At 58.0% G+C, this 115343-nt stretch carries 100 protein-coding genes and 1 tRNA gene (1 of these 101 running past the window's edge); 28 read left to right on the plus strand and 73 right to left on the minus strand.

Annotated features, from left to right (window positions below; all coding sequences use genetic code 11):
- Window positions 1–129: 129 nt before the first annotated feature.
- Window positions 130–1383 carry a UDP-N-acetylglucosamine 1-carboxyvinyltransferase gene (murA, locus tag IEW73_RS11730; RefSeq protein ID WP_188675209.1) on the minus strand — a complete coding sequence of 418 codons (1254 nt, stop codon included), beginning with the start codon at window positions 1381–1383 and terminating at the stop codon, window positions 130–132.
- Between the two features lie 50 nt (window positions 1384–1433).
- Here murA and IEW73_RS11735 point away from each other — a divergent pair, with 50 nt between their 5' ends.
- Entirely contained in the window at window positions 1434–2021 is a 588-nt protein-coding gene (locus IEW73_RS11735) for a cob(I)yrinic acid a,c-diamide adenosyltransferase (protein WP_188675211.1), read from the plus strand.
- 42 nt (window positions 2022–2063) lie between these two features.
- Here IEW73_RS11735 and IEW73_RS11740 read toward each other — a convergent pair whose 3' ends face one another.
- The 14 genes from IEW73_RS11740 to prmC all read right to left on the minus strand — a co-directional run bounded on the left by IEW73_RS11740 (window position 2064) and on the right by prmC (window position 14597).
- Window positions 2064–2501, minus strand: a complete 438-nt coding sequence (locus tag IEW73_RS11740) for a DUF2550 domain-containing protein (protein WP_229675974.1) — start codon at window positions 2499–2501, stop codon at window positions 2064–2066.
- Between the two features lie 61 nt (window positions 2502–2562).
- Window positions 2563–2931, minus strand: a complete 369-nt coding sequence (locus tag IEW73_RS11745) for a F0F1 ATP synthase subunit epsilon (RefSeq protein ID WP_188675213.1) — start codon at window positions 2929–2931, stop codon at window positions 2563–2565.
- Window positions 2932–2937: 6 nt separating this feature from the next.
- Complete coding sequence (gene atpD, locus IEW73_RS11750; RefSeq protein ID WP_188675216.1) at window positions 2938–4386, minus strand: F0F1 ATP synthase subunit beta; 1449 nt, start codon at window positions 4384–4386, stop codon at window positions 2938–2940.
- A 5-nt stretch (window positions 4387–4391) separates the two neighbouring features.
- Window positions 4392–5357, minus strand: a complete 966-nt coding sequence (locus IEW73_RS11755; RefSeq protein ID WP_188675218.1) for a F0F1 ATP synthase subunit gamma — start codon at window positions 5355–5357, stop codon at window positions 4392–4394.
- 48 nt (window positions 5358–5405) lie between these two features.
- Window positions 5406–7049, minus strand: coding sequence for a F0F1 ATP synthase subunit alpha (gene atpA / locus IEW73_RS11760; protein ID WP_188675220.1), 1644 nt, complete (start codon window positions 7047–7049; stop codon window positions 5406–5408).
- 104 nt (window positions 7050–7153) lie between these two features.
- Window positions 7154–7975 carry a F0F1 ATP synthase subunit delta gene (locus IEW73_RS11765; protein ID WP_188675222.1) on the minus strand — a complete coding sequence of 274 codons (822 nt, stop codon included), beginning with the start codon at window positions 7973–7975 and terminating at the stop codon, window positions 7154–7156.
- A 6-nt stretch (window positions 7976–7981) separates the two neighbouring features.
- The gene (locus IEW73_RS11770) at window positions 7982–8536 is read right to left on the minus strand and encodes a F0F1 ATP synthase subunit B (protein WP_188675225.1); all 555 of its coding nucleotides are present in this window, start codon (window positions 8534–8536) and stop codon (window positions 7982–7984) included.
- A 2-nt stretch (window positions 8537–8538) separates the two neighbouring features.
- Window positions 8539–8778 (minus strand): ATP synthase F0 subunit C, encoded by a 240-nt coding sequence (locus tag IEW73_RS11775; protein WP_188675228.1) that lies wholly within the window; start codon window positions 8776–8778, stop codon window positions 8539–8541.
- Window positions 8779–8868: 90 nt separating this feature from the next.
- Window positions 8869–9654: a F0F1 ATP synthase subunit A gene (gene atpB / locus IEW73_RS11780; RefSeq protein ID WP_188675230.1), complete on the minus strand. Its 786-nt coding sequence runs from the start codon at window positions 9652–9654 to the stop codon at window positions 8869–8871.
- Window positions 9655–9957: 303 nt separating this feature from the next.
- Entirely contained in the window at window positions 9958–10458 is a 501-nt protein-coding gene (locus IEW73_RS11785) for a Cg1360 family ATP-synthase-associated protein (protein WP_372433630.1), read from the minus strand.
- Window positions 10459–10491: 33 nt separating this feature from the next.
- Window positions 10492–11667 carry a glycosyltransferase family 4 protein gene (locus IEW73_RS11790; RefSeq protein ID WP_279345091.1) on the minus strand — a complete coding sequence of 392 codons (1176 nt, stop codon included), beginning with the start codon at window positions 11665–11667 and terminating at the stop codon, window positions 10492–10494.
- Window positions 11668–11718: 51 nt separating this feature from the next.
- Window positions 11719–13020, minus strand: coding sequence for a serine hydroxymethyltransferase (gene glyA, locus IEW73_RS11795; RefSeq protein WP_188675232.1), 1302 nt, complete (start codon window positions 13018–13020; stop codon window positions 11719–11721).
- Window positions 13021–13036: 16 nt separating this feature from the next.
- On the minus strand, window positions 13037–13702 hold the full coding sequence (locus tag IEW73_RS11800) for an L-threonylcarbamoyladenylate synthase (protein WP_188675235.1): 666 nt from the start codon (window positions 13700–13702) through the stop codon (window positions 13037–13039).
- 10 nt (window positions 13703–13712) lie between these two features.
- Window positions 13713–14597 (minus strand): peptide chain release factor N(5)-glutamine methyltransferase, encoded by an 885-nt coding sequence (gene prmC, locus IEW73_RS11805; RefSeq protein ID WP_188675239.1) that lies wholly within the window; start codon window positions 14595–14597, stop codon window positions 13713–13715.
- A 108-nt stretch (window positions 14598–14705) separates the two neighbouring features.
- Here prmC and IEW73_RS11810 point away from each other — a divergent pair, with 108 nt between their 5' ends.
- The gene (locus IEW73_RS11810) at window positions 14706–15191 is read left to right on the plus strand and encodes a hypothetical protein (RefSeq protein WP_188675242.1); all 486 of its coding nucleotides are present in this window, start codon (window positions 14706–14708) and stop codon (window positions 15189–15191) included.
- Between the two features lie 109 nt (window positions 15192–15300).
- Here IEW73_RS11810 and prfA read toward each other — a convergent pair whose 3' ends face one another.
- The 8 genes from prfA to argS all read right to left on the minus strand — a co-directional run bounded on the left by prfA (window position 15301) and on the right by argS (window position 25820).
- Window positions 15301–16371, minus strand: coding sequence for a peptide chain release factor 1 (gene prfA, locus IEW73_RS11815; protein ID WP_188675245.1), 1071 nt, complete (start codon window positions 16369–16371; stop codon window positions 15301–15303).
- A gap of 84 nt (window positions 16372–16455) precedes the next feature.
- A complete protein-coding gene (gene rpmE, locus IEW73_RS11820; protein ID WP_188675248.1) occupies window positions 16456–16683 on the minus strand; it encodes a 50S ribosomal protein L31 in 228 nt (75 codons plus the stop codon).
- Between the two features lie 183 nt (window positions 16684–16866).
- Window positions 16867–18912 (minus strand): transcription termination factor Rho, encoded by a 2046-nt coding sequence (gene rho / locus IEW73_RS11825; RefSeq protein ID WP_268236326.1) that lies wholly within the window; start codon window positions 18910–18912, stop codon window positions 16867–16869.
- Between the two features lie 462 nt (window positions 18913–19374).
- Window positions 19375–20319 (minus strand): homoserine kinase, encoded by a 945-nt coding sequence (thrB, locus tag IEW73_RS11830; RefSeq protein WP_229675975.1) that lies wholly within the window; start codon window positions 20317–20319, stop codon window positions 19375–19377.
- Between the two features lie 8 nt (window positions 20320–20327).
- Window positions 20328–21428 (minus strand): threonine synthase, encoded by a 1101-nt coding sequence (gene thrC, locus IEW73_RS11835; RefSeq protein ID WP_188675257.1) that lies wholly within the window; start codon window positions 21426–21428, stop codon window positions 20328–20330.
- Window positions 21428–22756 carry a homoserine dehydrogenase gene (locus IEW73_RS11840; protein WP_188675260.1) on the minus strand — a complete coding sequence of 443 codons (1329 nt, stop codon included), beginning with the start codon at window positions 22754–22756 and terminating at the stop codon, window positions 21428–21430. The genes thrC and IEW73_RS11840 overlap by 1 nt, the downstream gene beginning before the upstream one ends.
- Window positions 22753–24171, minus strand: coding sequence for a diaminopimelate decarboxylase (lysA, locus tag IEW73_RS11845; protein ID WP_188675263.1), 1419 nt, complete (start codon window positions 24169–24171; stop codon window positions 22753–22755). Before lysA ends, IEW73_RS11840 begins: the two co-directional genes overlap by 4 nt.
- Window positions 24168–25820, minus strand: coding sequence for an arginine--tRNA ligase (argS, locus tag IEW73_RS11850; protein WP_188675266.1), 1653 nt, complete (start codon window positions 25818–25820; stop codon window positions 24168–24170). Before argS ends, lysA begins: the two co-directional genes overlap by 4 nt.
- A gap of 175 nt (window positions 25821–25995) precedes the next feature.
- Between argS and IEW73_RS11855 the strand changes: the two genes are divergently transcribed.
- The 3 genes from IEW73_RS11855 (at window position 25996) to IEW73_RS11865 (ending at window position 27777) form a co-directional block, all read left to right on the plus strand.
- Complete coding sequence (locus IEW73_RS11855) at window positions 25996–26886, plus strand: thioredoxin-like domain-containing protein (RefSeq protein WP_188675269.1); 891 nt, start codon at window positions 25996–25998, stop codon at window positions 26884–26886.
- Window positions 26883–27563, plus strand: a complete 681-nt coding sequence (locus IEW73_RS11860; protein ID WP_188675272.1) for a DUF305 domain-containing protein — start codon at window positions 26883–26885, stop codon at window positions 27561–27563. The genes IEW73_RS11855 and IEW73_RS11860 overlap by 4 nt, the downstream gene beginning before the upstream one ends.
- 141 nt (window positions 27564–27704) lie before the next feature.
- Window positions 27705–27777 (plus strand) — tRNA-Arg (locus IEW73_RS11865).
- A 17-nt stretch (window positions 27778–27794) separates the two neighbouring features.
- Here IEW73_RS11865 and IEW73_RS11870 read toward each other — a convergent pair.
- The 4 genes from IEW73_RS11870 to IEW73_RS11885 all read right to left on the minus strand — a co-directional run bounded on the left by IEW73_RS11870 (window position 27795) and on the right by IEW73_RS11885 (window position 32907).
- Window positions 27795–29000, minus strand: a complete 1206-nt coding sequence (locus tag IEW73_RS11870; RefSeq protein ID WP_307816184.1) for an MFS transporter — start codon at window positions 28998–29000, stop codon at window positions 27795–27797.
- A 250-nt stretch (window positions 29001–29250) separates the two neighbouring features.
- Window positions 29251–29586: a hypothetical protein gene (locus tag IEW73_RS11875; RefSeq protein ID WP_188675275.1), complete on the minus strand. Its 336-nt coding sequence runs from the start codon at window positions 29584–29586 to the stop codon at window positions 29251–29253.
- A 557-nt stretch (window positions 29587–30143) separates the two neighbouring features.
- Window positions 30144–31799 (minus strand): hypothetical protein, encoded by a 1656-nt coding sequence (locus IEW73_RS11880; RefSeq protein WP_188675278.1) that lies wholly within the window; start codon window positions 31797–31799, stop codon window positions 30144–30146.
- On the minus strand, window positions 31792–32907 hold the full coding sequence (locus tag IEW73_RS11885; RefSeq protein WP_229675976.1) for a CobW family GTP-binding protein: 1116 nt from the start codon (window positions 32905–32907) through the stop codon (window positions 31792–31794). Before IEW73_RS11885 ends, IEW73_RS11880 begins: the two co-directional genes overlap by 8 nt.
- Before the next feature lie 90 nt (window positions 32908–32997).
- On the opposite strand from IEW73_RS11885, the gene IEW73_RS11890 reads away from it, so the two are divergent.
- The 3 genes from IEW73_RS11890 to IEW73_RS11900 all read left to right on the plus strand — a co-directional run bounded on the left by IEW73_RS11890 (window position 32998) and on the right by IEW73_RS11900 (window position 35353).
- Entirely contained in the window at window positions 32998–33882 is an 885-nt protein-coding gene (locus tag IEW73_RS11890; protein WP_188675279.1) for a DUF4349 domain-containing protein, read from the plus strand.
- A gap of 101 nt (window positions 33883–33983) precedes the next feature.
- Complete coding sequence (locus IEW73_RS11895) at window positions 33984–34691, plus strand: AMIN-like domain-containing (lipo)protein (protein ID WP_188675283.1); 708 nt, start codon at window positions 33984–33986, stop codon at window positions 34689–34691.
- Between the two features lie 95 nt (window positions 34692–34786).
- A complete protein-coding gene (locus IEW73_RS11900) occupies window positions 34787–35353 on the plus strand; it encodes a Type 1 glutamine amidotransferase-like domain-containing protein (protein ID WP_307816189.1) in 567 nt (188 codons plus the stop codon).
- Here the strand turns inward: IEW73_RS11900 and IEW73_RS11905 are convergent.
- A complete protein-coding gene (locus IEW73_RS11905) occupies window positions 35344–37068 on the minus strand; it encodes a hypothetical protein (RefSeq protein ID WP_188675288.1) in 1725 nt (574 codons plus the stop codon). The genes IEW73_RS11900 and IEW73_RS11905 overlap by 10 nt on opposite strands.
- Before the next feature lie 22 nt (window positions 37069–37090).
- On the minus strand, window positions 37091–37738 hold the full coding sequence (locus tag IEW73_RS11910; RefSeq protein WP_188675291.1) for a hypothetical protein: 648 nt from the start codon (window positions 37736–37738) through the stop codon (window positions 37091–37093).
- 163 nt (window positions 37739–37901) lie between these two features.
- On the opposite strand from IEW73_RS11910, the gene IEW73_RS11915 reads away from it, so the two are divergent.
- Window positions 37902–38657, plus strand: a complete 756-nt coding sequence (locus IEW73_RS11915) for a DUF8548 family protein (RefSeq protein ID WP_188675294.1) — start codon at window positions 37902–37904, stop codon at window positions 38655–38657.
- A gap of 68 nt (window positions 38658–38725) precedes the next feature.
- Here the strand turns inward: IEW73_RS11915 and IEW73_RS11920 are convergent, their stop codons facing one another.
- Window positions 38726–40543: a DEAD/DEAH box helicase gene (locus IEW73_RS11920; RefSeq protein WP_188675297.1), complete on the minus strand. Its 1818-nt coding sequence runs from the start codon at window positions 40541–40543 to the stop codon at window positions 38726–38728.
- A 291-nt stretch (window positions 40544–40834) separates the two neighbouring features.
- On the opposite strand from IEW73_RS11920, the gene IEW73_RS11925 reads away from it, so the two are divergent.
- The 4 genes from IEW73_RS11925 (at window position 40835) to IEW73_RS11940 (ending at window position 44197) form a co-directional block, all read left to right on the plus strand.
- Window positions 40835–41605, plus strand: a complete 771-nt coding sequence (locus IEW73_RS11925) for a DUF8548 family protein (RefSeq protein WP_188675300.1) — start codon at window positions 40835–40837, stop codon at window positions 41603–41605.
- A gap of 74 nt (window positions 41606–41679) precedes the next feature.
- Entirely contained in the window at window positions 41680–42321 is a 642-nt protein-coding gene (locus tag IEW73_RS11930; RefSeq protein ID WP_188675303.1) for a phosphoribosyltransferase, read from the plus strand.
- A gap of 134 nt (window positions 42322–42455) precedes the next feature.
- Window positions 42456–43322 carry a patatin-like phospholipase family protein gene (locus IEW73_RS11935; RefSeq protein WP_188675306.1) on the plus strand — a complete coding sequence of 289 codons (867 nt, stop codon included), beginning with the start codon at window positions 42456–42458 and terminating at the stop codon, window positions 43320–43322.
- A 98-nt stretch (window positions 43323–43420) separates the two neighbouring features.
- On the plus strand, window positions 43421–44197 hold the full coding sequence (locus IEW73_RS11940) for a hypothetical protein (protein WP_188675309.1): 777 nt from the start codon (window positions 43421–43423) through the stop codon (window positions 44195–44197).
- On the opposite strand, the gene IEW73_RS11945 is transcribed toward IEW73_RS11940, so the two are convergent.
- Window positions 44180–45013: an enoyl-CoA hydratase/isomerase family protein gene (locus tag IEW73_RS11945; protein ID WP_188675311.1), complete on the minus strand. Its 834-nt coding sequence runs from the start codon at window positions 45011–45013 to the stop codon at window positions 44180–44182. The two genes, IEW73_RS11940 and IEW73_RS11945, sit on opposite strands and share 18 nt — an antisense overlap.
- Window positions 45014–45149: 136 nt before the next feature.
- Here IEW73_RS11945 and IEW73_RS11950 point away from each other — a divergent pair, with 136 nt between their 5' ends.
- From IEW73_RS11950 to IEW73_RS11970, 5 genes are all read left to right on the plus strand, one after another.
- Entirely contained in the window at window positions 45150–46295 is a 1146-nt protein-coding gene (locus IEW73_RS11950; protein ID WP_188675313.1) for an acyl-CoA dehydrogenase family protein, read from the plus strand.
- A 13-nt stretch (window positions 46296–46308) separates the two neighbouring features.
- On the plus strand, window positions 46309–47016 hold the full coding sequence (locus tag IEW73_RS11955; protein WP_188675315.1) for a GNAT family N-acetyltransferase: 708 nt from the start codon (window positions 46309–46311) through the stop codon (window positions 47014–47016).
- 71 nt (window positions 47017–47087) lie between these two features.
- Window positions 47088–48104 (plus strand): glutathione S-transferase family protein, encoded by a 1017-nt coding sequence (locus IEW73_RS11960; protein ID WP_188675318.1) that lies wholly within the window; start codon window positions 47088–47090, stop codon window positions 48102–48104.
- 70 nt (window positions 48105–48174) lie between these two features.
- Window positions 48175–51984 (plus strand): ABC transporter ATP-binding protein, encoded by a 3810-nt coding sequence (locus IEW73_RS11965; protein WP_307816185.1) that lies wholly within the window; start codon window positions 48175–48177, stop codon window positions 51982–51984.
- Window positions 51985–52091: 107 nt separating this feature from the next.
- A complete protein-coding gene (locus IEW73_RS11970) occupies window positions 52092–55766 on the plus strand; it encodes a multifunctional oxoglutarate decarboxylase/oxoglutarate dehydrogenase thiamine pyrophosphate-binding subunit/dihydrolipoyllysine-residue succinyltransferase subunit (protein WP_188675321.1) in 3675 nt (1224 codons plus the stop codon).
- A 72-nt stretch (window positions 55767–55838) separates the two neighbouring features.
- Here IEW73_RS11970 and IEW73_RS11975 read toward each other — a convergent pair whose 3' ends face one another.
- The gene (locus IEW73_RS11975) at window positions 55839–56534 is read right to left on the minus strand and encodes a TetR/AcrR family transcriptional regulator (RefSeq protein ID WP_188675324.1); all 696 of its coding nucleotides are present in this window, start codon (window positions 56532–56534) and stop codon (window positions 55839–55841) included.
- A gap of 63 nt (window positions 56535–56597) precedes the next feature.
- Here IEW73_RS11975 and IEW73_RS11980 point away from each other — a divergent pair, with 63 nt between their 5' ends.
- Both IEW73_RS11980 and IEW73_RS11985 read left to right on the plus strand, forming a co-directional pair.
- A complete protein-coding gene (locus IEW73_RS11980; protein WP_372433644.1) occupies window positions 56598–58181 on the plus strand; it encodes a flavin-containing monooxygenase in 1584 nt (527 codons plus the stop codon).
- The gene (locus tag IEW73_RS11985; protein ID WP_188675330.1) at window positions 58178–59017 is read left to right on the plus strand and encodes an SDR family NAD(P)-dependent oxidoreductase; all 840 of its coding nucleotides are present in this window, start codon (window positions 58178–58180) and stop codon (window positions 59015–59017) included. Before IEW73_RS11980 ends, IEW73_RS11985 begins: the two co-directional genes overlap by 4 nt.
- Window positions 59018–59077: 60 nt before the next feature.
- On the opposite strand, the gene IEW73_RS11990 is transcribed toward IEW73_RS11985, so the two are convergent.
- The 5 genes from IEW73_RS11990 to IEW73_RS12010 all read right to left on the minus strand — a co-directional run bounded on the left by IEW73_RS11990 (window position 59078) and on the right by IEW73_RS12010 (window position 63117).
- Complete coding sequence (locus IEW73_RS11990) at window positions 59078–60256, minus strand: NAD(P)-dependent malic enzyme (RefSeq protein WP_188675333.1); 1179 nt, start codon at window positions 60254–60256, stop codon at window positions 59078–59080.
- 425 nt (window positions 60257–60681) lie between these two features.
- Window positions 60682–61098 (minus strand): hypothetical protein, encoded by a 417-nt coding sequence (locus IEW73_RS11995; RefSeq protein ID WP_188675336.1) that lies wholly within the window; start codon window positions 61096–61098, stop codon window positions 60682–60684.
- Window positions 61099–61116: 18 nt separating this feature from the next.
- Entirely contained in the window at window positions 61117–61974 is an 858-nt protein-coding gene (locus tag IEW73_RS12000; RefSeq protein WP_188675339.1) for a PHP domain-containing protein, read from the minus strand.
- 56 nt (window positions 61975–62030) lie between these two features.
- Complete coding sequence (locus IEW73_RS12005) at window positions 62031–62624, minus strand: suppressor of fused domain protein (RefSeq protein WP_229675978.1); 594 nt, start codon at window positions 62622–62624, stop codon at window positions 62031–62033.
- A gap of 4 nt (window positions 62625–62628) precedes the next feature.
- A complete protein-coding gene (locus tag IEW73_RS12010; RefSeq protein ID WP_188675342.1) occupies window positions 62629–63117 on the minus strand; it encodes a YflT domain-containing protein in 489 nt (162 codons plus the stop codon).
- Window positions 63118–63318: 201 nt separating this feature from the next.
- On the opposite strand from IEW73_RS12010, the gene IEW73_RS12015 reads away from it, so the two are divergent.
- A complete protein-coding gene (locus IEW73_RS12015) occupies window positions 63319–66267 on the plus strand; it encodes a type II toxin-antitoxin system Rv0910 family toxin (RefSeq protein WP_188675346.1) in 2949 nt (982 codons plus the stop codon).
- A 33-nt stretch (window positions 66268–66300) separates the two neighbouring features.
- Here the strand turns inward: IEW73_RS12015 and bsaP are convergent, their stop codons facing one another.
- The 6 genes from bsaP to IEW73_RS12045 form a co-directional block, all read right to left on the minus strand.
- A complete protein-coding gene (gene bsaP, locus IEW73_RS12020; RefSeq protein ID WP_188676823.1) occupies window positions 66301–66540 on the minus strand; it encodes a biotin synthase auxiliary protein BsaP in 240 nt (79 codons plus the stop codon).
- Window positions 66541–66646: 106 nt separating this feature from the next.
- A complete protein-coding gene (bioB, locus tag IEW73_RS12025; protein ID WP_188675349.1) occupies window positions 66647–67690 on the minus strand; it encodes a biotin synthase BioB in 1044 nt (347 codons plus the stop codon).
- A gap of 145 nt (window positions 67691–67835) precedes the next feature.
- Window positions 67836–68537, minus strand: coding sequence for a dethiobiotin synthase (bioD, locus tag IEW73_RS12030; RefSeq protein WP_188675351.1), 702 nt, complete (start codon window positions 68535–68537; stop codon window positions 67836–67838).
- Window positions 68534–69670 carry an 8-amino-7-oxononanoate synthase gene (locus IEW73_RS12035; protein ID WP_188675354.1) on the minus strand — a complete coding sequence of 379 codons (1137 nt, stop codon included), beginning with the start codon at window positions 69668–69670 and terminating at the stop codon, window positions 68534–68536. Before IEW73_RS12035 ends, bioD begins: the two co-directional genes overlap by 4 nt.
- Window positions 69667–71037: an adenosylmethionine--8-amino-7-oxononanoate transaminase gene (locus IEW73_RS12040; RefSeq protein ID WP_372433631.1), complete on the minus strand. Its 1371-nt coding sequence runs from the start codon at window positions 71035–71037 to the stop codon at window positions 69667–69669. The genes IEW73_RS12035 and IEW73_RS12040 overlap by 4 nt, the downstream gene beginning before the upstream one ends.
- Before the next feature lie 66 nt (window positions 71038–71103).
- Window positions 71104–72177, minus strand: a complete 1074-nt coding sequence (locus IEW73_RS12045) for a sigma-70 family RNA polymerase sigma factor (protein ID WP_188675357.1) — start codon at window positions 72175–72177, stop codon at window positions 71104–71106.
- On the opposite strand from IEW73_RS12045, the gene IEW73_RS12050 reads away from it, so the two are divergent.
- The 3 genes from IEW73_RS12050 to IEW73_RS12060 are packed head-to-tail and all read left to right on the plus strand — an operon-like array spanning window position 72169 to window position 75565.
- Entirely contained in the window at window positions 72169–72369 is a 201-nt protein-coding gene (locus IEW73_RS12050) for a hypothetical protein (RefSeq protein WP_188675360.1), read from the plus strand. The two genes, IEW73_RS12045 and IEW73_RS12050, sit on opposite strands and share 9 nt — an antisense overlap.
- Window positions 72350–74494 carry an acyltransferase family protein gene (locus IEW73_RS12055; protein WP_188675363.1) on the plus strand — a complete coding sequence of 715 codons (2145 nt, stop codon included), beginning with the start codon at window positions 72350–72352 and terminating at the stop codon, window positions 74492–74494. The genes IEW73_RS12050 and IEW73_RS12055 overlap by 20 nt, the downstream gene beginning before the upstream one ends.
- Before the next feature lie 12 nt (window positions 74495–74506).
- Window positions 74507–75565, plus strand: coding sequence for a hypothetical protein (locus IEW73_RS12060; protein WP_188675366.1), 1059 nt, complete (start codon window positions 74507–74509; stop codon window positions 75563–75565).
- Window positions 75566–75577: 12 nt separating this feature from the next.
- Here IEW73_RS12060 and IEW73_RS12065 read toward each other — a convergent pair whose 3' ends face one another.
- Window positions 75578–76030, minus strand: a complete 453-nt coding sequence (locus tag IEW73_RS12065; RefSeq protein ID WP_188675369.1) for a DUF6918 family protein — start codon at window positions 76028–76030, stop codon at window positions 75578–75580.
- Window positions 76031–76161: 131 nt separating this feature from the next.
- On the opposite strand from IEW73_RS12065, the gene IEW73_RS12070 reads away from it, so the two are divergent.
- Entirely contained in the window at window positions 76162–76695 is a 534-nt protein-coding gene (locus IEW73_RS12070) for a TetR/AcrR family transcriptional regulator (protein WP_188676828.1), read from the plus strand.
- Between the two features lie 3 nt (window positions 76696–76698).
- Here the strand turns inward: IEW73_RS12070 and ilvA are convergent, their stop codons facing one another.
- The 7 genes from ilvA to lspA form a co-directional block, all read right to left on the minus strand.
- Complete coding sequence (gene ilvA / locus IEW73_RS12075) at window positions 76699–78048, minus strand: threonine ammonia-lyase IlvA (RefSeq protein WP_372433632.1); 1350 nt, start codon at window positions 78046–78048, stop codon at window positions 76699–76701.
- Between the two features lie 95 nt (window positions 78049–78143).
- On the minus strand, window positions 78144–79415 hold the full coding sequence (locus tag IEW73_RS12080) for a serpin family protein (RefSeq protein ID WP_188675375.1): 1272 nt from the start codon (window positions 79413–79415) through the stop codon (window positions 78144–78146).
- 61 nt (window positions 79416–79476) lie between these two features.
- A complete protein-coding gene (gene dnaE / locus IEW73_RS12085; protein WP_268236309.1) occupies window positions 79477–83019 on the minus strand; it encodes a DNA polymerase III subunit alpha in 3543 nt (1180 codons plus the stop codon).
- Between the two features lie 77 nt (window positions 83020–83096).
- Entirely contained in the window at window positions 83097–84011 is a 915-nt protein-coding gene (rarD, locus tag IEW73_RS12090; protein WP_372433633.1) for an EamA family transporter RarD, read from the minus strand.
- A complete protein-coding gene (locus IEW73_RS12095) occupies window positions 84011–84640 on the minus strand; it encodes a hypothetical protein (protein ID WP_188675377.1) in 630 nt (209 codons plus the stop codon). The genes rarD and IEW73_RS12095 overlap by 1 nt, the downstream gene beginning before the upstream one ends.
- Entirely contained in the window at window positions 84640–85548 is a 909-nt protein-coding gene (locus IEW73_RS12100) for an RluA family pseudouridine synthase (protein ID WP_188676836.1), read from the minus strand. The genes IEW73_RS12095 and IEW73_RS12100 overlap by 1 nt, the downstream gene beginning before the upstream one ends.
- Before the next feature lie 14 nt (window positions 85549–85562).
- Window positions 85563–86144 carry a signal peptidase II gene (gene lspA, locus IEW73_RS12105; protein WP_372433645.1) on the minus strand — a complete coding sequence of 194 codons (582 nt, stop codon included), beginning with the start codon at window positions 86142–86144 and terminating at the stop codon, window positions 85563–85565.
- A gap of 101 nt (window positions 86145–86245) precedes the next feature.
- On the opposite strand from lspA, the gene IEW73_RS12110 reads away from it, so the two are divergent.
- The gene (locus IEW73_RS12110; RefSeq protein ID WP_188675383.1) at window positions 86246–87250 is read left to right on the plus strand and encodes a hypothetical protein; all 1005 of its coding nucleotides are present in this window, start codon (window positions 86246–86248) and stop codon (window positions 87248–87250) included.
- A gap of 66 nt (window positions 87251–87316) precedes the next feature.
- On the opposite strand, the gene IEW73_RS12115 is transcribed toward IEW73_RS12110, so the two are convergent.
- From IEW73_RS12115 to IEW73_RS12220, 22 genes are all read right to left on the minus strand, one after another.
- Window positions 87317–87787, minus strand: coding sequence for an MTB12 C-terminal domain-containing protein (locus IEW73_RS12115; RefSeq protein ID WP_188675386.1), 471 nt, complete (start codon window positions 87785–87787; stop codon window positions 87317–87319).
- Window positions 87788–87971: 184 nt separating this feature from the next.
- Window positions 87972–91190 carry an isoleucine--tRNA ligase gene (gene ileS / locus IEW73_RS12120; RefSeq protein ID WP_188675388.1) on the minus strand — a complete coding sequence of 1073 codons (3219 nt, stop codon included), beginning with the start codon at window positions 91188–91190 and terminating at the stop codon, window positions 87972–87974.
- A gap of 244 nt (window positions 91191–91434) precedes the next feature.
- Entirely contained in the window at window positions 91435–92286 is an 852-nt protein-coding gene (locus tag IEW73_RS12125; protein WP_188675391.1) for a DivIVA domain-containing protein, read from the minus strand.
- A 126-nt stretch (window positions 92287–92412) separates the two neighbouring features.
- The gene (locus IEW73_RS12130; protein WP_229675981.1) at window positions 92413–92712 is read right to left on the minus strand and encodes a YggT family protein; all 300 of its coding nucleotides are present in this window, start codon (window positions 92710–92712) and stop codon (window positions 92413–92415) included.
- A gap of 87 nt (window positions 92713–92799) precedes the next feature.
- Window positions 92800–93480, minus strand: coding sequence for a cell division protein SepF (locus IEW73_RS12135; protein ID WP_188675394.1), 681 nt, complete (start codon window positions 93478–93480; stop codon window positions 92800–92802).
- 108 nt (window positions 93481–93588) lie between these two features.
- Entirely contained in the window at window positions 93589–94335 is a 747-nt protein-coding gene (locus IEW73_RS12140; protein WP_268236311.1) for a YggS family pyridoxal phosphate-dependent enzyme, read from the minus strand.
- Window positions 94332–95093 (minus strand): peptidoglycan editing factor PgeF, encoded by a 762-nt coding sequence (gene pgeF / locus IEW73_RS12145; RefSeq protein ID WP_188675400.1) that lies wholly within the window; start codon window positions 95091–95093, stop codon window positions 94332–94334. Before pgeF ends, IEW73_RS12140 begins: the two co-directional genes overlap by 4 nt.
- Window positions 95094–95170: 77 nt before the next feature.
- Window positions 95171–96406, minus strand: coding sequence for a cell division protein FtsZ (gene ftsZ, locus IEW73_RS12150; RefSeq protein ID WP_188675403.1), 1236 nt, complete (start codon window positions 96404–96406; stop codon window positions 95171–95173).
- Between the two features lie 321 nt (window positions 96407–96727).
- The gene (locus IEW73_RS12155) at window positions 96728–97381 is read right to left on the minus strand and encodes a cell division protein FtsQ/DivIB (RefSeq protein ID WP_229675982.1); all 654 of its coding nucleotides are present in this window, start codon (window positions 97379–97381) and stop codon (window positions 96728–96730) included.
- 74 nt (window positions 97382–97455) lie between these two features.
- Window positions 97456–98994 (minus strand): UDP-N-acetylmuramate--L-alanine ligase, encoded by a 1539-nt coding sequence (gene murC / locus IEW73_RS12160; protein ID WP_188675406.1) that lies wholly within the window; start codon window positions 98992–98994, stop codon window positions 97456–97458.
- Window positions 98991–100121, minus strand: a complete 1131-nt coding sequence (murG, locus tag IEW73_RS12165) for an undecaprenyldiphospho-muramoylpentapeptide beta-N-acetylglucosaminyltransferase (protein WP_188675409.1) — start codon at window positions 100119–100121, stop codon at window positions 98991–98993. Before murG ends, murC begins: the two co-directional genes overlap by 4 nt.
- Window positions 100122–100148: 27 nt before the next feature.
- Entirely contained in the window at window positions 100149–101777 is a 1629-nt protein-coding gene (gene ftsW / locus IEW73_RS12170) for a putative lipid II flippase FtsW (protein WP_188675412.1), read from the minus strand.
- Window positions 101777–103363, minus strand: a complete 1587-nt coding sequence (gene murD, locus IEW73_RS12175) for a UDP-N-acetylmuramoyl-L-alanine--D-glutamate ligase (RefSeq protein WP_188675415.1) — start codon at window positions 103361–103363, stop codon at window positions 101777–101779. Before murD ends, ftsW begins: the two co-directional genes overlap by 1 nt.
- Window positions 103336–104421: a phospho-N-acetylmuramoyl-pentapeptide-transferase gene (gene mraY, locus IEW73_RS12180; protein WP_188675418.1), complete on the minus strand. Its 1086-nt coding sequence runs from the start codon at window positions 104419–104421 to the stop codon at window positions 103336–103338. The genes murD and mraY overlap by 28 nt, the downstream gene beginning before the upstream one ends.
- Window positions 104418–105965 carry a UDP-N-acetylmuramoyl-tripeptide--D-alanyl-D-alanine ligase gene (locus tag IEW73_RS12185; RefSeq protein WP_188675421.1) on the minus strand — a complete coding sequence of 516 codons (1548 nt, stop codon included), beginning with the start codon at window positions 105963–105965 and terminating at the stop codon, window positions 104418–104420. The genes mraY and IEW73_RS12185 overlap by 4 nt, the downstream gene beginning before the upstream one ends.
- Complete coding sequence (locus IEW73_RS12190) at window positions 105962–107578, minus strand: UDP-N-acetylmuramoyl-L-alanyl-D-glutamate--2,6-diaminopimelate ligase (protein ID WP_188675424.1); 1617 nt, start codon at window positions 107576–107578, stop codon at window positions 105962–105964. Before IEW73_RS12190 ends, IEW73_RS12185 begins: the two co-directional genes overlap by 4 nt.
- A 181-nt stretch (window positions 107579–107759) precedes the next feature.
- Window positions 107760–109526: a peptidoglycan D,D-transpeptidase FtsI family protein gene (locus IEW73_RS12195; RefSeq protein ID WP_188676846.1), complete on the minus strand. Its 1767-nt coding sequence runs from the start codon at window positions 109524–109526 to the stop codon at window positions 107760–107762.
- Window positions 109527–109624: 98 nt separating this feature from the next.
- Window positions 109625–110323, minus strand: coding sequence for a cell division protein FtsL (ftsL, locus tag IEW73_RS12200; protein WP_188675427.1), 699 nt, complete (start codon window positions 110321–110323; stop codon window positions 109625–109627).
- Window positions 110323–111330: a 16S rRNA (cytosine(1402)-N(4))-methyltransferase RsmH gene (gene rsmH / locus IEW73_RS12205; RefSeq protein WP_188675431.1), complete on the minus strand. Its 1008-nt coding sequence runs from the start codon at window positions 111328–111330 to the stop codon at window positions 110323–110325. The genes ftsL and rsmH overlap by 1 nt, the downstream gene beginning before the upstream one ends.
- Window positions 111331–111560: 230 nt before the next feature.
- Window positions 111561–111992 (minus strand): division/cell wall cluster transcriptional repressor MraZ, encoded by a 432-nt coding sequence (gene mraZ / locus IEW73_RS12210; RefSeq protein ID WP_188675434.1) that lies wholly within the window; start codon window positions 111990–111992, stop codon window positions 111561–111563.
- Between the two features lie 373 nt (window positions 111993–112365).
- The gene (locus IEW73_RS12215; RefSeq protein WP_188675437.1) at window positions 112366–112821 is read right to left on the minus strand and encodes an SCO2097 family morphological protein; all 456 of its coding nucleotides are present in this window, start codon (window positions 112819–112821) and stop codon (window positions 112366–112368) included.
- Window positions 112822–113004: 183 nt separating this feature from the next.
- A complete protein-coding gene (locus IEW73_RS12220; RefSeq protein WP_188675440.1) occupies window positions 113005–113463 on the minus strand; it encodes an SAV_6107 family HEPN domain-containing protein in 459 nt (152 codons plus the stop codon).
- A gap of 207 nt (window positions 113464–113670) precedes the next feature.
- Between IEW73_RS12220 and IEW73_RS12225 the strand changes: the two genes are divergently transcribed.
- The gene (locus IEW73_RS12225; protein WP_229675984.1) at window positions 113671–114294 is read left to right on the plus strand and encodes a GNAT family N-acetyltransferase; all 624 of its coding nucleotides are present in this window, start codon (window positions 113671–113673) and stop codon (window positions 114292–114294) included.
- Between the two features lie 54 nt (window positions 114295–114348).
- A protein-coding gene (locus IEW73_RS12230; protein WP_188675443.1) for a phytoene desaturase family protein crosses the window boundary here: on the plus strand, window positions 114349–115343 show its 5' portion. 586 nt of this gene lie beyond the right edge of the window; the window shows 995 of its 1581 coding nt (coding positions 1–995); it begins with the start codon at window positions 114349–114351; its stop codon lies off the right edge, out of view.

The raw sequence follows: 115343 nt of genomic DNA on the forward strand, positions 1-115343 counted from the left end.
ACCCCCGGTGCACCGGCTCCGCGTCACAGCGGCGAGAACATAAGTTACACACAACCCACACCAAACACAAACCACCAGCTCACGCAGGCAGCTCCGGGAACTACACCTCGCGGACGCTCACTGCGAACGTCACTCAACCCGGCGCACATCAGCGCCAAGACCAGTGATGTCCTCAATGAACGACGGATATCCACGGTCAATGTGGTAGACGTCGTGAACTTCAGTAACACCATCGGCGCACAGCCCAGCGAGCACCAAACCGGCACCTGCACGAATGTCGGAAGACCACACAGGCGCACTAGACAACATTTCCACACCACGGATGACCGCATGATGTCCGTCAGTTCTAGCGTCTGCCCCAAGCCTGACCATTTCTTCCACAAAACGGAATCGCGCCTCGAACACGTTTTCCGTGATCATCGACGTTCCGTCAGCTACTGCGGCAAGACCGATCGCCATCGGCTGCAAATCAGTGGGGAATCCGGGATACGGCAGAGTCGCAAAGTTCACTGCCTTCGGCCGATCCTTCTGGACTACCCGATACCAGGAAGGTCCGTGCGTCACTTCAGCGCCGGCTTCTCGCAACTTATTCAATACAAGTTGGATGTGTGCGGGATTTACGCCACGAACAGTTACATCTCCGCGCGTCATGGCGGCAGCTACTCCCCAAGTAGCCGCAACAATGCGATCGCCAATCACTCGGTGCTTGACAGGCTTAAGCGAATCCACTCCGTGAATAGTGAGCGTGCTCGATCCACCGCCCTCGATCTGCGCACCCATTTCGTTCAGCATGTTGCACAGATCCACGATCTCTGGCTCACGCGCGGCATTATCCAAAGTAGTTCTGCCTTTAGACAAGACAGCTGCCATAACAATGTTTTCCGTTGCGCCGACTGAAGGAAACGCAAGCCTGATATCCGCCCCATGCAGTTCGTCTGCCTCAGCGACAACACAACCATGCTCGATAGTGCTCGTTGCGCCCAACAGGCGAAGCCCGGCTTGATGCATATCCAGAGGCCTGGAACCGATGGCATCACCGCCAGGCAAAGCCACAATCGCCTTTCCGCAACGCGCAACAAGTGGGCCTAGTACACACACCGAAGCTCGGAACTGGCGCACCGCGGCAAAGTCGGCATTGTGTTTGAGCGTGTGCGGCGTTGTGATTCGGACAGTTGCCCCGTCAATCTCCACCTCACAACCAAGCCCACGTAGAACGTCACCCATGAAAGGGACGTCGAGAATATCTGGACAGTTGGTCAGTGTTGTGGTGCCCTCAGCAAGCAAAGCGGCTGCCATCAGCTTGAGGACGCTGTTTTTCGCGCCACCAACAACAACTTCACCTTCGAGGCGGCTACCACCTGACACGACAAATCGTTCACTCACAGTGAGTTAGCTTATCTGTATCCAAGGGTTTTCGCGGGTACGGTGCTCACATGAGCGTGCATCTGACAAAGATCTACACAAGAACAGGCGACGATGGCTCGACGGGACTCGGAGATTTCTCGCGTGTTCCGAAGACATCGCCGCGCATCGCCGCGTACGCCGATGTAGATGAGGCCAATGCTGCGATTGGGGTAGCTGTCGCCTTGGCGGACCCGCCCGATGCCATACGTGCGGCGCTACTACGAGTTCAAAACGACTTGTTTGATGTGGGCGCCGATCTATGTACGCCGATAGTCGAGGATCCGAAGTACCCGCCGTTGCGCATTGATGGCACCTACATTCAGCGCCTTGAAACATGGTGCGATGAGTTCAACGCCGATTTGGAGCCCCTAAACTCGTTCATACTGCCTGGAGGAACCCAACTGTCTGCACTTTTGCATGTGGCGCGGACGGTCACTCGGCGGGCTGAACGTGCAGTTTGGGCGTTGATCGACGACGACCCTGAGCACACCTCGGTATTGCCAGCCAAATATTTGAACCGGCTGTCAGACCTGCTGTTCATCCTCGGGCGGTGCGCAAACCCAGACGGAGATGTTTTATGGAAACCTCGCGGCGAACCTGACTCGGCAGAGAAATAATGCTGCTAGCAGGATAATTTGCTCGCTGCAGCGGTTGGGGTGTTATGTCCAACGGCTTCGACGTCGCGCTCGCCGAGGCGGGCGCGACTCGATCCACGCCAGCACGGCGGTGAGTGCACCCCGATCAAGAGCGAACTCGTAGCGAGATTCGCCGTCATTGATAGTCAAGATCGTCGAGTCTGGTGCAAGAATGTCAAACTCCGGCGGAGTTGGTTGACGACGTGTCTCAAGTTCCGCAGCTTGCCTGTCGATCCGCAGGCTAGGGCCAGGTAGAAGGCGTGACAGTCGGTAGAAGTCCAACGATTCGTCGCGATACCGAACTACGCCGTACCGCCATCCTTGACAGTCACCTGACGGAAGTCGGCGGACGACGACGCCCGTTCCGCCGTTCCTAATCTCGAACAGTCTGAACAAAAAAACCGCGACGCAGGTGGCCAATAGTGCCAGGAGAATGATTCCAACAATCATCCCACTGTTCACTAGCGGACCATCCTTAACGTCGCGGTCTTTTGTTTAGACTAACCGGTCGGTTGGATGCTAGTCACATCCGGTCGACCGCTCGCAGCCGACCACGCGCACGAGCCGCTAGTTTAGCGTCATCGCCCGCTTCGTCGAGCTGCTGGCGTACCTCATCAACCACAACATCTTGCGCCCACTGTGCGGACTCTGCCAACACAGTTACGGACCTTGCTGTGACCGACAAAAAGCCTCCGTCAACTGCGGCAACAACTCGCTCGCCGTTGTCGGTGGTGATCGTCACGACGCCGCCCTCAGTGAGTTGGCCTAGCATCGGTTCATGCCCTGGCATGATGCCGATCTCACCTTCGGTTGTTTGTGCTACGACGAGAGTGGCGCTTCCTGACCAGAAGCGCTGCTCCACAGCAACAAGTTCTACGGTCATTTCAGCCACTGAGGATCACTTCCTAGCCATTTTAGCCGCGGCCTTTTCGACATCGTCGAGTCCGCCGCAGCTGTTGAATGCCTGCTCTGGGAGGTGATCGAATTCGCCCTTGCACACGCGGTCAAAAGCTTCGATTGTGTCGTTAAGCGCAACGACTGAACCCTTTTCGCCGGTGAACTTCTCGGCGACAATGAAGTTCTGACCAAGGAACTTCTGAATACGGCGTGCACGGCCAACAACGATCTTGTCTTCTTCAGACAGTTCGTCCATACCAAGAATCGCGATGATGTCCTGCAGTTCCTTGTACTTCTGAAGAATCTGCTTGACCTGGTTGGCGACACGGAAGTGCTCGGCACCCACGATGGACGGTTCTAGGATCCGCGACGTTGATGTCAACGGGTCCACAGCCGGGTAGATACCCATCTGAGAAATTGGGCGAGAAAGCTCCGTGGTCGCATCGAGGTGAGCGAAGGTGGTAGCTGGAGCTGGGTCGGTGTAGTCGTCAGCCGGCACGTAGATCGCCTGCATCGAGGTGATCGAGCGTCCACGGGTTGACGTGATTCGCTCCTGCAACTCACCCATTTCGTCTGCCAGTGTGGGCTGGTAACCCACAGCTGATGGCATACGTCCGAGGAGTGTCGAAACTTCCGAACCTGCCTGGGTGAAGCGGAAGATGTTGTCGATGAAGAGCAACACGTCCTGCTTCTGCACATCGCGGAAGTACTCAGCCATTGTCAGCGCTGAGAGGGCGACGCGCATACGAGTTCCTGGTGGCTCATCCATCTGGCCGAAGACGAGGGCGGTGTCTTGCAGAACGCCCATCTCTTCCATTTCGAGGTGGAGGTCGGTGCCCTCACGGGTACGCTCCCCCACACCTGCGAATACGGATGTACCGGAGAATTCGCGAGCAATACGGGTGATCATCTCCTGGATGAGCACGGTCTTACCCACACCTGCACCACCGAAGAGACCAATCTTTCCACCCTTAACATAAGGGGTGAGAAGGTCGATAACCTTGATACCGGTTTCGAGGATTTCGGTCTTGCCTTCGAGCTCGTCGAATGCAGGAGCTTTGCGGTGAATTCCCCACTGCTCGCCGTCGCGACCGGTACCCGGCGCATCAAGGCAGTCGCCGAGTGCGTTGAATACGTGTCCCTTGACGACGTCACCGACGGGAACAGAGATTGGCTTCCCTGAGTTCGTCACGGTTGTACCGCGAACGAGTCCGTCTGTGGGTTGCATGGAGATTGTGCGCACGAGGCTGTCGCCTAGGTGCTGTGCAACCTCGAGTGTGAGGGTTTTCGCCACGGCTGAAAGCGTGATTTCGGCGTGCAGCGCATTGAAGAGCGGTGGCACGGCGCCACGTGGGAACTCTACGTCCACCACGGGTCCGATGACCCGCACTACACGACCGTTGCTCGTAGCTGAGCTGTTCGATGAGGTTTCTGTTACTGCGGCGGTCATCTGGATCAGTCACTTCCTGCTGTCGCGGCGAGAGCGTTTGCTCCACCGACGATTTCGCTGATTTCCTGGGTAATCATGGCCTGTCGGGCTTGGTTCATCTGCCGGGTTAGGGAGTTCGCAAGTTCTGTCGCGTTGTCCGTTGCCGACTTCATCGCGGTGCGGCGTGCAGCTGATTCGGAAGCAGCTGATTCGAGGAGTGCCGCGTAGATGCGTGTGCTGATGTACTTCGGCAAAATCTCCGAAAGCAACGTGTCCGCATCGGGTTCGAAGTTCCACAGAGGCTGTGGTTCGCCTTTGTCGCTCAGCATGTCCTCGCCGAGTTCGACATTCTCGTCTTCGATTTCAACTTCAAGTGGCGCCATGCGTCGTACGACTGGGCGCTGACTCAGCATCGATACGAACTTGGTGTAGACGATGTGAAGTTCGTCCACCCCTTCGATTTCGCCTTCGCCACTTGGATTAGCAACCATCTTGCCTGACCCAGCCATGAACGCCTCGACGAGGTGATCACTCGCACGAGCTGCATCTACGTAGCCTGGGGCCTGGGAAAAACCGGTCCACGATGCGGCAATGTCACGTCCGCGGAACGTGTAGTAGATCAGCCCCTTGTTGCCGAGGACGTAAACTACCGGGGTTTTGCCCTGCTGGCGGAGTAGCTGAAGTAGTTCCTCAGCTTCTTTCAGCACGTTTGAGTTGTAACCGCCGCACATTCCTCGGTCACTGGTCACGATCAGAACTGCAGCGCGACTTGAGTCAGCACGTTCTGATAGGAGTGGGTGATCAAGCGATTGCGAGCCACTCGCTAGCTCTGAAAGCACCTTCGTGATTTCTTCTGCGTAGGGAGTGTGCGCCGCGACGCGGGCTTGCGCTTTAGCGATCCGCGACGTCGCAATCATTTCTTGTGCTTTGGTGATCTTCTTTGTCGAGTTGACTGACTTGATGCGCGAGCGCAGCTCTCTCAGACTACCCATGTGTCAGTCACCTTCCTTGGTCGCTTCCGGTTTCGCCGATGGCGTATGTCATCGACTAACCTTCTTGCGCTTGACGGTGACCTGTTCGCGATCGACTTCACTCTCGTCTAGCGCATCCACTTCAGCTTCGTTCACTACGCGGCTGCCGTCCGAGGCGATGAAGTTCTGCTTGAAGGCGTCAGTTGCCTTGAGCAGCTCTTGGATTGCTTCGTCGGAGAGTGCCTTACCGCCGTCGATTGCCTGGTATACGCCAGGAGCGTTGCGGTGAAGATCGTCGAGGAGTTCGGTGTCGAAGCGACGAACGTCCTCGACTGGGACGCTGTCGTACACGCCTTCGCCCGCAAGGAAGATTGTGACAATCTGGTCTTCGACAGCAACCGGTGCGTACTGGTCCTGCTTCAGAAGTTCGACGAGGCGCTGACCACGCTCTAGCTGAGCGCGTGATGCAGCATCAAGGTCGGAGGCGAACGCGGCGAAAGCTTCGAGTTCACGGAACTGCGCGAGTTCGAGACGCAGGGTTCCGGAAACCTTCTTCATGCCTTTTGTCTGGGCGGCACCACCAACACGGGAGACGGAGATACCGACGTTGATCGCCGGGCGAATGCCCTTGTTGAACAGGTCAGATTCGAGGAAGACCTGGCCGTCGGTGATCGAGATCACGTTGGTCGGGATGTACGCCGACACGTCGTTTGCTTTGGTTTCGATGATTGGCAAGCCGGTCATCGAGCCTGCGCCCATTTCGTCGGACAGCTTTGCACACCGCTCTAGGAGCCTGGAGTGCAAGTAGAAGACGTCACCTGGGTATGCCTCGCGGCCCGGTGGGCGGCGAAGAAGTAGCGAGATGGCGCGGTAGGCCTCAGCTTGTTTGGTGAGGTCGTCGAACACGATCAGAACGTGTTTGCCTTCGTACATCCAGTGCTGACCGATTGCAGAACCGGTGTATGGCGCTAGCCATTTGAAACCTGCGGAATCTGATGCAGGAGCAGCAACGATGGTGGTGTATTCCATCGCGCCTTTCTCCTCAAGCGCAGCCTTAACACCTGCGATGGTCGAGCCTTTTTGCCCGATCGCGACGTAGATGCATCGAACTTGCTTTGTGGGGTCACCGCTCTCCCAGTTTGCCTTCTGGTTCAAGATTGCGTCGACGCATACGGCTGTCTTGCCGGTCTTGCGGTCACCGATGATCAACTGGCGCTGTCCGCGACCAATTGGGGTCATCGCGTCGATAGCCTTGATACCAGTCTGCAGTGGCTCACCGACTGGTTGCCGCTCAAGCACACTGGCTGCCTGAAGCTCGAGTGCACGCTGTGCGCTTGCCTCAATGGCGCCTAGTCCATCGATGGGGTCGCCCAGTGGGTCGATAACGCGGCCGAGAAATTCATCGCCGACTGGCACTGAGAGCACGTTGCCGGTGCGCTTTACTTGCTGGCCTTCCTGGATTTTCTGGAAGTCACCAAGAATAACGGCACCGATTTCTCGGTCCTCGAGGTTCAACGCGACGCCTAGGACGCCACCAGCGAACTCAAGGAGCTCGTTGGACATTGCTGAGGGGAGTCCGGAGACGTGGGCGATGCCGTCACTTGCATCGACGACTGTCCCGACCTCCTCGCGTGAGGCGTCCGGTGAAAAGCTCGCGGTGTAATTCTCGATCGCACTACGGATCTCATCGGAGGAGATCGTCAGCTCCGCCATGTTTTTCCTACTCTCGGTAGTCTTTTGGGTTATCGAGCGGGATAACCGCGTGGAGTATGTGTTCAGTTGGGCCCTGTGTCCCGACGTGGTGTCGCTGTGTAGCCCTATTTCAGCGCTTTACGTAGTGCCGCCAAGCGACCTGCGGCGCTACCGTCGATGACCTCATCGCCAACTCGTACTACGAGTCCGCTTAGTAGTTCCGGGTCAACTTCAACATGGACGGCTATTTCTTTGCCGTAAATTGCCGACAGTGCCGCCTTGAGCCGAGCTTCTTGCTCCTCCGAAAGTGCGGTCGCGCTGCGGACGTGCGCCACAGTACGTTCCCGTTGCTCCGCTGCTAACGCAGCGAGTTCAGCGAATTCGTCGGCTGGGGCCTTGTTTGAGCGTGACACAGCTTGGATAGCCAGGGCTTCCGTTATTGCTGTGACTTTTCCGTACAAAAGTCGCGACAAGAGCGTTTTCGTGCCGGACGCGGACTTTGTGCGGTCGGACAGTGCCTGTTCTAGTTCTGCATTGGCGACGGTGATGCGGCTGAGGCGAAAAAGCTCGTCCTCAACTGTTTCCAGTTGGTTCTGCGCTGCCGCAGAACGCATGAGCGCAATCCTGCCAACTGTGACGAGCGAGTTCACGAGGTCCGAAGGCTTCGCCCAGTCCTCGCTGACGGCCGCTTTAACCGTCGACAGGGTCTCGGTCGAGACGTTGTTCGCTAGGAGACGCTCAGCTAGATCTGTCCTGCTTTGGGCAGGTGCTGAAGCATCCGCTAGTGCCATCCGTGCGGAGCGTTGTTCATCGAGCAAATCGACGACCGCAAATATTTGCGTTCCGATCTGCGCTGCTACCGCGTCTTCCGAGCTTCCAGCGTTATTGATCGCTGATTCGAGCTCGGCCAGGGTGGCTGAAAGCGCCTCGCGACTCGCTGCGTACATGAGTGCTCACTTTCCAGATACTGAGTTTGCGCTGATGCCTTCGAGTTCCTCGAGGAATCTGTCGATTGTGGCGGACCGCTTGTAGTCGTCCGACACCGATTCACCAATGATTTTTTCTGCGAGGTCGACTGCGGTTTTACCCAAGTCGCCTCGTAGATCAGCGACAATTCCTTGGCGCTGAGCCATTAGTTGGGTGCTACCGGTGGCGACGATCCGATCGGCTTCGCCCTGTGCCTGCACCTTCATCTCATCGATGATTTGCTGGCCCTGTGAGCGTGCTTCCTCGCGGATCTTGCCTGCTTCGGCACGGGCTTCGGCTAGTTGTGCGCGGTACTGCTCTAGAGCGGTGCGCGCATCTGCTTGCAGTGCTTCCGCACGTGCGATGCCGCCTTCGATTTCCTCGGTCCGGCGTTCAAGCACTTCTTGGAATTTCGGAACGACGAACTTCCAGAAGACCAGACCAACGACCGCCAGGGCGACAATCGACCAAACGATGTCATATACAGCCGGGATCAGAGGGTTCTGTTCCTCGGCGGCAAGGATGGCGATGTGTCCGGACATAATCAGAACAGGAAGCCGGCGACGAATCCGATAAGGGCAAGCGCCTCGGTGAATGCAATACCGAGGAACATGAGAGTACGCAGCTGGCCCGCCATCTCAGGCTGGCGTGCGACGCTTTCGATGGTCTTGCCGACAACGATGGCTACACCAATGCCGGGGCCGATTGCGGCGAGACCGTAACCGATGGCGCCATAGCCGGTCACGTTGGTGGTGGTTTCCTGAGCTAGGTAAGCGATGCTCATTGCTCTGTCGTTCCCTTTCTGTTGGCCCGGTAGGGATTCCTACCAGGTCAGGTCTTTGTTCTTCGTAGTGGATCGTGGTGGCGGTAGTGCCTAGTGTTCCTCGGCGTGCAGTGCAAGGTCGATGTACACAGCAGTAAGCATCGCGAAGATGTACGCCTGCAGGAACATCACGAGAAGTTCGAAGAAGGTGAAGGCCACACCTGCTATGAGTGACGGCAGGAAGAAGACCTTCATTGCGCCATCGGCTGTGAGCAGGAAGAAATGTGTCGCACTGAAGAAAAGTACGAGCATGATGTGACCGGCCATCATACTGACCATCAAACGAACGGTCAGCGTGAACGGGCGGAGCACAAAGGTCGAGAAGAATTCGATCGGAATCAAGAGGATATGCAAGAACGGTGGGACATTCGGAACCACAATGCTGCTCTTGACGTACCGGAAGAACCCGTACTTTTTGATGCCCACGTAGTTAAACGTGATGTAGGCCAGTGCGGCCAGGGCAATCGGCATACCTATTCGAGCGTTAGAAGAGATGTTCAAGAATGGGATGATGCCGGTCAGGTTCAACCCTAGGACGAGGAAGAAGATCGTGGCGATGAGCGCCAAGAATCGACGTCCTTGCTCCTTACCGAGAAGTTCCTCTGCGATGTGGATTCGCACGAAGTCGAGGGCTAGTTCTGCAAAGTTCTGCACACCGCGCGGTACGAGTTGAGGACTCCGCAATGCGAAAGCGAAGAACAACGCAACCAAGATCGCCACCGCAACTCGGATGACCATGAGTCGATCGATCTCGATTGGGGTGCCTTCGAAGAAGATCGCGGGCGGAAAGAAGTCTTTCAGCGTTGGCGGATGGAATTCACCGGCAGCCAGGTTCATGACGCTCGTCGGTCTCTTCCGTTGTTCGGCCGCTGGTCTTCCGGCGGCGTGATCGGGCAGTAACGATCTTGCAGGCTATGGGCGCATGTTCAAGGCGCGACACGCCCACAAAACCTAGGTGGTTGCGGCTGCCATCACGTTTCAGTGATTTTGACCGCTGTGCCACCTGCAGGAACTGACTGAGTGAAGTATGTCGGACTTCTACGTCACATCGTTCCCGCTAGACGGTGACACTATCAACTTATTGCCCGGTTCGTGCAAGCTGGGCATAGTATTTCTTAAAAACTACCTGGTGTAGTACTACTATTCGTCAGAGTTTGTGTCTGATTTCACACTGGTTTCATCAGGTTCAACATACGGAACGCGCTGCGAAAGGACTCCGTACGTCTCTGCTCCGAGCACGAGAATCAACGCCGCGATCACAACGATGGCCATGGTCGGCTGACTGTAAAAAGTAAAGTTTGACAGCGACGCAAACACAATCAGCGCGAGCATCATTTTCATCGCCCAGCTACCGAGAATTACGGCACCAGCGGTGATCAAAGGTAGCCGCGCAGATAGAAGGACGCTCACCGCAGTAAAGAGAATGAACCCGCCACCGACCGCAGAGCCGATCAGTGCGCCCCACAGTCCTGGGAGACCGGCAACCCAATAGCCAATCCCAGAACCAGCGATAGTTAACACGACAAGGCCGTACAGCCCGTAGCGAACAGCGGTGCGGAGAGGCGCTGTGGTATCCACAGCGGGATTAATCAAACTCGGATTGTTGTCAGATTCATCAGCGCTATGCGTCGGGGTACTCACAGACGCACAGCGTAACGTGCTTGACCGAATTTCTCACAGTCGTCGCTGCGACCTTCTGAATCTCGGGACGAAAGTGACAATCACCATCAGCACGAACCAGACCCCAACAATTGGCGTAACAAACCGGGTGTCGAGCAACGAACTCGCAACTGCCGCAAAGGCTAACAAGCCGACCCAGCCGTAAATGACGAGAACAACCCGTCGGTGGGAATGCCCAATCTCAAGCAGTCGATGGTGCAAATGCATCTTGTCCGGACTAAAGGGACTTCGCCCTGCTCGAGTTCGACGGATCACGGCGAGCAACAAATCTAAGAACGGGATAAACATCACGGCGAGGACGACTAGCAGGGGCGCGAGAAGGCCGAGCAAATCGCGTGGACCATAGAAGTCGAGACTAATCTTGCCTGAGGCGCTAGTGGAGATTGCCGCGAGCATCAGACCGATGAGCATCGAACCTGAATCGCCCATAAATATTCGCGCCGGATGGAAGTTGTGGGGAAGAAACCCAAGGCATGCACCCGCAAGCGCTGCAGCGATCATCGCTGGCGGGTACACACTGACGTCTCCACCTTGATCAAACAGCAATCCCACGGAAAATATGCAGATCGAGAACGCGGCAATTAGGCCCAGACCTGCAGCGAGTCCGTCGAGACCGTCCACAAAGTTCATCGCATTAACGATGAGTACTGTGAGAAAAACCGTCAGACCTGCGGCTTGCAACTGCCCGAGCACAAGCGTTGTACCACCCGCGAACGGCAAGTAGAGCACGTACCAGGAGACACCGAAGATGACGAGAACGCCAGCGGCGGTGATTTGCCCCATGAACTTAGTGAGTGCATCGAGGCCCCAACGATCATCAATGATTCCCACTACGACTATTACCGCACCAGCAATGAGAACTGCCCGCACATCTGAGCTGAATTCGAAGCCTCGGGTCAAAGCCGGCAATTGTTGCGCAAGGTAGAGGGCCGCCAAGATCCCCAGGAACATGCCTACGCCACCTAATCGTGGCGTAGGCGCGACGTGAACGTCTCTGTCACGCGGGTGTGCGACAGCCCCGAATCGAACGGCTATCACGCGTACAAGGCCTGTAGCGAGGAAGGTTATGACCGCTGCGGTAATGCAGATCAACATGAGTTCTCGAATGGGAACGCCTGCACCACGGTTGGCTTGTGCCAGGAGGACGATCGCAGGGTCAGTGAAGCTCACGGAGTGAAACGCTACCGTGCGCCGATCTCAACAACAGAATGCGCCACGGGTTTACCCCTGAAGGCTCTGTATTCCTTCAACGGCGTACGCGGGTTTGTCTGCAACGAACTCACTCACCTGACGAGCGATCTCGGCGAGGGAAACATCAACCCTCTCCCCTGGTTTTCCTGCAGTAACTGCAGCCGCGATGAGATCTGCAACGACGGACATGTCGTCGCGACCGAACCCTTGCGTGGTAAGTGCAGCAGTCCCCACGCGTATTCCTGATGGTGTCCGAGGGGGCAGCGGGTCGAACGGAATCGCGTTCTTGTTAAGCAGAATATTTGCTTGAGCGCACCGTGTTTCCGCGTCGGCGCCGTCGGTACCAAGGGCTGAGACGTCGCACACTACGAGGTGCGTATCCGTACCACCCGAAATGGGTCGCATTCCGTGCCCTTCGAGCGCTGTCGAGAGCGCCCGAGCGTTCTCCACCACCGAATGCGCGTACGTGCGAAAATCGGGCGTCGCAGCTTCCTGCAGCGCGACAGCCTTAGCGGCGATCGTGTGCATCATCGGACCACTTTGGCTGAAGGGAAAAACCGCCCTGTCAATCGCAGCGGCATGCTCCGTACGGCAGAGAATCATCCCGCCACGAGGCCCACGTAGCGTCTTATGGGTCGTTGTGGTGACCACGTCGGCGTAAGGCACCGGTGACGGAATTGCTTGTCCTGCTACTAGGCCCATGATGTGCGCCGCGTCGACCCACAAGATCGCATCGATTTCGTCTGCGATCTCACGGAAAATCGCATAATCCATCTCTCTGGAGTACGACGTTGCACCGCACACAATGATTCGTGGTTGGTGTAGTCGCGCAAGTTCGCGCACCTCGTCGTAGTCAATCATCTCTGTGTCGCGATTGACTGAATACGGCACAGCGGTGAACCACGCGCCAGAAAAGTTGATTCGGGCTCCGTGCGTGAGGTGACCACCATGCGGGAGACTCAAAGCCAGTACCGGATCATCCGGTTGCGCGAATGCGGCATACACAGCGAGGTTCGCGCTTGCCCCAGAGTGTGGTTGGACGTTCACGTGGTTTGCCCCGAACAGTTCCTTTGCCCGGTCGACGGCTAGTCGCTCCGCCGCGTCGACAAATTCACACCCTTGATAAAACCGGTTGCCTGGGTACCCTTCGGCATACTTGTTCGACAGGGTTGATCCTAAAACGGCAAGCACAGCAGGGCTTGTGAAGTTCTCACTCGCGATAAGTTGGAGGCCACCGTTAAGTCGGTCGCGTTCGCTGAGGACGATGCCAGCAATTTCTGGATCAATTTCCTCTAGCGCTGACCAGTTCGGGCCCCACTGTGGTGTACTCACGGGCGCGATCCTGCCATCACGACGCACCAGTCGGGGTGAGTTCGCTAGGTTTCATTCCTAGCACCTCGGCCACAGCCTCAACATTGACAGCACCTTCCCGCAAAATGCGTGGTTGGGTTCCAGTCAGGTCGACCACTGTCGAAGCGACCTTGTGTTGCGCCGGTCCCCCGTCGAGATACACCGCAACTGAATCGCCCAACTGTTCCTCGGCGTCATCGACTGTTGCGGCAGGAGGTCGTCCCGAAATGTTGGCACTAGAAACACCCATCGGCCCCACCTCGCGCAAAATCTCGAGTGCGACTGGATGCAACGGCATTCTCAGCATCACAGTCCCTCTGGTGTAGCCAAGATCCCAACTTAGCGACGGTGCGTGCTGCACAACGATGCTCAAGCCGCCGGGCCAGAAGGCCTCAATGAGCGAACGAGTTATCGGCGGCACGGAATAGACGAGGCCATCGATGGTGCTCCAGGAACCCACAAGCACCGGCACAGGCATTTCACGGCCTCGCCCCTTCGCAGTGAGCAGCGACGCTACAGCATGCGAATCAAAGGCATCGCAGCCTATTCCGTACACAGTGTCCGTCGGCATGACGACCAGGCGGCCAGCCTTGATCGCCTGGATTGCCGCAGTAACTCCCGCTTCGCGCGAATCCGGTCGAGCGCAGTCATACACAGTTCTCACGTAACGAAGCCTACAGGCGCCCACCGAAAGTTTTAATCGCCGAAACGAAACGCGGCTTCCCCGCCAAGTCAGCGTGCTGGGTCACGTCACGAAAACTCTGGCTCTCCTCTAACAAAGCCACAGTCGCCGCACCGTTGCTGTCATCGTGCTCGACTACAAAACCGCCTCCTGGGCGCAGCAATCGTTCAGCATTTTTGATTATTGGCCGAATAACGTCGAGTCCGTCCTCGCCGGCAAACACAGCCTGGCGAGGTTCATAATTCGACACCTCGACTGTCACTTCGGAACCAGACGGAACGTACGGTGGATTACTCATCACCAGATCGACTTGTCCCGTCAGATCGGCGAGCAAACCCTGGTCAGTTGCATCATCCCGATGCAAAATCACTGCGGTATCGCCCGCCTCGGTTCGCTTTGCCGCATTGCGCTCAGCCCAACGAATTGCGTCTGGATCGACCTCCACCGCATGGACCACCGCGTCGGGGCGGGCGTTGGCCACCGCGAGCGCCAGCGCACCCGATCCGGTACATAGGTCCACAACCGTCGGGGGATGCACGCCACACATTTCGAGATAGCCAAGTGCCCAAGCGAAAACGAGTTCCGTCTCGGGCCGCGGGATGAAGACCCCAGGACCGACCGTTACGTCAATGTCTCCCATGGCAGCAGTTCCCGTGAGGTACTGCAACGGATGACGACGCTGACGTTCGTCAACCAATTCAATGAATCGCTCGTACTCACTTTTGGTAAAGAACGGCGTGAACGCAAGTCGTCCCCGGTCCACACCAAGCACGTGCGCGGCAAGGAGTTCAGCATCCACGCGCGGGGACGGTACACCCGCGTCGGTGAGCACTGTGGTTGCGGAACGGATGGCGGAGCGAACAACTTGTCGAATCACTTGTCTAGGTTCCCACGTTAACCGCTCGACAACAGAATGATGACACTCTCAAATTTGAGCAGTTTGTCCGCTAGCCTGTGGGCAATTGATTCAACAGGAGGATCCGCAATGCCAAACACCACATCGAATCGACTTGTTCGCACCGCAATTGCCTCCATCGCCGGAGCTTCCTTGGTCACCCTCAGTGGGGTCGGAGTGGCTGCCGCAAAACCATTCGACACGCCTCCGACTCCCGCCCTCTGTGCAGGCGGAGTCGCAGTACCACAGTCATTCGTCGCCGGGGACAATGGTTCCCTACCGCCCGAGTCCGTCACCTATGTCATCAACGAGCAGGGTGGTCCTGGTGCGATGGTTGCATGGCTGAATGTGACCGAAGCGCTCAGTGGCGCAGTGGCATTCGGCACAGTCGACCTCGAGCCCACGCCTATTGGCGAGACTGCGGTCGCGCCGCTAGCGATGGCGGAGACGGGCCCTGGAACTGTCCTGTCTGCAATGTTTGGTCTTTATGAGAACTCACGCGGCGAAACTTGCGTGTTGCTTCCAGGCTTTACGAGCGACGAAGTTCCTGCCGGTACCGCCGTTGCTGCAGACTAAGAATTCACGCTCGGCCTAATGTGCTTTAGGGTCGGTCCGGCGATTGCCGTGGGCCCTAAAGCACGTTTAGCCCCTGTGTGTTCAACTTCGGTGGGTCGTAAGACCGGCGTCACTCAGCCTGCAAGCGCGCCTGGCGTTCCGCATCGGCGAGCGCATCGAGGACAGGATCAAGCTCGCCTGCCAGTACTGCGTCCAAGTTGTGGGACTTAAAGCCGATGCGGTGATCAGCGAGGCGATTCTCCGGGAAGTTGTAGGTTCGGATCCGCTCTGAACGATCTACTGTGCGAACTTGGCTCTTTCGACCAGCCGCGTTCTCGGCTTCAGCTTCATCTTCCGCGATTGCTTGCAGTCGGGCTGCGAGAACTTGCATCGCGCGCGCCTTGTTTTGCAACTGTGAACGCTCGTTCTGACAACTCACAACGAGCCCCGTTGGAAGGTGAGTAATGCGGACAGCTGAGTCAGTGGTGTTAACACCCTGACCGCCCTTGCCTGAGGCGCGAAACACGTCGATCCGCAAATCTGAGTCATCGATCTGCAGCTCTGCCGCTTCCTCTGGTTCAGGAAAGACGTAAACGCCTGCTGCGGACGTGTGGATGCGCCCCTGGGATTCGGTGACTGGTACACGCTGAACACGATGGACGCCGCCTTCGAATTTCAAACGTGCCCAAACACCATCAGGGGAATCGTTTCGCGCTTTAACTGAGACCGTGATGTCTTTGAATCCACCAAGATCCGAAGTTGTGGAATCGAGTACCTCAGTTTTCCAGCCCTGCTTCTCGGCATACTTGAGGTACATACGGGCAAGGTCAGCAGCAAAGAGCGCTGATTCTTCGCCCCCCTCCCCTGACTTAACTTCGAGGACAATGTTGTCGCCATCATGGGGGTCGCGCGGTGCAAGCATATCGGTAAGGGCATGCGACAGCTGGTCGACGGTTTCTTGAAGAGCCGGTATCTCTGCAGCGAACGCCGCATCGTCGTAGGCGAATTCGCGAGCGGCCTCAAGGTCCTCTTGCGCTGAAGTTAGCTTCCGATACGTCGCAATGATCGGCGACAGCTGGGAGTACCGCTTTGCTGCTTTTCGCGCCGCCACCGGATCATCGTGAAGCGCCGGATCTGCGAGCATCTGCTCAAGACCCTCGTATTCCGCGATGACATCATCGACTGCCGATGGTTGGCTCATTATGCTGTTCTCCCTCACCTGATGTACTGCTGAAAGCACAACGCCCGGCCTGCGCTGGGCGCAGATCGGGCGTGGTGTGTAAGACTATGCGCTCGCTGTTGTGCGCTGACGCTTACCGTAGCGCGCTTCGAAACGAGCGACGCGACCGCCGGTGTCCAAAATTTTCTGCTTGCCCGTATAGAACGGATGACATTCGGAGCACACTTCGACGGTGACGCGTTCACGTCCAGCAGCGCTTCGAGTATCAAAAGCATGGCCGCAACCACACACCACGGTGGTCACTAAGTATTCAGGGTGAATATCTTTTTTCATCTATGTCTCTTTCAGTGGGAGCCGCCGGGTCGGCAACCTCGAAAACCACGAGTGTTCGTGGTAGGTGGGACATGTGTCCTCAAGGTTTGCGCGCCGTGAACCGGAACTCAGATATGTCACCCAATTATGTCAGACGCCGCGCACAACTTGGTAATTCACCAAGCGTACGCGGCGTCCAAACAGCTAGTCGTCGTTCATCATGCCAGGTGTAGTTTTTTGCACCTGCATAAGGAACTCAACATTGCTTTTTGTCTTGCGGAGACGGTCCACAAGCAAGTCGATGGCCTGATGTGCGTCAAGCCCTGAAAGCACTCGACGCAGCTTGTGCAGGACAGCGAACTCGTCAGGACCGAGGAGCAGATCATCTCGTCGTGTTCCAGACGGAATCACGTCGACAGCGGGGAACACACGGCGTTCGGCGATCCGTCGGTCGAGTTTAAGTTCCGCGTTGCCTGTGCCCTTGAATTCTTCGTAGATAACGGTGTCGCCCTGCGAGCCTGTTTCCACCATCGCGGTAGCAATAATGGTGAGCGATCCACCATTTTCGATGTTTCGCGCCGCACCCAGGAAGCGTTTCGGCGGGAATAGAGCAGTGGAGTCAACACCACCGGAGAGAATTCGGCCTGAGGCGGGCGAAGAGTTGTTGTATGCGCGACCAAGTCGAGTGATCGAGTCGAGCAGCACCACAACGTCTTTACCGATTTCAACGAGTCGTTTCGCACGTTCGATCGCGAGTTCCGCGACTGATGTGTGATCTGACGGCGGGCGGTCAAATGTCGACGAAATTACTTCGCCTTTGACTGATCGCTGCATGTCAGTGACTTCTTCAGGTCGTTCGTCGACGAGCACCACCATGAGATAACACTCAGGGTTGTTCACCGCGATGGCATTAGCGATGTCTTGAAGGACGGTTGTCTTACCGGCCTTCGGTGGACTCACAATAAGCGCACGTTGGCCCTTACCAATTGGCATGATCAGGTCGATTATGCGGGTGGTAAGAATGTTTGGCGCTGTTTCCAAACGAAGGCGCTCATTCGGATATAGCGGTGTTAGCTTGCTGAAGTCAGCCCGCTTACGCGCCTGGTCAGGTGCGGTTCCATTGATGGTATCGAGGCGCACCAAGGGGTTGAACTTTTGGCGTTGGCTGCCTTGCTCACCCTCTTTTGGTAGCCGCACAGCACCCGTGATGGCGTCGCCACGGCGCAAACCGTTCTTCCGCACCATGTTCATCGAGACGTACACATCGTTGGGGCCCGCAAGGTAGCCAGATGTGCGAACAAAGGCGTAGTTGTCTAGGACATCGAGGATGCCCGCAACTGGCTGCAATACATCGTCTTCACGAATTTCAGCCTCGTTGGAATCGTTGGGGCGATCGTTCCTGGTGCGGCGACGCTCCCGGAATCGACGCCCGCGGCGTCCGCGGCCGTCACCGTCGTCGTCTCCGTCGCGGTTGCCCTGGTCCCGAGGACCCTGGTCCCGGTTGCCTTGATCCCGGTTGCCTTGATCCCGGTTGCTCTGATCCCGGTTGCTCTGATCACGGCCACCCTGATCACGGCCACCCTGGTCACGGTTGCCCTGATCCCGGCCACCTTGATCGCGGTTGCCCTGGTCACGGTTACTGTTTCGCTGGCCTTGATCACCGTCGCGACGACCTGAGCCGTCCTGACCACGCTGGCGGCGTCGCGGAGAGCCTTCATTGTCGTCTCGGTTATTGTCCTGGCCGCTGTTCGATCGGGTCCTCTGATCTTGCTGCCCGGATCGATCATTTTGCTTCTCGGACTGCGCGGATGAGTCCTTACGCGCCGACTCATTCGAGGCTTCGCCGCTGGCAGTAGTCACAGCGGGCTCAGCACCTGACTCATTCTTAGCTCTAGCTGGGCTTCTCCGATTGTCCGCCTCGCCATCACCGTTTTCAGCTTGAGCAGCAACTGTGGCGCCATCGGACTGCTTGGGCGCATCGCCCTGCCGCGACGTCGCACGACGCCGAGCACGTTGATTCTGTGGTGCGTCAGCTTCATTTGCTGCTTCCACCTTTGGTGCAGCTTCCGTCTTTGCTTCAGCCTTTGACGCTTCACTCGATGGCTTTTCGGTGTTTTTTTGCGTCTGTGAATGCGCCGCATTCGCACGCTGGCGCTCTTCGATTGCGGAAATGAGGTCGCTTTTTCGCATTCCCGAAGTGCCGCGAATTCCGAGGTTTCCGGCTAGCGCACGGAGCTCAGCCAATACCATTCCGGAAAGGCCGGCTTTGCGCCGTGCTTGTGCCCGCTTAGTTGCGGCGGCGACAGCAGCGTCGGTTTCTGGGTTTGTCATTACATCCGTTTCTGTCACGGAGATCCTTTCGTCCCCCCACGCACCGAGTTCGGAGGTGGAGGCTCTTCCCGTAACCCAGTTTCTGATCCGGGTTCCGAGGTACCACACGTTTACCATGTGGGGAGTCCTGCTTTGTCGCGGTCACTGTCATACGAAAAGACCGGGAGGGAATCGAGTTGCTGCAATTTCATCGACCTTCGCCAACGCGGGCTACGCGCAATACTTGATCATGTGCCAAGACCTCAAACTTGCATGAAATCTAGAGGGCAACACCAACCATGCGACGCACATACGTGGTGATCTTTGAAACAGCGTGTATATGGATAAATCCATTGAGAACAATAACAGATTTGACACGCCGCCTGTCACATGACGCGGGGATTACACGAGATGTGCGCCATCCGAGATACCGAGTTCAACAACATTCAGCCCCTCAGAAGCAGCTTGCTCCACCAGTGTGGCTGGAATGTCCTGCCGAGTCAATGCGAGAACCGCTGGACCGGCACCGGAAACCATCGCCGCTATCCCAGCTGAACGGAGTTGAGCGACCCAACGGGTAGTCACCGGGATCGCAGATGCACGTTGTTGCTGGTGAAGCTTGTCTTCCGTCGCTGCCATGAGCAGTTCGGGGTGCTGCGTCAATGCCACTACTACTAGAGCTGCACGACTCACGTTAAAAACCGCGTCGCGGTGTGTGACATGCATGGGCAGCAAGCCGCGGGTGTGCGACGTTGATGACCTCACTTCTGGTATTACTGCAAACGCTCGAATATCTGGGTGCACTTCGAGCCGTGTAGCAAAATACTGTGGCCCATTCCCACCGTTCGCCGGTTCAGTCCACGACACAACGGCACCGCCAAGCACACTGGCAGACGCGTTGTCCGGGTGCCCTTCGAACTCAGATGAGAGCTGGACGAGGTCAGCCTTGGACAGCGTGCGTTCCGGCGCTACCTGGGCAATGAGCCCATTCGCTGCAACTAGTCCCCCAACCACTGCGGAGGCGGAAGAACCTAGGCCGCGCGAGTGTGGAATGACGTTCTCACAGTGAATCTTGAGCCCGTGAGCTGCTACGCCAGCAAAGCTAAGACCTCGTTGGAGAGACCGAACGACGAGGTGGGATGAGTCGAGCGGCACTTCACCTTCTCCCGCTCCACCGACGCTGATGTCCAACCCTGCGTGCGCGACGGTGACTGAGATCCGGTCATGCATCCCCAACGCTAACCCGAGGGTGTCGAAGCCAGGGCCGAGGTTTGCACTCGATGCTGGCACTTCAACTGTGGCCTGTGTGCCCTCGGGGAGAGTGACGCTTAGCTGTGCTGACGTCATCATTCGGGTCATTCGGCCAGTCCGAGGGCACGAGCCACCGAGACTGGGTCTACTGGAATAGCTTCAACTTCGGGCATCCCGTGGAGCGCCGTGTCAGGGTCTTTAAGCCCATTGCCGGTCACGGTACACACGACAGTAAGTCCGGGCTCGATCCAGCCGTCTTCACGTGCAGCCAGAAGTCCTGCCACGCTCGCCGCCGATGCCGGTTCAACGAACACGCCTTCCTTCGACGCGATGAGTCGGTACGCCTCGAGAAGCTTCTCGTCCGTGGCCGCGCGGAACTGCCCGCCCGATTCGTCACGAGCTGCGATAGCGCCGTCCCACGATGCGGGCGCACCGATACGGATAGCGGTGGCAATGGTTTCGGGGTTCTTCACGGGAGCGCCGTGAACCAGTGGAGCTGCCCCTGCGGCCTGCACACCCAGCATCCTTGGAGTGCTATCGATGAGGCCGTCCTGCTGATATTCCTTATACCCCCGCCAGTAGGCCGTGATGTTTCCAGCATTGCCTACTGGTAGCGCGTGCACGTCAGGGGCCCGGCCGAGAACGTCGCAAATCTCAAATGCAGCGGTCTTCTGCCCCTCGATGCGAGCTGGGTTAACCGAGTTAACCAAAGCGATCTGTGGGAATTCGCTTGTCGCTTTTCGCGCCAATTCCAGGCAGTCGTCGAAGTTTCCATCAACTTGAATGATCTTCGCGCCATAGATGACAGATTGAGCAAGCTTGCCCATAGCAATCTTGCCGGCCGGGATCAGTACTGCGCATGCAATTCCGGCCTTTGCTGCATAGGCTGCAGCCGATGCAGACGTGTTGCCCGTTGATGCACACAGAACTGCACTTTGGCCTCGGGCGACAGCATCTGTCACCGCCATGGTCATGCCGCGGTCTTTGAACGACCCGGTGGGGTTTAGCCCCTCAACCTTGAGGTATACCTCGCAGCCAGTCAACTGCGATAGGTATGAAGCTTTAAGCAGCGGTGTGCCGCCTTCTTGCAGGGTGACGGCTTCCCAGTCGTCTCCGACGGCAAGCCTGTCTCGGTACGCCGCGATGAGACCTGGCCAACCGCTGTGCACTGGTCCGGACGTTGCGGCGGTGATCGCTCCGGTCATTATTCTGACGTACCTTCCAGTCGGATCACGCTAAGTACAGCGTGGACGAAATCTCGGCTCTGCAGTGCCGCTACTGTTTTGGATAGCGCATCATCTGGTGCGCGGTGTGTGACAACAACCAGGGTTGCGGCGTTTTCAAGCCCGGTCTGCCGGACAGTCGAAATGCTCACACCGTGGTTGGCGAATTCTTGTGCGACAGCGGCCAGTACCCCGGTGCGGTCAGCTACCTCCATACGCAGGTAGTACCGCGTTGGGGTTTCACCGATGGACATGATTGGCAGCTTGGCATAGATCGATTCATCTGGTCCCTTGCCGCCATGGACCTTGTTTCTGGCCGCGCTGACCAAATCGCCGAGCACTGCGGATGCGGTGGGTGATCCCCCGGCTCCTTGGCCGTAGAACATCAACCGTCCTGCGGCTTCAGCCTCTACTACGACAGCGTTGAATGCGCCGTTGACCGCCGCGAGCGGGTGCTCAAGCGGAACTAGTGCAGGGTAGACACGAGCAGAGACGCGTTCCGCGCCGGAATCGTCGGTGACGCGCTCACAAATCGCAAGCAGTTTGATCGTGCAATCTAGATCTGCGGCAGAGGCGAGATCCTCCGCAGTGATCTTGGTGATTCCTTCGCGGAATACGTCGGAGGCGGTAACCCTCGTGTGAAACGCGATGGATGCAAGGATCGCGGCCTTTGCTGCGGCGTCGTAGCCTTCCACGTCCGCGGTTGGGTCCGCTTCTGCATATCCGAGTCGACTTGCCTCTGCGAGGGTCTCGCCGTAGTCCGCACCGGTGTCACCCATGGCGGAAAGAATGAAGTTGGTGGTGCCGTTGACGATGCCAACAACACGGTCAACCCTGTCACCAGCAAGTGACTGCATGAGTGGGCGCACAACGGGGATGGCGCCTGCAACTGCGGCTTCGAAGTACAAGTCAAGATCTGCGGCGTCAGCTACAGCTGCAAGTTCACCTGTGTAGTCCGCAAGGAGCGCCTTATTGGCCGTAACAACCGATTTTCCACTGCTCAGTGCGTTCAGTATCAGCGTCCGCACAGGTTCAATGCCGCCGACAACTTCAACCACAATATCGACGTCGTCGCGGGCCACGAGGGCGGCAGCGTCGTCGGTTAGCAGCTCTACCGGCACTCCCCTATTGGCGTTCACATTGCGAACTGCGATGCCGCGCAACTCAAGCCGTGCACCAACACGGGCCTGAAAATCATCGGCATGCGCCGACAGCAGGCGAACTACCTCGCTTCCGACATTTCCTAAACCGAGAACGGCAATTCCGAGAGCTCGCTCGGGCACCACGCCACTGGTCTGTTCGCTACTCATTCGACCTCCAAGCTGAGCAGATCTTCTACCGTTTCCCGCCGCAAAATCACCCGGGACTGTCCGTCACGAACCGCGACCACCGCTGGACGCCCCAGCATGTTGTAGCGACTCGACATTGAATAACAATAGGCACCCGTCGCCGCAACAGCGAGGAGATCACCTGAGGTGACATCGTCTGGCATCCAGGTATCACGGATAACAATGTCACCCGTCTCGCAGTGTTTCCCGACGATTCGCGCAACCACAGGCGTCGCCTCGCTGCGCCGCGATACGACTCGTACGTCGTATTCGGCGCCATAAAGCGACGTGCGAATGTTATCGCTCATTCCACCGTCGACGCTGATGTATCGCCGATGTGCACTAGCACCAAGTTTGACGTCTTTCAGTGTGCCAACTTCGTACAGTGTAAATGTTCCAGGCCCTGCGATCGCGCGGCCTGGCTCGACGTACAAGGTGGGAGCGGCAATCCCGGCACGGGCGGATTCCGTTGCAATTATTTCGTGCAGTTTCGCGGCCAAGGTTGCGATCGGCGGCGGGTCGTCGCTCGACAGGTACGAAATTCCGAAACCGCCACCAAGGTCCAGAATGCTGATCTGCTCAGTCTTGGCTGTCCCAAATTCCGCAATAACGTCACGGAGCAGACCAATGACGCGGTGGGCGGCAAGCTCAAAACCGTCAACTTCGAAGATTTGCGAACCGATGTGACTGTGAAGCCCGACTAGGCGCAGGTGGTCTGTGGCAAATACACGCCGAACAGCCTCCATTGCTGAGCCGTCAGCGAGGGAAAAGCCGAACTTTTGGTCCTCGTGCGCTGTCGCGATGAACTCGTGCGTGTGTGCCTCTACGCCCACGGTGATGCGAATGAGCACATTTTGAACGACGCCATGTTCGGCAGCCACAGCATCGAGTCGGTCAATTTCCATCAGCGAGTCAAGAACGACATGCCCCACGCCATTGTGAACCGCTGCTTCGAGTTCCTTCACCGACTTGTTGTTGCCGTGCATCGCTATCCGACTTGCAGGGAAGCCTGCATGGAGTGCAACCGCGAGTTCACCACCCGACGCCACGTCGAGTGATAGCCCCTCTTCGGCAATCCATCTCGCGATATGGGTTGATAGAAACGCCTTCGATGCGTAGTGCACTCGGGAGGCGGAACCGAAAGCGTCAGCCATCTCCCGACACCGCGAACGGAAATCCGCTTCGTCAATCACAAACAGGGGGGTGCCATACTTTTCGGCTAGCTCAGTCACGGATACGCCCGCAACTTCTACGACGCCTTTGTCATTGCGTACGACGTTCCGGGGCCACACCTTGTCATCGAGTTCCGCAAGGTGTTCTGGCGCCGATGGCCGTTCGGCTAGGCCCGGGGCATGGGGAATCTCCGCGTGCATTGGCCCTGCTGGATGTGCGCTCACATTCGCTCCGGTGCTGTCACGCCTAGCAAGGCTAGACCATTGGACAAAACTTGTCGGGTTGCATCGCACAATGCGAGCCGTGCGGTATGCAAGGCAGCCGGTTCCTCATCCCCTTGAGGCAGCACCCGGCACTGATCATAAAACCGGTGGTAGACCCCAGCTAGATCTTCGAGGTACCTGGCAATCCGGTGTGGTTCGCGCAATTTCGCTGCCGCGTCAAGCACGTTGGGGAACTCACCCAGCGTTCGGATGAGGTCGCCCTCCCGTTGATGGGTGAGCAGTTCAAGCGATGGATTATCTGCGGTGACTCCGAGATCGCGAGCGTTGCGCCCAATGGAGCACAGCCTGGCGTGGGCGTACTGGACGTAGTACACGGGGTTCTCATTGCTCGCACTCGCCCAGAGTTCAAGGTCGATGTCGAGGGTGTTGTCAAACGATGAGCGGGTGAGCGCGTACCGTGCCGCGTCGACACCGATGGCATCAACAAGGTCATCAAGGGTGATGACTGTGCCGGCGCGCTTGCTCATCCGCAGGGGTTTCCCATCACGCACAAGGCTAACCATTTGCCCAATAAGGACTTCGACAGTGTTGGGGTCGTAGCCCAATGCCGCTGCCGCAGCCTTCAGGCGCGCAATGTAGCCGTGGTGATCAGCACCAAGCATGTAGACGCACAGGTCAAACCCTCTGTCGTGCTTGTTTCGCAGGTAGGCGATGTCTCCGGCGATGTACGCGGCATTGCCATCAGATTTGATGACGACCCGGTCCTTATCGTCGCCATAGTCCGAACTGCGCAGCCACCATGCGCCGTCGTCGAAGTACAGATTGCCGTTCTCTTTCAGGTCCGACACCGCTGCGTCAACAGCACCGTCCTCGAACAGCGAGTTTTCGTGGAAGTACACGTCAAAGTCGGTGCCAAACTCGTGCAGCGTTCGTTTGATGTGCGAAAACATCATGTCTACGCCGGCAGCTCGAAAAGCCTCGTGCCGCTCGTCCTCGGGAAGATCGGCAATGCCCGGCGTTTCAGCGACAATTCGTCCGGCGATTTCGTTGATGTATTCACCTGCATAGCCATCTTCTGGCACCGGCTGTCCAAAGGCGGCAGCTTCCAACGAGCGCGCAAACCGGTCAATCTGCGCACCGTGGTCGTTGAAGTAGTACTCACGTGTAACTTCGGCGCCTTGTGCTTCAAAAGCACGCCCGAGGGAGTCGCCCGCGGCAGCCCAACGCGTACCACCCAGGTGAATCGGCCCCGTAGGGTTGGCCGACACAAACTCAAGGTTAATTTTCACACCTGCCAGCGAATCGCCGCGCCCGTAGTTCACACCGGCCTCGAGGACTTTCTGCACGATCTGCCCCTGCGCAGCCGCCGCCAGCCGAATGTTCAGAAATCCCGGACCGGCGATCTCTGCCGACGCGATTTCGTCCGCCTCAGCGATTGCAGTCGCCAACCACGATGCAAGTTCGCGTGGCGTGGTACCTGCTCGTTTCGCTACTTGTAATGCGACGTTGGTGGCGTAGTCGCCATGTTCCGGATTGCGTGGGCGTTCCACAACCACGAGATCAGGAACCGCGGAGGCATCAAATCCGCGCTGGTTCAAAACATCGACAGCGGCACGGCGCAACAAGGCAGAAAGGTCAGCAGGGGTCACAGGCACTTATCCTATGACTCATTGCTGCCAACTGCTAAATGCGCCGACAGACGCGGCGGTAACTGCGAATCAGCCAGCCGATCCGTACAGTTAGTAGCGAGCAAGCCCGGTCCGTGTGACGTAAACATCACATGTCGGCATCCCATATGGCACTGCAAAGAAAGTCCTAATCACAATGCCCAGCGGCAAAAATGACAAGTCAGCTAAAGCACTCAAGGCTGTGAAGAGAAAATCCTCTGGTCCCAAGTCGAAGGGGCTGCAGACCGGAATCAACATTCCGTGGCTTGGGATTGGTGCAATTGTCAGCGTTATCGCGCTGATCGCGATCATCGCCTTCGCAGTACTTCCGAGCTACCAAGATTCGCGCGAAATCGACAGTTGGTCGCCATCCGCTGACAACCCCGACCCGTCGCGGGACATCGAGGGCATCACCATTGTCGAAGAGTTGAGCAACATTCACGTTCGGGCTGGCCAACGAGTTGCGTATGACCACACTCCTCCAGTTGGCGGTCCACACGACGAAGCCTGGGCTACCTGCAATGGGATCGTTTACGACGAACCCATTCGTACCGAAAACGCGGTTCACTCCATCGAACACGGTGCCGTATGGATTACTTACGAGCCCGATTTGGCTGACGAAGCCGACATTGAGCGCCTCCGCAACCGCGTTTCTGGTCAGACCTACATGTTCTTGTCTCCGTTCCCGGGCCAGGAATCGCCAATTTCGATGCAATCGTGGGGTCGCCAGCTTCGCCTCGACAGCGCCGAGGACCCTCGCATTAACCACTTCATCGGTGCCCTTCGCCTTCACCCAACGCTGAGTCCAGAACCAGGTGAAAGCTGCGCCACCGTTCCTGGGCTATTCGAACCTGACAATCCAAATCCTTTCGATCCGTCACCACTTGGTCCGGACGCTGTGCAAATGGACGGTAGCGGCGCCGCGCCTCAACTGGATGACTTGTCGCAGATTCCCGGACTTGAGGATCTTGACCTCAGTGAACTAGACCTCGAAGGTGACTTCCCGATGGACGCCGAGGACCCAGCGTTTGAGGAGCCCGCTGAATGAGCGCATCGCATAGGGACAATAGTTGGAGGAGTCGAGCACTCCCCCTCGCTGTAATCGGGGCTGTGCTGTGCATCGGAGCTGGATTTCTTCTCGGATTCACGCTGAGCGGTAGTAGCGAGAGCGGCAATGCGAATACACGGCCGAACTCAGTGGATATCGGGTTCAGTCAGGACATGACTGTTCACCATCTACAAGCGGTCGAAATGTCTGCTGCGGTCATCAGCACCACAGATGACGATTCCGTGCGCACTCTGGCCTTCGGCATCTTGACGGCGCAAGAAAACCAGGTTGGGCAAATGCAGGCATGGCTAGATGTGTGGGACCAGCCTAGGCGGGCCGCGGGTGACTATATGACGTGGATGCCTGCTGACGAGCACGCGGGACATGAAAGCCCCGATATGGGTGCGGATGCCGCCGCAATGCCCGGAATGGCCACCGCTGCAGACATGTCCAACCTCCGGCAAGCGCGTGGGGACGACCAGGACACCCTGTTCCTCCAGCTGATGTTGCGCCACCACCAGGGCGGACTTTCCATGCTGGAGTACGCGATTGATAATGCAGACACCCCTGTGGTTTTGAACATCGCGAGGTCAATGAGCGAAGGTCAGAACAAGGAAATTGCGTTGATGGAACGCATGCTCGCGGATCGCGGTGCCGAACCGCTTCCGTTCGGGTAATCCGAACATTTGGGGAATGAATTTCCAGACACGCATCGTGGACTGTCGATTCCGCATTTTCCTCATGGATGCGTTAGGCTAGCTCCGCCCGACGTCAGTCACGAAGGCTGATTTTATTCGGGTGGTTGCTAGCCAACCAACGCCCTCGTAGCTCAGGGGATAGAGCACTGCCCTCCGGAGGCAGGTGTCGCAGGTTCGAATCCTGCCGAGGGCACACATCTTTCCGGTGTTTCATCCACGTTTTGCTGTGACGGTTTCCGGCGCGAATATCCAGTACACCGCAGCGAGTAACAGCATGACGCCGGTGAACGCGAACGCCGCCTGGTACGAAATGTATTCAGCCATCAGCCCGGCAAGGACAGGCCCGAGAATCGCTCCAAGGTCAGCTGTCATTTGATACGCGGCGAGCACTTTTCCGCCGTTGCGGTCCGAACCAACGAGATCGGCCACAGCCGCCTGCTGGCTTGGCACAAAAAAGCCGGTTCCGATCCCCGCAATGATGCATAGAACCAAGAAAACTATCGTGTTGTCTGAAATCCCCAGCACCATTGTGGCGATACCTGCGATGGACAGGCCCAACACTGTGGGGCGTTTACGACCGATCTTGTCAGACAGTTTTCCCGCCGTGATCAGGGTTACCGCCATCCCTGCCGAGAATGTCGCGAGGGCAAGACCCGCAAGAACAGGTCCGGTAGTGAACACGGCGAGGGCAAATAGGGGGATGATGGCAACCCGCACCCCAAACGTGGCCCACCCGTGAGCGAGGTTAGTAAACAGAGCTGCTCGGTAAGCTGGGTCGCGGATTGCCTCGCGAAATGGAAACACTTCGCGGTCCACAGCGCGCGCGGCGTCGCCCCCCTCAACGAACTTCAGCTGCGTGTGCACGACCACGATCGCAATGACCAGGGCAACGGTATAGACGATGAATGGCACTCGTAGGCCGAGTCCGCCCAATAGACCACCCAACAGTGGCCCAGTTATACCTCCGAGGAGAAATGCCGACGTGTAGAGGCTGCTAATGCGGCCGCGTTTGTCCGGCGGTGCCAGACGGATAATCAGAGCCATCGCTGAAATGGTGAACATCGTCGAACCGATGCCGCCCAGACCGCGGAAAACCATGAGCTGCCAGTAGTTTTGGGCTGCTGCACTCGCCCCGGTCGACAGCGCAACGATTGCTAATCCAAGCAGATAGACGGGCCGCTCCCCTAGCTTTTGCACCAGTTGACCGCTCGTTGGTGCAAAGAGCAGTCGCGCTACCGCGAATATGCTGACGATCGCTGACGCTGCTGTGATGCCCACGTTGAAGCTCTGGGCATAACCCGGCAGCACAGGGGCGATGAGACCGTAGCCGATTGCGATGACGAAGGCGGCAGCGACCAGCACGCGGATTTGCCGCATAGTGTGCTGGTCGCTGCCGCCGGAGGTGTCGTTGTCCACCGGACCGAGGTTACAGCGCTTTAAGTTCCTCAATCACATGTGTGATGGACTTCTTAGCGTCGCCCAACAGCATTGGTGCGGTCGGCGTAGTACAGCAGGTGTTTCCAGCGAACCCGATTTTGTGGCATCAGACCGACCACGGACGAATGTGCGCTATTGAACGCCAAAACCCGCGTGGCAGGGCAACACCTTGGTGTCGCCCCGCCACGCGGGTTCCAGTCTGGGGCTGAGTCAGATTTGGGATTGCTGCTTACATTGCGGATGCGCTACCGATGCACCCGGATCGCGCAGCCATTCCCGTAACCCAACTGTCGCGGCGCTTTACAGTTCCTCGCCGGTCGGTCAACTCGTCAGTGCCTTCCCTGAGAACCGCAACAAGTTCTTCAGGTTCCGTCTCGAAGAGTGCACGCATGCGACGAAGTTCGCCGGGCGCGAAGAGCGCCGAGGCTTCGATTGCGTCCATCCAGTATTCGATATCGCCGCTACGAATGGCGTCGATAAGTTCATGATCGGTGGCCTTGTCTGCCCGCTCATAGTCGAGGATTGCCCTCACAAGTTCACGGGTACCCGATGTCATCGCGACCATGTTTTCTCTCCCTAACTATGCAGACGCACTGCCGTGCTTCCGTGACGTAGGTTTCATACTTTTAGTTTTGACTACGTCGATTGAATTGATACTAGCCGGGATTGACATGGATAAACACCTCCGTTTAGTAATGTTTACAATACGCACAGATAACGCTTTGTAATCCCTATTACACTCCCATAACTCCCTTAGAGTTTCTTTAATAAAGTAGGTAACACCAGCGGGTCACCGGTCGCTCGCGAACCAGCCCTGCAGGCCAGGGCTACCCACAACTGCCTGCGCGTTTGGTTAAAACTTCAATTAGCTACAGCTTGTTGCTATATTCAAGATCGGAGCCCCGTATAGAAACGATAATTCAGATCAAGCCGAAATGTTCCGCAGTTAACGTGTGACTAATGTGACAGAAGTTGACTTTGGAAACATTGTTGTTACAACGCAAGTGCAATTCTATAACCTAATTGTGACGGCCTAGCTATCGCTTGAATTCGGCGTACACTCACGCGTCGGTGATTTTCGCAAGACCGAATACGTGCAGACCAGCCTGAGCGCTACACGTCTCAGCGGGTCGCATGCTGCAACGCGTACTCAGTACGCAATAAAGCACCGATAACCTCTGCCACTTCGGAGTCTTCGGTTACAACCGTCGCACTCACGCCCTCCGGAAGTGCATGAAGCGCCAACACTTCTCTGACAGAGTCCGTCACTGGAATCTCCGCCATCCACACCACACACAGCACACCAACCTGAGGCACAGGGACATCCGGAAGCAGCACACCTTCGATCAGAACGCCATCTTTGTCTTCGACAACGACCGAACGCGGCTCCGCTCCCCCCGCTGCGAAAACTCGACACAACTTATGAGTAGAGACTCCAACCCGATCGAACACCTGTTGCTCCGCCTCGGGAAGCAGCGCACACCGGCACTGCGCGAACCTGCGGAGCAGGCCCCCTTCACACAGTCCGAACGACACAACCTTCGGGTCAGACCGAAGTGCCAGAAGGACATCAGGAGGCAGGCCGTCAATAGGCCCACCCCACAAGCGCTCAGCAGTTTCCAACATCGACAAGCGCGACGGCCCATCTTCAAGGGCAAATCGACGAGCCTTAAACAACACGGACCCTGTCGACCCCAGGGCACTGATATCCGAATCGGGACCCACATACTTAGTCAGTTCAGAACCGCGGTTAGAAAACCAGAATTGCTTCCGACCCTTCGACTCGCGTAGCAAGGTACGGGCGACGTTGCAGTCGCCCGCGTCGATAGCGACTCCAGCGGCCAACTCAAGGCCCGGAGCCCAACCTTGCGACTCCGCGAGCAAGCGATCGGCGTATGTGCGCAGTTGCAACGGGTGGCCCAATACGGAACTCAGTGTCGCGCATATCCACAGCAACACTCGAGCACCGTTAGTGTCGGCTGCACTCACCGCAGCGACGCATGCAGCTAGCACCTCAGTCTGCTGGAGCGAACTTCCGTCCGAGTCCACCCCATAGAGCCACGGCGCCACCACTGCTGCCAACGCCTGGGCAGAATCAATGCTCGCGGCGTGCTCAGCCAACGCCGCTATTTCAGCCTCAGAATCCCATGACCCTGAGGATTGAAACTCCAATACGTTGCGCATCGCGTCCACAGCCGTAGCTTCGTCTACGCCAATATCGAAGGAGCAAACCAGTTCCCGCACTCGCTCGTCACGCAGATACGCGTCGAAGTCAAAATCGTCCAGCGCAAGTAGATCTCCACAACGGGCAATTGAGTATCGCGACAACAATTCCGTTAGCGGCAACGTAGGTTCGCTGAACAATGCTGGTTCACTCTGTCGCACATGATGCACGAGGGCCCCGAGACCGCCCGGCTCTGCGGTGTTGTCGCGAACGAAACGGCGCATTGATGAACGAAGCTGTGCGGGAGGACGCACGACATCTCTGCGATCAACGCCACGCACCCTCAGTGTGCGGCCATCAATTTGCACGACAAGCAAGGTCCCAGGTGAAAAATTCCGCAATGTGCCCTTAGCCAAATAGACCGAAAGCTCCCGATCACCTGATGCCGTGCGAGTTTGCGGAAGCTCCCATGTTGAGTCAACAAGAAACGGTTCCAAGTCGGGCATTGTGCGCAGGTAGTCGCCACTAATCTCATCCGCTGTCACGACGTGGGTCGCGCACACAGCAGCGCTGTCCCGGTCGATAGGTCTGACGGCACCGATCGACCTAGTCAAAGCTAATGGCCCCGGTCACTGAGGCGTCAGTCGCTGAGGACTCAGTCGCTAAGGTGTCGTCCTCCACGTAACGCAACACTCGAAGAATCGCGTACTCATCATTCGGCCCAGGCCTTTCGGCAACACAGGCGTTAAGGTCCTCGACCAACTGGGCATCATCCATTCCGTGACCAATCAGCACCAATTCAGTTCTTCGGTCACCACGCGCTGGCCAAGCACGCCGTTCGCACTGCAACGACGAGCCCACCAGTTGCACAACGTATTGTGCGCCATCCCCGAATTCTCCGAAGTGAACCACACCTTTGGCGCGAAAAACTCCAGCGGGACGACGTTCAAAGAAGTCCATCAAAAATCTTGGATGCACCACCGATTCGGTGGTCCAAGAGACGCTTTGAAACTGGTGCCCCGAGGTCGTTTCATGGCCGTGTCCGTGAGCGCTGTGCCCCTCATGACTGTGCCCCTCGGCGGATTCAAGCTCGCGCATCAATTCGTCGAATGACATCTGGTGCGCTCTCGTCTTGACGTCTGGCTGCCTCATCGGTTCCATTAGCACATAAGCGTCGAGAATCCCCCGCGTCGTGAAAACAATAGGAACTGACGTGTTGTGCGAACGAACCAGTGTTCTCAGCTCGTCAATTTCAGCATCTGTAACCTTGTCCACCTTGTTGGCCACAACTAGGTCTGCGAATCGCACATGGTTGCCTACTTCAGAAGTTCGAAACTCCACCGCATCTACAACCAGAACCATGCCGGCATAGTGGAATCGAGTATCCGCAGCTTTCATCACTATCTGCGCGAGTGCAGACGGGTCAGCGACACCGCTCGCTTCCACTGCGATTACATCGAGCCGCGGAGATACATCGGCTAGTGCACCGATCGCATCAGAAATATCCTCAGTCTCGACCTCACAACAGATGCACCCATTGCTCAGCGACACCATGCTGTCAACCTGTCCAGCCACCAACATGGCATCAATGTTGATCGCACCGAAATCGTTGACCAGCACACCCATGCGAATTCCAGCGCTATTGCGCAACAAGTGATTAAGCAGGGTTGTCTTTCCCGCACCCAAATACCCGGCAATGACAAACACGGGAAGCGACTTCACTCTCGCCCACCTCCAAGATTCGCCCACTCCAAGATTACGGACATACAACCGAGGTTCCCGAACTGGCTCAGCGGGCGTACCTTACACAATATGGACTCCGCTTTGCTCCGTCGCCACGCCGCCCGCCCCGTTGCGGCGATCGTGATGATATTGATGGTTCTCGCATCGACAGCATGCGGGGGCGGCGACATCATTACTTCTCCGTCTCCCGATCGGTTTGACGAATCAACGTCCTGGGACGGGCAGGCGATGCCAGAACCAGGTAGGACAGGGCCGCCGAGCAGCGATACCGGCATCGCAGAAGATCGCGAAATCATACGCAGCGCTACCATGAGTATCCGGGTAGACGATCCCATACGCAGCGCCGAAGACGCCATCACTATTGTTGCGCAACTCGACGGACGAGTCGACGAACGGACGGAACGGCCAGAAACCGAGTTTCGGCGCGGTTCGGCAATTCTCAGTATCCGCGTTCCTGCTCCTTCACTCGACGATCTAATTGACGAAGTTCGGCCGCTCGGAACCGTCGAGGAACTTTCCATCAGTAGCACCGACGTCACCACCGAAGTAGTGGACCTCGATGCTCGCCTTGAGGCTCTAACGCGGTCTGTAGCGAGGCTCAGCGACATCATGGACAACGCCACATCCGCAGAAGACCTAATCGCTGCGGAAAATGCCCTTTCTCAGCGGCAAGCGGAACTTGAGAGCCTCCAGTCACGTCGCGCCTATCTCGCAGACCAAGTAGACATGTCGACCCTCAGACTGTTTATCGAACAGAACCCCAAAGGCGACCCCACGCCGGCAGTTGGGTTCATGAGTGGAATTCAACAAGGGTGGGAAGCTCTGCTAACAGCGGTTCGTGCTGCCATCGTTGGCGTTGGACTATCAATCCCGTGGGTTGCATTCTTCAGCGTCGGCGGACTCGTGATTTACCTCGTCGTACGACTATTCGTCAAGCGCCGGGATGATAGTTAGCCGAAACCCCTACCGCACGTTCACGGTCCGTCGAGAAGAATGCACACAAACTGTTACCTTCCGAGGCAAAATTGTAGCCCTCAGGAACCTACGATAAGGACATGACTCTACGGTTGTCGCGACACACGCTCACCGCCGCCACCGTCGCGGTTGCGCTCACAGTTGCCGGGTGCTCTGCATCCCCATCTGAAGACCCCTCGCAGGATGCTGGGGCCGCATCGCCTACAAGTTCGCCGCAATCAGCGAGCACGGGCACCGACCTACCTGATGAAGCCGCAACGTCCACCGAGAACGTACCGTCACCACCGGTCATCACGGAGGAGCCACTCGCTCAGGAGCCCGCGCCTCAACAGCCACAGTCCAGTTTTGATGGCTCAACAAGCCCACAAACTGCACCTTCCGGCGATGGGACGTTCCTGAGCGTTACCGCGATCCGGGTAGGCCAACATGATGGCTTCAGTCGCGTTGTCATCGAACTTGACGGACAGGGAAACCAGCCGGGCTTCGATTCGCGGTACGTTTCCGGAGCATTCGCTGCCGGTTCGGGCGACCCCATCAGCGTCGCTGGTGATCAGATCCTTGGCTTGAATGTCACCGGCTGGGGCTACCCATTCGACACTGGTGTTGATCCCTACGCAGGACCACGCACAATCGGCGGGCCAGCCGGCGGGTCAATAGCTCAAGTTCAAGCGGGAACCTTCTTCGAGGGCGCAGCAGAATTCTTCATCGGGATACGCGGTGACCAAAAGCCGTTCCGCACCTACACCCTCACAAACCCCACCCGCGTTGTGGTGGATATCAGCGACTAGCTGACCTGGTTCACTCCGTGAAACTGTTCCTCGCGTCATACCGTTTCGGAGCAGATTCGTCCTCACTAACCAAGCTCATACCCCCACCGGCATCGGTGGGGGTTATTGCTAATGCTGCAGATGCTTGGCCTCCAGCCGCCCGCAAGTGGGCGGTCCAGAGCGAAATAAGATCACTTTCACAGCTTGGCTATCGCGCCACCGAAATTGATCTCCGACTTTTTGAGCGTGCTGAACCAGGTGCGCGTGCCACTCGATTGGCTGAGGCCCTGATGTCGCATGATCTGTTGTGGGTCCGGGGTGGAAATACCTTTGTCCTGCGCTCGCAACTGGCACGGAGCGGGGCCGACACCGAAATCCGGCGGGCTGTAATCGACGGCAATCTCGCGTATGGGGGGTACAGCGCGGGCGCTTGCATCGCTTCGCCAGCGCTCGATGGTTTGGAGCTGTGCGACGATGTCGACGAGGTAGCCATGGTGGGCGATGGCAAGCTGATGTGGGACGGTCTTGGCCTTGTGCCCTTCCGTATTGTTCCGCACTTTCGATCACCTGGGCATGAAAATCCTGAGCGTATTGAACAGCTTGCTGCTCGATACGCTCAGGAGGACGTGCCCTTTCGTGCTTTAAGCGATGATGATGCAATCGTCGTGGATGGTCACTGGTAGGACACAAACCATGGCGATGGCGATACATCCATTGTCTCTTCCGGGGTGAAGGTGGGGGAATCTTCGTCGTTGAAGTTCTTCCACCCGAGCCATACACCTTCTGGTAGGTCCTGCTTGAGGACATTCCAGGTGTCGAGTTTCTGCTCAGGGACACCGTGGCCGTCGGCATGAATGAGAACTGACACTTCATCACGGCTGGTGTCAATATCGGCCCGGTTGGTGATCATGCGTGTCTGAAATTGGTGCAGGATTAGCAGCTTTTGTGGGAGGTTGTTTTCTGCGGTGAGGTCTGCGAGCCATTCGATTACGTCGTTGATTTCGCTGGCATCCACTTGCCCTACCTGGCGAAGATGCACCTGGTCTGGTCGCAGGCGCCATTCCGGGTCTAGGGCAAGCCCTACATGTGGTTCGGCTAGGAGTTCTTCATAGATTTTTGCTTGAGTGAGGAAGTCTGTGCGCCCCGGTTGCAGGTCGAGCACAACGTAGGTGTCAGTGTCCCGCGCTGCTTCCACCCATGGGCGGATATCGTCAACGCGCGAACGGTTCGAGTACTGATTGTCGGTGCCCGGGTCTACTGATGCCACCGTGACAATCACTTCGAGGGCTGGAATGACCTTCTCGTCGGAGAAGGGATCGTACTGTGAAGCTAACTCTTTGGCCCTTGCGACTGATTCTTCAGGGCCTTGTTCACCCATAACTCCCATCGCCGGAACTCCGGGGTGGCCGTAAAGGGCGATCATCCGTCGGCCTGGGTATAGAAGTTGCCCTCCACCTGGTAACTCCGGCACGGTTAGCGCAAATTCGATGCGGTCACGCAACTCGGTTACGGAACCAAAGTGATCGCCTATCGCCACGACTGTGGAATCGCTGTGTTCACGGAGAGCTTCTACTGACTCTCCTGTCGCGCGCGGGTCTGGAACTCCAAGGACTTTTAGGTCCGCGCCGGCTGCTTTCGAGGTGGCAGCCGCCGCAATGTGTTGCACTGCGTCCGAGCCGGATTCGCCGTCTGTTATTGCCACAAGTGCGAGTACCGGATTCGCTAGTTCAGACCGCCCGAACTCTGGCAGGCTTCCGTTCTCTCCCGTTTCAGCGCCGAGTTCGTCAGCATCAGGTTCCTCAGCATCCCGCGCATCAGCTGAATGTTCGGCGGAACCGGTCAGGGTCAACAACGTGGGCGACGAGGGGTCTAACCGACCTAGCGCGGGCCCAATTTCAGCAAGTCCGCTTACCTCAGTTTCCTCAAAGCTAACACCGACCAAGTCACTGAGTTGACCAACAGAATTGGGTGCTGTGATGATCTCGACATCGTCAAGTTCGGGCACGTCACCCACCGCCAACACCGTTGCGGTGCCGAGGCGCTCCAGTTCCGTCAACACTGATGAACCGTCAGCAGGGTCAAGAGGCAACACCGGTACCGATGTCGCAACGCCAATGGAGGCTGCGCGAACTACGGCTGCGATATCACCTTGGTCTGCAACGACAGCGAATGGTGCGCGGCGAAAAAACTGACTCGATGCCGATACAGCGACACCCGAAGCACCATCCGAAACCACAAGTGGAAGGTTTCTGTCTGGGTTGTCTGAGTCCTGCGAGGCTTCGGGCTGCAGTACCTGCGCTGGCGATCCATCGTCAGAGCCCTCCCCGACGGTACAGCCGGCCACCAAAGCAACCGATATAAATGAGACACCAACTATTTGACCGCTACGTTTCGCCATCACGTTCCCCCGCACTCCGACGTCAACACGCAGCTAAACTACCGCGCATGCTCCGTGAAACCGTGCTCAAACACGCGGTTTTACGCGGACGATGCGTACTCGCAGATTCCGCCGCCAGCGCGTGGGCGCGCATTGAGTAATCGCTCATCACGCCGCCCCGAACCCATCGAAAACGCACTGGTCCGCGGCGGTGCCGCACCGCCGCAAATATTTGATCGACCACGTTGAGTTCCTCTTCGCTTAATTCACCTGCGGGGGCCTCATGCGCACCAAATGCCGCGTTTGCGCGGTAGCGTCCTACCCCGTCAGCAACCGAACCGACCGCTCCGCCGCAACCCCCTGCGCCAATACCCCCTGCGCCAATACCCCCTGCGCCAATACCCACAGCGCCGCTCACCACAGCGCTGCTCACCACCGCGACACTGGATTCAGAGGAGCATTCCACCATTAGCGGGCCTTCGCCCGGGTGAGCCACCACTGCGCCAAGCATCGCGAGCAGGTGCGCTGCACGAAGGTCGGCTCGAACAATGCCAGATTCACTTCGTCCGAGGTGATCAACCCATGACCAGCCACGACACTGTTGGTCAAATACAGAGCGAGTCTGCGGACCGCGCCCTGGCATATCGCTTTGTTGGGGCGCTTCGGCTGCTCCCGTGCTCACGATGATCATGCGCGCACGCTACGTGAAGCATCCGACAATTTTCGGGCTCGGCGTCGACGACTGTGATCGTACGTATCAGTCAAACAACCAAAACTGTCACGTTGTCGACGGCAGACGACTGGGCTCGTACCCTTAAGGCTAGACCGCTTCCGATTGCGAATGTGAGTCCACGATGGATCTACCTGCGTACACGCTCGATCGCGTTGTGACCGAATGCCACTATCGCCTCGGTGCAACTTCGAGCTGGGCACACGCAGGTGCATATCGCGAAAGTTTGGCGCTCTGCATTGTTGATGCCGTGCAAAGCTCCGCCGGAAATTACCCCGCAACCATTGGCGTGGTTGACCGATTTGCCGCATATCAACGTCATACGAACCCCGCACACACCTCATGCGGTGTGCGGGATCTGCTGCGAACCTTCGAAGAAGCTGGGTCGGCCGCCTCGTGGGCGGGCAAGGTTGGAATGTTCCGACGTAGGCACCACTCCCCGACCCAAATTGTGAAATCTCGATCTATTCAACGCGCGGCGGAAGCTTTGTATAGTCTCCGGATCGATTCCACCGCGGACCTAGCTGCAATGTATCCCTGTTCCGAAACGCGAGCACTCGTCGTTCGTGCCTGGCGTTCCGTCATCAATCACGATTTCACGAGTAGTTGGGACTATCTCTTAGCGCTGTCCGGCGTTCGTTCCCCTGACCCGGCCACATCGCTGGCGGTATGCCGCCGCTTCTTTGCTGGTATCGCGCCACGCTGGAAAGACGACCCTTATCTAGTCGATGAAGTTGCGCACCGCATGTCCACTAGCGTCGAAGATTTGACGCTAGCAATTCACCGGTGGAGTGCATCAAACCGCGTCTTTGCTGATCAAGACCTGGAAAACTCGCAGTTTGTGATCATGCCGTGGACTGCCGCGACCGAGCTCAACTAGCTCCGACGCGAAAAGCCGGTAAGCACCATAGAGGTCCTCACCGGCTTCACCACTAGCTGATCAGCTGTCTAGCTACGAAACTTTCGTTTCGGGCGATCATCGCGATCGTCCTTGCGGCCACCGCGGTCTGGCCGACCACGTCCGCCGCCTCGCGACGGTTCGCCGCTGCCATCATCGACACGCAAGTTGATTTTGACACCGCTGATGCGAGTGTCGCTGAGCGCATCAAAGACTTCGCTGGATAGGTCAGCCGGCAATTCAACCAGGCTATGGTCCGCACGGATATCGATGTATCCGAAATCGCCACGGTTGAGTCCGCCTTCATTGGCCAGTGCGCCAACAATCGCACCTGGGGCTACGTTCTGCCTGCGACCAACATTGATTCGATAGGTCGCGAGGTTTGGGTTCCCACCCCGGCGGCGGTCACCACCAGACTTGCCCCTGTCGCGATCTCCACGATCACCGCGATCACCGCGATCGTTTCCGTCGCGCGACCGTGAACCACGCCCGCGATCATCGAATTCCCGATCGCCGCGACGTTCGCCCTTGTCAATAGGATCGGGCTTAAGAAGGAAGTTGCCACCGTCTGTCGTCTGCACGGCTAGCGCAGCAGCAATGTCAGCTAGGCAGACATCATGCTCCCGCTCATAACCCTCGATCAGGCGTCGGAACATTGCAACATTGGGCGAACCGAGGTTCCCCGTGATTGCTTCTTCAAACTTGGCCACTCGCTGAGTGTTGACGTCGTCGACAGTTGGGACCTGAGTTTCCTCAATGACCTGCCCTGTGGACCGTTCGATCGACCGCAGCAGGCGCCGTTCACGCGGGGTGACAAACAACAATGCTTCACCGCTGCGCCCAGCACGACCGGTACGGCCGATGCGGTGCACGTAGGAGTCGTTATCGGTGGGGATGTCGTAGTTGACCACGTGTGAAATTCGCTCCACATCGAGCCCACGGGCGACGACGTCCGTCGCGACAAGAATGTCGATCTTTCCTTTGCGGAGGTCCCCGACGATCCGTTCGCGCACGCCCTGCGGAATATCACCGTTGAGCGACGTTGCCGCGAAGCCTCGTGAGCGGAGCTTTTCAGCGAGTTCGTCTGTCGCTTGCTTAGTCCGAACGAAGATAAGCATCGCGTCGAACGGTTCTACCTCAAGGAATCGAGTTAGACCGTCAAGCTTCCGAGCGTGTGACACCATGACCCACCGTTGATGGATGGTGTCAGAAGTCTTCGTAGTCGACTTGATCGTGACTTCAGCGGGGTCACGAAGGTACTTCTTTGAGATCTCGCGGATCGCACGTGGCATTGTCGCCGAGAACAAGGCAGATTGACGGTCGCGAGGAGCCATGGAGAGCACGCGCTCCACGTCTTCTTGGAACCCCATTTTGAGCATCTCGTCGGCTTCGTCAAGTACAACGAAGCGCAGTTTGGAGATGTTCAGGGTTCCGCGCGTTAGATGATCAATCACACGTCCGGGAGTACCTACGACAATGTGTGCACCGCGACGCAGGCCAGCGAGCTGGACTCCGTAACTTTGCCCACCGTAGATCGGTAGTACCCGAACCCCAGGTTGGTGCGCCGAGTACTTACCAAAGGCCTCTGCAACCTGAATGGCGAGCTCGCGGGTTGGTGTGAGAATCAAAGCCTGCGGATAGGCATCAGATTCTTCAATACGGGAAAGGATGGGTGTGGCAAAGGCCGCGGTCTTACCGGTCCCAGTTTGGGCAAGGCCCACCACGTCGCGACCCTCCACCATGTGAGGGATCGTAGCCAACTGAATTGGCGAAGGCGTTTCATATCCGACATCGCTGAGTGCACGAAGCACGCGGTCGTCGATTCCAAGACCGGCGAACGTTGTCTCACCGGATTCACTATTACTCATTGTTGTAACAGTCTACTGCCTCGCGCAGAACGCAATTACCAGGTGGTGCCTTTTAGGGCTTTCCATCCGGGGTCGCCACCCAGAGACCTCCACACCTAGAAACCACTATGCCACCATGCACGCCGTACCAGGCTGCCAAACACGCTGTTTTCGAGAATTGGCCGGATTCGAGAATTCCCCGAACTATTTAGGTGATCATTGCAACACTTTGGCCCCGCAGTGCGATAGATCACTAGAAGGGGTACGTCGACCAACGTCGTAACCGATCAGCACACAATTCGGGGAGGAATCGTGAGCGCCGTTTTTACACCGGCTTCCACGTCTAGGGCACGGACAGACGAGCGGTACGAACCTGCCGCCGATGATGCGGCAGATATCGCAGACATATGTGTCAAAAGGTGCGGCGAGCCGACTACATGGATTACGGCGACAGAACTGCGAGAAAGCCTTGCCCTCTGCCTCCTCGAAGTGATTCAAGCAACATGTTCTGATTACCGCGCTGTCGTCGATCTCCTCGATCGATACCGAAACTACCGCTATGCGCGCACGCGCGATTTCAGTTCTAGTAATTCCACACCAGACGGATTGCAGGAACTTCTCAACACATTCGACGAAGTGGGCGGACCCACTATTTGGGTGGGAAAGGTAGCTAACTTTCGGCGACGCTACTCCGGCGATGGAGTGCCCGTTCGAGCGGCCAGCATTCTGCACATTGCCCACATCTTGCATCAACTTAAAGTCAACACTGTGACGGATCTTCGCACCGCAGAAAACAGTGAGGGCAAGATGGGCGAAATTGAGCATGCTTGGTTCACGGAACTTGGGGAACTCACCAGTCACGCCTGGCCGCATTTGCGGGTCCTCGTCGGCCTTGACGAGGTCGACTCAAGCGCAGCGGTAAATGCGTTTCGCGAACAATGCACGCCGAACATGGATTCTCACACCTTCCGTGGCGGTATGCCACGCGCAGCTGGGCGCCTTGGAGTGAGCACCTCTGAGCTCGAATTCACCATTTCTCGTTGGTACTTGTCGCGGTTAAATCGCAGCATCGTAGATGCGTAAAGGCGACTCTGCGACAATGTAAAGGCATCACCAGTGCCGGTGACGACCCCCCTAGCTCACGCGAGTTGATTCACATGGCGTACAAAAATCGCGAACACGCTGGCGAAGTTCTTGCGCGGGAACTCGAAAGGTTTATTACCGAAACCACGACGGTTCTCGGATTGCCGCGAGGCGGCGTCCCGATTGCGGCTGTCATCGCCAACGCCTGGTCGGTACCTCTCGACATTCTTGTTGTCCGCAAACTTGGCGTTCCGTCCCATCCGGAACTCGCTTTCGGTGCAATCGGGGAAGACAACACTCAAGTACTTAACGCCGACGTCGTCGCAGCAGAACGGCTCACCAGGCGCGACATTGCTCAGGTTCACGACGCCGAAGCGCAGGAACTGCAGAGAAGGTGCGGCCTCTTTCGGCGCAATATGCCGCGGGCGAACATTGCCGGGCGGGACGTGGTTATCGCCGACGATGGCATAGCCACAGGGGCCACTATGGAGGCGGCATGTCGCGTGGCTCGAGCGCGAGGTGCGTCACGAATTGTCGTCGCCGTTCCGGTCGCGGCGTCGCAAGCCATCACCCGGCTGGAAAACGTGACCGACACAATCGTGTGCCCTTTGGTGACGCACAACCTTGGAGCGGTAGGTCGCTGGTACGAAACATTCGATCAGGTATCAGAACGCGAAGTATCCTCACTTCTGACGGACGAGGGTCGATCGAAATAGCGCAGCACACGACAACGCTTGCGGGAGTCATCGTTGGAAGAGCTGACAGATTAGTCTAACTGCTAGACACTAGTTACCTTGGTGTCGAGCACACTTCCACATAACCGCACGATTTTGAAGAAATAGGCCCGAGCATGAGTGATCAGATTTATCCCGCGTGGCCTCGTTCTTTTGGTGCAACTGAGCGCGCGCATCGGCCTCAGGGACGAACCCCGGCAGTGCGGCCGAAGACGCCGGTTGATGCGCCCGTCATCGGGCTTGCCCTCGGCGGTGGCGCAGCTCTCGGAGCAGCCCACGTGGGAGTACTTTTCGCCCTCGAAGAGGCTGGAATACACATCGGTGTAGTTGTGGGGACAAGCGCCGGCGCTCTGATTGGCGCAGGTTACGCAGCTGGACTGCCCGTGAGTTTGCTCGACAAGATCATTCGCAGCGCTGAGTGGCGGGACTTCGGTCGCCTGACTGTCCCGCGCAAACTGGGGCTACTAGACCCCGCTGCGCTGGAAAGCACCATTGCACGATTCACCGAAGACCGTGACATCGAAGAACTACCGCGAAGATTTGCGGCTGTCGCTACTGACCTACGCACATTGGCGCCGTATCTTCTTGATTCAGGCCCGGTCCCGTCTGCCCTGCTCGCCACCATCGCTGTACCGGGACTCTTTCCGCCAGTGCGCGTCGGTAATGCCCTGCTCATTGATGGCGCCTTCACTTCTAATGTTCCAACCTGGGGTGCGCGGCTTTTGGGCGCTGACAAGGTCATTACTGTCCGCCTGACTCCCGAACGAACAATGCGCCCCATGGCGCTGCTGCGTCAGGCGATGGGCGGCTTTGACGACGAAGCACCAGACGTACTTATCAGCCCCGACACCACCAAATATTCCCGATGGTCCGCGGCGGGTATTCCGGCACTCATCCAAGCGGGTCGCGATGCCACAGCTGAAGTTATTGACCAGATTCGAGATCTTGTGCCGCCCGCGGATTCGACCCCAACTGTCAGTTAGCACGCCGGATGTTGCCAGGGTTCAACGGTGCGTCATCCATCGCTGCGGTACAAATAGAGGGAACCTCCACGAAGTGGGGATGAAAGGAGCTGGCGACTGTGACTGATCACGCGAACCGCGACGAGTTTCTTCTCGACCTTCCTGAGGCGAAGCCAGCTGGAATAACGGGCCGCATGGCCATGAAGATGGTCGACAAAGGCGTCAACATACCCGGCCCGGTTGTTGCGAATTTCGTCAACAAGTTGCGTACCAAGCATCCCGATGACACGCCTGGACAAATCATTGGCCGAATCGACCGCTATTACTTGAATACCGTGACCAGCACAGGTGCCGCAGTGGGCGCCACAGCTGCTGTGCCCGGCGTTGGTACTGTCGCTGCGCTTGCGGCCGCTGGCGGTGAGACAGCGGTGTTTTTCGCGACGAGCGCTTTCTACACCCTTGCCTTAGCCGAGGTGTACAACCTTCCGATCGAAGATGTCGAACGTCGCCGTGCGCTCGTGATGAGCATTGCCATGGGCAACACGACATCGGTGCTGGCGGAGAAGGCGGCCCTGCGGAAGGGACGGTCCTGGGCCGATACCGTGGCCAACGTCATTCCATCACCATCAATTGGCAAGCTCAACGCCGCACTTGCCCGCCGAATGTTGTTGCGCCTGGCTCAGACCCGAGGGTTCATGACTATTGGTCGTATCGTCCCGTTCGGCGTCGGAGCGGCCATCGGCGCTGCCACAAACCGGACACTCGGTAGAGCGCTTGTCGTACATGCACACAAGGCGTTTGGTCCGCCGCCTCGCCGCTGGTTGTCGCCGCCTGCCGCAGAAATTATCGACCACGAAGCGGATGCAAACGTGCCAATCCTACTTCCCGGAGAATGAGGCTTTTCCTGGTCCGTCGGTAAGGAAGCTTGCTACGGCTCCTCGTAAATCGTCGGTAGCGAACAGTTCGCCCGATACGCGAGGGGTGATTGCATCCGCGTGTTCGATTCCGCGATCACGCCACGCTGTGACGATTTGTTTGGTGGCGTTGTGCGCTTGTGTCGGCCCATCGGCTAGCTTTTGCGTCAAGCGCCAAGCCGAATCGATGGTGTCTTCAGCAAGAATGTTCACAACGCCCCACGCGTGCAGGGTTTCCCCGCTGTACAGATCACCTGTCATCACGAGTTCACGGGCTCGACCGGATCCCGCCCGCTCCGCGAGCCGCTGGGGTCCTCCCATCGACGGCGTCAACCCGACAACTGTTTCTACGAGTCCAAACTTCGCCGCAGGGTTCGCCACAATGATGTCGCATGCAAGAGCCATTTCAAATGCCGCGGTGAGAGTCAGCCCGTGCGCGGCAAAGACAACTGGGCACGGCAATCCCTCTAGCGGTTGGATGATTGTCTCGAAGAGTCGCTGCCACAGCGCTTCTGCATCAGTCGGCGTGAGCCCCGAAAACACGTGCACATCGACGCCTGCGGACACGACCTTGCCAGCTGCGCGAACCAGCACAGCACGCGGGGGTTGAGCAACAAGGTCAGCAATATGCGTTGCGCACGCATCCATCACCGCGGTGGAAAACAAGTTCAGCGGTGGGGCATCAATCGTCAGCACCGCAAATGTCGCACCGCCCGGCGTTGATTCTCTGTGTAGCGACACGGGCAAGGCTGACGCTGGAGAGGCTGACACTGGCGAAACTGGGGAACTATCGGTCATGTGTGCAGCCTGCCATGTCCACACCTGCGAGTACCAGCGATCCACCGATGCGTATGCATCGACTATCGACCGCCGTCGCAACACGGCGAACGCTGTAGGTAAAGTGTGCCTCATCACTTGTCGCATGGAGGTTTGAATGAAACGCACCATTTACGAAGCAGATCATGAAGCCTTCCGCGAGTCTGCTCGCGAGTTTGTGTCCCGCCACGTACAACCTCGCTCCGAGGAATTGATCGAGAACAAGGCTATTCCGCGCGAGATTTGGCTGGAGGCTGGCAAGGCAGGCTTGCTCGGTTTGGAAATCCCGGAAAAGTTCGGCGGCGGCGAGGCTGGCGACTTCCGTTTCAACGCTGTACTCGGCGAAGAACTAAGCCGTCACAGCGCCGCAATGGCTTCATGTTTTGGTATCCACTCGGACATTTGCGCTCCGTACCTCGTCGAGTTGACGACCGAAGAGCAGAAGGAGCGGTGGCTACCGAAATTCTGCACGGGTGAACTCATCACCGCGATCGGCATGACTGAGCCATCCGGCGGCTCCGATCTTGCGGCGTTGAAAACGACAGCTGTCCGCGATGGCGACGACTGGATCATCAATGGTTCAAAGACCTTTATCACCAACGGCTACAGCGCTGACTTGGTAATTGTTGCTGCGCGCACCTCACCGGCGAAAAAGGCCCGCGGCATCACCCTTTTCGCAGTGGAAGCTGGGACGCAGGGCTTCGAGCGTGGCCGCAAACTCGACAAGGTCGGTCAGCCCGAATCCGATACTGCCGAATTGTTCTTCGACAATGTCCGAGTGTCGAGCGCGAACATCATTGGCGAGCTCGACAACGGGTTCATTCACATGATGCAGATGCTCCCGCAAGAGCGCCTGAGCGCCGCTGTATGCAACACCGCCCACGCAATGGCAATCTACGACGAGACTTTGGAGTACGTGAAGGAGCGCAAGGCGTTTGGGCAACCAATCGGCGCGTTCCAGCACAACAAGTTCCTGCTCGCCGAGATCAACACCAAACTGACGGTGACCCAGTCATTTGTCGATTCCTGCGTCTATGCTCACACGCAAAGCGACCTCACTCCGATTGATGCTGCCAAGGCGAAATGGTGGTCAGCTGAGATTCAGAATGAGGTCCTCGATCACTGTGTGCAGTTGTACGGCGGATACGGATTCATGCGTGAATACAGGGCCGCCCGTGCGTGGATGGATGCCCGCGTAACAAAAATTTGGGCTGGAACCAATGAAATTATGAAGGAACTCATCGGTCGGGACCTCGGGTTGTGATGACATGGAAGCAATGGACGCTACTTCCGCACACGTTGCTTCAATTCTGAAGGTGGCATGGGCACGATCACTGGGTATTGGTGATCGTGACATCGCTGCAACACGAACTAATATCGTGTTACCGCATGATTCGAATTCACTGACGTTTTTGTCCGTGTTTGGCGAAAGTGTGTTTCTCGGCCCGGAGTGGGCTGTCGAGCGCGCCCGCGAGGTTCCAGAGGATGAACTTGGGACCGAGCGGGGGTTGCTGGGCATTGCGAAGGACCGCGGTGCCCATCGGGCTCGCGCCGAAACATTGCTCTTTACGCCCGACTATTTGCCTCCGCCGTCGATGCACCCCAGTGAGGCTCCGCTAATTTCGCGAGACCGCGACATGGTGGACAGGCTTGTGCGGGCGAGTCCCCCAGATGATGTTGAGGCTGCGGATCTCCTTGATCAGTCGCAGTGGTTCACGTTGCTGGCTGAAGATATGGAACCTGTGGCGTGTGCGGCGTACACGGAGTGGCAGGGGTTCGTTGCCAACATGACGGCGCTGACTGCACCCACGGCTCGGCGTCGCGGGTACAGCAAGACTGTTTCGTTGATCGCGACCAATGTTGCTCTCGATGAAGGCTTAGTGCCGCAATGGCGAGCTCATCGAACGAACGCAAATGCGTGGCATTTGGCGGACGCTTTGGGGTATCAGAAGTTTGGGACGCTGGCGACTGTTGCCATCAGCTAGACGCGGCTATCGACATGGAGACACCCCACCGAGTACCATTTAGTTGACTATTCAACAAGGCGAGGTGTGGCATGGAAACGGCAGAAAACCCCGGTACGTACGTCAAGGACGGACAAGAGTTCTCCCGCGATATGCGCTACATTCCGAGTCGCATCACCAAAGACGGACGCGACGGATATCCAGTCGAAGCCGGTCGGTATCGCCTTGTCGCCGCACGAGCATGCCCCTGGGCAAATCGCGCCGTTATAGTTCGACGGCTACTTGGCCTAGAAGACGCGATCTCACTCGGACTGTGCGGCCCAACGCACGACGCCCGCAGTTGGACCTTCGACCTCGATCCCGGTGGCGTCGACCCAGTCCTAGGCATCGAGCGAATTCAGGACGCCTACTTCGCCCGCTTTCCCGACTACGAGCGTGGCATCACCGTCCCCGTGATCGTCGATGTACCCACCGGCCAAGTAGTAACAAACGACTTCCCCACCATGACGCTCGACTTCTCAAGCGAATGGACGGAACACCACCGCGACGGCGCACCAGACCTCTATCCCGACGCGCACAAAGATGAACTCGACGAAGTGATGGATCTCGTGTTTCGAGACGTCAACAACGGGGTCTATCGCTGTGGTTTCGCAGGCACCCAAGAATCGTACGAAAAAGCGTACGACCGACTGTTCGCCCGACTTGACTGGCTCAGCGAACGGCTAACGAATCAGCGATACCTAGTGGGCGACACCATCACTGAAGCCGATGTACGACTCTTCACAACCCTTGTGCGGTTCGATGCTGTCTACCATGGCCACTTCAAGTGCAATCGCAACAAGCTCACAGAAATGCCTGTGCTGTGGGCTTACACTCGCGACTTATTCCAAACACCCGGCTTCGGTGACACGATCGACTTCGATCAAATCAAAGATCACTACTACATAGTGCATTCCGAAATTAACCCCACGCAGATAGTCCCTAAGGGCCCGGATCTCACGAACTGGCTCAGCGCGCATAATCGCGAACATCTTGGCGGGCGCCCCTTCGGCGATGGCACCCCACCGCCTCCAGTACGAGCGAGCGAAGCAGTACCGGCGCTCATGTGAAAATTGCCTCTCAATACCACCCGACCAGCAGACTGCCAATGTCAGACGTCGCGGTTACTCTCGTTAACAGATGAACACTTCTGACACCCCCGTGCCGCCTCAGGCGATAACTATGGCCGAAAGTCCTGAACTTTCGGCCATGCAAGCCGAGCCTACGTGGGTGCGCCGACTGCTCCGCCAATGCCTTCGCCATCGCAAGGTTATGGCGTTCGTCATTGCTGCCACTGTTGTCGGCACCACGATAGAAGTGGCAGTGCCGCTTATTGCGAAAAACGCTATCGACGCGGCAGTGGGTGGCTCCACCGACATCGTCATCACGCTCGCTGTCGCGCTCGTCCTGCTCGCAATAATCCGCTTTGGTAGTCAATTCACCCGACGGATGCTGGCGGGACGCCTCGCTCTCGAAGTTCAGCACGACTTGCGACTCGCACTTCTGCATACAGTCCAACGGTTCGACGGCAAACGGCAGGACGAGCTGCGCTCCGGGCAACTCGTTTCCCGCTCTATCAGCGACCTTCAGCAAGTGCACGGACTTCTCGCGATGGCACCGCTTTCTGGTGGCGCCGTGTTGCAATTCATCCTCGCGCTTGGGGTGATGACCTACCTCTCACTTCCGCTCACACTCGCTGCGATGCTCTTCATTCCCGCGATGTGGCTTCTCGTCCGCACGTTCCGCATGCGAATTTATGCTGCGACCTGGTCCGCGCAGCAGCGCGCGGCTGATGTCACTCAACAAGTTGAAGAGACAGTTACGGGCGTCCGAATCGTGAAAGGGTTCGGGCAAGAGCAGCGAATGGTCGACTTGCTGAGCAACCTCAGTCGCGCACTGTATGGCGAACGACTTCGCGCAGCGCGCATCAATTCAAAATTTGCACCGACAATGGCCGCACTTCCGCAGCTCGGCCTGGTGGTCATCATTTCGTTTGGTAGCTACCTTGCACTTCGTGGAGACATCACAGTCGGCACGCTGGTCGCGTTCGCGGCCTATCTTGCGGCTCTGTCTGGTAGCGCACGGTTGCTTGGTGGTTTTATCGTGACAGCGCAGCTGTCGCGTGCCGCCGTCGAGCGCGTATTTGACGTCGTTAACACCCACCCACACGTCCTAGAACCCGATCATCCGCTTGCCGTACCAGACGGCCCCCTTGGAATTGAATTCTCGGACGTCACCTTTGGTTTCAACCCGGAACGCCCAGTACTCCATAGCGTTTCACTCGCTGTCAACCCAGGTGAAACTCTTGCCATCATTGGGGCCCCGGGTTCGGGAAAATCCGCTCTTGCTGCCTTAGTGCCTCGCTTCTACCTACCGCAGAAGGGCACCATCACGCTCACTGGGGCAACGCACGGCGCGGTCCATACACAGGCCGACCGCTCTCGAGTCGATTTGGCTGAGGTGCATTCGACGGAACTACGTCGCCGCATCGCCGTCGTATTTGACGAACCATTTTTGTTTTCCGACACCATTGCGGCAAACATTGCCGTAGGTGCGCCGGACGCGACACCCGACGAAATCATTGAAGCAGCACGCATCGCCGACATTCACGATTTCATCGTCACGCTCCCCCAAGGCTACGACTCCGAGGTAGGCGAACGTGGCCTCACACTGTCGGGTGGTCAACGTCAACGGATCGCCCTCGCCAGGGCACTGCTCACCCGTCCTGACATCCTCATTCTCGATGACGCCGTATCGGCCGTCGACGCACTAACTGAACACACAATCCTGCGCAATCTCGCCCGCAGCAGCGCTCACCTCACGATCGTGTCTATCGTGCACCGGATATCATCGCTTCGGTTAGCCGACAAGATTGCTGTCCTCGAAAAGGGACAGCTCGTCGACCTCGGCTCGGAGTCAGAACTGACACAACGCTCCTCGGCCTTCCGTAACCTGATGAAGAGCGATCGCGACAATTCGTTGGCACCGCATCATCAGCACGAAAACGCGCCTAGCGGGCCCACCAGCGATCATGACCTGTGGCCCGCAATTCCTTCTGTTGACTCCCCCGCCGATCAACGGCCGGAACTAGCGCAGGTGCTGGCCGAACTACCCGTGCCACGAGATGAGCCGCCACCTGATGAAGGGCCTCTTGGCGATGTCAGGGCAGATGAACGTCCGTTCACACTGAGGTCCACCCTCCGGCCCGTGCGTTGGCTCATCGTCGCATCTGCTGCGCTCCTGGCCATTGAGGCCGCTACCGTCATGGCGCTGCCCTCCATCGCACGCTTCGCAATTGATCACGGTGTACTTACCGGCAATATCTCAACCATCGTGTTCGTCGCTTTTATTGGGTTCGCTCTGGTCGCCGTCGGATGGTGTGCCGCGCACCTCACCGTTCTGTTCACTTCCAGCGCGGGCGAACGAGTCCTCTACCAACTCAGGGTGCGCACGTACACCCACCTTCAACGACTCGGTCTGGATTACTACGAGCGAGAATTATCGGGCCGCATCATCACGCGCATGACCACCGACATCGATGCGCTATCCGCGTTCCTGCAAACGAGCCTTGCGACTGCGGTGGTGAGCCTTCTGACATTGTTCGGTGTGTCCGTAGCATTGCTCGCAACAGACGTGTCCCTCGCTGGACTCACACTTGTCGCCGTACCCATCCTGATCGTCGCAACTCTCGTGTTCCGCTCCATTTCGAGCGCCGCCTACACGGTCTCCCGCGAACGTATCGCCAAAGTTAATGCCGAATTTCACGAAAACATTGCCGGGATCCGCACCTCGCAGGCTTACCGGCGCGAAGCTGTAGCCGCTGAGCGCTTCACCCAATACGCACGCGGATATGTTCACAGCCGGATGCGTGCGCAACGCGCAATAGCCGTCTACTTTCCCGGCATTGCTCTGCTCAGCGACTTCGCGCTCGTGGCGGTACTTTTTGTGGGCACAAGTCGGATCGCCGATGGCTCACTGACCCCTGGAGCCCTCGTAGCGTTTGTGCTCTACCTGGGCCTACTTTTCGGTCCTGTGCAGCAGCTATCCCAGGTGTTCGACAGCTATCAACAAGCACTCGTCGGTTTGCGTCGAATTGGCGACCTTCTCAGGACAGCGCCGTCGGTGTCCTCGAACGCAGACACACGACCGGTTGGTGACGCAACGCGCAAGGCATTGTCACTCGATAATGTGACTTTCGCTTACCGCGCCGATTCCGATCCGGTGCTCTCAGCGATCAATGTGACGATCGAGCCGGGAACAACGGTCGCGCTCGTCGGACCAACGGGGGCCGGCAAATCGACAATCGTAAAACTGCTTGCGCGCTTCTACGAACCGTCGTCCGGCACAGTGAGGGCAGACGGCATCGACATTCGTGCGTTCGACATATCTGACTTCCGGAGCCGCATCGGGATCGTTCCGCAGGAGCCTCATTTGTTCAGCGGTGACGTGGCATCGAACATTTCGTTCGCGCGACCAGACGCCACCCGTGCGGATATTGAGAAGGCAGCGTCTGATGTGGGGGCGCTCCAAATGATCAAGCACCTGCCAGGCGGGATGAAGGAACCTATCGGTGAACGCGGGCGTGGTTTGTCCTCAGGTGAACGGCAACTCATCGCTCTCGCACGGGCTGCGCTTGCCGCGCCAGACCTAATGTTGCTAGACGAAGCGACAGCTTCTTTGGACCCGGCAAGCGAACGACTCGTCCTTAGTGCCAGTGAACGACTAATGTCGACCCGTACGTCCGTGCTCGTAGCTCACAGGCTTGAGACCGCAGCGCGCGCCGATCGCATCCTTGTAGTGCACGGAGGGGAAATCATCGAATCCGGACATCATCACAATCTTTTGCGGCAAGGTGGTTACTACGCTGATCTATGGAATTCCGCGCAATCGTCGGCAAAAACCTCACCAGCAGACGAAAATGCGATCGAGGAGTCAGTAACAAGTGCGTAGCACAGACGGAATAGCGTGCCGAACAGGTACACAGACCGGCGAGGGACTAGCCTCTAAACCGGAGGCGATGAGTCGGTGATCGAGAGGGAAACGAGGCGAGGACGGCCGTGACCAGCAGTTCAGTATCACAGTTCGGACAGAACGAGTGGTTGGTCGAGGAAATGTACCAGCGATTCAAGGACGATCCGTCGTCCGTGGACCCCGCGTGGCACGACATCCTCAAAGACTACAAGCCAACGGACAACGCATCTTCTGCGTCGATCCCGACAAAGCAGAAGGCAACCCCACCTGCGGCGACCAACAATTCGTCGGCTGCGGCACCCGCTGCGGCGAAGAAGCCTGCTGCTCCCAAATCAGCGGCGAAGCCTGCGGCTAAGAAGGATGCACCTGCTGCGTCCGAGTCTGGGCCGGCGAGCAAGGTTCTGCGTGGCGTCGCCGCGACAGTCGCACGCAACATGAACACCTCGTTGACGGTTCCGACCGCGACAAGCGTGCGTGCAATTCCAGCCAAGGCGATGATCGACAACCGCCAGGTGATCAACAACCATCTTGCGCGTACCCGCGGCGGCAAGATCTCCTTCACCCACCTACTGGGTTACGCGATCATCCAGGCAGTAAAGAGTTACCCGAGCATGAACCGCCACTACGCGGAAGTGGACGGCAAACCTAATCTAGTGACTCCGGCTAACACCAATCTGGGGCTGGCTATTGACCTCCCCGGCAAAGACGGAAACCGCACATTGGTTGTCGCTGCCATCAAGAAGTGCGAAACCATGAACTTCATGCAGTTCTGGCACGCATACGAAGATCTTGTTCGGCGCGCTCGGGACAACAAACTGACCGCTGAGGACTTCCAGGGCGTCACAATCTCGTTAACGAACCCCGGTGGTATCGGCACCGTGCACTCTGTGCCACGGCTAATGCAGGGCCAGGGCTGCATCGTTGGCGCAGGCGCAATGGAATACCCCGCTGAGTTCCAGGGTGCGAGTGAAGAGAAGATCGCCGAGGTCGGTGTCGGCAAGTTGATGACACTGACTTCAACGTACGACCACCGCATCATCCAAGGCGCCGAGTCCGGCGAGTTTCTCCGCAAGATCCACCAGTTGATGCTGTCGGACGAGTTCTATGACGAGATCTTCACCGGTCTTGGCATTCCTTACGAGCCGGTCCGGTGGAGTCGCGACATTCCCCCCGGCGCGATCGATAAGAACACTCGGGTGCTTCAACTCATTGGCGCCTACCGCCACCGTGGTCACTTGATGGCGGATACCGACCCACTTCGGTACAACGTCGAAAGCCTAGTCAGCCACCCAGATCTCAACGTAATGACCCACGGACTTACTTTGTGGGATCTAGATCGGGAATTCACCGTCGGTGGGTTCGCGGGCAAAGAAAAGATGAAACTCCGCGAAGTTCTCGGAGTGCTACGCGACTCGTACTGCCGCAAGATCGGCGTCGAGTACATGCATATCCTTGAGCCTGAGCAAATGCAGTGGCTGCAAGAGCGGGTGGAGATCAAGCACCAAAAGCCTCCCGTAGCCGAGCAGAAGTACATTCTTTCCAAGCTCAACGCCGCGGAAGCCTTCGAAACATTCCTGCAGACAAAGTACGTAGGCCAGAAGCGATTTTCGCTTGAAGGCGCCGAGTCCGTCATCCCCATGATGGACGCAGTGATTGACCAGTCCGCTGAGCACGGCCTCGATGAAGTCGTTATCGGCATGCCACACCGTGGGCGCTTGAACGTACTCGCCAACATTGTGAGCAAGCCTTACTCGAAGATCTTCACTGAGTTCGAAGGCAACATGAACCCGGCGCAGGCGCACGGGTCTGGCGACGTGAAGTACCACCTTGGCGCATCGGGCACCTACATCCAGATGTTTGGCGAGAACGACATCACGGTCTCGCTCACAGCCAACCCGTCGCACCTCGAGGCGGTCAACCCGGTTCTCGAGGGCATTGTCCGCGCTAAGCAGGACATGATCGGCAAGGGCGACGGCGAAGGCGGCTTCAGCGTTGTGCCGCTTATGTTGCATGGTGATGCCGCATTCGCCGGCCAGGGCGTGGTTGCTGAAACACTGAACCTTGCAATGTTGCGCGGCTACCGCACCGGCGGCACCGTGCACATCGTGGTGAACAACCAAGTGGGCTTCACCACCCGCCCGGAACACTCTCGCTCCAGTGAGTACTGCACCGACGTCGCAAAGATGATTGGTGCGCCAATCTTCCACGTCAACGGCGACGACCCTGAAGCCTGTGTGTGGGTTGCGAAACTCGCGGTGGACTTCCGCCAGAAGTTCCACAAAGACGTCGTTATTGACTTGATCTGCTACCGCCGACGTGGTCACAACGAGGGCGACGACCCGTCGATGACGCAGCCGATGATGTACGACCTCATCGACAGCAAACGCTCCGTGCGCAAGACGTACACCGAAGCGCTGATCGGTCGTGGCGACATTTCACTCAAAGAGGCCGAGGACGCATTGCGCGACTACCAGGGCCAACTTGAGCGGGTGTTTAACGAGGTTCGCGAACTGGAGAAGTACCCGCCAGCCCCGAGCCCCTCGGTTGAGGAAGACCAAGTCCTTCCGACCAATTTGCAGACCTCATTGACGCCGGAAGTTGTCTCGGCGTTTGGTGACCTACATGTGAATTTGCCAGAGGGATTCAACGCACACTCGCGCGTGAAGCCTGTGTACGACCGCCGTTACGAAATGACCCGGAAGGGGAACTTCGACTGGGCATTCGGCGAACTGCTGGCGTTTGGTTCACTCGTCCATGAGGGCCGCATTGTTCGGCTTGCCGGGCAGGATTCGCGTCGCGGTACTTTCACGCAGCGCCACGCGGTGATCATCGACCGGAAAGACGAGTCGGAATACAGCCCTGTTGCGACATTCGCCGAAGAGTCCGGCGGTCGCTTTATGGCCTACGACTCGGCGCTGACGGAGTTCGCTGGCCTCGGTTTCGAGTACGGCTACTCGGTGGGCAACCCCGATGCGCTCGTGGTGTGGGAGGCACAGTTCGGTGACTTTGTGAACGGTGCGCAAACCATCATCGACGAGTTCATTTCGTCGGGTGAAGCCAAGTGGGCTCAGCGTTCGAATGTTGTGTTGCTGCTCCCCCATGGTCATGAGGGCCAGGGCCCTGATCACACGTCGGGTCGTATCGAGCGGTTCCTGCAGTTGTGCGCTGAAGGATCAATGACGGTTTCTGTGCCGTCTACCCCGGCGAACTACTTCCATCTTTTGCGTCGTCATGCAAAGGCTGGGGTGCATCGCCCGCTGGTGGTTTTCACTCCGAAGTCGATGCTGCGCAATAAGGCCGTGGTCAGTCCTCTTGAGGACTTCACGACGGGCAAATTCCGCAGTGTGATTGATGATCCGACGTTTGTGGATGCCACTGAAGAACAGCGCAAGAAGGTTACGCGCATCTTGCTGTGCAGCGGCAAGCTCTACTACGAACTCGCCGCGAGGCAGGCGAAGGAAGACCGCGATGATATCGCGATCGTCCGTATCGAGCAGTTGTACCCTGTTCCGCGCCATCGCCTTCGGGAAGCTATTGCTAACTACCCGAATGTGAAGGAGTTCCGGTGGGTTCAGGAGGAGCCAGCAAACCAGGGCGCATGGCCGTTCTTCGGTCTGAATCTGCCTGAAGTGTTGCCGGATGTGTTCCCGATGCTGAAGAGAGTGTCGCGACGTTCGATGTCGGCTCCGTCGTCAGGGTCAGCCAAGGTGCATGCTGTTGAGCAGCAGCAACTCATCGATACAGCGTTCTCCGTGGAGTAATTTTAGGGAGTTCTGTGGGGTGGAAGGATTTGTTCCTTCCACCCCACAGTTGTCTTCGCTGCCCGCTCGTTTTTAGCTGGCCTTTGAGTCGTCCTGATGGTCTGCATCCGTGTGTGGCATGCGCTCAGTGATGGGCTTGGTGAACTCAGGGAAAAGTTGTTCAATGGCGCCGTCGCCCATAAGTTTCGGGCCGAGAAGGATGCCGACAAGTGATCCGTTGAGTAGGTCGAGGATGTCGTTGCGAGGCACGGAAGGGTCGGCGAGCCAGTGCACAACTGTTTCTTCGACGAGTGCAATCCAGCCGCGGACCGAGAATTGGATTATGGGGCTGTCGTCGACACCGAGCGTGGGCAGTAGCGCGAGGATGCGATCGGCGATGCGGTTGCGTGAGTTGTTAACCGACTCAACCATTTCGGGGATGTTGCTGAGCGCCCCCCTCAGCATGGAGATGTAGAGGTTGGGCGCTTGCTCTACGAAAGTGATGTAGTTGTCGAGCGCAGCTCGCAGCGCGTCTATCGGCGCGAGTGTGAGGTCGGGTTCGGTTGCTGCGACGAGTTGTTCCGAAGCGGAGCTCACTAGCGCTGCTTGGAATTCGGTCAGGGATCCGAAGTAGTGGAAGAGAAGCCCTTTTGAAACGCCCGCTTGTGCCGCAATGTCCTCGACGGAAATGTCCTCGATGGATTTCTTCTGCAGTAGGACTAGACCAAGTTCGATGAGTTGGGTGCGTCGTTCGCTTGGGCTTAGTCGGGTGCGCTTGTGGACGGGCATTCCCCAAGGATACCTATTGACCCAGATTTAATAAACTATTGACTTATGTTCAGTAGCGCGTTTATTGTCTTACCTATGACTACGACGTCCCCCAATGCAGCATCCCGAACCCGCCATGTCGACATAGCGATCATCGGCAGTGGATTTTCCGGACTTGGCGCCGCAATCAAACTCAAGAAACTCGGCAGCTACTCCTTTGTCGTCCTTGAGCGAGGAGCCGACGTCGGTGGCACCTGGCGCGACAACACCTACCCGGGCGCAGCCTGCGACGTGCCATCGCAGCTCTACTCCTTCTCGTTTGCACGCAACCCGGAATGGTCACGGTCATTCTCGCAACAGCCTGAAATCCAGAAGTACATCCGCTCAGTCGCCGAAAAATCGGATGTGCTCGATCACCACGTCTTCGGGTGCGACGTCAACTCTGCACAGTGGGATACCGCTGCCCAGCAATGGCACCTAGACACCACTCACGGCAGATTCACCGCTCGATTCGTAGTATCTGGAGTGGGTGCGCTCTGCGAGCCAGCACTCCCCAACATCGCCGGAATCAACGACTTTGAAGGCGAACTGTTCCACTCGGCCCGCTGGGACCACACCGCAGATCTCACCGGCAAACGCGTCGCCATCATCGGCACCGGCGCCTCTGCAATCCAGATCGTCCCCGCAATCGCCGACAAGGCCGGCACCCTCGACGTCTACCAGCGCACTGCGCCGTGGATTCTGCCGCGCCTAGATCGGCCATACACACGGTTTGAACGCTTTGCCTTCAAACACATCCCCGGAGTGCAACGGCTTGCTCGCACCGCGATCTACGCGTCACGCGAAACTCAGGTTATCGGGCTAGCAAAAGCACCCAAGCTCATGCTGGGTCTACAAGCTCTCGCCAAAGGCATGATTCGTGCACAGATTCGTAACCCAGAGCTCCGCAAGAAGGTCACGCCTGATTTCCGCATCGGCTGCAAGCGCATGCTGATCTCCAATGCCTACTACCCAGCGTTGGACCGCGCCAATGTTGACCTCATCACTGATGGCATCGCCGAAGTGAGGGGCAAATCCATCGTCACAGCTGACGGAACCGAACGCGAAATTGACGCGCTCATCGTCGCCACCGGGTTCCACGTCACTGATTCGCCAATGTTCGCCGGCATCACAGGCAAAGACGGCCGCACCCTCGCTGAAGTCTTCAACGACACCGGAATGCAGGGCTACAAGGGCACAACCGTCGCGGGGTTCCCCAACATGTTCTTCCTCGTCGGCCCCAACACTGGACTCGGGCACACTTCCATTGTGTTGATGATCGAGTCACAGCTCAACTATGTCATCGACGCATTGAAGAAGATCAAATCAAACAACATTGCCACCTTTGACGTACTCCCCGAGGTGCAAAACGAATACAACGCCATCTTGCAGAAGCAACTGTCCGACACAGTGTGGATGACTGGCGGTTGCGCTTCGTGGTACCTCGACAAGCACGGCAACAACACCACACTGTGGCCGGGATTCACCTTTACCTTCCGCAGGATGCTGAAACAGTTCGATACACAGGCTTACGCGATTACCGTCATGAGTGACCACACCGACATCGCTGCCCCGCAAACTGCTGCGCCAGCAGCGCGCGCCAATACCACGCAAGGAACACAAGCATGAAAAACTTCAACGGAAAAACTGCGGTCATCACTGGAGCAGGTTCGGGCATTGGACGCGCGCTTGCTCTGCAACTTGCTAAAGAAGGTGCACAACTAGCACTCTCCGATGTGAACACCGTCGGACTCGACGAAACTGCTCGGCAAGCACGCGAACTCGGCGCCAGCGTCCACACAGCACCTCTCAATGTCGCCGAACGTGAAGCTGTCCTTGCCTACGCTGACGATGTTGCCGCACACTTCGGTGCCATCAACATGGTGTTCAACAATGCGGGAATCGCCTTCACAGGCGACGTCGAAGTCAGCGAGTTCAAAGACATCGAACGCATCATGGATGTCGACTTTTGGGGCGTAGTGAACGGCACGAAGGCGTTTCTCCCCCACCTCATCGCCTCCGGCGACGGTCACGTCATCAACATTTCCAGCTTGTTCGGTCTCGTCGCGATTCCGTCGCAATCGGCCTACAACGCAGCCAAGTTCGCAGTGCGCGGATTCACCGAGGCATTGCGCATGGAAATGCTCACCAATGGCCACCCAGTTTCAGTGACGTGTGTGCACCCGGGCGGCATTAAGACTGCGATCGCCCGCACCGCGACCGCAGCGGAAGGAACAGATGCCGCATCACTTGGCGAGTTCTTCGATAAACACCTCGCACGCACGAGCCCCGAAGCTGCAGCGAACCGCATCCTCCGTGACGTGAAACGCAACCGTGCGCGGTGCCTTATCGGACTTGATGCGCGGATGCTCGACATCTTCCAGCGAGTTTCTGGTTCCGGATACCAGCGGATCTTCGCCTCCACCGCAGGCCGAATCATGAAAAAAGCTGGCACTAGCAAGTAGGCGCTAACAATAGGTGTGCCCCCGGCTAATAGCCGGGGGCACACCTATTTGCCACAAAAATCAGGCAACACCCTCATCACGGGCAGCCTGCGCAACTGCTGCTGCAACTGCGGGAGCAACTCGTGGGTCGAGTGGGCTCGGCACAATCTTGTCTACCGATACTTCGGGGCCCAAAACATCCAGAATTGCTGCTGCGGCAGCGAGTTTCATGCCCTCGGTGATCGCTTTTGCGCCTGCGTCGAGTGCACCGCGGAAGATGCCGGGGAACGCCAACACATTGTTGATCTGGTTCGGGTAGTCGCTGCGTCCCGTCGCAACCACAGCGGCGTACTTGCTCGCCACATCTGGGTGGATCTCCGGGTCTGGATTCGACAGCGCAAAAACAATCGACTGCGGAGCCATCGTGGCGATCAGCGACTCTGGCACCTTGCCCGCTGAAACACCGAGGAACACATCAGCACCGTCGAGTGCTTCTGCAACCCCGCCCTGTAGGCCTCGCGGGTTAGTCCGGGCAGCTAGGTCCTGCTTGACGCTGTTGAGGCCGTCACGCCCAGCTTCGACGATGCCCTGCGAGTCCAGCACAACAACATCAGGTATTCCGGCAGCCAGAAGAATATTTGCGCACGCAACACCCGCGGCACCGGCACCCGCAATCACGATGCGCAGCGGTGCTAGTTCGCGGCCCAAAGCCTTCACCGCGCCGTTAAGGGCAGCAAGCACAACGATCGCTGTGCCGTGCTGGTCATCGTGGAAGACCGGGCAATCGAGGGCTTCCTGCGCCCGTCGTTCCACCTCAAAACAGCGAGGAGCTGAAATGTCCTCCAAGTTCACTGCACCGAATGTGGGGCGCAAACGCACCAATGTCTCGACGATCTCGTCGACGTCTTTGGTGTCGAGAACAATAGGGATCGCGTTGAGGCCCGCAAACGACTTGAAGAGTGCAGCTTTGCCTTCCATCACCGGCAGGGACGCGCGGGGGCCGATATCGCCAAGGCCCAACACCGCGGTTCCGTCGCTGACGACAGCAACGAGTCTGCTTGTCCAGGTGTACTTCGACGTCAACGTCACATCAGCTGCAATCGCGCGACTAACCTGCGCAACTCCGGGGGTATAAGCAATAGAGAGGTCGCGCTGCGTGTCCAGGGGCGCAGTTAGTTCTACCGATAACTTGCCACCCTCGTGGCTGGCAAAGATTTCGGCTTCCGTGATGGGGCCCTTGTCAGCGTTCGCATTGGACACGGTGAGTGCTCCTACATTGTCTCGACCACAAAGGTCGGTAGCGTTGCCGCGCCCAACAGTAAATACTGGCGCGCCAACAATATGGTCTATCAGACATTACCCGCCGCGGTGCATTCGGGTGCAGAGTCCCACCGGCTCATGTAGCCGCAGAAACCTCACACATAACTGCATCGTGCGGTGAAAAGATGTGTGCACAGGTGACGCACCACAGCCTGGATTCTCATTGAAGATCGCAACGAGTGGGCCTGGACCTCGGCGGCGCTACAGAAAACGCGCGGGGGTTTCCCGCCTTTTCCGTTCCGCCGTGGCCATCACACTTCCACCAGGGGCTGTGGCACCGGTTTCCGCGCCCACTAGTTTGCCACTGGTATAGAGATGCTTTCAACCTGCCAATGTTTACCTACGGCTCACCAAAACTGTGACGACTAACTCCACCACTGGGTAAACAACACCACAGTGACAATTGTGAAAACAGCCACACTCCAGAAAATCGATCTCAAACCGCGCGTGCGATCCGCCGCTACCTGGCCAAATACTGCAAGCGATGCACCAATCAGGTGCCACCACAAGGCCTCTGTTCCTGGTCCAGCGATCCCCCAGTCCGCCGCGAAGTGATTCACTAACGCCACCATCGCAGTGAGCACGACAAGTCCAGCCGCGCACGCACCAGCGAGTCCGCGAAGGAATCGGATCGCGATGTTGTCGCGCCGCACAGGTTGCCGCGCCCATTCAGATTGCCTGCTACGACTGCCGTAAGCGGCCGACGCGTAGCTTGAGGGGTTATCTGGGTGGACAGGGATCGGCTGCGTGTGGCGGTGAGTGGACCCATCACTGTGTGTCACCAACGCCCCCTTCGCCCGCTAACGCTGCACGACGGGCACGCCAGTCGCCAGACTTGTCAAGCGGTGAAAATCCTCAACGGCAGTTGTGTTCGCCCCGAGCGACACCGTCTTGTTCGCACCATGATAGTCGGATGAACCAGTGGTGAAGAGGTTGTAGTCATCTGCGAGTTTGGTAAGAAGTCGACGGTCCGTCTCAGTGTGGTCTGGGTGCGCAGTTTCTAAACCAGCAATCGCACCAGATTGGGCGAGCGAGCGGACGTGATCGAGGTCGAGTAACCGGCCACGCGCCCGAGCCCGCGCGTGGGCTATCACGGCGACACCACCCGCCGCGCGAACCATTGCGGCCGCATCATCGAGCCACGCGTCGGCCATTCGTACGTAATACGGACCACGCGGGGACAAGTGGTGGGTGAAGGCTTCAGAAACAGTGTCAACAACACCGAGGTCGACGAGGGCTCGCGCGAGATGTGGCCGACCTACTACGTTGCCAGCATCAGCGAGGATTTGATCAGGATCAATGCCGATCCCATCCGCTCTCATCCTCTCGGCCATTGCATGGATACGTGTTCGCCGAGATTGCTGAAGGCGTTGACGTTCCGCCGCAAACGCCTCATGTAGTGGGTCAAAGAGGTAGGCGAGCAAATGCACCGAGACTGGATACCCATCCTCGCCGTGTCCGAGGCAGGACACCTCCATCCCTCGAACCAACGCGAGCCCAGATGGTAGCGCCGCCACTGCGTCTTTCCACCCGGACGTTGTGTCGTGATCCGTGATGGCGACTACATCAAGACCGGCTTCTGCAGCCGCATGGATCAGTTCGGCTGGCGAATCGGTTCCATCGGATGCGGTGGAATGGGCGTGCAGATCGATACGCATGAATGCCATTGTGCTCGCTTTTGCGCCTGCTCGGCTATACGGCTGATACTCAGCGGCTATACCGTACGGACTGCTGAGCGTCCGGGGTCGGTCGTGTCGATTTTGGCTTCCGCCCATGCCTCTCGAAGGGCATCAGCACCCTTGATGCGCATCCACGCTGCTTCAGTTGCGGTTATTGGCGCAGCATCGAAAAAGTCAACCGGCGAGTACGGCTCCGGGAGTTGCAGTGACGGGATGACGCTAGGACTGAGTAGAACCGCGGTAAAAGCAGCGCCCGGCCACAGGGGTTCCCCGAGGTCGATCAAAGCGTCAGCTCTGAGCACTAGCCCTTCCACGGACGGTGCTGCCGCAATGGTCGCAAGCGATCGCAGCACCGTGTCCGCGCCGCCTTTGACTGCAAGTACGAGTTCGGCCCGAGGCCCTTGTACCGGGTCAGCGAGCATGTCCGAAGGGTCGCCCATCGGGTTGGTGCTGCATCCACACGTGACGTAATGCACCATCCGCGACTCTGACGGGCCGTAGCGGAGAACTTCCATTGGGTCGACCCCGAGGAATGTGACGGACGCTGCAGCAGGTTCGCCGCATCCGAGCGTTTCGGTGACGTGTGCTCGAACCTCTTTGGCGATATTCGGTGACGGCAACTCTGACAACTTTCTAGTGTGCGTGGGAGAGTTGGGCTAGAAGGTCGCGTCCCTGTTCGGCCGTGCGCGGATCGCACAAAACGTCGTAGCGACCGGCTACGAGTTGCATGGTCGACTGGAAGTCGCGCTGTCCTCGTGATGCGGCGTACTGCACGGACTGCATGATGACCCAAAACATCACACCAAATGTGATGCCGGTGAGGAGTGCACCGAGGATTTGTCCGGTGAAGATACCGATCAGCAGACCGATGAACACGCCTATCCAGGCGCCAGCAACAACGGCGCCGCCGATGACGCGGGGCCAGTTGAGGCGTCCAACAATTCGTTCGACCTGCATCAGGTCCACGCCCACGATGGTGACATCGCGAACGGGGAATTGATGGTCGGAGAGGTAGTCCACGGCCTTTTGCGCCTCTGCGTACGTGGGGTAAGAACCGATTGGCCATCCGGTGGGGGGTGTCGGAAGGCCTAGTGGTTTCGCACCGCCGATTGGTCTGGTCATTGACGCTCTCCTCGCAGGTCGCAACGGTGGTGTGTTCTCACCTACTTAACGCTATCAACATTGAGAAGGTGCCCGCATACGGCCGATTGTGACGGCCATCCCAGGCGTGCGTGACATTGAGGAGCGGGATTCCGCGCCTAATGTAGGGTGATACACGCCGTCTCACATACACGAGTGTTCGTTGGAAGGAATGTTGTGCGCATGAAGATTCGCACTTTCGTTAGTCTCGCGCCAAGCACAGCCCGCGCTCTAGTTCAATCCATCCTGAGCACCACTCAACGCGGCGATTCACAGAGCGGCAGTTCGCATCACGCCGAACCAACCATGACATTCGAACGGGAATTCTCTCACCTCTTCGCAGAATCGACAGACGTCACGGCAACACCAGAAACCGTGATGACGCATGTCCTCGACTTTGCCAACTACGGCGACTGGTTCACCTTGCACAGTGGCTGGCCATCGCCCCCGCCCTCGTCACTGAGCGTCGGCGACACCTTTGAGCAGAACGCCCGCATCATGGGTACACCCGTCCGGCTCTCCTGGACTGTCACTACGCTGACCGATTTCAGCCTTGCGATTGAAGGAACCGGCCCCATGGGGGCTCACGCGGCAATAGGCATCACGGCAACACCCCACAACTCATCGGGAACTACCGTCACCGTTACCAACGGTTTCCACAGCGACGCACTGAAAGGCCCCATGGGGGCAATCGTGTCTCGCGCCATGCGAACCGCCACCGTCGAGTCCCTGGCCAACTTCCGAACCGTCCTCGGCGATACCGAAGATGCCTCGGCGCTGCCAGCGCGCCCGAAACCGACAATCCCTCCCAAGCCCGAGCCCGTGCTCCACTTGCCCTCCGGCACAACGATCGACCCTTGGACCCCTGTCATCGTCGGCGTTGGACAAGTAACACACAACCCCGATGATGGCTCGCGCGATCCCATGGAACTTGCGGTGAGCGCGGCACAACGAGCCCTCGACGACGCAACGCACCCCACACTGCCCGCCCAGCGCACACGTGTCAGCACAGTCCCGAGCACATCGTGGTCCTACGGAGACCACCAATCCGCCATCCTGGCCAACGAACTCAATATTGTTTCGCCCGACCTAGCGCAATCTGCACCCCTCGGCGGGGACGGGCCATTGCGCCTCGTCAACAATGCCGCCGACGCCATCACCCACGGCGAAATTGACTTCGCCGTCATTTCCGGCGCCGAGGCCTTTGCCTCGCTCTCCCGCCACGGCACCAACGACACATGGAACCGAGACACCACCACCCCATTTGCCCCGCTGCGACTCGGCTCAGACCGCTCTGGCAACAACCACGCTGAGGAAGAAACAGGGCTGCTAACCCCAACAGTCATGTATGGCCTCATGGACACAGCACTGCGTGGGCGACTCGGGCACACAATTGCCGACCACCGAGAAAAAATCACTCGCCTGTGGGCAGGATTCTCCACGGTCGCAGCGAACAACCCCTACGCCTGGATTCGAGAACAACTGTCTGCCGACGACATTGGCAAGCCGACCGAGTCCAACCGGCCGATAGCGACGCCGTACACGAAGCTGATGACGGCCAACATCACCGTCGACCAAGGTGCCGCAGTCGTCATCGCTAGCGCCGCTGCCGCACACGAGGCGGGCATTCCTCAAGAACAATGGGTTTTCGTCCACGCAGGCGCGTACGCGGACGAAGAATGGTTCGTTAGTGAGCGCCACACGCTCGGTGAGGTCCCCGCCATCGGAGCGATCGGTGATGCACTTACCCAACATCTGGGTGCGCCAGTCTCAGACGCAGACCACATCGACTTGTACTCCTGCTTTCCATTCGCCGTGTATGCAGCAGCGCGTGAACTCAACCTCCCACTCGACGACCCAAAGAAGCCTTTGACATGCACGGGAGGACTCACTTTTGCGGGTGGTCCTCTTAACAACTACGCCACACATGGACTCGCGTCCGTCACCGCGGCAGTGCGTAACAACCCTGGTAGCACCGGCCTTGCAACAGCATTGGGCTGGTACGCCACCAAGCACGCGGCAACAGTCGTGTCCACCAACCCCCCTCGGCAGCAATTCCGCGACCTCAACGTCGGCACTCGCATGCAACGGCCAGCGGCGAGGTCGGTAACCGCCACCCACACTGGGTCGGCAACAGTGGAAACCTACACCGTCACCTACAGCCCCGACGGCGCCCCTGAAGCCGTAATCTTCAGCGCACTCCTTGAGGACGGGACCCGCTGGATTAGTCGAAGCACCGACAGCGAACTGATCGCTCAGGCGCTGGAAACTGACCTCATTGGCGCAACACTAGATAACCGGGGTGCACTCACGGTCGAGGGCGGAAATCAGCCTGATCGCGTAAACACCATCATTGACTCCACCGTCAAGGACCCTCTCCTCAAGGTGCAATGGGAAGGCCCGCTGTGCATCCTGACACTCAATCGTCCAGAAGTGCGCAATGCGATCAACCTTGAACTTGCCCTAGCACTCGAACGAGCTATCGACGACTTCGAAGCAGATTCCGAGGCCATCGTGGCCATCCTCACAGGGGTGGGACAAGACTTCTGCACTGGCATGGACTTAAAGGCCGCGGCACAAGGTCAGTACCCCATCGCGCCATCGAGGGGACTACTCGGCATCACTGGTCGGCCACCACAAAAACCGATCATTGCTGCAGTGGAAGGCAACGCGCTTGCAGGTGGGTGCGAAATCGCCCTAGCTTGCGACCTGATCGTGGCGGCGAAAGATGCGACCTTCGGCCTGCCTGAACCCAAACGTGGTCTCGTAGCCGCAGCAGGGGGCGTTCTCCGGCTCGCGCAGCGACTCCCCCGCCCGATAGCGCTGGAGATGGCTCTCACCGGCGAACCTATTGCTGCCCCACGAGTCCACCAGTTAGGGCTCATCAACGCCGTCGCCCGCCCAGGAACGGCCCTGAAGGTAGCGCGGGAACTCGCTGGGAAGATAGCGCCCAATGCTCCGCTTTCACTGCAGCTGAGCAAACAGATCGTCGATGAATGGCATGACTGGCCGACTAATGAGGCTTACGGCCGCCAGAGCGATATCGCTTCGGAAGCGTCATTTTCGGCGGACGCGCAAGAAGGTATCGCGGCATTCGACGAGAAGCGAACACCCAACTGGACTGGCCGCTAACAAGACGGGACACAGGTCGCTGGCCCGCACGGGTCAGCGATACCCACCAATCTCGGTGCTTGCGATACGCCCGTGCCGTGAGCATTGCGCCCACCAACCCACGGGGTCGATCTGAACGATCATCCTGCGCCCGCATTGGCCGCAGTACCGGGGTGGTTCAAGTCCCAGCTGAGCCGCTGTCGGCGTGGCCGCGCCTTCGCCCACAAGCGTGCCGGTATAGACGTTGTATATCTGCGCACCACCGAGTGGGCCGCCATCTTTCGGTGCGACCACTTTGGCAGCTGCTACTGCTCTAGTACTGGGTGCGCCCACCTTCGAGCCCCGCACTTCGCGAATGCGGGGCTCGTCGGGAAGTCCTGCCGTAACCACCAGTCGTCTCCTAAATGGTGGCGTTGAGGGCCTTGATAGGCATCTCAAGCTCTCCGAGGAGATCTAGGTCAGATTCGGCTGGACGACCGAGTGTTGTGAGGTAGTTACCGACGATGACGGCGTTGATTCCACCGAGCATTCCCCGCTTTGCGCCAAGGTCACCGAGTGTGATTTCGCGGCCTCCTGCGAAACGCAGGATAGTGCGCGGTAGGGCCAAACGGAACGCTGCAATCGATTTGAGCGCTTCTGTCGCCGGAAGGACCTCAAGGTCGCTAAAGGGAGTTCCTGGACGCGGGTTGAGGAAGTTGAGCGGTACCTCATCGGGTTGCAGGTCGCCTAGCTGAGCAGCGAACTCTGCCCGCTGCTCCAATGTTTCACCCATGCCTAGAATTCCACCGCAGCACACTTCCATGCCTGCTTCGCGCACCATGCGGAGGGTGTCCCAGCGCTCTTCCCAACTGTGGGTCGTCACGACGTTCGGGAAGTGGGATTTTGCTGTTTCAAGATTGTGGTTGTACCGGTGCACACCCATTGCTGCGAGTTGGTCTACTTGCTCTTGCGTGAGCATGCCAAGCGAGCACGCAATCTGGATGTCGACCTCGTTGCGAATCGCCTCGATGCCCGCTGCGACCTGTGCCATCAGCCTCGCGTCTGGGCCACGAACCGCTGCCACAATACAAAACTCGGTAGCACCTGTTTTTGCAGTCTGCTTCGCGGCTTCAACCAGGCTTGGGATATCAATCCATGCACTGCGTACGGGCGATTGGAATAGCCCAGACTGTGAGCAGAAGTGGCAATCCTCAGGGCAGCCGCCGGTCTTAAGGCTGATGATGCCTTCGACTTCTACCTCGGGCCCGCACCAACGCATGCGCACATCGTGGGCAAGAGCAAGCAACTCTTCTAAACGGTCCTCGGGGAGTTGAAGAACTTGGAGGACCTGGTCTTTGCTGAGTGGTTCACCGCGTTCCAGGACTTGTTCCCGCGCGATGGCGAGAATGTCTGCGGAGCTGTCCGCATCACCGTGAGTGGTGGTGTGTGCAGGTGCCTGAGTCACTGAGAACTCTCCTCTTTCGTGTACTGCGCCGCTCGGCCGTGGCGGTGTTCGTGCGCGGGACTGGGATGGTCACACCAATACAGGTGATCCACCCCACTTCATTTCAGTGTGCCTTACCGTCTCACTAAAGTGTGAATGCTGCACGCTACGTGTCGCGTTGTGCCAGGTAAGTACGTCGAAATTGCGTGTCAAACCACGCCGTTACGGATTGCGCGAAGTTGTCCCACTCACTTTCGCCCACTCCTGCAGGGATTTCACCGACTACGTTCTCCCCGGTTACTGCAGGCAGATCGTGGCGGTTGCACTGCATAGCCAGATCAGGGTTACGTGGCCATGCGCCCAGGATGATCCCCGCGATAACAATGTTGCGCGCGTGGAGTGCTTCCACAGTGAGTGCAGTGTGGTTAAGCGTGCCAAGCCCCGGGGCAGCGACGATGACGCAGGGCGCCGACAACTCCGCTGCGATATCGCGGACTGTAAAACCGCCATCCCCTAGTTGCACTAGCACTCCCCCCGCCCCTTCGACGAGCACAAGATCATGAACCGCATTCAGCTCGCGGATCTTCTCCACCACACCCTCGAGAGTCAACGTGGGCCGCCCGGACCTTCGCGCCGCAGTCAGAGGCGCAAGCGGTTCTGGGTACCTCGCAAATTCGACGGTGGTCACACCGGGTACGAGGCGTGAGATAACGTCCAAGTCCCCAGACTCGCCATCAGTAATTCCAGTCTGGGCGGGCTTGCAGACAGCAACTTTCATCCCCGCGGCACTAGCCAACGCCGCAAGACATGCAGTCGCGATAGTTTTGCCGACCTCGGTAGATGTTCCGGTGACGATGAGGTTGGTCATGCATGCTCCCCTACTACGGTGCGCAAAACGTTCACGACGGTGTCGAGTTCATCTGCGGTGAGATCTGCCCGTGCGGTGAGTCGCAGTCGCGACGTGCCACGCGGCACGGAAGGCGGACGGAAACACCCGACGCGAACGCCCAATTCCCGGCATCGGTCAGCCGCGGCTAGAGCTGTCGCTGCGTCACCAAGCACAACCGAAACCACAGCCGACTCAGGTGTTTCAGCCACGTCAGCAGCTTCCGCGAGTACACGGGCATGACGCAACACCGTCTCAGCCAGGTGCGGCTCGCGCTTAAGGACAGAAAGCGCCGCCCGTGCTGCACCGACCGAAGCTGGGGCGAGGCCAGTGTCAAAAATGAAGCTGCGGGCGGTGTTGACAAGATGGTCCCGAATGCGGTCATCGGCAAGAACGGCGCCGCCTTGTGAACCAAAAGCTTTAGACAACGTCATGGTGATGATGATGTCGGGTTCACCGGCAAGGCCGCATTCCTGGACCAACCCTCGACCCCCTGTGCCGCGCACGCCGATCCCATGCGCCTCATCAGCTATAAGCACAGCATCCGATTCACGGCACAGCGCATGAATACCGCGCAACGGCGCCAAGTCACCATCGGCGCTAAAAACCGAATCCGTCAAGACGAGCGCATGTTGTTCATCCCGCGCCTCAAGTGCATCACGCATCGCCGAAAGATCTCGGTGCGGGGTAATTACCACGCGGGCCTTTGACAGTCGGCACGCATCGACTAGGGACGCATGGTTGGTGGTGTCAGACACGATAAGCGTGTCGGGGTTGCTCAACGCAGTGACAACACCAAGATTCGCGCTGTAGCCGGAGGCGAACACAAGCGCACTGGGGGCGCCGGTGAATTCGGCGAGTTCCCGTTCCAGCTGCTCATGCTCTTCGGTCGTACCGGTCACAAGTCGCGACCCAGTAGAACCGGCTCCCCATCGACGCAAAGCCAATTCGGCTCCGGCGATTACCTCGGGGTGACGAGTGAGTCCCAGGTAGTCGTTCGAGGCGAGATCGATAAGGTGATCATCAATGGGTCGCGCTCGGATTGTGCGCTGCACTCCAAATGCTCGTCGGCGTTCGGCTGCATCGTCGAGCCATGCCAGTGGGTCGGTGCTCACGTTCCTTCTCTCGAGTACTCGCCGTCGTCACTTGACGGTGAGATGCCAGCTACTGCGACCATAGCGGCTGCGATACGCGCAATGTCGCTGCTGGTGCTTATGAAGGGCGGCATGGCGTAAATGAGGTTGCGAAATGGCCGCAACCATACCCCGTTTGCGACGGCAACATCCGTTGCTCGTTGCATAGGGACCGGGTGTTCAAGCTCAATCACTCCGATCGCACCCATGACGCGAACATCGCGAACGCCCGCCACTGTGCGAGCTGGGCTAAGGCCGTGCCTTAGCTGGGATTCGATGTTGCGCACCTGCGACTGCCAGTCCTGGCTGAGAAGCAGTTCAATGGAAGCATTGGCAATAGCGCAGGCAAGAGGGTTGCCCATAAAAGTCGGGCCATGCATAAGCCCACCTGCAGCGGATGCACTAATGGTGTGGGCAATATGATCGGTGCAGAGCGTCGCCGCAAGCGTCAAGTAACCACCGGTCAGCGCTTTGCCTACACACATCACATCCGGTGACACATCTGCATGGTTCGCGGCAAACAGTTGGCCCGTACGGCCAAACCCCGTAGCGATTTCGTCAAAAATCAACAAGACGTGGTGTTCGTCGCATAGTCGCCGCAGTTCACGCAAGTAGCGGGGGTCGTGGAATCGCATGCCGCCGGCGCCCTGCACGATCGGCTCAACGATTACCGCGGCAAGTTCGCCACCGTGTGACGTCAACAGTTCGTCGAGCACAACGACGTATTCGGGGTCGTATTCCGCTGGTGGTTTTGGGGCGAATACTTGTGGCGCGAGAACGTCGGTCCACAGTGAATGCATGCCGCCGTCTGGGTCGCACACACTCATGGGAGTGAAAGTGTCGCCGTGGTAGCCGCCGCGCCAGGTCATGAGGCGACGCTTTTCGGGCTTATCGATGCTGCGCCAGTACTGGAGGCACATTTTGACCGCCACTTCGACGGATACCGATCCCGAGTCCGCGAGAAACACCTTAGTGAGTGGCGCTGGCGTGATGTCGGCTAACGTAGCGGCGAGAGTGGTGGCCGGTTCGTGCGTCAAACCGCCGAACATGACGTGCGCCATTCGACCTAGTTGTGCGGTGGCTGCGGCATCAAGGGCTGGATGCTGGTAGCCGTGAATGGCGGCCCACCACGAACTCATGCCGTCCACCACTGTGCGCCCATCCGACAAAGTGAGTGTCACGCCTTGCGCGCTGTCTACAACAAGCGGTGTGGTCGCCGGTGGAAATGCGCCATAGGGATGCCAGACGTGCTCCGCGTCGCGTCGTTGTATTGTCGCCGTTCGATCGCTCGCTACGTTTTTGTGAGTCGCTGAGTGTTGGTTGGTCACGGTGTTCGGGATTTCCAGCACGATGCTCGACAGTATCGGTTTACGGCGTCAAAAATCGAACTTGGCGCGCCTTTATGTTGTCGGCATCTACGTTTTTAGGTCCCTGTGTTTTTGAAGATCCCTATGTTTTTGAAGATCCCGGCATCTTTGAAGATCCGAGTCAGAAAAGCTAAGTGGTAACCCGGCGGCGGTAAACAACGAGTGGTCGAAGAATATGTAGGCATGTGTGATCGCAGAGTCTGTCAGGTCCATGACCTGAAACTGAAATGCGCTCCAACCTCCGCCTGGCGCGGCAATGTATACGGCGAATCCGGGTTGCCCATTGGCGCCCACAGGTAGTGCGGCAAGTTCTCCTGGCCCCGCCGGGCACTGCGTCCCAATGAGGATTCCGATATCTGCCGGACCCTGGTACCAACCTGTAAACGGCGGCATTTCCCAGATCGCGTCTGAGGTGAAGACGGTGACGATTGTGTCAATGTCTTTTTGTTCGAGGGCGCTGGCATACTTTTCAAGAACATCGCGCTGGTGCGAGCTCAGCGGTTCATTTACGGAGTCCTCATCAAGGCCAATTGCCTCGAGGTGCGCACGGGCTCGTTGCATGCTGCTGTTGACGGCGGCAGTAGTGGAACCCAGGAGATCCGCGATTTCGCTGGCTTTGAACTGAAGCACTTCTTTCAACAGCAACGCGGCTCGCTGTCTCGGCGGGAGGTGTTGTAACGCCGCCACGAGCGCGAGGCGCACGCTGGTGCGCTGCGTTACAGCGGCAGCAGGATCATCAGGACCGGGCAACCATGCGTCGGGGATCGGTTCGAGCCACGGTATTTCCCGGTTCTCCTCAAGAGCTCCCGCGGGATTACTCCGTTCCTGACCAAGCCCTTTAGGTAGCGCGCGCCGCTGGCGCTTGTCAGCCTCGGTCAAACAGACGTTCGTGGCAATTCGGTATAGCCATGTTCGCGTCGACGATCGACCTTCGAATGATCCATACGAACGCCATGCTCGCACGTACGCTTCTTGCACTGCGTCTTCCGCATCGTGGAGTGAGCCGAGCATCCGGTAGCAATGCGCCAACATTTCGCGCCTAAACGGTGCAAATACGCCGTCAAAGTCAGCCAATTCCGCTACCTCGGCCTGGCGAGAGGTGTCCTCAGTCACATGCCCCATGACGTCACAGTACGCCGATGGCCCGACAACTTTAAGACCTCAATACTGACCATCAACAATCAAATCGGCGCAGCAAATGCCGCATACCGCCCGAATGCGGCAATCACGAAAGGCCTTGATCGACCATCTGTCACAATACTTTCACGTTCGTTGCGTATCCTTAGCCTTTCGTATGCCCACGACGCCGACTGACCACAGCCACGCCGCACACAGCGCACGTGATGCGGCAGCCAAGCCTGCCCGCAATTCCTCAGCCAAGCGCTCCTACAGATTCGATCTCGATGGTCTTAGAGGCCTGGCTATCGCGCTGGTTGTCGTCTATCACGTCTGGGCCCTGGGAGTCTCCGGCGGCGTTGACGTCTTCTTAACCCTGTCAGGATTCTTCTTCGTAGGCATGCTGCTCAGAAATATCCGCCGGGGCACCGACCTATCGCCTTGGCCAGTAGCCAAACGCCTGATTCGTCGCCTTTTACCCGCGCTTGTGACGATACTCACGGCGGTAAGTATCGCCACGGTAGTTCTGTTTCCGTTTACGCAATGGAACAACATCGCCACACAGGTCGTCCCCAGCCTCTTCTACTACCAAAACTGGCAGCTAGCACGGACAACGGGCGACTATTTAGCTGCTGATCCCAACACCAGTCCGTTGCAGCACCTATGGTCAATGTCAGTCCAGGGGCAATTTTTCGTTGCAACACTGCTTGCGGTGTATTTTGCAGCGTGGGCAACCCAAAGCGTGCTGCGTAACCGCAAAGATGCTGCCGCTTGGTCCACCAGGGCGGCCATCGCGGTCATTGTCGGTGCAACGATTGCCTCGTTCCTATACGCAGCGCTGAGAATCCAAATTAACCCGTCGTGGACGTACTACGACACTTTCGCCCGAACCTGGCAACTACTACTTGGTGGCGTTGTGGCCGCCGCACTCCCCTACATATCTGTCCATCGCCACCTTCGATTGCCCCTCGCTGCAACAGGCTTAGCGGCGATCGTTCTCACCGGCGTTGTACTTGAAGGTGGACTCGTCTTCCCCGGCCCGTGGGCCCTCGTGCCAGTCCTCGGCGCTCTCGCGATAGTGGTTGCGGGTGAGCGAAACGACAGCGATACGCGCGGCAACTTGGTTGAGTCGTTTCTGTCCACACGACCGTTGGTGTGGCTAGGTTCTGTTGCCTACGCGTTCTATCTATGGCACTGGCCGATTCTGATCTTCTACCTCGTCGCAGCAGACAAACACGTAGTGACCCTCCTCGACGGTGTGGGCATCATCGCCATATCGTTGTTGTGCGCCTGGCTGACATTGCGCTATATCGAAATTCCCTTGCGCTATTCCACGCGCAACCCAGCACCATTGTCAGCTCGTCGCACCCATCGGCGACGTACAACGTACCCAGCTATCGCATTGGCAACTCTCGCCGCGGTACTGGTCACCGCCTCGGTGGGGTGGATCCAATACCTGGACAAACGGACCGACAAGCTCGCAGAACCGCTCGACCCCACCCTGTATCCCGGTGCAACTGAATACACAGCTGCCGCGTACACACCCCGAGCTCCGCTGCGGCCGAGTCCGCTCGATGTCCGAGAAGACCACCCACTGACCGCTTTTGATCAATGCATCGCCGACATCCCAACGATCGAACTACTCAGGTGTACATACGGCGATACCGAGGCCGATCGCACAATCGTCCTAGCGGGGGGCTCGCATGCCGAGCAATGGATCAGCGCATTGCACCCGATTGGGATCGAACGGGGCTTTGCGGTGGAGACGATCCTTAAAGTCGCATGCCCATTATCGTTGGATCCCGAACCCACGCATTACAACGGGGTGCCCTACCTCGAATGCAGCGACTGGAATGCTGCGAGCATCAACTACATCATTGAGACTCAACCTGATTTTGTCCTCACAAACAGCACTCGGCCGCTACATCACGCCCCAGGCGACTTCATTCCTGAGTCATATGCCGACATGTTCGTCTACCTCGCCGGAAACGACGTTCGAGTACTAGGCCTTCGTGACAACCCCTGGCTATGGCCATTTCCGGAACCAGCGGACTGCCTAGCTATGCGGCGTGGCGCCGACAGGTGCGGAGCTGTTCGTGCCGACGTCCTCAGCGCCGTCAACCCCGCCGACGCGATCGCCGACGAACTGCCCACAATGGAATCCCTGGATATGAGCGACGCGATGTGTAACGCCACGACGTGCCCTGCGGTGGTGGGAAACGTCATCGTGTACCGAGACTTCAACCACCTCAGCGCGACGTTTGTACGAACAGCAATACCAGAACTCGATAGGCAACTTGGTGACGCCACCGGTTGGTGGTGAGACGATAGAGCGATGTCGTCAGCCTCGTCAGCATTGCCCCGCCCATGCGTCAATGTTTTCTGGCCACACGAGTCCGCATTCGTCGACCCTGTAAACCTCACAGATTCTCTTCAGGAGGAACTGGCAGAAATCGGGATATCCCACATCGCACTTCCTTTGCCACTGCCGTCTGGGGTGCCCGAGTTTCGGAACGTCGCGAATCGATTGCGTTCTGCCAACATCGGTACCATCGTTGGCTTGCACGATTGGACGCCCGACGACAAGGTGCTTCAACAACTCGCCGATGAGGACTTAATCGACGGTGCGGTATTAGAGGAAAGCACCACTCATGTTGCCGCCGCAGTCCGCGATATCGTGAACGCCCGTCGCATTGTGGTTGCCGATGGGTTCACCGCCCCTGCGCTCGACGGATCACTCGGTTCAGAACTCGCACGCACCGCTCACGGCGTACTTGCGTACACACCAGGATCACGCGGAAATGACGCACGGCCGACTCACTACGTGCCTCGTTCGGAATTTCACCTGGTTCGGAGCGTCCTCGCACGAAACCAGCCACACAGTTGGGCGCCCGTAGATCCCCCCGAGACTGTCGACGATTCGATGCGCACAGCATGGGGCTTTCTGCAGGCACTTGGCCCCGGAATTGCTATGACGCGACGCGCTCCATCCGACGTTCCTCAAGAAATTAAGGACATTCTTCGCCTGCGCGCCGAACGTCCCGGCGTTTTCGTCGGCGGCGAATACGAACCACTCCACATCAGTGGACCTGCTCAATCGCACATCATTGGTTTTGCTCGCGCACAATCGCATTCGCTTCCCGAAATTTTATGCCTCGGCGTCCGTGATCAGCATGCGGCAAGCAACGGCTGGCGCGATACGCACATCACTCTTCCGTTCGGCACGTGGCACGACATCACAACAAATGCGTTGTTTCAGGACTCCGCCAGTGGGACAGACTTGTTCAATACGCAGAGCACATGCATCCTCGTTCGAAGTGGGCACGCCCCTGCACCGCCGCACCCACTTCCGACTGCCGAAAGCTCTGGCACAGAAACTTCTGCCCCAGAATGAGACCTGATCTACCTACGAAGTTGCCATGGACCCTTGAATTAGGCGTCCTACAGCAGGCACGGCCGCGACCACATGTTTATGTGCCTGCCCGCGCAGTTGCCCGTAAAGTTTCACGACGCTTCGATACGACGAACCTTCAGCACGACGGTCGACCACCTCGAGCAATGAGTTTGCGGCTTCGTCCCCACGGTCACTCAAAAACGCGGCAAAGTCATCGTTGCCAGATGCCGCAAAGTCGTCCCAGTGTGGTTGAAGACTTGCAAGGAAATCGGGCAGAAGCACGCGAATGACGCTGTTGACGAAGGATGCGTGAACAGCATTAACTGTTTTGTACGCTCCTTTGATAACCATTCCAGTGGGGCCGCGTTTTGATTTAACTTCCGCGTCGAGCACCGTGCGTGCATCTGCGACAAATTCGTCTTTGTTTTCATCCGACAGCAACGTCTCGCGTAGCGACTCCGCCATGCTCATTCTCCCTCAACTTCTAGCCGTCTTTACTCTTTGTATCACCGTATAGGAGCGTGCGCCGCCGTCACTGCAGCGGCACCCAAGACTCAACCCGCCCTGAGCACAACCGTCCAGCCGGTATAGTCGATATGGTGTCCCGAACATCCGCACGCGACCGCATACTCGACGCACTCGAACAACTACTTGTCACCACGGGTTCCCCACAGTTCACGCTTGAGTCTGTCGCCCAAGCAGCGGAAGTTTCCAAAGGCGGCCTGCTCTACCACTTCCCCAGCAAAGACGCACTACTTCTCGGACTCGTTGATCGCCTAGCACAGCGCGCTGAGAGCCAGATCGCGCAAGCGATAACGCAAGGAACGTCCGTCGCCGAGTTTTACCTGCAGTCACCCGACACAAGCGACCACGATGAACTGCAGCTCTACCGCACCCTCATCGCTGCCCTGCGCACCGTTGACGGGCAACACAGTGAACTCCGCACAGCAATCATTGCGATAATGCGCAGTTGGGACCAGCGACTCCAGGCTGAAGTCGATGACCCCGTACGCGCCGAAATCATCCGGCTTGTAGGCGACGGAATCTACTTCGCAGCCCTTCTACAGTTCCCGCTGCCCGACCCAGAATTGCACCGCAAAGTCATCGAGCAGCTCACCGGCGAAAAGTAAGCCCTAAATTAGATAGCGGAACGCTGGCTTACCCGGCTCAAGCCGTTCAACATCCATACCGGATTTTCGGATTCTCCCAAGCAACGTCGATAAACCGTCGCGATTGCCCAGCTCAATGCCCACCAGCGCACCGCCCGTTTCGCGATTGTTGCGCTTAATGTATTCGAACATGGTGATGTCGTCGTCCGGACCAAGCACTTCATCAAGGAATCGTCGCAACGCACCGGGTTCCTGGGGAAAATTCACCAAAAAATAGTGTTTGAGACCCATATGAACAAGCGAGCGTTCAAGAATCTCGCCATACCTAGACACATCGTTGTTCCCGCCCGAGACCACGCACACCACGTTCTGGCCAGGTTCGAACGACAATTGGTGCAGCGCGGCAGACGACAGAGCACCCGCTGGCTCGGCGATAATTCCCTCATTCTGATAGAGGTCAAGCATCGCAGTGCATACCGCGCCCTCGTCGACCTTCACCAACGCGATGTCACCGGGGTGGCTAGGAGACGGAACTGAAGCTACGAGCGGAAGTGAAGCATGAGTCACCGCTGAGGCACCTGCCGCCGCAAGGACTGCGTAAGGAAGCGCGCCAACTCGGCGCACTGCGGCGCCATCGACAAACGGATCAATATCACGCAACGTGACGGGGCCTCGTGCCGCAAGAGCAGCGATCATCGATGCAGCACCCGCTGGTTCAGCGCCAACAATCGTGGTGTGCGGCGAACGCTCACGCATATACGTAGTGATGCCGGCAATAAGACCACCCCCGCCAACGGGCACAACAATCGCATCGATACTGCCACCGAGTTGGCTAAGAATCTCCGCCGCGACAGTGCCTTGGCCAGCCACCGTGCGTGCGTCATCGAACGGCGGCACCAGGGTCGCCCCGGTTTTCTCGCAATCCTCGGCAGCTGCGGCAGCGGCTTCGTCATACGTAGGACCAGTAATTTTGAGTTCCACAAAGCTGTTGCCATGAGCGCGAATACGGTCACGCTTCTGTTTTGGCGTGTTCGACGGCAAGTAGATCCGCCCGCGTATGCCCAATGCTTTGCAGGCAAATGCGACGCCCTGAGCGTGGTTTCCTGCGCTGGCGCAGACAACACCCGCAGCCCGCTCCGTGTCGCTCAGTTGCACCATCAGGTTGTAGGCGCCGCGCAACTTGTAGGAACGCACACGTTGCAAGTCCTCGCGCTTAAGCCAAACATTCGCCCCAGTGGCATCCGACAGTCGTTGGCAATGTTCTAAAGGAGTCGCAGAGACAACACCTTTGATCCGTTGCGCGGCAATATCAATGTCCGCCGCGGACACTTGTTGCGCGGACTTGGCCGTTTCGACGTCATGAGCAGTTGACACCCGCCCCATGCTGCCACTACCACCCCCTACCGTTCCACCTGAAACGTCAAATGACGCCAAATAGTGGTCGAACAAGTGCACGAAAAGCCCACAAACTACTCGTTCGGGTTCTCGACAGCGCCGACAAACAGAGGTGCACCCGTGGGCTGATGCATGATGACAAAGCTGAACGGTCGATCCACCCGGAAATCTAACTGCGAGTCAGGCGGCATGCTGGTCACGCCAGCTAGGCCTGTCACCGCAGCGGCCTCCGTGCCGGACTCATCAACTGTGATATTTGCTCGGTGGACGCCATCCGATAGTTCAAAGTCCGGTGTGACACCTGACAATCCGGCTAGGTCTGTCAGCCCAAGTTCGCGGAGCGTGTCGAGAAGGGTGACGGTCGAACTGAAGTCCCAGCGTGGAATGGCCACTTGCGCTGATCGAGTTTCCCCTCCAGCGGCGAACGATTCGAGCATGCCACTTGTAACTACGGGCGCTGCTCCTGGTGCGTCGCTTTCAGAATCTGCCGTGTCGTTAAGTACCACCCACATAGCGATGTCACCGCCTACATACGGCAGCGCGATACTGTTCCAGCCATCCTCTTCTAGGTGCTGCACTCGTAGGTCCGACTTATTCATCATCGGCACTGTGACTTCGTTGCCGTCTGCGGTGGTGAACGTCTCGTCACCCGTTTGGGATTCGTTGAACTGAATTTCCCACTCGGCCTTGAGGTAGATCGCATTGGCGATGACGGCTACCGTCGCTGGGTCTAGGTCGTCGAACAGGGTGTCGATACGTCCTGCGGTATTACGCTCAACCCAGGCATTCACTATGTCGGTGGCGTCTGCCGCGGTGAAGTCCACCGGTTCAGGATCAGCGTCGAAGTACTCCGACAACGTGTCGGTGAACTCGGGGTTTAACGAAAGCCCGTCGGCGACAAATAGACCTTGCGCGATGGCGACGATGGGGTCAACTGGGGGCTCGTCCGCACCACGTGTGCTGCCTGGCTCAGCACGATCAGGCGCTTCATCGACGGTGACTGTGGCCTTGAGCAGTTCACTGAAGCTTGCATGCAGGTCAGCGCTGGGATAGCCGAAAAGCTCATCAAGTTGAGTCGCGGTCTCCCCTTCTGCACCTGCTCTAAGCATGGCGAATGCTGTGGCAATACTGAGGGGCGAATAAACCGTATTCGTGCCGGGTTCGGACAACTCTGCGCTGAACCGCGCAGAGAACCCGTACAACCCACTCACGACATCGGGGGCCGATTCTTCTTGCTCGACGAGGGTGGGTGGAGTCTCAGTTGCCTCGTCGTCGGTGTCCGTGGCGCCACAACCGGCGGTGCAGGCCAGTGCCGCCGCAACTCCAAGCACGATCAGTTTGCGCATGCGCTCTCCTTTTACCTACGAGGCGGGTCGCCCTACTGCAGCCGCGCCCCGTACGTCTTGTTTACCCTAGGCAGCCGGGGCCAAGGAGCGCTTTGAGATCCCCCATTAGTGCTGACGACGGAGTGACGCGGTACCCGTCATCAAGCTTGAGAGTGGTGACCCGCTGTCCAGAAATCAGCCGGACGTGCACATCTGCGGTACCTGGATGCCTGGTGAGGACCTGTTTTAACGCACCCACGTTGTCGGCTGTACAGAGCCTCGCGGGCAGACTTAACGCCACTGGTTGCGCCACCCCGACGTCGGAAAGGTCTGGAACTACAAGATCGTTAGCGATGATGGAAATTCGGTCGTCTTGTCGCTTGAGTCGGCCTCGAATGAGAACGATGGTGTCTTCAGCCACGTCCATTCCATACAGTGAATAAGCCTGCGGGAAGAACATCACCTCGATACCACCTTCGAGGTCTTCGAGTTGCGCAGCAGCCCACGGTTGCCCGTTCTTATTTACCCGCCGCGTGACGGCGGCGAAGATGCCACCAACCGTCACTTGTGCGCCGTCTTTAATGGTGCCGTCGAGGATCGCGGTGATTGGGGTATCGGTCTGGGCGGCCAGTAGATGCTCAATGCCGTTGAGTGGGTGGCCCGAAACGTACAAGCCCAACATTTCGCGCTCAAGCGCTAGTCGGTGCTTTGTGTCCCATTCCTCATCGGGCACCTTCACCTCAAATACGCTGAGGGTCTCTTCGTCGTCACCGCCGCCGAAAAGATCGAATTGCCCTATCGCCTCGGCCTTCTTGGTGCTCATGACAGCATCGACTGCGTCGGAGTGGATTGTCACCAAGCCTTTGCGTGGGTGGCCGAGCGAATCGAAAGCACCTGCCTTCACCAACGACTCAATGGCTTTCTTTCCACATGCCGCCGCGTCTACCTTGTTGAGGTAGTCGGAGAACGATGTGAATGCCCCTTTGTCAGTGCGACCTTGAATGATCGCTGACACAACATTTGTGCCAACATTTCGGACTGCGTTGAGCCCAAATCGGATGTCGTCACCCACCGATGTGAAGTTGCGTTCAGAGTCATTGACGTCTGGCGGCAAAACCGTGACACCCATTTTTCGGCAATCAGCGAGATAAATCGCCGCTTTGTCTTTGTCATCACCGACTGAGGTCAGCAGTCCCGCCATGTATTCGGCGGGGTAATTCGCTTTGAAGTAGGCCGTCCAGTACGAAACAAGCCCATATCCAGCGGCGTGTGACTTGTTAAATGCGTACCCGGCGAACGGCAGAATCGTGTCCCACAGTGCCTTGATTGCCGCGTCGCCGAACCCATTGTCGCGCATACCCTGACGGAAGCCGTCAAACTCAGCGGCAAGCACTTCAGCCTTCTTCTTGCCCATTGCGCGACGAAGAATGTCGGCTCGACCAAGCGAATACCCTGCCACCTTTTGCGCGATTTGCATGATCTGCTCTTGGTAGACGATCAGGCCGTACGTTTCCGACAGAATTTCCTTGAGCGGCTCTTCCAACTCAGGGTGGATCGGGCGTACTTCTTGGCGACCATTCTTGCGGTCCGCGTAGTCGTTGTGGGCGTTCATTCCCATTGGGCCCGGACGGTACAGCGCAAGAACCGCGACGATATCTTCGAATCCGGTTGGCTGCATCCGCCGGAGCAAATCACGCATGGCCGAACCGTCGAGTTGGAACACCCCGAGCGTGTCTCCACGGGCGAGCAGTTCGTACGCCTTCGGGTTGTCGAGGGTCAGCGTGTCAAGATCGATCTCAATGTTCCGGTTGGACTTCAGGTTATCAATCGCATCACCGATGACTGTGAGGTTGCGCAAGCCAAGAAAGTCCATCTTGAGCAGCCCGATTGATTCACACGAGGGGTAATCCCACCCCGTAATAATTGCGCCGTCTTGCGCCCGCTTCCATAGCGGAATGGAATCCATCAACGGTTCGGACGACATGATCACTGCACATGCGTGAACACCGGCGTTGCGGATCAGTCCTTCAAGCCCCAGCGCCGTTTCGTAAATCTGCCGAACTTCAGGATCCGTCTCCACAAGCGCACGCACTTCGGATGCTTCTTTATAGCGCTCATGCTGAGGATCTGTGATCCCATGCAGAGGAATATCCTTAGCCATGATTGGCGGTGGCAACGCTTTAGTGATGCGGTCGGCAATGGCGTAGCCGGGCTGTCCAAAAACCACTCGGGCTGAGTCTTTAATCGCAGCTTTCGTTTTAATGGTGCCGAAGGTAATAACCTGAGCAACCCGGTCGCTGCCCCATCGCTCGGTAGCGTATCGGACCATTTCGCCGCGTCGACGGTCGTCGAAGTCGATATCGATATCTGGCATCGAGACGCGCTCAGGGTTAAGGAACCGCTCAAACAGAAGCCCGTGCGGAATCGGGTCGATATTGGTGATGCCTAGGGCGAAAGCAACGAGTGAACCTGCTGCTGATCCACGACCCGGACCAACACGGATACCAACCTCTTGGGCGTGCCGAATGAGGTCACCGACGACGAGGAAGTACGCGGGGAAACCCATTTGAATGATGACGTCGAGTTCGAATTCCGCACGCGCCGTATATTCCTCAGACACACCAGCAGGGAATCGCCTCTTCAAACCTTCGTGCACCTGGCTGCGAAGGAACGAACCTTGTGATTCGCCTTCGGGGACCGGGAATACCGGCATCCGATCCTTATGCGTCCAAACTTCCTCGTACGACTCGACCCGCTCCGCGATGACCAGGGTGTTGTCGCACGCTCCAGGGACCATGTCGTCCCATGCTGCGCGCATCTGCTCAGCGGACTTCAGGAAGTAGCCGTCACCATCGAACCTAAACCTGTTGGGATCGCTTAGGGTCTTGCCAGTCTGCACGCACAAAAGCGCTTCGTGGCTTTTGGCCTGGTCAACCGTCACGTAGTGACAATCGTTTGTGACCAGAGGCGGTATTCCAACCTTGCGACCGACCTCAAGTAGGCCGTCTCGCACTCTACGTTCGAGTGGGATTCCATGGTCCATGAGTTCTAGGTAAAAGTTCTCGGGCCCGAAAATATCGCGCCACTTCGCCGCCGCTTCGAGGGCTTCCTTCTCGTGGCCAAGCCGCAAGCGAACCTGCACCTCACCCGATGGGCACCCCGTCGTTGCAATGATCCCTTCGGAGTACTGGGCGATCAGTTCCGCGTCCATGCGCGGCCACTTCCCCAACTGGCCTTCAATGGACGCAAGCGACGACAACCGGAACAGGTTGCGAAGTCCCGTAGCGTTGCGAGCCACCATCGTCATGTGCGTATAGGCGCCGCTACCTGAGACGTCATCGGACTTTTGTGATGGATCACCCCAGCGGACGCGCTTCTGATTAAACCGCGACTCTGGTGCGACGTACGCTTCAATACCAATAATCGGCTTGATGCCCACATCGACAGCGCCATTGTAGAAGTCACTCGCACCGAACATGTTGCCGTGGTCCGTCATCCCAACCGCTGACATACCGAGCCTTTTAGCCTCCGCCAGCAACGGCTTCACCTTCGCCGCACCGTCGAGCATCGAGTACTCAGTGTGGTTATGAAGATGAACAAACGAACCCGATTTCGGTGAAGCCACGCGCGCCCCTAAAGTCCCATTGCCTCAAGATGTACCCACACTCTAGACGCGGGTACCGACAGTGTGCACAAACGACATCACTGCGCCAGAACACGCGGCACGGCACGTCGCGCGCGCCGCACCGAATCCGTCGTAAAGATCAGCAGCGCCACCCAAATCAACGCAAAACCCAACCACCGCGACAGGGGCATATCCTCCTGCAAAACCACCACACCCCAAGCCATCTGCAACGAAGGCGTCAAGTACTGCAAAATTCCCATCGTTACGAGGGGAACCCGTTGAGCAGCGGCGGCAAACAGCAACAGCGGAATCGCCGTGACGGGCCCAGCCGCCACCAGCAAAACAGAATGTCCGGCACCCGCACTGAGAAAAGTCGACCCACCTGCAACGCCTAACCAGATCAAGAAACCAATCGCGAAAGGGGCCGCAACGAGACTCTCCCCTGCCACGCTCAGTCGTGGATCCAAAGGCACTACCTTCTTCGTCACGCCGTACAACGCAAACGACAGCGCCAGGCACAGCGCAATGTAAGGCGGATGCCCGTAGTCAACCGTGAGGACAACGACAGCCGCTGCAGCAACAGCGACGGCAACCACCTGTGCGCGGCTCAGCTTTTCCCGAAATATCACAACGCCGATGAGGACACTGACGAGCGGATTGATGTAGTACCCAAGAGCAGTCTCGACCACACGCCCACTCACGACGCCATATATATAGACGCCCCAGTTAGTGGTGATGAAAAGTGATGCGCACCCAACCAATAACCACGACCGCCTACCCATCCGCAACAACTGCGAGCCCCAGCCCAAGGCGAGAACGACCCCCATCATCAGGAGCATGGTCCACACGACCCGATGGGCAAGAATCTCAGTTGGCTGAGCCAACGCCAGTAGGCCGAAGAACGCCGGGAAAAGCCCCCAGCACAAGTAAGCAGAAGCGCCGAAGCCAACCCCTTGTGCAGGAAGAAGACGACGGACGGAGGTCTTCATCATCACCGGACACGCACAGCGAACGCCCCCCACCGCGCGTCCTCTGGCAGCGCCTCTACAGCGGCGACAACGTCGTCGTTCATGATCGCCCGCAGCGTTGGGATATCCGCCCGAACAACCGCACCAAGGATGCACGCACACTCACCTGTTGCGGTATCGACCGGACCACGCATGTGCCGAAAATTCGACAACCCCTGCTCCACCCCTGCGAGTAAAACTTCCTCACGCGTGGTCTTCCCTGCCACAGGTGCGGGCAAGTTAACCCAACTATCGGGCATGTCGAGTGTTGGAGAATCGACACCTGCCCCGCCGTCGAGAGCAATGCGCGACACTCGGACCGTATCGAACTGTGCGGCTGCCTCGTCCGCAGTCACCGGGGACGCGAACTTCACCAGCGCCCATCGCTCTGAGAGCGCCTCATCGTCGTCGTGGTCTTCAAGCGAAACCGCAACCCGGTCTCGGTATTGATCCACCGACTCGCCTTCAAGAACACCAAGGAAGTCGGTGGCGACACGACCTTCCCGCACAGGGTTCATGGTCCCAATGATCGCTGCTATCAGCATCACGATCACAAAACCAAGTGCCCACCACACGAGTGCGGGGACGTCACTAAGCTGCCTAACGCTTCGCATCAGTGGGCACGCAAGACGTCGAGCGCATTCTGCAGGTCGTCGGGATAGTCACTGGTGATTTCCATCCACCTGCCATCGGCGGGGTGCGCGAACCCAACCGTGCACGCATGCAGCCACTGCCGCACAAGCCCGAGCCGTTCAGCGAGTTTGGGATCAGCGCCGTAGGTGAGATCACCACAGCACGGATGCTTGATTGCGGAAAAGTGCACCCGGATCTGGTGAGTGCGTCCTGTTTCTAAGTCGACGCTGAGCAAACTTGCAGCTTGAAACGCTTCAAGAGTGTCGTAGTGCGTGATGCTATGTTTGCCATCTGCGCGAACTGAGAACTTCCAATCGTTGCTGCCGTGTCGGCCGATTGGGGCGTCGATGGTGCCGCTGCTCGGATCGGGATGCCCCTGCACGAGCGCGTGATATTGCTTCTTGACAGTCCTCTGCTTAAACGCTTGTTTGAGATTGCTGTACGCACGTTCCGATACCGCCACCAACATCACACCCGACGTTCCAACATCGAGTCGGTGCACAATGCCCTGCCGCTCAGGCGGACCGTATGTGGAGATGCGATAGCCAGCTGCCGCCAACCCTCCCAACACAGTCGGGCCTGTCCATCCAACGCTGGCGTGAGCTGCAACTCCGATAGGTTTATCGACCGCGACAAGGTCGCTATCGGCGTAGAGGACTTTCATCCCCTCGACAGGTTCAGGGCGGTTCTCTGGCTCGCGTTTCGGAAGCGGCAAGTGCACTTCGAGCCATGTGCCAGCGTGTAGCCGCTCAGACTTACCTACAGGGTGCCCATCGACAAAGACGGACCCTTCTTCAGTCATCGTTGCTACGACAGTGCGAGAGAGACCAAGAAGTCGAGACAGACCTGCATCAACTCGCATTCCCTCAAGCCCATCAGGGACGGGCATGGATCGCGTCATCGTCACGGGCGCGTCTCCTCACCATCATTAACGGAATCCGATGTGGTCTTCTTACCTTGGTATCGGGTGCCGTTTGGTTCGTACCCCAAGAATGTCAACAGGACGAGAAAAATTGCGCCGCCCACAATCGCGGGGTCAGCAATGTTGAACACCGGCCATACACTGCCATCTGGGGCAAAAAGAGAAATGAAATCAACGACATGCCCCTGCATAATTCCGGGTTCTCTGAAGATCCGGTCGCTGAGGTTCCCAAGCGCGCCACCAAGGATGAGGCCCAACCCAATCGCCCACGGCAGCGACCGAACACGCACGCTGAACAACACAACGCCAATCACAACGATCGCCGCGATAGCCGACAACAGCCAGGTCAACTCGGTGGCGAATGAGAACGCCGCACCAGGGTTGCGGTGCAGCGTCAAATATACAGCCCCGCCTAGAGTCCGAATTGGTTCCCGGCCCTCAAGGTACGCAACAGCCAATACTTTGGTGACGACGTCAAGCGCCAGAGCAACAAAAGCGACAGCAAAAAGTAGCTGCACACGCCGCGGATGGACAGTAGTTGTGTCGGTGGGTTCAGTTCGCACTCCCACATCATCCACTATTGGGGCCGCACTATTCCACGTCACACGAATCAAGCGGTGCGAGACTCTATGGATGAAGCCCCTCCGTGCACTAACCTCGCAGTGTGGACACACGTTCCTTAGACACACCGACATGTACGCCGCGCACACCGGCGTACGCGGGTTCGGCCAACAAGTTAAGGTCAGCCTCTCCGCTGCGTTGGCCCCGGCTCGCCGCAACACTGATGTGTGCAGCCCTTGTCGCGACGGGGTGCTCTCAGACCTCGGCTGATCAATCAGCTGACGAAGACCCGAACGACCGGATTGCGGTCACGCTGCCGGTACCTGCAGCAAACGTAGTAGTTCTCAATCCCGGTGCTGAACCACGCACCCAGCTTGAGTACAACCTTGAATTCTCGTCCACGTCCGAGCACACAGTCACGGCGCGGTCCACAATCTCACAAGTCCTCGGCGATGACCCCGAACAAGACTTTTCTCGCCCTGAGGTAACGATGCCGATCTCGGCACGAGTCGGTGGCGGGAACGCTGCGGGTAACAACGTCACGCTGACGGTTGGAGACGCTACAAGCCCCGACAACCTAGTTAATGAGTCATTCGGTGACGCCGCAGGATCTGAAGCAACAATCCGAATGGACCGTAACGGTTCTGTCCAGGAGCTCACCCTCAGCCCCACTGAAGAATCCGACGACATCGCACGAGAATCGCTGGAGCACGCAATTTTTCAGACGGTGTATGGAGTTGTCGCGCTCCCGTCCGAACCTGTCGGGGTTGGCGCACAGTGGTTGGTTGAGCAACCGATCGTCAGTGCCACCGAGATTCTTCAGTCGACCACAGTGACGCTGCGTGAACGCAACGGTGACGTGATCGTTCTCGACATTTCAGTCGAGCAGAAGCCCACATTGGACTTCTTTGACATTCCAGGGGCAGGGCGAGTTCTCATCGATTCGTTCGATAGCCGAGGATCCGGTTCGATCACAGTCGATTTGACCAAACCACTGCCAACGGACGGCAACGTCGATGTGCGGGGCGAACAGCAATACTCGGACCCCGATAGCGGCTTCCGTGTGCGACAACGCACCGGCATGTCTCTTGCCTGGACCACCGACTGAAAAAGCGGGGCGGGGCAATCAATATTGATTGCCCCGCCCCGCTTGAGAACTACGATTCCGAGAAGATCAGCAGATTTCCGTTTCGAGCTCAAATGACGAAACGAAGTTGCATGCATCTTCGCGAGAAAGCTTCCACTGGCCATCCTCGGCGACAAACAGCAAGCTACCCGTGTTTGGTGGCTGGTCTGGCGCAAGCTGCAGAGTGAAGTTCGCGCTCAGTGTGCACTCGTCAAGCGGGAACACTGCGTCCGGGGTGTCCGGGATGTCATACGAAATGTCAGGGTTCGCCGACGCCTCAGCAGACAGCTGATCCCAAAGCTCAGGGTCATCGCCGCCGCCCTCGATGAGGTTTGACTTTTCCTCAGTTGGGACGTTCGGATCCAAAGCATCGTTGAGGATCGAAAGCAGCTCAGGACCAGTCGGGGTATCGCCCGCCGGGACCTCGCATAGCGCTTCCGGGGTTGCTTCCGGCCCTGCCGTGTCGTCAGTTCCGTTGTCGCCGCCGCACGCAGTGAGCGCAAGCGCTGGCACCGTCATGCCCGCAATCATGATGTTTCGCAGTTTCAATGCACATTCCTTTGCATCTCGATAGTCTTCCGTGCGCATCGATGCACATGGAAGACACGGTCCGGCTTCCGGTCGATACTACTGTGCTTATGGCCGCACAGGCCCCCATCTGCCGGACATCCACACGTGATTCTTAATTTGGCGCTCACTCAACCTAGGGTTGCAGAGTGAGTCGAACTGACACACCGTCACCGATCTCGCGGAACCCCGCATCACTGGTAGCGGCCCCTTGCGTAACAATGTCGAACTCCACAGCCAGCACCTCCCGCGCCATCAGGTCACGGTGCTGTTCAGCCCACGAAACACGGTGTTCTGGGACAGCCATCGTCACCGCAATACGGTCGGAAACATCCAAGCCACCTGTACGGCGCGCCTCCTGAAGCTCTCGGATGCGGTCCTTGGCCCACCCCTCAGCTTCAAGAGTTTCAGTTACGTCCAGGTCGAGCACCACAAGTCCACCACCACCAGGCAGCGGCGCAGTTGATTCAGGTTCAGCAGCCACCAGGCGTTGCGTGAACTCCCCTTCTTGCAGCACGATTCCAGCCGCGGTAACAGTGCCGTCGGGGTTTGACACCCAGTCACCAGATTTCACAGCCCGGATTACCTTTTGAACATCTTTGCCTAGGCGCGGTCCCGCGGCACGGGCGTTGACAGCGAGTTCGAACCTGCCGTGAACGTCAACGTCAGACGTGAGTTCAATATGCTTGACGTTGACCTCATTCGCGATGATCCCAGCGAAGGGTTTGAGCCGTTCTGCGTCCTCTGCCGCAATGGTCAGTGATGCCAGCGGCAAACGCACTCGCAGTTTCTGCGCCTTGCGGACACTTAACACTGCCGAACACACCGAACGTGCTTCATCCATGGCCGCGACGAGCTCAGGGTCTGCGGGGAGTTCGTCAGCCTCCGGCCAATCAGTAAGGTGCACAGATTCGCCGCCGGTGAGTCCCCGCCAGATCACTTCGGTCACCAGCGGCAACAGCGGCGCCGACAACCGACACAACACCTCAAGTACCGTGTGCAACGTATTGAATGCGTCGGCTTGAGATTCTTGCCCTTCCCAGAACCGTGAGCGGGATCGCCGCACGTACCAGTTAGTGAGAGCATCGCTGAACAGTCGCACCGCATCGCAGGCTGTGGCGATATCGTTGTTGTCCAAAGCGTCGGTGATCGTGTCGCGTGTGTCCCGCAACTTGGCGAGAATGTACCGATCCAGAACGTGCTGCGATCCTGTAGACCAGGTCGCTGGGCGTTCCGCGTACAGACGCAAGAAGCTCCACGCATTCCACAGCGGCAACTGGGCCTGCCGCACGCCTTCCCTGATACCTTGCTCAGTGACAACGAGGTTGCCCCCACGAAGGATCGGCGACGACATAAGGAACCAGCGCATCGCATCCGAACCGTCACGATTAAACACTTCGTTGACGTCTGGATAGTTGCCCTTCGACTTGCTCATCTTCAACCCGTCGTCACCAAGAACGATGCCGTGGGCAACCACCGTGCGGAAGGAAGGCGAGTCGAAAAGCGCAGTCGCTAGAACGTGCAGCGTGTAGAACCAGCCCCGCGTCTGACCGTTGTATTCGACGATGAAGTCACCCGGGTAGTGGTTTTCAAACCACTCGCGGTTCTCAAATGGGTAATGCACCTGCGCAAACGGCATGGACCCAGATTCGAACCAGCAATCCAGGACTTCCGGCACTCTGCGCATCACTGACTTACCCGTTGGGTCGTCAGGGTTCGGCCGCACAAGCTCATCAATGTGTGGCCGGTGCAGGTCTTTTGGCCGCACACCAAAGTCACGTTCGAGGTCATCGAGCGACCCATAGACGTCAACGCGTGGGTACGCGGGGTCGTCGGAGGTCCACACAGGGATGGGGCTTCCCCAGTAGCGGTTGCGACTGATCGACCAGTCGCGTGCACCTTCCAGCCATTTGCCGAACTGGCCGTCTTTGATGTGCTCTGGAACCCACGTGATCTTCTGGTTCAACTCCACCATCCGGTCGCGGATCTTTGGTACATCCACAAACCATGACGACACAGCCTTCTGCATAAGCGGTGTTCCACAGCGCCAGCAGTGCGGGTAAGTGTGGTCGTACGTTTCGTGCCGCAGAAGTATGCCCGCTTGCTTGAGGTCCGCGATGATCGGTTTATTCGCTTCGAACACCTGCATACCGGCGTATGGGGTTACTTCGTTGGTGAATTCACCGCGCGGATCGACCGGCACCACGACCTCGATGCCAGCAGCGTCGGTGACCGCCTTGTCGTCCTCACCAAATGCGGGTGCGATATGGACGATGCCCGTACCGTCGCCAGTGGTGACATAGTCAGCCGCCAATATCTGGTGGGCATTGGGGCGACCCACGAAGAAGGAGAACGGCGGATCGTATGTCACGCCAACAAGTTCTGCGCCTTTATGCTGCGACAGCACAACTGGCTCTTTACCTAATTCACGGGCGTAGTGTTCAAGCCGTGCAGCTGCGAGGAGGTACCGTTCGCCATCATCGGTGCGTACTTGCACATAGTCGATATCGGGGTGAACGGCCATCGCCAAGTTAGATGGCAGAGTCCACGGCGTCGTTGTCCATATCAGCGCGCTAGCGCCATTAAGAGCTCCGTCCGCGACCTTGGAATCATGCAAAGGCATCGCGACAGTTACTGCGGGGTCCTGCCGCATTTGGTAAACGTCGTCCATTTTGGTTTCGGTAGCACTGAGCGGCGTCTCGCACCGCCAGCAGTACCACAGCACCCGAAAACCTTCGTATACAAGGCCCTTATCCCACAACGTTTTAAACGCCCACATCACCGACTCCATGTAATCGGTGTCTAGTGTTTTGTAGTCGTTTTCAAAGTCAACCCAGCGGGCTTGCCTAGTAACGTACTCTTCCCACTCCCGCGTGTAGCGGAGCACGGAGGTACGACAAGCATCGTTGAATTCAGCGATGCCCATCGAATCGATTTCGGATTTATGGGTGATGCCGAGTTGCTTCTCAGCTTCTACTTCTGCGGGCAAACCGTGGCAGTCCCAACCGAACCGCCGGTCAACCTTTTTACCTCGCATTGTTTGGTAGCGCGGCACCAGGTCTTTGACGTAGCCGGTGAGGAGGTGGCCGTAGTGCGGCAACCCGTTGGCAAACGGCGGCCCGTCGTAGAAAACAAACTCGGGGGCGTCCGCGCGTTGTTCTATGCTTTTGCGAAAAGTCCCATCGCTGTCCCACTGCTTCAGGACTGCTTGTTCGAGGTCAGGGAAGCGCGGTGAGGCCTCACCTGAGCCTGGGTATGCAACGAGGGGGTATGCCCCTGTATTGTCCGTCGGATTGTTACTGTCCGTCGGATTGTTATTGACTGTCGCGTTGTTCTCGGTACCTGTATTTGACACCAACGTACTCCTCGTGCCTGCGGCTCACTATTTTTGCCGCATGGTGTACACCGGGCACGGGGACGATAAACACACGAGTGTGTGCTAACCGCGGTACCACCCCGCTTGCAGAGCGTTAAACTCCACCTCTCTCATCGGCTATGACGGGCCGACCCGTTCGGTTCTACTGAGCGCCACGTGTGCACCGTTCTTCCGAAAGCTCCCCGGTGATATCCGGATCTGCGCTGGTTTCATCGATAGTACATCAGTGAGAGAGCACAACCGCCCGGGCGCTTACCCCGTCTGCGTCGTCTGCCGCAACGGCTTCTTCTTGCGCTTCATCCGCGTGAGCTTCAGTCGGTTGTTCGGCATTCGAGGACTGGTCACTCTGGCCCGCATCACTGTCCACGGTTTCGGCAGTAACTGATTCGGTGACAGCTTCTACGGTCGCGGACGGCGCCTCAGCTTGAGGAGAAGTAGTAGGTGCACCCAATTCGTTGAGGTCGTCGAGCTGAGACTCCAGGTATGCCTTGAGCCGCGCACGGTACTCTCGCTCAAAAGTGCGGAGCTGGTGAATGCGTCCCTCTAGGACTGTGCGCTGCTCGCTGATCGATTCGATCAGTTCAGCGTGCTGCTGCTCAGCATCAGTGCGAAGTTTAGCGACGTGCTCTTGGGCGCTCGCGAGGTCAGCTTCGGACTTTTCCGAGGCCTTACTGACGATCATCTCAGCCTTTTCGCGCGCGTCGGTAACCATCGCCTCCGACTTATCCCGCGCCTCGGTGACCATAGTCTTCGACTTGTCCCGCGCGTCCGTCAGCATCGTGTCCGCTTCAGCTTGCGCGTCGGTTGTCACACGTTCTGCGACCGATTCGGCGTGGGCAATGATCTTGATGGCACGAGCGCTTGCGGATTCACTACTTTCGCCAGACCTAGCGGCTACCTGCTTCTCCAGTTGTTGCACACGCTCGGAGAGATCGGTGTTCTCTTCTGTTAGGCGCGCAAGTTCCTGCTCGACAAGGTCTAGGAAAACGTCCACTTCGTCTTCGTCGTAGCCCCGCTTACCTAGTGAGGGCTTCTTGAAAGCAACATTGTGAACATCCGTTGGAGTTAAACGCATCTGCGGTCTCCACCTTCCTCGTGTCACATCACGCGCACTGCGCCACTACATACGTGGCCTTCGCGTGACACTATGCCACGCAATGTTTTTCAGATTCGCGGATTTCGGATTCGCGCAGTTTCGAGGTTACTGGTTCGCCGCAATGATGCCGGTGATGACACCCTGAATGATGAAAATTCCGATCAGCAGAATAAGTACCGACAGATCCAACCGCACCGTCCCCAACGGAATCGGTGGTATCACACGCCGGAGGAAATTGATTGGCGGATCTGTGATAGCAAACAGGATCTCGAGGATCGTCGCGACGGCGCCAGTGGGATACCAGTCGCGAGCAAACATTTTGATGAACTCAACCACCACGCGCCCAATAAGGAACAGCGAGTAGAAGAACAACAGGTTGGAGATCACGATCAGGATCGGAAGCACTCTGCCACTCTGCCTGACTTTTTGGTTTCGTTCAAACTCAGAACACCTGCGTTACCGGACGGAGATCCCAACTCGTCAACTACCGCGCTACCGACCTTGATTCAGGCTTGTTTCGGCAATGCGGCGGCGGTCCTCAGCAGATACATCAATGTCGGCTGGCGAAAGGAGGAACACCTTCGTTGCGACCTTTTCGAAGCTGCCGTTGAGAGCAAATGCGCAACCGGCTGCAAAATCAACCAACCGCTTGGCGTCGGAGCCCACCATGTCGTTGAGATCCATAATGACCGGAACACCGTCACGGAACTGCTCACCAATTGTTCGAGCCTCGCTGTAGTCGCGTGGACGAAGCGTTGTGATCTTTGCGGGTGCACCACCCTCTTCAGGTCCGCCCCGACGCTCTTTCACCTCAGCGCGATCATTCACGCGTGGCCGTGCCACACGGGCAGGCGCTTGCACTCGCGCGAAATCTTCGACAGCGGGAACTGGTCGCGCTGAGCGTGGCTCACCAGCAAACCGGTCACGCTCGTACGGGTCACGGTCGAACGCCGACGGTTGTGGCGGGTAGTCCATTGGCTCCGGACGGGCCTGCGGTGGAACGTAGGTCCCTGGACGGTAGCCGCCTCCAATAGGTGCATCCTCGTAACGTCCTGGTGCACCTTCGCGTCGCCCACGACCACGAGCCTGATCCGCATCATCCATGTAATCGTCTTCGTACTCGACCGGTGGCACCAGTGCGAAGTACTCCTTGATCTTCTGCATTGCGCTCATGCGTTGACCTTCCTTGGGCGAAGCTTAAGTCTTAGGTTATGGGGAGCGGTGAGTCGACCAGCTCGGACATTTGGAGGCCGTGGCTTGTGGAGGTTTCACCATCTTTAGTTAGGGCGAGGTTATCGGCCTGAGACCTAACAATGCGGTACCGACACGCACACATGTTGATCCATGTTGTATTGCACTTTCCGCATCGCCCGACATTCCAGACGAAAGGGTGGTAGCGGAAGGAAATGCGATCACAAACCGCTCATGTAGGCGCTGAAGGTCAGCAAACGCCTGCTCCGGGTCTGCAGCGATCGGCGGAACAGCCATCAGGCCCGCCAATTCCAGGCCAGGTAAAGTCGCGATTACGTCAGCGAGACCGTGGACGTCCATGGGCTGGACGCCCCCACGGCTTGGATCGCCGTCGAGGCTTACTTGAATGCAGACCTTGATTCGTGTCGAGCGCTCGTGAGCGTGCATCGCTGCTTCAACGCCACGTGATAACGCAACCGCTAAACGCTCACTGTCGATTGAGTGAACCCATGCCGCCCAGCGAGCGACGTGGTTCGCCTTGTTTCTCTGCAACCGTCCAATCATGTGCCAAGAAACGTCCCGCGCATCTGGCGCCAAGGCGGCAAAGTCCGCGATCTTGGCGCTCGCTTCCTGAACTTTGGATTCACCAAAATCTACACATCCGAGGCGATAAAGAATGTGCACGTCAGTGGCTGGGAAGTATTTTGTCACCGGCAATAGGGTGACGTCAGACGGGGATCGGCCTGCGGCCTTTGCGGCATATGCGATTCTCGTGCGCATCGCAGAGAGTGACTCTGCAATGAACTGAGCACGTTCAGTACTTAAGACGTCACTCACCTGACTGCGTCACTTGTCTGTCTTGTTGATGCTCGTCTGTCATGATGGTGCTCGTCTGCGGAGATCCAAATCAACGAAGCAAATCGCCCAGTTGGGGCACCCCGCCGATGGCTGAACATTTCCCCAGCCTCGATCGTGCAGCGTTGGTCGCGCACTACGGTGCGTACGCCCACTGCGCGCAATTGATTTTCAATTCCGAGCGGCAGATCCAACGATGCTGTCCCTCGAAGGGTTTTACTGGCACTCCCGGGGAGGTGTGCATCGACATCTGCTGCCATGTCATCGGGAACTTCATAGCACGATCCACAGGCAGCTGGCCCGATGAAGGCCTCAATGTTGCTTCGCTTGGCACCAAGCTCAACCATTTTGTCCACCACGCGAAGTGCAATGCCATCTCGCGCTCCCACTCTTCCCGCATGGGCCGCACCAACAACTGCGGCATCATTATCTGCAAGAAGAATCGGAACACAGTCGGCAGTGAGAACTGCAAGAACCACACTTTGACTTCGCGTGACGATTGCATCTGTTTTCGGAAGGGCATCCACTACGGGCTTGTCGACGATCTCGACGTGGGTGCCGTGAACCTGATCCATCCACACGATGCGATCAGGGGTCACATCTAGCGAGGTGGCAAGGCGCCGCCGGTTTTCAAGTACGAATTCCGGGGCGTCGCCCACATGAATGCCTAAGTTGAGTGAGTCGTACGGAGGGGGCGAGACGCCACCGTGTCGGGTTGTTACCGTCCACTGCGCGACCATCTCACCCCCTCCGACTAACTCAACTCCCTGACATTATGCCCCCATGCTGTCTCCACGATCAGTGCAGTCCCGTAATGTCACCGCATGAAGTCAGGCACATCAAATTCGTCATCATCGAAGTTGTCGGAGTACCGACCTCTCCCCTGACGTGGTGCTGCGGGCACTTGTTCGTGCCTGCTTGGCGACTCGCGTCGACCGCTGCCCGGCATGGGTGGCAGGTCGCCGCCGAAGCGGTTGCTCCGCGAGCTACCTTGATCACGGCTGGTTGCAGAATCTGCACTGGCACGCCGAGACGGGCCATCAGCCTGTCGGCCTGCCTGCTGACGCTGCGGCTCACGACGCTCGTCGCGAACATTGCGTGAAGCTGGTGCGCCGTCGAAACCTGCTGCGATGACCGTGACACGGACCTCGTCACCGAGCGAGTCATCGATCACTGTGCCGAAGATGATGTTGGCATCAACGTGGGCTGCTTCTTCCACGAGGCTAGCTGCGTCGTGGATTTCGAACAGACCTAGGTCGGAACCTCCAGCGATGGACAGTAGGACGCCGTGCGCCCCGTCCATCGACGCTTCGAGAAGTGGCGAGTTAATAGCAGATTCAGCTGCCTTGACTGCGCGTCCCTCTCCGCGTGAGGATCCGATACCCATCAATGCGGTACCAGCTCCCGACATCACACCTTTAACGTCTGCAAAGTCGACGTTGATCAAGCCTGGTGTCGTGATGAGGTCAGTTATGCCCTGCACACCGTTGAGGAGGACCTCATCGGCTGAGCGGAACGCATCCATCAAGCTGACGGCTGCATCACCGAGCTGCAATAGGCGATCGTTGGGGATAACAATGAGTGTGTCGCATGATTCGCGTAGTGATGCGATGCCAGCCTCGGCCTGCGCACCGCGACGTTTTCCTTCAAAGGAGAACGGACGAGTCACGACACCGACAGTTAGTGCGCCGAGCTTGCGCGCAATACTTGCGACAACGGGAGCACCACCTGTTCCGGTGCCACCACCCTCGCCTGCGGTGACGAAGACCATGTCTGCGCCTTTGAGGACTTCTTCAATTTCATTCTTGTGGTCTTCTGCTGCTTTTCGACCGACTTCAGGGTCTGCACCGGCGCCAAGACCTCGTGTGAGTTCGCGACCCACATCGAGCTTCACGTCAGCATCACTCATAAGCAATGCTTGTGCATCCGTGTTAATGGCAATGAACTCAACACCTTTGAGTCCAGCCTCGATCATTCGATTAACAGCGTTGACCCCACCGCCGCCGATGCCGACGACCTTGATAACGGCGAGGTAGTTGTGCGGGGGCGTCATGGGCTCTCGCCTTCCATGTGTCGTGCTCTACCAACGTTCTACGGGACTTCCAGATCAGGAAACGTGAACCTTAACCCTAAACCTCAACCATAGGGTTAGAGTTATGTCAAGTACCTGACTGCTCCGAAACGCTAGGCATCACAGAACGACAACGCCATTAGGCGCGCCGAGACCACACAGTTATTTCTTCTTCGCGAAACCTTGATGCTTCATATCGAACGCGCCCACACTCGGCCCGCGACGGAAAAAGCCCACACCAGACATGGTGTAGGCCCTTTTCCTTCACGTTGGCGCAGGTGAACTTCGTCAAACAACGCGTAATTACCGAATAGTGGGAAGTCTCGGGCTCGACACGTCAAAGACCTCACCCGGCTGCGTCAACAGCGCCTCTGCAATGCGAGCCTTGCGCTGCGCTTCAGCACCATCCCCCCACAGCACAGTCCTACCATCCTCAAGTACGAGTCGAACGTCCACAGACGACGGCGCGTGCACTTCCGCCAACTGGCTTCGAAGCGACGGCGCCAGCACCTCCATCACCTTCAAGGCAGCAATTGTCGCCTCATCTCGCTCCCCCGGCGACTCCACTACGAGCCGCGGAATGCCGGGCGGCGGAGGCTCAATCGCATACGTCACCCCGGAGGGATCCATGAGATGCGCCCCGCTGGGCTCGTCATAGAACACCGCTGGCACGCGTTCAACAACCTCGATACGCAATGTTGACGGCAAAGCCCTAGTAACACGGACCTCCGCAGCCTTAGGCAATTCCGCTATTCGCGACGCCACAGCATACGTATCCACTTGCAGAAGCGGAGTCCCCTCCGCAACACCGACGAGAGGATGCACCGTCTCCGATGGGACCGAGTCACCGGTCCGGACCTCGATGTTGCGAACCGAAAACAACGGAGAAAAATATGCAGCCGCACCGATACCGCAAATCAGCCCCACAATCGCGACCAGAGCAAGGATGCGACGCACCCTAGCGAACCTACGTGGTCGCCTGTCGGAACCCACCTTGGGTGAAGGACGCCCCTTCACCGCCATACGTGCACTCACCGGCTCCCCCGCGCTATCCCTTCCCCACTGGCGCGAACACCAGGACGCACATGATTACGGTGTGCATGAATCTCATCCAGGATCGATTGCCCGAGCATTGTCACATCGCCCGCACCCATCGTGAGAACAATGTCGCCACCGCCTACAAGTCCGGCTACTTGCCGTGGGAGTGCCGAAACGTCAGGTTGAAAATGAACGGGTTTAGTCACTTGACTCGCGATCAGTTCACCTGTCACGCCCGGTCGCGGTTCTTCTCTCGCACCATAAACGTCGAGGACGATTACCTCATCTGCGAGATCAAGGGCCGACGCAAACTCCGTGGCGAATATTTCCGTCCGTGAATACATATGCGGTTGAAAAACCACCACGACCCTTCCCCGTCGAACTTCCGGGGCAGACGCCGTTTCGTCAGCAAGCATCTCCTGCGCCGCGTTGAGCACTGCACGGACCTCTGTCGGGTGATGTGCGTAATCGTCGAATAGTCGGACCCCGGCCTCGCGACCCACATACTGGAAACGGCGTCGAACGCCCCCAAAGCCTTCAAGGCCGTCGAGGACGTCATCAATGTCAGCACCGACTTCGCGGCTCGCGAGAAGTGCAGCCAGAGCATTCAGCGCCATGTGTCGACCTGGCACTGACAGCCGCATCACACGGACATCAGATTCACCGGCGAGTTGAATCTGCCCCACGCCACCGCCGTCGCGCGCCTCCCACGACAGCAACGTCGCCCCACGCTCAACACCTTCTGGCAAGTCCGAACCGTCACCGTAGCCGACTACGCGAATGCCCCGTTTCGCCGATCGAGCAGCGAACTCACGCGCACCAGCATCTTCTACGCATGTGACGATCACGCCGCCGTCTTGCACGCGGTCCGCAAACTCGTCGAAAATCTTGACGTAGGACTCCGCAGAACCGAAATAGTCGAGATGGTCCGCCTCGACATTCGTGACAATCGCAACATGGGGCTTGTAACGCAGGAGTGAGCCGTCACTCTCATCCGCCTCGGCGACAAATATCCCACCTGTGCCGTAATGAGCATTCGTGCCAGCTTCATTCAATTCCCCGCCGACAGCGAACGAAGGATCAAGCCGACAATGTTGCAGCGCAACGACTAGCAACGATGTCGTGGACGTTTTTCCGTGCGTTCCAGCCACTAAAACGGGGTCGGAACCCTCCATCAACTGAGCTAGGACATCTGGCCGATATGTAGTCGGAATGTCTCGCCTTTGAGCCTCTAACAGCTCAGGATTGTCCTTCCGAATTGCACTTTCAGTACTCACCACCAAAGTGGGGCCACCGTCAAGAAGATCAAGCGCACTAGCATCGTGGCCTACCCGCACTTCTGCGCCGCGTGCGCGCAGATCAAGCAGTACGCGGCTTTCTTTCGCATCCGAGCCGGAGACTTGCGCACCTCGGGCAATCAAGATACGGGCGATTCCCGACATTCCAGCGCCGCCGATGCCAATCATGTGAACACGTTGCAGTTCGGCGGGCAATGCGCCATTGTCGACATTCGTATCTGTTGACTCACTCATGCGATGTTTCCTCTCGCGACATCCATCACAATTTTTGCGACTTCGGCAGCAGCCGATCTATGACCAGCTCCCGCTGCGGCCGCACTCATTTCCGTAAGCCGACCCGGGTTAGTCAAAAGCGGAATGACGTGGTCGATGATGTAGTCGCGCGTCAATTCGGAATCGTGCGCAATAATTCCACCACCAGCAGCTACCACTGGCTTTGCATTTAGCTCTTGTTCCCCATTTCCATGCGGGAGTGGCACGTACACAGCCGGAAGACCCACCGCTGACACCTCAGCCACCGTCATTGCGCCTGACCGGCACACCACGGCATCAGCTGCCGCATACGCGAGGTCCATTCTGCTCAAGTACGGCACAGCCATGTACGCGGGGCCATCGTTGGCGCGGGACACTGTGATGGTGTTCTTCGGGCCGTGTGCATGTAAAACCCCGATTCCAGCCTTAGCCAGCTCTCCGGCAGCGGCTGACACCGCTTCGTTGAGTGATCGGGCTCCTTGAGAACCTCCGAAGACGAGCAAAGTTGGGGCATCCGGGTCTAGGCCGAAATGATCACGGGCCTCTGCTCTCAGCGCTTTTCTGTCAAGGCTTGTAATTGCGGCCCGAACAGGGATCCCAACCTGCTCCCCGTTTGGCAAACCAGAATCGGGGAAGGCAGTAAGCACTCGCGCGGCCCTGCGTGCTCCTACCTTGTTGGCCAGTCCCGCCGTGGCGTTGGCCTCATGAACAACGATTGGAATTCGTCTACGGCGGCGAAGGATCCCTGGGCCTGCCGCCAAATATGCGGGCAACGACACGTAGCCGCCGAAGCCCACGATGACGTCCGCTTCCACGCGGTCTAACACTGCCCGTGTTTGCTTCACTGATTGGCGCACCCGAGCGGGAAGCCCGAAGAGTTGGCGAGTCAGTTTCCGAGGCATCGGTACTGGCGGGATGAGCTCGAGTGGGTATCCGCGCTGCGGAACGAGCGTTGTCTCTAGTCCGCGTTCAGTACCTAGCGCTGTGATCCGGACATCGACATCGAGGTCTCTCAGCGAGTCAGCGACAGCCAATGCAGGCTCGATGTGTCCTGCTGTGCCGCCACCTGCGAGGACTACCGACACGGGCCGTGGTCTCGCTCCGGTCATAGTTTTGCGCTCCTCTGTAGTCGTGTCTCACTCATACCACTCACCGCGACGGTGAGGGGCCGAACGCGGTTGGTTGGACCCCCGAGAGTTCGACCCCCGAGTGTTGGAACCCCGAGAGTTCGCCCCCCGTGAGTTCGATTGCGGCGCTCGCACACGCGGATCGACTCTGTTGGGCGGGTCGTCGTAATAGCGGTGGTGCGGGTACGCACTGTTCGTGCTGGCATTTCCGCCACTGGAGCGCGATTGCGGATTGCGTCGCGGTCGGTGCGCAGCCACAGGTGGCGGACATGGCGGGTCACGGTAATAGCGCGGGTTCACGTACTCATCAGCAAAAACGTCGTGCGGTACGCCGTAGCGGCGCGCATCGTCGTAGTCAGCGCGAGATGGCTCACGCCGTTGTATGGGCTTGGGCGGCTGGTATTTCTCCGGCAGCGGGAGCCGCAGAATTTTCGGCCCCTTTCCATTTTTCGAAGCTAAGCGCAGAGCCGCGATCGCCTCGGGTTCATGTCTAGCGGCGTTCGCCATCAACCCGAACATCAACAATGTTAGAACTGTCGAGCTACCGCCTGCGGAAATCAGCGGCAACTGCAACCCCGTAACAGGCAAAAGGCCCACAACGTAACCCAGGTTGATAAAAGCCTGTCCAATGATCCACACCGTCGACGTCGCCACAAACAATCGCAAGAATGGATCGACTGAGCGGGCTGCAATTCGAAGACCTGTGTAGGTAAATAGAGCAAAAATTCCGAGGACAGCTACTGCCCCGACGAATCCGAGTTCCTCACCAATGATGGCAAAAATGAAGTCGTTGTGCGCTTCAGGTAGAAACTTCCATTTCGCCCTACTTTGCCCCAGTCCTACGCCGAATAACCCACCATCCGCCAAGGAAAACTTTGCCTGCCGCGCCTGATAGCTGGCTCCGAGTGGGTCATCATCCGCGTTAAAGAATGAGCGGAGCCGCTGCGTGCGATACCCCTCAGCGACAGCCATCACCATCGCGACCGACAGAATAGATCCGACACCGACCACAAAGTATCCAAGAGGAAGGCCGGCAAACCACAACAGAGAAAGCAGAATGAAGAACAGCACAACGAGCGTGCTGAAGTCCGGTTGCAGGGCAACCAATGTGAAGATAATTAGCGCTCCAGGCACAAGCGGAATCAGCATGTCACGCACATTTCGGGTGCGCACTCCGCGGTCAGCGAGAAGTACAGCGCCCCACAAGGCGAGCGAAATTTTAGCGAGCTCGGACGGCTGGAACGCGAATGGCCCTACGTGGAACCAACTTCGGGCACCGTTGACCAGCACACCGATACCCGGCACAAGTACGAGAGCCAAAAGAATCGCGGTTAAAACCAAGCCAAGAAATGCTGTCCTGCGCAGAACTCGCACGGGGGTTCGCAAAGCAAGGTAGAAAGCAATCCAACCGACAGCGATAAAGACGAGCTGCCGTATGAACATCGAGTAGGCGGAACCTGATCGAGTGTATTCGGACACGCTCGACGCTGACAGCACCATCACGAGTCCGAGGATCGACAACAGGGCCGCTATGGAGAGAATAAGGTGAAACGACGCGAGGGGCCTATCGAGCCACGCGCCGAATCTAGTGACCAGTGCGGTACGAAGGCCTGGCCGCCCGATTCCTGCTCGGGCCATCAGGGATGCGCCCCCAGTTGGGCTAGCGCACTCACCGCGGATGCAAAGCTACGCCCTCGATGGCCGTAGTCGCGGAACATGTCGAGTGATGCCGCAGAAGGAGCGAGCACAACAGTGTCACCGGGTTCAGCGAGTTGCGCCGCCGAATACACCGCAAGTCGCATGACGTCATCAGCTGAGTTCCCGCCCGGTGTGTGTCCACCGGTTGAGTCCGCTCCTGGCGGCACGTGCGCGGGCAATGCCGAGTTGCGGCGCCCGTTGTGAATCAAAGTTGCTGTCACGGTTCCATCGTCGCCCGCGATGACCTCGACTACGGGAACATCGGGGGCGTGTCGCGCGATTGTGTCACCGATCTGTCGACGATCGACACCAATGACCACCGCACCAACGAGTTGCTCGCGCACCGCGGGAACGAGTTCCTCGACTGATGCGCCCTTCAATTGTCCGCCCGCAACCCACACCACTCGGGGGTACGTCGTCAGTGACGCATGAGCGGCGTGCGGGTTTGTTGCTTTGGAGTCGTCCACGTAGCGCACACCGCGGACTTCGGCCACGAAAGCGTTGCGGTGCGGGCCTGTTTCGTGTGTACGCAGTCCTTCGGCGATGGCGTCGGCGCTGACGCCGATTGCGCGGGCGAGCGCCGCCGCGGCGAGACCATCGAGCACACCGGGCCGACCATTTGGTTGGATGTCAGCTGCGGGCATGATGCCGTCCGCGTCACCGAATGCGCGGTCGATTACAGTTCCGTCGACGATTCCAATTTCATTCTCGGCGGGTGAATCAAGCCGGAAACCAACCGTGCGCTCGGCTTGTGATCGTGACACGAGACTTGCCGCGACTGGGTCGTCGAGACCAAGGACACCGACCTTGCCTGTCAGTACCTGAAGTTTTGCATCCACATAAGCTTGCATTGAGCCATGCCAGTCAAGGTGGTCTTCTGCGATGTTCAGAATGACACCAGCCTCGGGGCGAAGTGATGGCGCCCAATGTAGCTGGAACGACGACAGTTCGACGGCCAGCACATCAACCCGCGCACCGGAACCTTCGGATGCCCCAGTAAATAGCGCGTCGAGAATCGGAAGGCCGATGTTCCCGCAGGCGGCGCTCGACAAGCCCGCTGCGCGCAGAACCGAGTGCAGCATTGTGGTCGTTGTTGTTTTCCCGTTGGTGCCTGTAATTGCCAACCAAGTTCGCGGCGGCCCAAGAATCCCTGATTGATCTAGTCGCCAAGCAAAGTCGACATCGCCCCACACAGGGAGACCACGTTCGTGGGCCAGGACAAGAAGCGGCGAGTCGGGTTTCCAGCCTGGGCTAGTAACGACCAGTTGGTAGCCGTCGAGAGTTTCGGATGTAGGCGAGTTGTCGGGATCAAGCAGGAGACCGCGAGCGCCGAGTTCGACAGCCGGTTCGAGCGCTTTTTCGCGCGAGTCCGCGATTGTTACGTCCGCGCCGAGGGAGAGCAGGGCTCTGACTGTGGCGATGCCGGAAACTCCCGCACCGGCGACGAGAACTGACAGGTTAGCGAACTGGTCAAACGTAGGTGATGCAGGATTTGTACTCACAGTCCCCCCGATGCCGCAACCCATTCGCCATAGAACAAGCCGACGCCAAGAGCCGCAGCGATAGCCGTGAGCAGCCAGAATCTAATGATTACCGTGGTTTCTGCCCATCCACCAAGTTCGAAGTGATGATGGAATGGGGCCATCCGGAATACCCGTCGGCCAGTGGTTCGGAATACTGCGATCTGAATGACGACTGAGAGGAACTCTGCGACGAAGATTGCGCCGAGAACGATCATCAGGAGTGCGGTGTGAGTGGTCAGCGATACACCTGCGATCAGACCACCGAGTGCCAACGATCCTGTGTCACCCATAAAGATCTTGGCTGGTGCCGCGTTCCACCAGAGGAAGCCCACACAGGCGCCCGCAGCTGCGGCGCAAAGAATCGCGATATCGAGCGGATCACGGACGTTGTAGCAGCCTGGCTCAGGTGCAACAATCTGACATGAGTTTCGGTACTGCCAGAACGTGATAATGACGTAGGCGCCAACCACCATTGCGGTGGTGCCCGCGGCGAGACCATCGAGACCGTCTGTGAAGTTCACTGCGTTCGACCATGCCGTCACAACGAAGTAGACGAAGATGATGAACAGCAAAGCGCCCATCGACACTGTGGTGATTTCACGCACGTAGGACAGGTTTGGGCTAGCGGGTGTGAGGCCATCGTCATTGCGGAACTGCAGCAGCAGCACACCGAAGACAACGGCAGCGACAAGTTGACCCACAAGCTTCGAAGTCTTGTTCAGCCCGAGGTTGCGTTGCTTGCGAATTTTGATGAAGTCGTCGAGAAAACCGACACCGGCGAGCATGGTGGTAAGCCCAAGAACCAACATGCCCGATGCAGTTGGCCCATCGCCGTCGATACCAACGCCGAACAGGTGTGAGCCCCAATATCCAGCCCAAATACCAGCAACTATGGCAACGCCACCCATTGATGGGGTGCCACGTTTAGCCTGATGCGACTGTGGTCCTTCGACGCGGATCTCTTGCCCGAAGCCTTGTTTGGAGAACGCTCGAATTAGAAATGGTGTGAGCAGTATGGACACAACGAGGGCTAAGCCACCCGCAATCAGTACCTGTGTCACTGTGTACTCTCCGTTCTCTCTGCCACATCAGCGGGCAGTGCCTGCGATTGCGCAAGAAGCGCATCGGCGACAACCCACAAGCCGATTGCCTTGGACGCTTTAACCAACACAACATCTCCCGGTTCAAGTTCGTCGACTAGAACGTCGAGCGCAGCTGCGGGATCGTCAACAAGAATAGATTCGTTGTTGAACGACCCTTCCATCACCGCCCCTTGATGCATTGCGTGCGACGGGCGACCGGTCCCCACCACAACAAGCTTGTCAATCAGTAGACGAACAGCTTGGCGCCCAATGCGATCGTGTTCGACAACGGAATCATCACCTAGTTCGCCCATTTCCCCCAAAATCGCCCAGCAACGACGGCGGGTCCCGCCCGATCGTGCCATTGTCACGAGGGCTTTCAGCGCAGCGCGAACTGAGTCTGGGTTGGCGTTGTATGAGTCATTGATGACGGTGACACCATCGGGACGCGTGGATACCTCCATGCGTCGACCGGACACCCCTTTCGCATCCCCTAGCGATGCGGCTATCGCGGGCAGGGTCGCGCCACATTCGAGGGCGACAGCTGCTGCGCTCAACGCATTCGTTATGAGGTGTTCACCGTGGACTGCCAGCTTGACTGGGATTTCGCCCTGCGGCGTGACCATCGTGAATGACGCCCGCGCTTGTTCGTCCATCGTTATGTCGACAGCTCGTATGTGCGCCTTTTCAGACTGGCCGACGAAAACGACCCTGGCCGATGTTCGCTGCGCCATCGCGGCGACTAGAGCGTCGTCAATGTTTAGGATCGCGACGCCGCCTTGCTCCGCGGACGGGAGCGACTCCGGAAGTTCGCCCTTAGTTTGTGCAATGACTTCGCGGCTCCCGAACTCGCCGAGATGTGCGGTCCCCACATTCAGCACGACCCCAATTTTGGGAGGTGCAGTTCGCGCTAGCGCAGCAATGTGCCCTGGGCCACGGGCCGACATTTCGAGGACTAGGAAATCTGTGTCGGGTGTGGCCCGAAGTGCTGTCCACGGGTGCCCAATTTCATTGTTGAACGACCCTGGAGGCGCAATCACCTCACCTAGCGGCGTCAAGGCTGCGGCAATGAGGTCCTTTGTTGATGTCTTCCCCGCTGAACCAGTCACGCCGACCACTGTCAAACCATGCTCTGCGCTCAAGCGGTCAACACTTCCCCGGGCGAGTTTCGCGAACCCAGCAAGCACTGCAGCGCCTGAGCCATCCGTGTCGTGCTCAAGTGCCATCGCAGTCCCAGCCCACCCAGATTCACTTGATTCCGCGGATGACGACGGTGGTACAACGATCGCTGGAACACCGACTGGACGCGCGGCGAGCACCGCGATCGCGCCAGCTGCGACGGCTTTGTCAGCAAATTCGTGGCCGTCCACGGTCGCTCCAGGGAGTGCCAGGAACAGCGACCCTTCGGTGACTTTTCTGGAGTCGAACTCAACAGGGCCTAAAACGACCACTGAGTCATCAGGCACGTCGTGAAGGGTTCCGCCAACGATTTCGGCTATGTCGCGCAATGTCATGGGGATCATGGATTTACTCCGCCCAAGATGGAGTCGATGGCGGAGGCTAGGACTATCCGATCGTCGAACGGTTGTTTCACTCCAAGTACTTCCTGTCCCGATTCGTGGCCTTTACCTGCGACCACTACGACGTCATCGCCGACCCCATGGGTACCTACCCACCGAACGGCGTCACCAATTGCCTCGCTACGGTCAGCAATTTCACGAATGATTGCTCGTTCATTCTCTGGCACCCGGCGGGCACCGGCGGCGAGCTCTGCTCTAATTTCAGAAGGATCCTCGTCGCGCGGATTGTCGTCAGTGATCACAAAATAGTCACTGCCACGAGCTCCGGCCTCGCCCATCGGGGTCCGTTTTCCTGCGTCACGGTTACCACCGGCGCCAAGTACGAGAGCTATCTTCCCCGACGTTTGTGCCCGCAATGTTGCAAGCACTGCCTCCACTGCGCCCGGTTTATGCGCGTAGTCAACAACAGCAAGAAATTGCTGTCCCCTATCAACTCGCTCCATTCGCCCAGGAACTTGCACTTTTGCAAGCCCCTCGACAACGGATGCTGCGGGTATTCCAACGGCGTCAAGCAATGCCACCGATAGAATCGCGTTGGCGACGTTGTACCGACCTGGCAGCAATATCGACACCACGTGTTGCGTGCCATCAGCAGCTTCTGCGGTGAACCTTTGCACTCCCACACCAGTTACTTCAGGCGCACGCGCGATCCAGTCCGCAGCATGCCCATCGGCGGACACCGTCGTCACATCGCCAATTGCGCGGCGAGCCATTTCGCTGCCCCAGTCGTCGTCAACACACACCACCGCTCGACGTGCGGGCGCGCGTACCTTGCCATCAAACAGCTGGGCTTTGGTGGAAAAGTAGTCGTCTAGGTCACTGTGGAAGTCGAGGTGGTCTTGCGAAAGGTTCGTGAATCCGCCTACGGCAAACTCGCATGCGTCAACTCTGCCCAGTGCAAGCGCGTGGCTTGATACTTCCATCACGACGTAGTCAATTCCGCGCTCCACCATCACGGCGAGCAGCGCCTGCAACTGTGGCGCTTCTGGTGTTGTCAGTGCGCTTGGAATAGGAACTCCGTCAATGCGGGTTTCTACAGTGCCGATGAGTCCCGCACGGTAGCCAGCTGCCGCGATACCGCCTTCCACGAGGTACGCGGTGGTTGTTTTCCCAGATGTGCCTGTGATGCCGATGAGGGTCAGCTTTTCCGATGGATTGTCGTAAATGCCGGCAGAGATCAGGCCCAGAACTGAACGTGGATTCTGGTGCACCAGGACTGGTATGTCCTTCGAGACAACGTCATCGATGATCGCAAGGCCCGCGTGATCGGTCAGCACAGCTACGGCTCCGCGCGCCACTGCGTCAGCGGCAAACGATGCGCCGTGCGCCTTAATTCCCGGAAGTGCCGCGAAGAGGTCTCCTTGGAGGATGTCTTGGGCGCGCAGTTCGACACCGCGCACCGTTGTACCACCGGGGTCGCCATGTAACAGTGCGTCTGAAAGGGTCGCGAGTGTCGCCAACGAAACGGGAGCGAGACTGTGCGGACGTGGCGTGCGAGGACGATCATCGTTGTGTGCGTGCGCCACCGGCCCGCTCCTCCCTACTTCAGTTCTCATCAATGACTCTGCAAGCCGACAATTGGGCAGCCCTAGCATTTGGGCCATATCAGTGCCGAGTTAGCGTACAGTGCCGAGTTCGCGTCCGGCACAAAGAAACGCTACCGGTCCCTTGTCACATTCGCAGGCTCCCTGGGAAACCGATCTGTTCACAGTAAATTTCGTGTGATTGTGGGTATTTTCAGGGTGCGCTTGTATCAAGGATCAGTTTTGGCGCTGGTGCGGACAGCGGCACATTGTCGCGTTGAAGCAACCAGGACGCGATCGTGTTAAACAGCGGCGCTGCTGACCGTCCGCCGCCGCCGTCAACATTTCTGACCGGTGCATCAAGCATGATCGCTATGACGTATCGAGGGTCGTCCGCTGGCGCAATTCCTGCGAAGGTCACCCAGTACATCGAGTTGGAATAGCATCCACAGTTCGGGTCAACCTGTTGGGCTGTACCGGTTTTTCCCGAAATTTGGTAGCCGGGAACTGCCGCTTGGGGTCCAGTTCCTTGCTGATAACCCATGGGATCGGACTGCACGACGCTACGGAACATATCGGTCACGACGCGAGCAGTTTCAGGACTTACCACCTCGACAGCTTCAGGCCGGGGCGTTTCTGCTCGGTGCCCTGAGGAATCAACTGTCGCGCTAATGATTCGTGGTGGGATCCGGACCCCGTCATTGCCGATGGCTTGGTAGATGCCAGCCATCTGCAGCAGTGTCATGGACATGCCCTGACCGATAGGCAAGTTGGCGAATGTTCCCCCGCCCCATTGATCGAGTGGTGGAACCATGCCGACACTTTCGCCGGGCAACTCGACACCGGTAGGCAGGCCTACACCGAATCGCCACAGCATTTCCGCGAAACGTTCTTCGCCGATCCGCTCGGCGAGCATCAGCGTCCCCACGTTCGAGGACTTTCCAAAAATTCCGGTGGTTGTGTACGGCACCACTCCGTGTACCCACGCGTCACGCACAGTGACACCGGCCATCCGGATTTGGCCGTCAACATCAAGTACCTCGTCCGGTGTGGTCAGGTCGTCTTCAATGGCTGCTGCGGCGGCAACAATTTTTGCCACCGAACCCGGCTCGAAGGGAGTGCTGATCGCGGGAATGCCAAGTTCGGCAATCTGATTCTCTGGGGCGCCGAGCCCGAGAGCTGGGTTGAACGTCCCGTCGTTAGCAATCGCCCGAATTTCTCCAGTGTGGACATCCATAACCATCGCAGACGCTGCACGTGCACCCGACAGATCGACAGCACGTTGGGTGGCCTGCTGAACAAAGAATTGGATGTCGTTGTCAATGGTGAGCTCGACAGTCTTGCCATCCTGGGCCGGTTGAACATCCCTGGTACTTCCCGGGATTACCGCACCATCTTCGCTTCGGTCATAGGTTCGTGAACCATTTTGACCAGCTAGTTCGGTGTCCATGGATTTTTCCAGCCCGAGCAATCCGTGACCGTCCCACCCCGTCGAACCGATGACGTTGGCGGCAAGAGCACCGCCCGGATACTGACGAATGTCTTGCCGTTCCGAGCCAACTTCGGGGAATTCCTCCTGGATCGCCGTTGCAACCGCAGGATCAACGCTTCGTGCGAGATAGTGGAACGAGTCGTCACTAAGTATCTGACGACGCAGCGCCCGCTCCGAAACCTCGCCATCGAGGGCTGCTGATACGCCCCGCGCGATTTCCAGTAGGCGAGCCCGTGGCTCAGGTGCGTCGGTATTCAATTCAGCCAGTGCTTCGAGCTGTTCTCGAACGCGAACCGGCTGAAACGTCAATGCCCGCGCTTCTGTTGTAAAGGCCAGCATATTGCCGTGGCGATCCACAATTGCGCCTCGCTTAGCGGGATCGACCATGGCGACGGTACGTTGCTTAGCCGCCTCCGCGGACAACCGTGGAGCAGAAATGCCTTGCACATTGACTAACTGCACAACGATGAGACTCAAGGCGCAAAACATCACAAATCCGGCGACACGATAGCGTGGTCCGGATGGGTTTGATGCTCCCCCACGTTGCCGCGGAGAACTGGTTGGCTTTCGCTTACGTTGAGACTTTGTCACGGCTGTCCAAGAACATCGTCTCGAGCATTGGGATCACCCACGGGCAGAAGTAGCTCAGAGGGCTGTCCCTCGCGATCAATTTCGGGTAACTGACCGGGGTTTGGCAACTCGTCAATGGGGATGGGTATTGCAACCTCGAGTTCACGTTCCGCCGAACCGGAGCGCGGACCTGATTGATCTGGTCGCGAAGGTTGTGTGTTGAATGGAGGCAATGGTGACCCCGTTGCTGCGCGTGGCTCGCCCACTACTTTGACGTCGCCATTTGCTGCGACCACCAAATATGCCTGGTGCGGCGCCGGTACCATCCCGAGTTCGCCCGCGCGGCGCGCAAGCTCCGGTGCTGATTGCCCGAGCTCAACATCGCGTAGCAATGCTTCGCGCGTTTCGGAAAGCTTCTTCGTGTGCATTTTCGCCTCAGAAATTTGATATGCCTGCTGCGCTGCTTGTGTTGACAGCAGGAGTGTCAACGCAAGCCCCGCTACTAGCATCGCAATAATGAGCGCCACGAAGGGGATACGACTCGCCCTTTGTTTCACAGCCCGGGCGAGCGGTGCTTGCCCCGGCTTAGTGTCACCGAAGCGAACTGAGCGTTTTGCGTAGGCTCGTCGGGCCGCGGGCGAGAGCGCCTGAGAGGCTGGTCGCCCACTTCGACGTTTCTGGTCTCGACTTCTGCGTGGCGGAGTTAGAGTCGTCATCATTCTCTCCTAGCAATACGTTCAGCCGCACGTAACCTCACAGGCAACGAGCGTGGATTCACAGCGGCTTCCTCTTCCGAAGCGCGCTCGGCGCCTCGTGTGAGAAGACGAAACTCGGGGCCGGCGCCCGGCAGTTCGACAGGCAGCCCGTGCGGGGTACGAGACTTGATTCGTTCGGCAAGCGCACGTTTGACGATGCGGTCTTCCAGCGAGTGATACGACATAAAAACGACACGACCGCCCACTGTCAGTGCGTCACACGCGGGGTCAATAACATTGTTCAGCGCATCGAGCTCTCCATTGACTTCAATGCGCAGGGCCTGGAAGGTCCGCTTGGCAGGGTGGCCACCTGTACGCCTCGTTGCGGCAGGAATCGCCCGGTAAAGCAGCTCCACGAGAGGCGCACTGGTCGTGAACGGTTGCGACACCCTTTGCTTCACGATTTCTGACGCGATGCGGCCAGCAAACCGTTCTTCGCCATAGGTCGACAAAACTCGAGCCAGTTCGCCATGGCTATACGTATTCAGCACGTCAGCCGCAGTTGGGCCTGTGGTGGTGTCCATGCGCATATCTAGCGGTGCGTCGATGGAATAGGCGAACCCGCGGTCTTTTTCATCGAGTTGCATCGACGACACACCGAGGTCGAAGAGCACGCCGTCGACCGAACCAATGTCATCCAGACCGGCTTCGTGCAATGCCTCCGCGAAACCGTCGAACCGGGTGTGCACAAAAGTAATTCGGTCCTTGAAGCGTGCCAGTCTTTCTTTCGCCAAGGTCAGCGCCGTGGTATCGCGATCGAGGCCTATGAGACGCAGTTCGGGGAACATACTCAAGAAGCGCTCTGAGTGGCCGCCTAGCCCTAGAGTCGCGTCCACGAGAACTGCACCACGCCCCGAAGCGTTGATGCGCGTTAGTGCGGGACCAAGTAGTTCTTCAGCACGCCCCGCAAGCACGGGAATGTGGCGGTCCGCGGCCTTGAGCGGATGCTGAGGCACCTCGTCACTCATGGCAGCTCCTACAACATTGATGATTAGGCGGTCATTAACAGGTGTGGACGATTAGGAAGTGACTGCCACAGCCATTCGACTGCCACAGCCCTGGCGGGTGCTCCGTGGTCTCCATCCGGGTGGAGCACCTGGCGTTGGGGAAGTACGTCAGGGGGTCAACCGGATAGAGGCCGCGGTGCACCAACCACCACGCAATGGTGGATGTGGGCTCCTCAACTGTTCGACATGAACTAAAGAATCTCCTTCAGAACTTCGTCTGCAGCTTGCGAGTAGTCATCTTCGTTGTCAGATAGGTAGCTCTCCCAGGCTGTCGCATCCCAGATTTCGAGAAAGTCGACCGATCCGACGACAACGCATTCCTTCGACAATGTCGCCCATTTGCGGTGGGTTGAAGAAATCGAGATCCGCCCTTGCGCATCCAGATGCTGTTCGTCTGCGCCCGATGCCAAGCTGCGAATGAACGCGCGGGCTTGCGGATCACTTCTCGACATTGCAGAGGCTTTGCGTGCAAGTTCGAGAAATTCTGCGCGCGGGTATACGGCAAGGCTGTGGTCCTGGCCTTTTACAACCATCACACCTCCCACCAGTAGTTCCCGAAACTTTGCCGGCAATGTCAAGCGGCCTTTGTCGTCAAGCTTCGGTGTGTACGTGCCGAAGAACATGTCGTCGACACCTCCTCCACACCAGCCGCCTGTGCGGAACCTCAAGCGGTTCCACCGGGCACCACGTTACCCCACTTTCCCCCACCTGCAATTAAATACGGTCGTGTTGGGGATGGATATTTCGGCATTTTCTGAGCTAAGCGAGGTGGTGATCGGTGGGGCGCCGCACCCCGAAACATCGATGCGCACATTGGGTCGCCACCTCGCTTCGACGTGACGACGTGATCATGCGAGGTAAGCCGATCGCTAAAATGCCCCAAGGTGTCCAGGTGGGGAGAAGTGGGTGCATTGGCCCGAATTCACAACTGCCGTCTAGATAGACGAAAAGTGGGGCACCACGGATTCCCGTGATGCCCCACTTACTTACGTGTTGCTACTGTTCAAAACGCTTGCGGAAGCGCTCCTCCATGCGTTTTGAGAAACTTCCCGACGATCCCTTTGGGTTTCGCTTTGGCGCCGACTTCGGCCTGCCACCTTTGCTCGACCCAGGACCATTCTTAGGCGCTGTACCGTCGGCTGGCGACTCCGCATCTTCGGCGGAACCCCCACGCCCGTGGTTGCCCAGCAACGCCCATACTCCCGTGCTGAACATCACGAGAAAGCCTACAAAACTAACGATGGGGAATCCCCCCAGTGAGACTGGGAGCGCAACGCCTGCAATCAGAAGCACAAGCCCTAGTCCAAAAAGGGCAGCAAACTGGAACCGACGACGCGTCGACGGCCCCTGTGTACTCGCAGTGCGCACCTGAGATGCGAACTTCGGATCCTCAGCGTAGAGCGCGCTCTCGATTTGCTCAAGCATGCGCTGCTCGTGCTCGGAGAGTGGCACGTTCCCTCCCCCGAACTTGGTGGTGGAAGTCGCACCTGTGGCACGACGGGTTCCTAACTCGGAAGGAACCTACCACTATGATATGTCCTGATGCGACCTCGTACCACACTGATTAGCTATGCGTTTTGTCGCACTTTTTTCACTAGCACACTTACTCACCCCCTGGGCTGCTGGTTTAGTGATCTACATCACACTAGAATCCGGCAGTGACTCTGCACGCACGCGCATCACAGCACGGTGGGTGTCATCGAGGAAGTTTCCCACTTTCGTCAGCAAGTCGTCAGCTTCACCTGACGACAACGGCACACCCCCACCAACGTCGAGAACAGCTCGCCGCAAGGAATACTGAGAGAGCACCGTCGCCCACTCAGCCCACTCAGCCCCAATCCCCGCTAAGAGCTGCCATGCATTTCGCGATCGCCTCCCCCTGGTCGGCTTCGCCCCGTATAGCTCCTCCAGCGCGCCCGCACCACGAAGGGCCGACATGTAAGCCGCACGGAAACGATCTTCAACACACTCCGCATTCGAGGCTTCGGCAAACAAACTGTCCGCCCGGCGAAGCAGTCGTTCCGCGTGAAAAATCGCATGTCCAACACGCTGCGGCGAGGCGCAACTCAAGCGCTTAGTTGTAGATTGACGCATTGACTAACCTCCACACTTCCAGCCAAGCAGACCCCGCAGAACAGGCAGCCCCCGCCAGAACTTGAGACGTCGCCCAAACTTGGAACGGCGCAGCTCCGTTTCAGGCGGGTGCGATCTACTCGAACACTCGTTCGATGTATTGAATGTAACGAAACACTCTGACAAGAATCTGCACTTAAGGAGTCCCCCACTACCGTGCATCCCCTCGTGACCGACCTTTCGCCTTCGCAGCTGCGAGAGCGCCTCAATGAGGCACTGTCGATCTACGTTGCCGCCATGGGGTACCCGCCGTCCGTAGCGCGGCGGCGCGCGCCCATGTGGGCGGAGCATGCGTTGCGGCGTGGATGGAAAGCAACGGGAGCATTCACATCGGGAGTGGAGGCACTCACACATTTCGGACCGCAAACAAGACAGCCACGCGAAAACCCCAGCAATGCGCTAGTCGGCATCGCATACGGGTATTCGGGTGATTCCCAGCAATGGTGGTACCAGCAGGTTCGCAACGGAATCTGCGACGTTCGCGGAGTTGCTGCCGCAGACGTCGAACTCGAGGACTATTTTGAACTGACCGAGTTGCATATTCATCCGCTGGTGCAGGGCCGCAACCTTGGGCAAAGCCTACTGCTGCAACTACTAAACGGCGTTGATCACAAGCGCGTCCTACTCTCTACTCCCGAAATTGCAGGCGAAAGCAACCGTGCGTGGCGGCTATACCGCCGCCTAGGCTTCGACGACGTCCTCAGAAACTTTCGGTTTGACGGAGACCCCCGACCATTTGCCATCCTCGGTCGCTCGCTACCGGTGCAACCGCTCGAATGTTCAACGCCGTAGGCGGCAGCGGTCGCACACCGTCGCTCGACACTCGTTCACGTAATGTGGCGACACATGGGCGATGCGATCGTGATTGGTTCAGGGCACAACGCACTAGTTAGTGCTTGCTTCCTAGCACGCGAAGGCTGGAATGTGCAGGTCCTTGAACGCGACACTGTGATAGGCGGCGCAGTATCTACAGTGGAACGATTCCCCGGCCACAAGGTCGACCGCGGTTCGTCGGCTCACTTGATGATCCGACACAGTGGGATCATCGAAGAACTCAACCTGTCCAACTTCGGATTGTCGTATATAGATTGCGATCCTTGGGCCTTTGCACCGACCGAACCCGGTTCCGCTCGCCCCGGAATTGTCTTCTGGCGTGATATTGACGATACGTGCGCGTCTATTGCTAATGCCTGCGGGGCCAGCGAGGCCCGCGCCTATCGCCGGTTTGTCGATGTATGGGGGCCACGCAGCAAAAAGGTCATGCAAGCGTTTTCGTTGCCGCCGAGTCCGCGCAACCTCATTCGGTCGTTTTGGGGGCTAGACACAGGTGGTGACCCCGCAGAATTGTCACGCTCATTCATGGCGTCCGGCGATGCGCTGTTAGACGAGTTCTTCACGGATGAGCACCTTAAAGCTGCGTTAGCGTGGTTCGGCGCACAATCTGGTCCACCAATGTCGGAACCAGGCAGTGCACCAATGGTCGGCTTCGCCGCACTCATGCATTCACTTCCGCCAGGACGAGCGGTGGGAGGGAGTGGGGCACTCACAGTCGCCCTGGCTCAACGGCTACGGAGCGACGGCGGACATATCGTTTCGGGCGACGGGGCTGTGAGCGTCGAGAGGTTCGGCAAAGAGTGGGTTGTCACTACCGAATCTGGTCGCCGGTTCCAAGCCCCCGTGGTCATCGCTGGCTGCCATGTGTTGACTACCATCGGCCTGCTTGCGAACGGCGGATTCGACGACGAACGCTTGGACCAATGGAAACGGCGCATCAGAGTTGGTTCCGGGTTGGGGATGGCTGTGCGCCTGCGCACAAGCGCGCTGCCTCAGTATCCCTCAGC

The sequence above is a fragment of the Hoyosella rhizosphaerae genome (genome assembly GCF_014643175.1).
In the GTDB taxonomy this organism is placed as follows: Bacteria; Actinomycetota; Actinomycetes; order Mycobacteriales; family Mycobacteriaceae; genus Lolliginicoccus; species Lolliginicoccus rhizosphaerae.

What these genes read in the sequence shown, in the direction of transcription:
- IEW73_RS11735 (WP_188675211.1), top strand. Translation starts at nt 1,434, where the DNA reads ATGAGCGTGCATCTGACAAAGATCTACACAAGAACAGGCGACGATGGC.
- atpD (WP_188675216.1), bottom strand. Translation starts at nt 4,386, where the DNA reads ATGACCGCCGCAGTAACAGAAACCTCATCGAACAGCTCAGCTACGAGC.
- IEW73_RS11755 (WP_188675218.1), bottom strand. Translation starts at nt 5,357, where the DNA reads ATGGGTAGTCTGAGAGAGCTGCGCTCGCGCATCAAGTCAGTCAACTCG.
- atpA (WP_188675220.1), bottom strand. Translation starts at nt 7,049, where the DNA reads ATGGCGGAGCTGACGATCTCCTCCGATGAGATCCGTAGTGCGATCGAG.
- IEW73_RS11765 (WP_188675222.1), bottom strand. Translation starts at nt 7,975, where the DNA reads ATGTACGCAGCGAGTCGCGAGGCGCTTTCAGCCACCCTGGCCGAGCTC.
- IEW73_RS11770 (WP_188675225.1), bottom strand. Translation starts at nt 8,536, where the DNA reads ATGTCCGGACACATCGCCATCCTTGCCGCCGAGGAACAGAACCCTCTG.
- IEW73_RS11775 (WP_188675228.1), bottom strand. Translation starts at nt 8,778, where the DNA reads ATGAGCATCGCTTACCTAGCTCAGGAAACCACCACCAACGTGACCGGC.
- atpB (WP_188675230.1), bottom strand. Translation starts at nt 9,654, where the DNA reads ATGAACCTGGCTGCCGGTGAATTCCATCCGCCAACGCTGAAAGACTTC.
- IEW73_RS11810 (WP_188675242.1), top strand. Translation starts at nt 14,706, where the DNA reads ATGCCAAACACCACATCGAATCGACTTGTTCGCACCGCAATTGCCTCC.
- prfA (WP_188675245.1), bottom strand. Translation starts at nt 16,371, where the DNA reads ATGAGCCAACCATCGGCAGTCGATGATGTCATCGCGGAATACGAGGGT.
- rpmE (WP_188675248.1), bottom strand. Translation starts at nt 16,683, where the DNA reads ATGAAAAAAGATATTCACCCTGAATACTTAGTGACCACCGTGGTGTGT.
- rho (WP_268236326.1), bottom strand. Translation starts at nt 18,912, where the DNA reads ATGGTATTGGCTGAGCTCCGTGCGCTAGCCGGAAACCTCGGAATTCGC.
- thrB (WP_229675975.1), bottom strand. Translation starts at nt 20,319, where the DNA reads ATGACGTCAGCACAGCTAAGCGTCACTCTCCCCGAGGGCACACAGGCC.
- thrC (WP_188675257.1), bottom strand. Translation starts at nt 21,428, where the DNA reads ATGACCGGAGCGATCACCGCCGCAACGTCCGGACCAGTGCACAGCGGT.
- IEW73_RS11840 (WP_188675260.1), bottom strand. Translation starts at nt 22,756, where the DNA reads ATGAGTAGCGAACAGACCAGTGGCGTGGTGCCCGAGCGAGCTCTCGGA.
- IEW73_RS11855 (WP_188675269.1), top strand. Translation starts at nt 25,996, where the DNA reads ATGCCCAGCGGCAAAAATGACAAGTCAGCTAAAGCACTCAAGGCTGTG.
- IEW73_RS11860 (WP_188675272.1), top strand. Translation starts at nt 26,883, where the DNA reads ATGAGCGCATCGCATAGGGACAATAGTTGGAGGAGTCGAGCACTCCCC.
- IEW73_RS11875 (WP_188675275.1), bottom strand. Translation starts at nt 29,586, where the DNA reads ATGGTCGCGATGACATCGGGTACCCGTGAACTTGTGAGGGCAATCCTC.
- IEW73_RS11890 (WP_188675279.1), top strand. Translation starts at nt 32,998, where the DNA reads ATGGACTCCGCTTTGCTCCGTCGCCACGCCGCCCGCCCCGTTGCGGCG.
- IEW73_RS11895 (WP_188675283.1), top strand. Translation starts at nt 33,984, where the DNA reads ATGACTCTACGGTTGTCGCGACACACGCTCACCGCCGCCACCGTCGCG.
- IEW73_RS11905 (WP_188675288.1), bottom strand. Translation starts at nt 37,068, where the DNA reads ATGGCGAAACGTAGCGGTCAAATAGTTGGTGTCTCATTTATATCGGTT.
- IEW73_RS11910 (WP_188675291.1), bottom strand. Translation starts at nt 37,738, where the DNA reads ATGATCATCGTGAGCACGGGAGCAGCCGAAGCGCCCCAACAAAGCGAT.
- IEW73_RS11915 (WP_188675294.1), top strand. Translation starts at nt 37,902, where the DNA reads ATGGATCTACCTGCGTACACGCTCGATCGCGTTGTGACCGAATGCCAC.
- IEW73_RS11920 (WP_188675297.1), bottom strand. Translation starts at nt 40,543, where the DNA reads ATGAGTAATAGTGAATCCGGTGAGACAACGTTCGCCGGTCTTGGAATC.
- IEW73_RS11930 (WP_188675303.1), top strand. Translation starts at nt 41,680, where the DNA reads ATGGCGTACAAAAATCGCGAACACGCTGGCGAAGTTCTTGCGCGGGAA.
- IEW73_RS11935 (WP_188675306.1), top strand. Translation starts at nt 42,456, where the DNA reads ATGAGTGATCAGATTTATCCCGCGTGGCCTCGTTCTTTTGGTGCAACT.
- IEW73_RS11945 (WP_188675311.1), bottom strand. Translation starts at nt 45,013, where the DNA reads ATGACCGATAGTTCCCCAGTTTCGCCAGTGTCAGCCTCTCCAGCGTCA.
- IEW73_RS11950 (WP_188675313.1), top strand. Translation starts at nt 45,150, where the DNA reads ATGAAACGCACCATTTACGAAGCAGATCATGAAGCCTTCCGCGAGTCT.
- IEW73_RS11955 (WP_188675315.1), top strand. Translation starts at nt 46,309, where the DNA reads ATGGACGCTACTTCCGCACACGTTGCTTCAATTCTGAAGGTGGCATGG.
- IEW73_RS11960 (WP_188675318.1), top strand. Translation starts at nt 47,088, where the DNA reads ATGGAAACGGCAGAAAACCCCGGTACGTACGTCAAGGACGGACAAGAG.
- IEW73_RS11965 (WP_307816185.1), top strand. Translation starts at nt 48,175, where the DNA reads ATGAACACTTCTGACACCCCCGTGCCGCCTCAGGCGATAACTATGGCC.
- IEW73_RS11975 (WP_188675324.1), bottom strand. Translation starts at nt 56,534, where the DNA reads ATGCCCGTCCACAAGCGCACCCGACTAAGCCCAAGCGAACGACGCACC.
- IEW73_RS11985 (WP_188675330.1), top strand. Translation starts at nt 58,178, where the DNA reads ATGAAAAACTTCAACGGAAAAACTGCGGTCATCACTGGAGCAGGTTCG.
- IEW73_RS12000 (WP_188675339.1), bottom strand. Translation starts at nt 61,974, where the DNA reads ATGCGTATCGATCTGCACGCCCATTCCACCGCATCCGATGGAACCGAT.
- IEW73_RS12010 (WP_188675342.1), bottom strand. Translation starts at nt 63,117, where the DNA reads ATGACCAGACCAATCGGCGGTGCGAAACCACTAGGCCTTCCGACACCC.
- IEW73_RS12015 (WP_188675346.1), top strand. Translation starts at nt 63,319, where the DNA reads ATGAAGATTCGCACTTTCGTTAGTCTCGCGCCAAGCACAGCCCGCGCT.
- bioD (WP_188675351.1), bottom strand. Translation starts at nt 68,537, where the DNA reads ATGACCAACCTCATCGTCACCGGAACATCTACCGAGGTCGGCAAAACT.
- IEW73_RS12050 (WP_188675360.1), top strand. Translation starts at nt 72,169, where the DNA reads ATGCCCCATGACGTCACAGTACGCCGATGGCCCGACAACTTTAAGACC.
- IEW73_RS12045 (WP_188675357.1), bottom strand. Translation starts at nt 72,177, where the DNA reads ATGGGGCATGTGACTGAGGACACCTCTCGCCAGGCCGAGGTAGCGGAA.
- IEW73_RS12055 (WP_188675363.1), top strand. Translation starts at nt 72,350, where the DNA reads ATGCCCACGACGCCGACTGACCACAGCCACGCCGCACACAGCGCACGT.
- IEW73_RS12060 (WP_188675366.1), top strand. Translation starts at nt 74,507, where the DNA reads ATGTCGTCAGCCTCGTCAGCATTGCCCCGCCCATGCGTCAATGTTTTC.
- IEW73_RS12065 (WP_188675369.1), bottom strand. Translation starts at nt 76,030, where the DNA reads ATGGCGGAGTCGCTACGCGAGACGTTGCTGTCGGATGAAAACAAAGAC.
- IEW73_RS12070 (WP_188676828.1), top strand. Translation starts at nt 76,162, where the DNA reads ATGGTGTCCCGAACATCCGCACGCGACCGCATACTCGACGCACTCGAA.
- IEW73_RS12080 (WP_188675375.1), bottom strand. Translation starts at nt 79,415, where the DNA reads ATGCGCAAACTGATCGTGCTTGGAGTTGCGGCGGCACTGGCCTGCACC.
- rarD (WP_372433633.1), bottom strand. Translation starts at nt 84,011, where the DNA reads ATGATGAAGACCTCCGTCCGTCGTCTTCTTCCTGCACAAGGGGTTGGC.
- IEW73_RS12095 (WP_188675377.1), bottom strand. Translation starts at nt 84,640, where the DNA reads ATGCGAAGCGTTAGGCAGCTTAGTGACGTCCCCGCACTCGTGTGGTGG.
- IEW73_RS12100 (WP_188676836.1), bottom strand. Translation starts at nt 85,548, where the DNA reads ATGCCCGTCCCTGATGGGCTTGAGGGAATGCGAGTTGATGCAGGTCTG.
- IEW73_RS12115 (WP_188675386.1), bottom strand. Translation starts at nt 87,787, where the DNA reads ATGACGGTGCCAGCGCTTGCGCTCACTGCGTGCGGCGGCGACAACGGA.
- IEW73_RS12125 (WP_188675391.1), bottom strand. Translation starts at nt 92,286, where the DNA reads ATGCGTTTAACTCCAACGGATGTTCACAATGTTGCTTTCAAGAAGCCC.
- IEW73_RS12135 (WP_188675394.1), bottom strand. Translation starts at nt 93,480, where the DNA reads ATGAGCGCAATGCAGAAGATCAAGGAGTACTTCGCACTGGTGCCACCG.
- pgeF (WP_188675400.1), bottom strand. Translation starts at nt 95,093, where the DNA reads ATGGTCGCGCAGTGGACGGTAACAACCCGACACGGTGGCGTCTCGCCC.
- ftsZ (WP_188675403.1), bottom strand. Translation starts at nt 96,406, where the DNA reads ATGACGCCCCCGCACAACTACCTCGCCGTTATCAAGGTCGTCGGCATC.
- murC (WP_188675406.1), bottom strand. Translation starts at nt 98,994, where the DNA reads ATGAGTGAGTCAACAGATACGAATGTCGACAATGGCGCATTGCCCGCC.
- murG (WP_188675409.1), bottom strand. Translation starts at nt 100,121, where the DNA reads ATGACCGGAGCGAGACCACGGCCCGTGTCGGTAGTCCTCGCAGGTGGC.
- ftsW (WP_188675412.1), bottom strand. Translation starts at nt 101,777, where the DNA reads ATGGCCCGAGCAGGAATCGGGCGGCCAGGCCTTCGTACCGCACTGGTC.
- murD (WP_188675415.1), bottom strand. Translation starts at nt 103,363, where the DNA reads ATGGGTTGCGGCATCGGGGGGACTGTGAGTACAAATCCTGCATCACCT.
- IEW73_RS12185 (WP_188675421.1), bottom strand. Translation starts at nt 105,965, where the DNA reads ATGATCCCCATGACATTGCGCGACATAGCCGAAATCGTTGGCGGAACC.
- IEW73_RS12190 (WP_188675424.1), bottom strand. Translation starts at nt 107,578, where the DNA reads ATGAGAACTGAAGTAGGGAGGAGCGGGCCGGTGGCGCACGCACACAAC.
- IEW73_RS12195 (WP_188676846.1), bottom strand. Translation starts at nt 109,526, where the DNA reads ATGTTTTGCGCCTTGAGTCTCATCGTTGTGCAGTTAGTCAATGTGCAA.
- ftsL (WP_188675427.1), bottom strand. Translation starts at nt 110,323, where the DNA reads ATGACGACTCTAACTCCGCCACGCAGAAGTCGAGACCAGAAACGTCGA.
- rsmH (WP_188675431.1), bottom strand. Translation starts at nt 111,330, where the DNA reads ATGAGTGACGAGGTGCCTCAGCATCCGCTCAAGGCCGCGGACCGCCAC.
- mraZ (WP_188675434.1), bottom strand. Translation starts at nt 111,992, where the DNA reads ATGTTCTTCGGCACGTACACACCGAAGCTTGACGACAAAGGCCGCTTG.
- IEW73_RS12220 (WP_188675440.1), bottom strand. Translation starts at nt 113,463, where the DNA reads ATGCGTCAATCTACAACTAAGCGCTTGAGTTGCGCCTCGCCGCAGCGT.